103 protein-coding genes, 1 tRNA gene, 1 other RNA gene, 2 pseudogenes and 1 riboswitch (2 of these 108 cut by a window edge) are annotated in these 111,774 nt (G+C 69.4%); of the genes and pseudogenes, 58 read left to right on the plus strand and 49 right to left on the minus strand.

The window, feature by feature from the left end:
* Positions 1-113: the start of a formaldehyde-activating enzyme gene (locus tag LXM90_RS02650; protein WP_012321386.1), read on the minus strand. It extends 436 nt beyond the left edge of the window; only the first 113 of its 549 coding nucleotides appear in the window; it begins with the start codon at positions 111-113; the stop codon falls past the left edge of the window.
* A 168-nt stretch (positions 114-281) separates the two neighbouring features.
* Positions 282-845 (minus strand): L,D-transpeptidase, encoded by a 564-nt coding sequence (locus LXM90_RS02655; RefSeq protein WP_020091347.1) that lies wholly within the window; start codon positions 843-845, stop codon positions 282-284.
* A gap of 280 nt (positions 846-1,125) precedes the next feature.
* Here LXM90_RS02655 and LXM90_RS02660 point away from each other — a divergent pair, with 280 nt between their 5' ends.
* From LXM90_RS02660 to crcB, 9 genes are all read left to right on the plus strand, one after another.
* A complete protein-coding gene (locus LXM90_RS02660) occupies positions 1,126-1,554 on the plus strand; it encodes a hypothetical protein (RefSeq protein ID WP_020091346.1) in 429 nt (142 codons plus the stop codon).
* A gap of 156 nt (positions 1,555-1,710) precedes the next feature.
* Entirely contained in the window at positions 1,711-2,991 is a 1,281-nt protein-coding gene (locus LXM90_RS02665; RefSeq protein WP_026604651.1) for an efflux RND transporter periplasmic adaptor subunit, read from the plus strand.
* Positions 2,992-3,009: 18 nt separating this feature from the next.
* Positions 3,010-6,168 carry a multidrug efflux RND transporter permease subunit gene (locus LXM90_RS02670; protein ID WP_234081649.1) on the plus strand — a complete coding sequence of 1,053 codons (3,159 nt, stop codon included), beginning with the start codon at positions 3,010-3,012 and terminating at the stop codon, positions 6,166-6,168.
* Positions 6,169-6,480: 312 nt separating this feature from the next.
* Complete coding sequence (locus LXM90_RS02675; RefSeq protein WP_234081652.1) at positions 6,481-8,097, plus strand: ABC transporter substrate-binding protein; 1,617 nt, start codon at positions 6,481-6,483, stop codon at positions 8,095-8,097.
* Between the two features lie 10 nt (positions 8,098-8,107).
* Positions 8,108-9,088, plus strand: a complete 981-nt coding sequence (locus LXM90_RS02680) for an ABC transporter permease (protein ID WP_042672011.1) — start codon at positions 8,108-8,110, stop codon at positions 9,086-9,088.
* A gap of 175 nt (positions 9,089-9,263) precedes the next feature.
* Positions 9,264-10,235: an ABC transporter permease gene (locus LXM90_RS02685; RefSeq protein ID WP_042672010.1), complete on the plus strand. Its 972-nt coding sequence runs from the start codon at positions 9,264-9,266 to the stop codon at positions 10,233-10,235.
* 139 nt (positions 10,236-10,374) lie between these two features.
* Complete coding sequence (locus LXM90_RS02690; RefSeq protein WP_056524459.1) at positions 10,375-11,355, plus strand: ABC transporter ATP-binding protein; 981 nt, start codon at positions 10,375-10,377, stop codon at positions 11,353-11,355.
* Positions 11,352-12,332, plus strand: coding sequence for an ABC transporter ATP-binding protein (locus LXM90_RS02695; RefSeq protein ID WP_056524456.1), 981 nt, complete (start codon positions 11,352-11,354; stop codon positions 12,330-12,332). Before LXM90_RS02690 ends, LXM90_RS02695 begins: the two co-directional genes overlap by 4 nt.
* Before the next feature lie 89 nt (positions 12,333-12,421).
* A riboswitch (Fluoride riboswitch) is annotated at positions 12,422-12,483 on the plus strand.
* Between the two features lie 79 nt (positions 12,484-12,562).
* Entirely contained in the window at positions 12,563-12,994 is a 432-nt protein-coding gene (gene crcB / locus LXM90_RS02700) for a fluoride efflux transporter CrcB (RefSeq protein WP_020091338.1), read from the plus strand.
* Between the two features lie 37 nt (positions 12,995-13,031).
* Here crcB and LXM90_RS02705 read toward each other — a convergent pair whose 3' ends face one another.
* Entirely contained in the window at positions 13,032-13,475 is a 444-nt protein-coding gene (locus tag LXM90_RS02705) for an MEKHLA domain-containing protein (RefSeq protein WP_234081656.1), read from the minus strand.
* A 6-nt stretch (positions 13,476-13,481) separates the two neighbouring features.
* Complete coding sequence (locus LXM90_RS02710) at positions 13,482-14,642, minus strand: SMP-30/gluconolactonase/LRE family protein (protein ID WP_234081659.1); 1,161 nt, start codon at positions 14,640-14,642, stop codon at positions 13,482-13,484.
* Positions 14,643-14,950: 308 nt separating this feature from the next.
* Between LXM90_RS02710 and LXM90_RS02715 the strand changes: the two genes are divergently transcribed.
* Positions 14,951-15,679 (plus strand): ParA family protein, encoded by a 729-nt coding sequence (locus LXM90_RS02715; RefSeq protein WP_234081662.1) that lies wholly within the window; start codon positions 14,951-14,953, stop codon positions 15,677-15,679.
* A 19-nt stretch (positions 15,680-15,698) separates the two neighbouring features.
* On the opposite strand, the gene LXM90_RS02720 is transcribed toward LXM90_RS02715, so the two are convergent.
* Positions 15,699-17,084: a M20/M25/M40 family metallo-hydrolase gene (locus tag LXM90_RS02720; RefSeq protein WP_020091334.1), complete on the minus strand. Its 1,386-nt coding sequence runs from the start codon at positions 17,082-17,084 to the stop codon at positions 15,699-15,701.
* A 273-nt stretch (positions 17,085-17,357) separates the two neighbouring features.
* On the opposite strand from LXM90_RS02720, the gene LXM90_RS02725 reads away from it, so the two are divergent.
* The 5 genes from LXM90_RS02725 (at position 17,358) to LXM90_RS02745 (ending at position 22,020) form a co-directional block, all read left to right on the plus strand.
* Entirely contained in the window at positions 17,358-17,882 is a 525-nt protein-coding gene (locus tag LXM90_RS02725) for a (2Fe-2S)-binding protein (protein WP_026604649.1), read from the plus strand.
* Positions 17,879-18,886, plus strand: a complete 1,008-nt coding sequence (locus LXM90_RS02730) for an FAD binding domain-containing protein (RefSeq protein WP_020091332.1) — start codon at positions 17,879-17,881, stop codon at positions 18,884-18,886. The genes LXM90_RS02725 and LXM90_RS02730 overlap by 4 nt, the downstream gene beginning before the upstream one ends.
* Before the next feature lie 8 nt (positions 18,887-18,894).
* Positions 18,895-21,147 (plus strand): xanthine dehydrogenase family protein molybdopterin-binding subunit, encoded by a 2,253-nt coding sequence (locus tag LXM90_RS02735; protein WP_020091331.1) that lies wholly within the window; start codon positions 18,895-18,897, stop codon positions 21,145-21,147.
* Positions 21,148-21,351: 204 nt separating this feature from the next.
* Complete coding sequence (locus tag LXM90_RS02740) at positions 21,352-21,789, plus strand: EamA family transporter (RefSeq protein WP_234081666.1); 438 nt, start codon at positions 21,352-21,354, stop codon at positions 21,787-21,789.
* Between the two features lie 75 nt (positions 21,790-21,864).
* Positions 21,865-22,020 (plus strand): hypothetical protein, encoded by a 156-nt coding sequence (locus LXM90_RS02745; RefSeq protein ID WP_020091329.1) that lies wholly within the window; start codon positions 21,865-21,867, stop codon positions 22,018-22,020.
* 25 nt (positions 22,021-22,045) lie between these two features.
* Here the strand turns inward: LXM90_RS02745 and LXM90_RS02750 are convergent, their stop codons facing one another.
* The 3 genes from LXM90_RS02750 to LXM90_RS02760 form a co-directional block, all read right to left on the minus strand.
* Positions 22,046-22,726: a glutathione S-transferase family protein gene (locus LXM90_RS02750; RefSeq protein ID WP_205833895.1), complete on the minus strand. Its 681-nt coding sequence runs from the start codon at positions 22,724-22,726 to the stop codon at positions 22,046-22,048.
* A gap of 73 nt (positions 22,727-22,799) precedes the next feature.
* Positions 22,800-24,284 carry a M48 family metalloprotease gene (locus LXM90_RS02755; RefSeq protein ID WP_091927864.1) on the minus strand — a complete coding sequence of 495 codons (1,485 nt, stop codon included), beginning with the start codon at positions 24,282-24,284 and terminating at the stop codon, positions 22,800-22,802.
* Positions 24,285-24,289: 5 nt separating this feature from the next.
* The gene (locus LXM90_RS02760; RefSeq protein WP_419149848.1) at positions 24,290-25,174 is read right to left on the minus strand and encodes a thermonuclease family protein; all 885 of its coding nucleotides are present in this window, start codon (positions 25,172-25,174) and stop codon (positions 24,290-24,292) included.
* A 574-nt stretch (positions 25,175-25,748) separates the two neighbouring features.
* Here LXM90_RS02760 and LXM90_RS02765 point away from each other — a divergent pair.
* The 4 genes from LXM90_RS02765 to LXM90_RS02780 all read left to right on the plus strand — a co-directional run bounded on the left by LXM90_RS02765 (position 25,749) and on the right by LXM90_RS02780 (position 30,453).
* Entirely contained in the window at positions 25,749-26,156 is a 408-nt protein-coding gene (locus tag LXM90_RS02765) for a helix-turn-helix domain-containing protein (protein ID WP_012321411.1), read from the plus strand.
* 177 nt (positions 26,157-26,333) lie between these two features.
* Positions 26,334-27,512, plus strand: coding sequence for a methionine adenosyltransferase (gene metK, locus LXM90_RS02770; protein WP_234081671.1), 1,179 nt, complete (start codon positions 26,334-26,336; stop codon positions 27,510-27,512).
* A gap of 315 nt (positions 27,513-27,827) precedes the next feature.
* Complete coding sequence (gene trmB, locus LXM90_RS02775) at positions 27,828-28,565, plus strand: tRNA (guanine(46)-N(7))-methyltransferase TrmB (RefSeq protein WP_020091323.1); 738 nt, start codon at positions 27,828-27,830, stop codon at positions 28,563-28,565.
* 172 nt (positions 28,566-28,737) lie between these two features.
* Positions 28,738-30,453 (plus strand): sensor histidine kinase, encoded by a 1,716-nt coding sequence (locus tag LXM90_RS02780; protein WP_051123710.1) that lies wholly within the window; start codon positions 28,738-28,740, stop codon positions 30,451-30,453.
* 25 nt (positions 30,454-30,478) lie between these two features.
* Here LXM90_RS02780 and LXM90_RS02785 read toward each other — a convergent pair whose 3' ends face one another.
* The gene (locus LXM90_RS02785; RefSeq protein ID WP_234081674.1) at positions 30,479-31,333 is read right to left on the minus strand and encodes a hypothetical protein; all 855 of its coding nucleotides are present in this window, start codon (positions 31,331-31,333) and stop codon (positions 30,479-30,481) included.
* A gap of 299 nt (positions 31,334-31,632) precedes the next feature.
* Between LXM90_RS02785 and LXM90_RS02790 the strand changes: the two genes are divergently transcribed.
* The 4 genes from LXM90_RS02790 (at position 31,633) to LXM90_RS02805 (ending at position 35,322) form a co-directional block, all read left to right on the plus strand.
* Positions 31,633-32,232: a superoxide dismutase gene (locus LXM90_RS02790; RefSeq protein ID WP_020091320.1), complete on the plus strand. Its 600-nt coding sequence runs from the start codon at positions 31,633-31,635 to the stop codon at positions 32,230-32,232.
* Positions 32,233-32,432: 200 nt separating this feature from the next.
* The gene (murJ, locus tag LXM90_RS02795; protein WP_020091319.1) at positions 32,433-33,959 is read left to right on the plus strand and encodes a murein biosynthesis integral membrane protein MurJ; all 1,527 of its coding nucleotides are present in this window, start codon (positions 32,433-32,435) and stop codon (positions 33,957-33,959) included.
* 71 nt (positions 33,960-34,030) lie between these two features.
* Positions 34,031-34,708, plus strand: coding sequence for a haloacid dehalogenase type II (locus LXM90_RS02800; RefSeq protein WP_020091318.1), 678 nt, complete (start codon positions 34,031-34,033; stop codon positions 34,706-34,708).
* Positions 34,709-34,965: 257 nt separating this feature from the next.
* Positions 34,966-35,322, plus strand: a complete 357-nt coding sequence (locus tag LXM90_RS02805) for a hypothetical protein (protein ID WP_020091317.1) — start codon at positions 34,966-34,968, stop codon at positions 35,320-35,322.
* A gap of 54 nt (positions 35,323-35,376) precedes the next feature.
* Here LXM90_RS02805 and LXM90_RS02810 read toward each other — a convergent pair whose 3' ends face one another.
* From LXM90_RS02810 to tlpA, 3 genes are all read right to left on the minus strand, one after another.
* Positions 35,377-37,134 (minus strand): carbamoyltransferase, encoded by a 1,758-nt coding sequence (locus LXM90_RS02810; RefSeq protein WP_234082918.1) that lies wholly within the window; start codon positions 37,132-37,134, stop codon positions 35,377-35,379.
* Positions 37,135-37,309: 175 nt separating this feature from the next.
* A complete protein-coding gene (nhaA, locus tag LXM90_RS02815; protein ID WP_234081677.1) occupies positions 37,310-38,512 on the minus strand; it encodes a Na+/H+ antiporter NhaA in 1,203 nt (400 codons plus the stop codon).
* A 54-nt stretch (positions 38,513-38,566) separates the two neighbouring features.
* Positions 38,567-39,208 (minus strand): thiol:disulfide interchange protein TlpA, encoded by a 642-nt coding sequence (tlpA, locus tag LXM90_RS02820; protein ID WP_056524413.1) that lies wholly within the window; start codon positions 39,206-39,208, stop codon positions 38,567-38,569.
* A gap of 42 nt (positions 39,209-39,250) precedes the next feature.
* On the opposite strand from tlpA, the gene argH reads away from it, so the two are divergent.
* The 3 genes from argH (at position 39,251) to LXM90_RS02835 (ending at position 42,002) form a co-directional block, all read left to right on the plus strand.
* Positions 39,251-40,630 carry an argininosuccinate lyase gene (gene argH / locus LXM90_RS02825; RefSeq protein ID WP_091927872.1) on the plus strand — a complete coding sequence of 460 codons (1,380 nt, stop codon included), beginning with the start codon at positions 39,251-39,253 and terminating at the stop codon, positions 40,628-40,630.
* Positions 40,631-40,883: 253 nt separating this feature from the next.
* On the plus strand, positions 40,884-41,165 hold the full coding sequence (locus tag LXM90_RS02830; RefSeq protein WP_234081680.1) for a hypothetical protein: 282 nt from the start codon (positions 40,884-40,886) through the stop codon (positions 41,163-41,165).
* Positions 41,166-41,273: 108 nt separating this feature from the next.
* Positions 41,274-42,002: a hypothetical protein gene (locus LXM90_RS02835; RefSeq protein ID WP_056524404.1), complete on the plus strand. Its 729-nt coding sequence runs from the start codon at positions 41,274-41,276 to the stop codon at positions 42,000-42,002.
* An 8-nt stretch (positions 42,003-42,010) separates the two neighbouring features.
* Here the strand turns inward: LXM90_RS02835 and LXM90_RS02840 are convergent, their stop codons facing one another.
* Together LXM90_RS02840 and LXM90_RS02845 are read right to left on the minus strand one after the other, a co-directional pair.
* The gene (locus LXM90_RS02840; RefSeq protein WP_042673333.1) at positions 42,011-42,292 is read right to left on the minus strand and encodes a hypothetical protein; all 282 of its coding nucleotides are present in this window, start codon (positions 42,290-42,292) and stop codon (positions 42,011-42,013) included.
* A gap of 407 nt (positions 42,293-42,699) precedes the next feature.
* Positions 42,700-43,377: an HAD family hydrolase gene (locus LXM90_RS02845; RefSeq protein ID WP_042673332.1), complete on the minus strand. Its 678-nt coding sequence runs from the start codon at positions 43,375-43,377 to the stop codon at positions 42,700-42,702.
* A gap of 198 nt (positions 43,378-43,575) precedes the next feature.
* On the opposite strand from LXM90_RS02845, the gene LXM90_RS02850 reads away from it, so the two are divergent.
* A complete protein-coding gene (locus LXM90_RS02850; protein ID WP_020091308.1) occupies positions 43,576-43,896 on the plus strand; it encodes a hypothetical protein in 321 nt (106 codons plus the stop codon).
* Between the two features lie 29 nt (positions 43,897-43,925).
* Here the strand turns inward: LXM90_RS02850 and LXM90_RS02855 are convergent, their stop codons facing one another.
* From LXM90_RS02855 to LXM90_RS02865, 3 genes are all read right to left on the minus strand, one after another.
* Positions 43,926-44,420 carry a PAS domain-containing protein gene (locus LXM90_RS02855; RefSeq protein WP_020091307.1) on the minus strand — a complete coding sequence of 165 codons (495 nt, stop codon included), beginning with the start codon at positions 44,418-44,420 and terminating at the stop codon, positions 43,926-43,928.
* Positions 44,421-44,753: 333 nt separating this feature from the next.
* Complete coding sequence (locus LXM90_RS02860) at positions 44,754-44,918, minus strand: hypothetical protein (RefSeq protein WP_020091306.1); 165 nt, start codon at positions 44,916-44,918, stop codon at positions 44,754-44,756.
* 9 nt (positions 44,919-44,927) lie between these two features.
* Positions 44,928-46,454: an FAD-dependent monooxygenase gene (locus LXM90_RS02865; protein WP_205833893.1), complete on the minus strand. Its 1,527-nt coding sequence runs from the start codon at positions 46,452-46,454 to the stop codon at positions 44,928-44,930.
* A 55-nt stretch (positions 46,455-46,509) separates the two neighbouring features.
* Here LXM90_RS02865 and LXM90_RS32080 point away from each other — a divergent pair.
* Together LXM90_RS32080 and LXM90_RS02870 are read left to right on the plus strand one after the other, a co-directional pair.
* Positions 46,510-46,623: pseudogene (locus LXM90_RS32080) on the plus strand (TetR family transcriptional regulator); the annotation flags it as partial.
* Between the two features lie 67 nt (positions 46,624-46,690).
* Positions 46,691-47,164 (plus strand): hypothetical protein, encoded by a 474-nt coding sequence (locus LXM90_RS02870; RefSeq protein WP_020091304.1) that lies wholly within the window; start codon positions 46,691-46,693, stop codon positions 47,162-47,164.
* A gap of 26 nt (positions 47,165-47,190) precedes the next feature.
* Here the strand turns inward: LXM90_RS02870 and mepA are convergent, their stop codons facing one another.
* Complete coding sequence (mepA, locus tag LXM90_RS02875) at positions 47,191-48,111, minus strand: penicillin-insensitive murein endopeptidase (protein ID WP_020091303.1); 921 nt, start codon at positions 48,109-48,111, stop codon at positions 47,191-47,193.
* A gap of 120 nt (positions 48,112-48,231) precedes the next feature.
* Between mepA and LXM90_RS02880 the strand changes: the two genes are divergently transcribed.
* Entirely contained in the window at positions 48,232-48,648 is a 417-nt protein-coding gene (locus LXM90_RS02880) for a PRC-barrel domain-containing protein (RefSeq protein WP_020091302.1), read from the plus strand.
* A gap of 25 nt (positions 48,649-48,673) precedes the next feature.
* Here the strand turns inward: LXM90_RS02880 and LXM90_RS02885 are convergent, their stop codons facing one another.
* The 4 genes from LXM90_RS02885 to fumC all read right to left on the minus strand — a co-directional run bounded on the left by LXM90_RS02885 (position 48,674) and on the right by fumC (position 51,414).
* Positions 48,674-49,300: a ParB-like protein gene (locus tag LXM90_RS02885; protein ID WP_020091301.1), complete on the minus strand. Its 627-nt coding sequence runs from the start codon at positions 49,298-49,300 to the stop codon at positions 48,674-48,676.
* Between the two features lie 82 nt (positions 49,301-49,382).
* Positions 49,383-49,607, minus strand: coding sequence for a ribbon-helix-helix domain-containing protein (locus LXM90_RS02890; protein ID WP_020091300.1), 225 nt, complete (start codon positions 49,605-49,607; stop codon positions 49,383-49,385).
* Between the two features lie 137 nt (positions 49,608-49,744).
* A complete protein-coding gene (locus LXM90_RS02895; RefSeq protein ID WP_042672647.1) occupies positions 49,745-49,942 on the minus strand; it encodes a DUF4169 family protein in 198 nt (65 codons plus the stop codon).
* A 62-nt stretch (positions 49,943-50,004) separates the two neighbouring features.
* The gene (gene fumC, locus LXM90_RS02900; RefSeq protein WP_020091298.1) at positions 50,005-51,414 is read right to left on the minus strand and encodes a class II fumarate hydratase; all 1,410 of its coding nucleotides are present in this window, start codon (positions 51,412-51,414) and stop codon (positions 50,005-50,007) included.
* A gap of 122 nt (positions 51,415-51,536) precedes the next feature.
* Between fumC and LXM90_RS02905 the strand changes: the two genes are divergently transcribed.
* Positions 51,537-52,931: a cytochrome P450 gene (locus LXM90_RS02905; protein WP_091927894.1), complete on the plus strand. Its 1,395-nt coding sequence runs from the start codon at positions 51,537-51,539 to the stop codon at positions 52,929-52,931.
* An 85-nt stretch (positions 52,932-53,016) separates the two neighbouring features.
* Complete coding sequence (locus LXM90_RS02910; protein ID WP_103985942.1) at positions 53,017-53,295, plus strand: hypothetical protein; 279 nt, start codon at positions 53,017-53,019, stop codon at positions 53,293-53,295.
* A 220-nt stretch (positions 53,296-53,515) separates the two neighbouring features.
* Here the strand turns inward: LXM90_RS02910 and LXM90_RS02915 are convergent, their stop codons facing one another.
* Positions 53,516-54,142, minus strand: a complete 627-nt coding sequence (locus tag LXM90_RS02915; protein WP_020091294.1) for an SspB family protein — start codon at positions 54,140-54,142, stop codon at positions 53,516-53,518.
* Positions 54,143-54,206: 64 nt separating this feature from the next.
* Positions 54,207-54,588: a transfer-messenger RNA gene (gene ssrA / locus LXM90_RS02920) on the minus strand.
* Between ssrA and LXM90_RS02925 the strand changes: the two genes are divergently transcribed.
* From LXM90_RS02925 to LXM90_RS02955, 7 genes are all read left to right on the plus strand, one after another.
* Complete coding sequence (locus tag LXM90_RS02925; RefSeq protein ID WP_419149849.1) at positions 54,580-55,437, plus strand: lysostaphin resistance A-like protein; 858 nt, start codon at positions 54,580-54,582, stop codon at positions 55,435-55,437. The genes ssrA and LXM90_RS02925 overlap by 9 nt on opposite strands.
* A 146-nt stretch (positions 55,438-55,583) precedes the next feature.
* Complete coding sequence (locus LXM90_RS02930) at positions 55,584-56,378, plus strand: thymidylate synthase (protein ID WP_103985941.1); 795 nt, start codon at positions 55,584-55,586, stop codon at positions 56,376-56,378.
* Complete coding sequence (locus LXM90_RS02935) at positions 56,375-56,863, plus strand: dihydrofolate reductase (protein WP_020091291.1); 489 nt, start codon at positions 56,375-56,377, stop codon at positions 56,861-56,863. Before LXM90_RS02930 ends, LXM90_RS02935 begins: the two co-directional genes overlap by 4 nt.
* Positions 56,864-57,145: 282 nt before the next feature.
* Positions 57,146-58,339, plus strand: a complete 1,194-nt coding sequence (hflK, locus tag LXM90_RS02940) for an FtsH protease activity modulator HflK (RefSeq protein WP_042672660.1) — start codon at positions 57,146-57,148, stop codon at positions 58,337-58,339.
* Positions 58,336-59,313: a protease modulator HflC gene (gene hflC, locus LXM90_RS02945; RefSeq protein ID WP_020091289.1), complete on the plus strand. Its 978-nt coding sequence runs from the start codon at positions 58,336-58,338 to the stop codon at positions 59,311-59,313. The genes hflK and hflC overlap by 4 nt, the downstream gene beginning before the upstream one ends.
* Before the next feature lie 113 nt (positions 59,314-59,426).
* On the plus strand, positions 59,427-60,980 hold the full coding sequence (locus LXM90_RS02950; RefSeq protein WP_091979704.1) for a DegQ family serine endoprotease: 1,554 nt from the start codon (positions 59,427-59,429) through the stop codon (positions 60,978-60,980).
* A gap of 141 nt (positions 60,981-61,121) precedes the next feature.
* Positions 61,122-61,628, plus strand: coding sequence for a coiled-coil domain-containing protein (locus LXM90_RS02955; RefSeq protein WP_234081685.1), 507 nt, complete (start codon positions 61,122-61,124; stop codon positions 61,626-61,628).
* A 3-nt stretch (positions 61,629-61,631) separates the two neighbouring features.
* Here LXM90_RS02955 and serB read toward each other — a convergent pair whose 3' ends face one another.
* The gene (serB, locus tag LXM90_RS02960) at positions 61,632-62,525 is read right to left on the minus strand and encodes a phosphoserine phosphatase SerB (RefSeq protein WP_020091286.1); all 894 of its coding nucleotides are present in this window, start codon (positions 62,523-62,525) and stop codon (positions 61,632-61,634) included.
* A 14-nt stretch (positions 62,526-62,539) separates the two neighbouring features.
* Between serB and miaA the strand changes: the two genes are divergently transcribed.
* On the plus strand, positions 62,540-63,466 hold the full coding sequence (miaA, locus tag LXM90_RS02965; protein WP_020091285.1) for a tRNA (adenosine(37)-N6)-dimethylallyltransferase MiaA: 927 nt from the start codon (positions 62,540-62,542) through the stop codon (positions 63,464-63,466).
* 133 nt (positions 63,467-63,599) lie between these two features.
* On the opposite strand, the gene LXM90_RS02970 is transcribed toward miaA, so the two are convergent.
* Positions 63,600-64,469: an NAD(P)-dependent oxidoreductase gene (locus LXM90_RS02970; protein ID WP_020091284.1), complete on the minus strand. Its 870-nt coding sequence runs from the start codon at positions 64,467-64,469 to the stop codon at positions 63,600-63,602.
* A gap of 289 nt (positions 64,470-64,758) precedes the next feature.
* Here LXM90_RS02970 and LXM90_RS02975 point away from each other — a divergent pair, with 289 nt between their 5' ends.
* The 5 genes from LXM90_RS02975 (at position 64,759) to LXM90_RS02995 (ending at position 71,524) form a co-directional block, all read left to right on the plus strand.
* Positions 64,759-66,819 carry a carbon starvation CstA family protein gene (locus LXM90_RS02975; RefSeq protein ID WP_020091283.1) on the plus strand — a complete coding sequence of 687 codons (2,061 nt, stop codon included), beginning with the start codon at positions 64,759-64,761 and terminating at the stop codon, positions 66,817-66,819.
* An 8-nt stretch (positions 66,820-66,827) separates the two neighbouring features.
* Positions 66,828-67,049, plus strand: a complete 222-nt coding sequence (locus LXM90_RS02980) for a YbdD/YjiX family protein (protein ID WP_020091282.1) — start codon at positions 66,828-66,830, stop codon at positions 67,047-67,049.
* Positions 67,050-67,213: 164 nt separating this feature from the next.
* The gene (locus LXM90_RS02985) at positions 67,214-67,414 is read left to right on the plus strand and encodes a DUF3606 domain-containing protein (protein ID WP_020091281.1); all 201 of its coding nucleotides are present in this window, start codon (positions 67,214-67,216) and stop codon (positions 67,412-67,414) included.
* 106 nt (positions 67,415-67,520) lie between these two features.
* Positions 67,521-67,955, plus strand: a complete 435-nt coding sequence (locus tag LXM90_RS02990; RefSeq protein WP_020091280.1) for a tellurite resistance TerB family protein — start codon at positions 67,521-67,523, stop codon at positions 67,953-67,955.
* 272 nt (positions 67,956-68,227) lie between these two features.
* Complete coding sequence (locus LXM90_RS02995) at positions 68,228-71,524, plus strand: efflux RND transporter permease subunit (RefSeq protein WP_234081687.1); 3,297 nt, start codon at positions 68,228-68,230, stop codon at positions 71,522-71,524.
* Positions 71,525-71,581: 57 nt separating this feature from the next.
* Here LXM90_RS02995 and cynS read toward each other — a convergent pair whose 3' ends face one another.
* The gene (gene cynS, locus LXM90_RS03000; RefSeq protein WP_012321458.1) at positions 71,582-72,070 is read right to left on the minus strand and encodes a cyanase; all 489 of its coding nucleotides are present in this window, start codon (positions 72,068-72,070) and stop codon (positions 71,582-71,584) included.
* Positions 72,071-72,376: 306 nt separating this feature from the next.
* On the opposite strand from cynS, the gene LXM90_RS03005 reads away from it, so the two are divergent.
* From LXM90_RS03005 to LXM90_RS03025, 5 genes are all read left to right on the plus strand, one after another.
* The gene (locus LXM90_RS03005; protein ID WP_267965781.1) at positions 72,377-74,269 is read left to right on the plus strand and encodes a sigma 54-interacting transcriptional regulator; all 1,893 of its coding nucleotides are present in this window, start codon (positions 72,377-72,379) and stop codon (positions 74,267-74,269) included.
* 86 nt (positions 74,270-74,355) lie between these two features.
* Entirely contained in the window at positions 74,356-75,636 is a 1,281-nt protein-coding gene (locus tag LXM90_RS03010; protein ID WP_234081689.1) for an EAL domain-containing protein, read from the plus strand.
* 178 nt (positions 75,637-75,814) lie between these two features.
* A complete protein-coding gene (gene tsaE, locus LXM90_RS03015; RefSeq protein ID WP_234081692.1) occupies positions 75,815-77,377 on the plus strand; it encodes a tRNA (adenosine(37)-N6)-threonylcarbamoyltransferase complex ATPase subunit type 1 TsaE in 1,563 nt (520 codons plus the stop codon).
* 19 nt (positions 77,378-77,396) lie between these two features.
* The gene (locus LXM90_RS03020; protein WP_020091274.1) at positions 77,397-78,149 is read left to right on the plus strand and encodes a nucleotidyltransferase family protein; all 753 of its coding nucleotides are present in this window, start codon (positions 77,397-77,399) and stop codon (positions 78,147-78,149) included.
* A 124-nt stretch (positions 78,150-78,273) separates the two neighbouring features.
* A tRNA-Arg gene (locus LXM90_RS03025) sits at positions 78,274-78,350 on the plus strand.
* A 550-nt stretch (positions 78,351-78,900) separates the two neighbouring features.
* On the opposite strand, the pseudogene LXM90_RS32085 reads toward LXM90_RS03025, so the two are convergent.
* A pseudogene (locus LXM90_RS32085) lies at positions 78,901-79,893 on the minus strand (recombinase family protein); the annotation flags it as partial.
* 45 nt (positions 79,894-79,938) lie between these two features.
* The gene (locus tag LXM90_RS03035) at positions 79,939-80,202 is read right to left on the minus strand and encodes a hypothetical protein (RefSeq protein WP_234081697.1); all 264 of its coding nucleotides are present in this window, start codon (positions 80,200-80,202) and stop codon (positions 79,939-79,941) included.
* Between the two features lie 514 nt (positions 80,203-80,716).
* Between LXM90_RS03035 and LXM90_RS03040 the strand changes: the two genes are divergently transcribed.
* Together LXM90_RS03040 and LXM90_RS03045 are read left to right on the plus strand one after the other, a co-directional pair.
* Entirely contained in the window at positions 80,717-81,040 is a 324-nt protein-coding gene (locus tag LXM90_RS03040; protein ID WP_234081699.1) for a hypothetical protein, read from the plus strand.
* 14 nt (positions 81,041-81,054) lie between these two features.
* Entirely contained in the window at positions 81,055-81,264 is a 210-nt protein-coding gene (locus LXM90_RS03045; RefSeq protein ID WP_234081702.1) for a hypothetical protein, read from the plus strand.
* Between the two features lie 256 nt (positions 81,265-81,520).
* On the opposite strand, the gene LXM90_RS03050 is transcribed toward LXM90_RS03045, so the two are convergent.
* From LXM90_RS03050 to LXM90_RS03065, 4 genes are read right to left on the minus strand one after another with little or no spacing between them, the layout of a single operon-like run.
* On the minus strand, positions 81,521-82,816 hold the full coding sequence (locus LXM90_RS03050) for an arsenic transporter (RefSeq protein WP_234081704.1): 1,296 nt from the start codon (positions 82,814-82,816) through the stop codon (positions 81,521-81,523).
* 15 nt (positions 82,817-82,831) lie between these two features.
* The gene (gene arsC, locus LXM90_RS03055) at positions 82,832-83,272 is read right to left on the minus strand and encodes an arsenate reductase (glutaredoxin) (RefSeq protein ID WP_234082924.1); all 441 of its coding nucleotides are present in this window, start codon (positions 83,270-83,272) and stop codon (positions 82,832-82,834) included.
* Entirely contained in the window at positions 83,272-83,799 is a 528-nt protein-coding gene (locus LXM90_RS03060) for an arsenate reductase ArsC (RefSeq protein WP_234081707.1), read from the minus strand. Before LXM90_RS03060 ends, arsC begins: the two co-directional genes overlap by 1 nt.
* A complete protein-coding gene (locus LXM90_RS03065; protein ID WP_234082927.1) occupies positions 83,792-84,154 on the minus strand; it encodes an ArsR/SmtB family transcription factor in 363 nt (120 codons plus the stop codon). The genes LXM90_RS03060 and LXM90_RS03065 overlap by 8 nt, the downstream gene beginning before the upstream one ends.
* 50 nt (positions 84,155-84,204) lie before the next feature.
* On the opposite strand from LXM90_RS03065, the gene arsH reads away from it, so the two are divergent.
* Positions 84,205-84,951, plus strand: coding sequence for an arsenical resistance protein ArsH (arsH, locus tag LXM90_RS03070; protein ID WP_234081708.1), 747 nt, complete (start codon positions 84,205-84,207; stop codon positions 84,949-84,951).
* Between the two features lies 1 nt (position 84,952).
* Here arsH and LXM90_RS03075 read toward each other — a convergent pair whose 3' ends face one another.
* Both LXM90_RS03075 and LXM90_RS03080 read right to left on the minus strand, forming a co-directional pair.
* Positions 84,953-85,249 carry a type II toxin-antitoxin system RelE/ParE family toxin gene (locus LXM90_RS03075; RefSeq protein WP_234081710.1) on the minus strand — a complete coding sequence of 99 codons (297 nt, stop codon included), beginning with the start codon at positions 85,247-85,249 and terminating at the stop codon, positions 84,953-84,955.
* Positions 85,239-85,484 (minus strand): type II toxin-antitoxin system ParD family antitoxin, encoded by a 246-nt coding sequence (locus LXM90_RS03080; protein WP_234081712.1) that lies wholly within the window; start codon positions 85,482-85,484, stop codon positions 85,239-85,241. Before LXM90_RS03080 ends, LXM90_RS03075 begins: the two co-directional genes overlap by 11 nt.
* Before the next feature lie 114 nt (positions 85,485-85,598).
* On the opposite strand from LXM90_RS03080, the gene LXM90_RS03085 reads away from it, so the two are divergent.
* On the plus strand, positions 85,599-85,865 hold the full coding sequence (locus tag LXM90_RS03085; protein WP_234081714.1) for a hypothetical protein: 267 nt from the start codon (positions 85,599-85,601) through the stop codon (positions 85,863-85,865).
* A gap of 570 nt (positions 85,866-86,435) precedes the next feature.
* Here LXM90_RS03085 and LXM90_RS03090 read toward each other — a convergent pair.
* From LXM90_RS03090 to LXM90_RS03160, 14 genes are all read right to left on the minus strand, one after another.
* The gene (locus tag LXM90_RS03090; RefSeq protein ID WP_234081715.1) at positions 86,436-88,850 is read right to left on the minus strand and encodes a S8 family peptidase; all 2,415 of its coding nucleotides are present in this window, start codon (positions 88,848-88,850) and stop codon (positions 86,436-86,438) included.
* 145 nt (positions 88,851-88,995) lie between these two features.
* Positions 88,996-90,069 carry an AAA family ATPase gene (locus LXM90_RS03095; protein ID WP_234081717.1) on the minus strand — a complete coding sequence of 358 codons (1,074 nt, stop codon included), beginning with the start codon at positions 90,067-90,069 and terminating at the stop codon, positions 88,996-88,998.
* A gap of 326 nt (positions 90,070-90,395) precedes the next feature.
* Entirely contained in the window at positions 90,396-91,796 is a 1,401-nt protein-coding gene (locus tag LXM90_RS03100) for a type IV secretory system conjugative DNA transfer family protein (RefSeq protein WP_234081720.1), read from the minus strand.
* The gene (locus LXM90_RS03105) at positions 91,793-92,023 is read right to left on the minus strand and encodes a hypothetical protein (protein WP_234081723.1); all 231 of its coding nucleotides are present in this window, start codon (positions 92,021-92,023) and stop codon (positions 91,793-91,795) included. The genes LXM90_RS03100 and LXM90_RS03105 overlap by 4 nt, the downstream gene beginning before the upstream one ends.
* The gene (locus LXM90_RS03110) at positions 92,020-92,529 is read right to left on the minus strand and encodes a hypothetical protein (protein WP_234081725.1); all 510 of its coding nucleotides are present in this window, start codon (positions 92,527-92,529) and stop codon (positions 92,020-92,022) included. The genes LXM90_RS03105 and LXM90_RS03110 overlap by 4 nt, the downstream gene beginning before the upstream one ends.
* Positions 92,530-92,548: 19 nt before the next feature.
* Entirely contained in the window at positions 92,549-93,451 is a 903-nt protein-coding gene (locus tag LXM90_RS03115) for a relaxase (RefSeq protein ID WP_234081727.1), read from the minus strand.
* Positions 93,448-93,888, minus strand: a complete 441-nt coding sequence (locus LXM90_RS03120; protein ID WP_234081730.1) for a hypothetical protein — start codon at positions 93,886-93,888, stop codon at positions 93,448-93,450. The genes LXM90_RS03115 and LXM90_RS03120 overlap by 4 nt, the downstream gene beginning before the upstream one ends.
* A 627-nt stretch (positions 93,889-94,515) precedes the next feature.
* The gene (locus LXM90_RS03130; protein ID WP_020091249.1) at positions 94,516-95,460 is read right to left on the minus strand and encodes a glycoside hydrolase family 16 protein; all 945 of its coding nucleotides are present in this window, start codon (positions 95,458-95,460) and stop codon (positions 94,516-94,518) included.
* Positions 95,461-95,592: 132 nt separating this feature from the next.
* Positions 95,593-98,223, minus strand: a complete 2,631-nt coding sequence (locus LXM90_RS03135) for an FAD-dependent oxidoreductase (protein ID WP_205833889.1) — start codon at positions 98,221-98,223, stop codon at positions 95,593-95,595.
* Between the two features lie 552 nt (positions 98,224-98,775).
* Positions 98,776-99,888, minus strand: coding sequence for a glycosyltransferase (locus LXM90_RS03140; protein ID WP_020091247.1), 1,113 nt, complete (start codon positions 99,886-99,888; stop codon positions 98,776-98,778).
* A gap of 71 nt (positions 99,889-99,959) precedes the next feature.
* Positions 99,960-101,624 carry a Wzz/FepE/Etk N-terminal domain-containing protein gene (locus LXM90_RS03145; RefSeq protein ID WP_020091246.1) on the minus strand — a complete coding sequence of 555 codons (1,665 nt, stop codon included), beginning with the start codon at positions 101,622-101,624 and terminating at the stop codon, positions 99,960-99,962.
* 1 nt (position 101,625) lies between these two features.
* The gene (locus LXM90_RS03150; RefSeq protein WP_205833888.1) at positions 101,626-103,656 is read right to left on the minus strand and encodes a glycosyltransferase; all 2,031 of its coding nucleotides are present in this window, start codon (positions 103,654-103,656) and stop codon (positions 101,626-101,628) included.
* 269 nt (positions 103,657-103,925) lie between these two features.
* Positions 103,926-105,233, minus strand: a complete 1,308-nt coding sequence (locus LXM90_RS03155; protein ID WP_026604637.1) for a glycosyl transferase — start codon at positions 105,231-105,233, stop codon at positions 103,926-103,928.
* Complete coding sequence (locus tag LXM90_RS03160) at positions 105,230-105,994, minus strand: hydrolase (protein ID WP_026604636.1); 765 nt, start codon at positions 105,992-105,994, stop codon at positions 105,230-105,232. The genes LXM90_RS03155 and LXM90_RS03160 overlap by 4 nt, the downstream gene beginning before the upstream one ends.
* Positions 105,995-106,700: 706 nt before the next feature.
* On the opposite strand from LXM90_RS03160, the gene LXM90_RS03165 reads away from it, so the two are divergent.
* From LXM90_RS03165 to LXM90_RS03180, 4 genes are all read left to right on the plus strand, one after another.
* Positions 106,701-107,723: a glycosyltransferase family 2 protein gene (locus LXM90_RS03165; RefSeq protein WP_020091244.1), complete on the plus strand. Its 1,023-nt coding sequence runs from the start codon at positions 106,701-106,703 to the stop codon at positions 107,721-107,723.
* 182 nt (positions 107,724-107,905) lie between these two features.
* On the plus strand, positions 107,906-108,967 hold the full coding sequence (locus LXM90_RS03170) for a glycosyltransferase family 4 protein (RefSeq protein WP_020091243.1): 1,062 nt from the start codon (positions 107,906-107,908) through the stop codon (positions 108,965-108,967).
* Positions 108,968-109,211: 244 nt separating this feature from the next.
* Entirely contained in the window at positions 109,212-110,627 is a 1,416-nt protein-coding gene (locus tag LXM90_RS03175) for a lipopolysaccharide biosynthesis protein (protein WP_020091242.1), read from the plus strand.
* A gap of 279 nt (positions 110,628-110,906) precedes the next feature.
* Positions 110,907-111,774, plus strand: the 5' portion of a protein-coding gene (locus tag LXM90_RS03180; RefSeq protein ID WP_026604635.1) for a polysaccharide biosynthesis/export family protein. The gene runs 491 nt beyond the window's last position; 868 of the gene's 1,359 nt are visible here — the first part of the coding sequence; the start codon lies at positions 110,907-110,909; the stop codon falls past the right edge of the window.

Here is a 111,774-nt window from a genome sequence, read left to right on the forward strand (position 1 = left end):
GTGCCGACCGGCCCGTCGAGCTCGCCGATGATGACCTCGGGCTCGGAGGCGGTGTTGGGCGGCCCGCCCGCGACCAGGGCCTCGCCGGCCCGCAGGATGATGCGCTCGTTCATGCTGTCCCTCGTGGCGGTCGGGCGATCCGGCTCTGCCCGACGGCGCGGCTCCTAACACCGGCCCGCCGCGCCTGTCGACGCGGGCGGGCGCACGCCACCGGCTGCGGCTCCGCGGCGCGGGAGGAGGGGGCGGCCGGAGGGGGGCGGCCGTCGCGGCCGCCCGCCCGGTCAGTCGCGCACGATGACCTTGGTGCCGACGCGGACCCGGTCGTAGAGGTCGGTCACGTCCTTGTTGGTCATGCGGATGCAGCCGGACGAGACCGCCGCGCCCATCGTCTCGGGCTCGTTCGAGCCGTGGATGCGGTAGAGCGACGAGCCGAGATAGAGGGCGCGGGCGCCCAGCGGGTTGTCCTGGCCGCCGGCCATGTACCGCGGCAGGTCGGGGCGGCGGGCCAGCATCTGCTGCGGCGGGCGCCAGTCCGGCCACTCCTTCTTCATGGTGACGGTCTTGGTGCCGGACCACGAGAAGCCCTGCCGCCCGACGCCCACGCCGTAGCGGACCGCCGCGCCGCCGCCGAGCACGTAGTAGAGTCGGCGCTGGCGGGTCGAGACCACGATGGTGCCGGGCTTCTCCTTGCCGGTCCACGCCACCGTCTCGCGCGGGATCGCCTGGCTGCGGAAGATGTTGAGGAAGTCCGCGATCGGACCCCTGTCCAGCGGGTTGGCGGCCGCCGCCGGGGCGCTCCCGAGCAGCAGGCCCGCGAGCCCGAGTAGCGCGATCCGTCTCGCCATGGTCTTCCGTCCTCCGTTCGTCGCGGCGCGGGGACTCGCGGGTCTTCGCGGGTCTTCGCGGGTCTTCGCGGATCTCGGCGGGTCTTCGCAGATCTCGGCCAAGCCCGCGCGGAACCCCTGCGCGCATGGGGCGAGCCGGCCCGGACTTCACGGCAAGGTTGAGGCCGGGCCGCCGGTATGGCCACTTCCGGGCGCAGCTGTGTGCTGCGCGCAACACTGGGCGGGTGGCGCGACGCCGTGGGTGATTGCGCGCGGCGACCGCCGTGCTTATCTCAGACTCGTGATCCGATCCGCCGCTCTCCTGACCCGCCGCGCCGCGGGCCTGCCGGACCGCCTCGCCCGGGGCCTCGCCGCGCTGGCGCTGCTCGTGCTCGCGACGGCCGCGCTGGTGGCTGCGCCCGCGCGGGCCGAGGCCGCGCGCCCGGAGGGCCCGGCCTGCGCCATCGCGAGCCCGCGCCTGACGATCCTGTCCGGCACGCCGGACGCGCAGCCCGAGGCTAAGCGGTCCGAGGCCAAGCGTTCGGTCTTCGGCCGCACCGATCTCTGCGCCGCCGACAGCGAGATCCTCACCGAACTGGGGCTGCCGCGCCCGCCGGTCGACGCGCCGCGCCCCCGTCACACTGTCAACGCATCGTTCGACTACAGGTCCGACAGCGTACCGGCCTCCGCGCCGGACGGTTCGCCGCACCGGCCTCCACGCCGGGCCTGACGCGCGCGCCGGTCTCGCGGCCGGCATGATGGCGCGCCCGTCCTGATCTTCGTCCGACCGGCCTCGTGACCGGTCCCGGGATCTGACTCGACGATGCGCGGGCCCACGCTCCGCGCCAGCCTCAGCAGACGCATGCTTTCAGGAGCGTCGGTAATCGTGACCCGCACTTTGTCCGCCAGAATCCCGTCGTCGTTCCGCGCCTCGGCCCGCGCGACCGCCCTCCTGCCCGCGGCCCTGCTCCTGCTGGGTGTCGCCGCCTGCAACCCGAAGCAGGTCGCCGCGCCGGCCCCGCCGGTGCCGGAGGTCGGGTTCGTCAAGGTGGAGCCCCAGGCGATCCCCTACCTGCGCGACCTGCCGGGCCGCGTCGCGCCGATGCGCATCGCCGAGGTCCGCTCCCGGGTCTCCGGGCTCGTGGTCAAGCGGCTCTTCGAGCAGGGCAGCCAGGTCAAGGAGGGCGACATCCTCTACAAGATCGACCCGGCACCCTACGAGGTCGAGCTCGCCAGCGCCGAGGCGGCCCTCGCCCGCCAGGAGGCCGCCCTGGTGCTCGCCCGCCAGCAGGCCGACCGGCTCGAGCAGCTGCTCTCCCGCGCCACCGCGAGCCAGGCGCAGTACGACGCCGCCTTCGCGGCCAAGAAGCAGGCGGAGGCCGAGGTGGCCGGCGCCAAGGCGACCCGCGACCGCGCGCAGCTCAACCTCGGCTGGACCGACGTGCGCGCGCCGATCACCGGCCGCATCGGCCGGGCGCTGCTCACCGAGGGCACGCTGATCGAGCCGGGCTCTACGGGCGCGCTCGCCACGATCCAGCAGCTCGACCCGATCTACGTCGACATCACCCAGTCGGTCGGCGAGCTGAACCGCCTGCGCCGGGACCTCGCGAGCGGCGAGCTGGCGCGGCTGGAGGACAACACCGCCAACGTCCACCTGATCATGGATGACGGCTCCCTCTACCCGCTGGCGGGCCGGCTGCTGTTCTCGGACGTCACCGCCGACCCGAGCACCGGCCAGGTGACGCTGCGGGTGCAGTTCCCGAACCCGCACGACGAGCTGTTCCCCGGCATGTACGTGCGGGCGCGGATCAAGCAGGGCATCGATTCCGACGCGATCGCGGTGCCGCAGCAGGCGATCCAGCGCACCGACGACGGCCGCGCCGAGGTCTGGATCGTGCGCGCCGACGAGACCGTGATGCGCCAGCCCGTCGAGGTCGGGCCGGTGGTCGGGCAGAACTGGCTGATCCGCTCGGGCCTCAAGGCCGGCGAGCGCGTCATCATCGACGGCTTCCAGAAGATCACCGTCGGCGCCAAGGTGAAGCCCCTCGACCAGACCCCGGTCCACGGCGAGACCGGACCGAAGCACGACACCGACGAGGCGCCCGACGTGCCGGGCGACAAGGCGGAGGTCACCCCGCGGGCCGCCGCCGTCCAGCAGCGCCACTGAGTCCGGGAGAGCCCGATCATGGCACGCTTCTTCATCGACCGCCCGGTCTTCGCCTGGGTGGTGGCGCTGTTCATCTGCCTCGGCGGCGCGCTCGCCATCCCGAACCTGCCGGTGGCGCAGTACCCGGTGATCGCCCCGCCCTCCATCGCCCTGTCCACGGCCTATCCGGGCGCCTCCGTGGAGAGCCTCTACATCGGCACCACCCGGCTCATCGAGGATGAGCTGAACGGCGCCGCCAACATCATGAGCTTCGAATCGACCACCGACTCGTTCGGCTCGGTCAACATCACCGCCACCTTCCAGCCCGGCACCGACCCGTCGCTCGCCTCGGTCGAGGTGCAGAACCGGCTGAAGCGCGTGGAGGCGCGTCTCCCGGCCGAGGTGCGCCAGCAGGGCATCCTCGTGGAGGAGGCCTCGGCCGCGACCCTCAACATCATCACCCTGGTCTCCAAGGACGGGTCGATGGACGAGGTCGGCCTCGGCGACTTCCTGATCCGCAACGTCATCAACGAGATCCGCCGCATCCCCGGCGTCGGCCGCGCGACGCTCTACTCGACGGAGCGGTCGCTGCGCGTCTGGGTCGATCCCGACAAGCTGCGCGGCCTCTCGCTCAGCGCCTCGGACGTCACCGACGCGATCCGCAACCAGAACGTCCAGGTCGCCTCAGGCTCGGTCGGCGCGCAGCCGAGCCCGACCCGGCAGGCGCTCACCGTGCCGATCATCGTGAAGGGCCAGCTCGGCACGATCGAGGAGTTCGGCGCCATCGTGCTGCGGGCCAATCCCGACGGCTCGAACGTGCGCCTGCGCGACGTCGCCCGGATCGAGCTCGGCGGCGACGCCTACCAGTTCTCCACGCGCCTCAACGGCGGCCCCGCCGCCGGCATCTCGGTGACGCTCGCCCCGGACGGCAACGCGCTCGAGACCGCCAAGGCGATCCGCGCCAAGATGGTGGAGCTGTCCCAGTTCTTCCCGCCGGACCTGAAATGGGACATCCCCTACGACATCACCCCGGCGGTGGAGGCCTCCATCGAGAAGGTGCTGCACACGCTGGTCGAGGCGGTGGTGCTGGTCTTCCTCGTGATGTTCCTGTTCCTGCAGAACATCCGCTACACCCTGATCCCCACCATCGTGGTGCCGATCGCTCTCATGGGCACGGTCACGGTGATGTGGATCTCGGGCTTCTCGGTGAACGTGCTCACCATGTTCGGCATGGTGCTGGCCATCGGCATCCTGGTCGACGACGCCATCGTGGTGGTGGAGAACGTCGAGCGGATCATGAACGAGGAGGGGCTGCCCCCCAAGGAGGCCACCAAGAAGGCCATGGGGCAGATCACCGGCGCGATCATCGGCATCACCCTGGTGCTGATCGCCGTGTTCATCCCGATGGCGTTCTTCCCCGGCTCGGTGGGCATCATCTACCGGCAGTTCTCGATCGCGATGGTGACCTCCATCGCGTTCTCGGCGCTGCTCGCCCTGTCGCTGACGCCGGCGCTCTGCGCGACCTTCCTGAAGCCGATCGAGAAGGGCCACGGCCACGCCAAGGGCGGCGTGTTCGGGATGTTCAACCGCTTCGTCGATCGCGAGACCGCCCGCTACGGCCGCGGCACCGCGGCGTTCATCCGGAAGTCCGGCCGGGTGATGCTGGTCTACGTCGCGCTGGTGGCGGGCACGGCCTACGCCTTCGTCAACCTGCCGGAGGGCTTCCTGCCGGTCGAGGACCAGGGCTTCTTCACGGTCGACATCCAGACGCCCCCGGGTGCCTCCTACAACCGCACCCAGGAGGCGGTGCGCAAGGTCGAGGAGCACCTGCTGGCGCAGCCCGGCGTCGCCACCGTGACGATGCTCAACGGCTTCTCGTTCTCGGGGCAGGCCCCGAGCACCAGCCAGGCCTTCGTCACCCTCAAGCCGTGGAGCCAGCGCGACGCCAAGAACTCGGCCGCCGCGCTCGTGGCCGGCACCAACGCGGCCCTCGCCACGTACCGCGACGCCACGGTGGACGCGCAGGAGCCGCCGCCGGTCGACAACCTCGGCAACGCGGCGGGCTTCTCGTTCCGCCTGCAGGACCGGGCCAACCGCGGCTACGCGGCCCTGCTGTCGGCCCAGGAACAGCTCCTGAAGCTGGCCTCGCAGAGCCCGGTTCTCCAGAAGGTGAAGATCGAGGGCCTGCCGCCGACCCCGCAGGCGGAGCTGGTGATCGACCGCGAGAAGGCGGCCGCGCTCGGCGTGAAGTTCGAGGACATCAACAACACGATCCAGCTCAACCTCGGCTCGGTCTACCCGAACGACTTCCCCAACCGGGGCAAGATGCAGCGGGTCTACGTGCAGGCCGAGCAGCTCCAGCGCATGAACGCGTCGGACATCCTCAACTACGCGGTGAAGAACGCCACCAACACGATGGTGCCGATGTCGTCCTTCGCGGAGCTGAAATGGAGCATGGGGCCGAGCCAGATCGTCGGCTTCAACGGCTACCAGTCGGTGCGCTTCACCGGCGAGCCGAACCCCGGCTACACGTCGGGCGACGCCATCGCCGAGATGGAGCGGCTGATGCTGCAACTGCCGAAGGGCTTCGGCTACGCCTGGACGGGTCAGTCCTACCAGGAGAAGCAGGCGGGCAGCCAGGCGAGCCTGCTGCTCGCCCTGTCGGTGCTGATCGTGTTCCTGTGCCTCGCCGCGCTCTACGAGAGCTGGGCGATCCCGGTCTCGGTGATGCTGGTCATCCCGCTCGGCGTCATCGGCGCGGTGGCGGCCGTGTACCTGCGCGGCATGCCCAACGACGTGTACTTCAAGATCGGGCTGATCACGATCATCGGCCTCTCGGCCAAGAACGCGATCCTGATCGTGGAGTTCGCCAAGGACCTCTGGAAGCCCGGCACCTCCGTGGTGCGGGCCGCGGTCGAGGCGGCGACGCTCCGGTTCCGGCCGATCGTGATGACCTCGCTCGCCTTCATCTTCGGCGTGGTGCCGCTGGCCATCGCCACCGGCGCCGCCTCGAAGAGCCAGCAGGCGATCGGCACCGGCGTGATGGGCGGCATGATCACCGCGACCGTGCTGGCGGTGTTCTTCGTGCCGGTCTTCTTCGTCGTCGTCATGCGCCTGTTCCGGCGCAAGGCGGTGGCGGAGGGCGAGGTGGCGGAGGCCGAGACGCGGCACGAGCCGGCGCGGGTAGCGGCCGAGTAGGCCGGCGCCGGCCGCGCGCTCCGTCATCGCGAGCGGAGCGACGTGACCCAGGGCAGCGCGCCGTCGCGCGGCGCCGCCCTGGATGGCTTCGGTGCGCTCGCCAAGACGGGGCGCGTCTAAGCCGCGATTCTGTAACGGGGATGAAGCGGGGAAAACGCGCTTCGGAACGCGCTTCGGAAGACACGAGATGTCGCGCCCCCGCGACAGGCTCGGCCCTCGTCTTGTATACAGATGGTCCGATGCTTGCTGACGCCGCGGTGGACACCGCCGGGGCAGCCGGCCGGTGGCGCATTCACGGTCTCGGAGATCCGCTTGTCCCGCTCAGCCCTGAAGACCCTCGCCCGCGGCGTGGCCGCGAGCACGGTCGCGACGTTCGCGTTCGCCGCGCTGCCCGCGCAGGCCGCCAACGTCTTCCGCTTCGCCTTCCAGGGTGACCTGAAATCCCTCGACCCGTACTCCCTCAAGGAGAGCTTCACGGAAGGGATGCAGCAGGCGGCCTACGAGTCCCTCGTCACCCTCGACAAGAACCTGAAATTCGCCCCCGGCCTCGCCGAATCCTGGGAGACGCCCGAGCCGACCCGCTGGCGCTTCCACCTGCGCAAGAACGTGAAGTTTCACGACGGCTCGCCGTTCACCGCCGACGACGTGATCTTCTCCGCCCAGCGCGTCCGCGCCCCGGGCTCGAACTTCACCACCAACGTGCCCGCCGACGCCGAGTTCGTGAAGGTCGACGACTTCACCGTCGACATGGTGCTGAAGAAGCCGAACCCGATCGCCATCGCCCAGTTCCCGACCTGGGTGATCATGTCGAAGGCGTGGTCCGAGAAGAACGGCGTCGTGCAGCCGACGCCGCCCAGCGCCACCAGCCCGAGCTACGCCACGCTGCACGAGAACGGGACCGGCCCGTTCGTGATCACCGAGCACCAGCCCGGCGTGAAGACCGTCTTCAAGAAATTCGACGGCTACTGGGGCACGGTCGAGTCGAACCTCGACGAGGCGGTGCTGACCACCATCGCCAACCCGGCGACCCGCGTCGCCGCGCTCCTCTCCGGCGAGGTCGACTGGATCGACCCGGTGCCGCTGCAGGACCAGCAGCGGGTCAACGCCAGCGGCACCGCCACCGTGATGGCGGGACCTGAGCTGCGCACGATCTTCCTCGGCATGGACCAGGACCGGGACGAGCTGAAGGATTCCAGCGTCAAGGGCAAGAACCCGTTCAAGGACATCAAGGTGCGCGAGGCCTTCTACCTCGCCATCGACGAGGACACGATCGCCAAGCGCGTGATGCGCGGGCAGGCGGTGCCCTCCGCGCTGATGATCGCCCCGGCCCTCTACGACCGCGGCGCCGAGTTCAAGCGCCCGGCCACCGACCTCAAGAAGGCCAAGGAGCTGATGGCCCAGGCGGGCTACCCGGACGGGTTCTCGCTGACCATGGATTGCCCGAACGACCGCTACGTCAACGACGAGGCGATCTGCCAGGCGGTGGTCTCGATGCTGGCCCGCATCAACGTCAAGGTGAACCTGAACGCCCAGCCGAAGGCCAAGTACTTCGCCAAGGTGCTGGCGCCTGCCTACGACACCTCGTTCTACCTGCTGGGCTGGACCCCGTCCTCACTGGACAGCCACAACATCCTCTACGAGATCGTCGGCTGCCGGAAGCCCGGCGACAAGTCGGGCCGGGGCAGCTGGAACCTCGCCGGCTACTGCGACCCGAAGATCGACGCGATCGCCGACAAGGTCGAATCCGAGACCGACAAGACCAAGCGCGACGCCCTGATCAAGGAGGGCTTCGACGTCCTCAACGCCGACTGGGGCTACATCCCGCTGCACCAGCAGGCGCTGGCCTGGGGCGTCTCCAAGAAGGTCCACCTGACGCAGCGCGCCGACAACCTGCTGCTGCTCTACTGGGTGTCGAAGGACCCGCAGTAGGGGCCGGGGCGTGCTCGCCTTCCTGCTGCGCCGGGTGATCCAGGCGGCCGCGGTCCTCGCGGTCGTCGGGCTCATCGCCTTCGCGATGTTCCGGTTCGCGGGCGACCCCGTGAACCAGATCGTCGGGCCCGACACCACCGTGGCCGAGCGGGCCCAGATCCGGACGGATCTCGGCCTCGACGACCCGGTCCTGGTCCAGTTCGTCCGCTACGCCGGCAACGTGGTGCGGGGCCAGTTCGGCATCTCGTACCAGTTCCGGCAGCCGGTCTCGCAGCTGCTCGCCGAGCGCATGCCGGCGACGCTGGAACTCGCCTTCTGCGCGACGGTCTTCGCCCTGGTGGTGGGAATCCTGATGGGCGTGTACTGCGCGCTGCGCCGGGAGTCCTGGCTCGCCGGGCTGTTCCAGGCGGTCTCGCTGATCGGGATCAGCCTGCCGACCTTCCTGATCGGTATCCTGCTGATCTACCTGTTCTCGGTGACGCTGGGCTGGCTGCCCTCCTACGGGCGCGGCGACACGGTGCGGCTCGGCTGGTGGACCACCGGCTTCCTGACCGCCTCCGGGCTCAAGGCGCTGATCCTGCCCTCGGTGACGCTCGGCCTGTTCCAGATGACGCTGATCATGCGGCTGGTCCGCGCCGAGATGCTGGAGGTGCTGCGCACCGACTACGTCCGCTTCGCCCGGGCGCGGGGGCTCACCACCCGCGCCGTCCACCTGCGGCACGCGCTCAAGAACACCCTGGTGCCGGTGATCACCATCGCGGGGCTGCAGCTCGGCTCGGTCATCGCCTTCTCGATCATCACCGAGACGGTGTTCCAGTGGCCCGGTATGGGCCTGCTGTTCGTCCAGGCGGTGCAGAACGTCGATATCCCGATCATGTCCGCGTACCTGCTGCTCGTCGCGCTGATCTTCGTGACCATCAACCTCGTGGTCGACATCCTCTACACGGTGGTGGACCCGCGCCTGCGGCTGCCCGCCGGGCGGACGGCGTGAGGTCGGACATGACGGACTCCTCCGCTTGGCCACCCCGTCATCGCGAGCGCAGCGAAGCGACCCAGGGTAGCGCGCGTCCGGTCGGCGTGGCGCTGCTGGATTGCTTCGCTCCGCTCGCAAAGACGGTGGCTGCCTCCCTGAGCTTCCCGACTGGACATGGCGTGAGGGGCGGCCGATGAGCGGATACGACCTCGACGCGGGCGACGCCCCGCCGGTCCCATTGCCGGAGGCGAAGCCCTCGCGGCTCGCGCGCTGGCGCGACTCCGACCTGCTGGCGAACTTCCTGCGCTCCAAGGTGGCGGTGGCGGCGCTGGTCGCCACGCTGCTGATGGTCGGTCTCGCCTTCGCGTCGCCGTGGATCGCCCCGCAGAACCCCTACGACCCGGCCCAGCTCGACCTGATCAACTCCAACCTGCCGCCGATCTGGCAGGCGGACGGTCAGGCGCCGTTCTATCTCGGCACCGACGACCAGGGCCGGGACGTGCTCTCGGCGGTGCTGTACGGCCTGCGCCTGTCGCTGATCGTCGGCGTGCTCGGGGTGCTGACCTCCGGGATCCTCGGCATCGCGCTCGGCCTGATCGCCGGCTACGCGGGCGGCTTCCTCGACACGCTGATCATGCGGGTCGCCGACGTGCAGCTCACCTTCCCGGCGATCCTGATCGCCCTGGTGGTGGACGGCGTCGCCAAGGCGAGCTTCGGCAGCGCCCTCGACGTCGGGCCCTTGATCGGGCTGATCGTGGTCTCGATCGGCCTGTCCTTCTGGGTGCAGTACGCCCGGACCGTGCGCTCCTCCGTGATGGTCGAGAAGGGCAAGGACTACGTCCAGGCGGCGCGGCTGATCGGCCTGTCGCCGCCGGTGATCATGGTCCGCCACGTCCTGCCGAACGTCACCGGCCCGGTCTTCGTGATCGCGACGATCAACCTCGCGCTGGCGATCATCACCGAGGCGACCCTGTCGTTCCTCGGCACCGGCCTGCCGGAGACCATGCCGTCGCTCGGCACGCTGATCCGCACCGGCAACCGGTTCCTGTTCTCCGGCGAGTGGTGGATCGTCGCCTTCCCGGGCCTGGCGCTCGCCGGGCTCGTCATCGCCATCAACCTCCTGGGGGATTGGCTGCGCGACGCGCTCAATCCGAAGCTGCAATGATCGGGCATCGTCATCGCGAGCGCAGCGAAGCGACCCAGGGCAGCGCGACATTGGTGACCATGGCGCCGCTGGATTGCTTCGCTCCGCTCGCAAGGACGGGAGTGGCCGTCCGACGGCCCGACGCCGGAACGGCCAAGGCATGACCGACACCATCCTCTCCGTGCGCGACCTGACGGTCGCCTTCGACACCCGCCGCGGGCCGCTCACCGCCATCGACCGGGTCTCGTTCGACATCGGCCGCGGCGAGATCCTGGGCGTGGTCGGCGAGTCCGGCGCCGGCAAGTCGGTGACCGGCTCGGCGGTGATCGGGCTGATCGACCGCCCCGGCCGGATCGCCGGCGGCGAGATCCGCCTGCGGGGCGAGCGCATCGACAACCTCTCCCCCGAGGCGATGCGGCGCGTGCGCGGCAAGCGCATCGGCATGATCTTCCAGGATCCGCTGACCTCGCTCGACCCGCTGTTCCGGGTCGGCGACCAGATCGTCGAGACCCTGCGCACCCACACCGACCTGTCCGCCAAGGCGGCCCGGACCCGCGCCATCGATCTGCTGGCCGAGGTCGGCATCCCGGCGCCCGAGCGGCGGATCGACGGCTACCCGCACGAGTTCTCCGGCGGCATGCGCCAGCGGGTGGTGATCGCGCTGGCGCTCGCGGCCGAGCCGGAGCTGATCATCGCCGACGAGCCGACCACGGCGCTCGACGTCTCGGTCCAGGCCCAGATCATCACGCTGCTGAAGCGCCTGTGCCGCGAGCACGGCACCGCGGTGATGCTGGTCACCCACGACATGGGCGTCATCGCCGAGGCCGCCGACCGGGTCGCGGTGATGTATGCCGGGCGGGTGGCCGAGATCGGCCCGGTCGCCTCGGTGATCGCCAAGCCCCACCACCCCTACGCGGTCGGCCTGATGGGGGCGATCCCGACCCTCTCGCAGGAGGCCGACCGGCTCAGCCAGATCCCGGGCTCGATGCCGCGGCTCACCGCCATCCCGAAGGGCTGCGCCTTCAACCCGCGCTGCCCGAAGGTCTTCGCCCGCTGCCGGGTCGAGCGGCCCGAGCCGATCCCGGTCGACGCGAGCCGGGTGGCCTGTCACCTGTACGATGCAGCGGAGCGCGCAGCGTGAGCGCCTACGTCGAAGTCACCGACCTGCGCCGCCAGTTCGACGTCTCGAAGCCCTGGCTCAACCGGGTGATCGAGCGCGAGCCGCGGAAATTCCTCACGGCGGTCGACCGCGTCGGCTTCGAGATCCGGAAGGGCGAGACCTTCGCGATCGTCGGCGAATCCGGCTCCGGCAAGTCGACGGTGGCCCGGATGGTGGTCGGCCTGCTGCCGCCCACGGCCGGCGAGGTGCGGATCACCGGCGTCTCGATGACCGACCCGCGCCAGGCCGCGGCGCGGCGGCGCCTGCGCGCCCGGATCCAGATGATCTTCCAGGACCCCTACGCGTCCATGAACCCGCGCTGGCGGGTCGGGAAGATCATCGCCGAGCCGATCCGGGCCTTCGACCTGATCCAGGGGGAGGGGGCGATCCGCGCCCGGGTCGGCGAGCTTCTGGGACTTGTCGGCCTCCACGCGGATGATTCCAAAAAATACCCGCACGAATTCTCAGGCGGGCAGCGCCAGCGGGTGGCGATCGCCCGGGCGCTGGCGAGTCAGGCCGAGTTCCTGGTGGGCGACGAGCCGACCTCGGCGCTCGACGTCTCGGTGCAGGCGCAGATCCTCAACCTGATGCGCGACCTGCAGGACCGGCTGGGGCTGACCTACCTGTTCATCTCCCACAACCTCGCCGTGGTCCGCCACATGGCGACCCGCGTGGGCGTGATGTATCTCGGCCGCCTCGTGGAGGTCGCGTCCGCCAGGGACCTGTTCGCGACGCCGCGCCACCCCTACACGCGGATGCTCCTCGACGCGGTGCCCGACCTCGCCCATGTCGGCCGCGCCCGGGTGCCGGTCTCCGGCGAGATCCCGAACCCGATCGACCCGCCGCCCGGCTGCACCTTCAACCCGCGCTGCCCGCTCGCCAACGACCGCTGCCGGACCGAGGTGCCGGCGCTCCTCGACGGCGTCGCCTGCCACGCCGTGCAGGAGGGGCGGGCCTGACAAGCGGGCCTGACAAGCGGGCCTGACATGCGGGCCCGGGGGCTGCCCCGGGCGGCCGTTGCGCTCGGCCCGCGCAGGCGCTATGGGCCGTTCCCGATGGGGATGGAGTTCCCCGAAACCGCCCGTCAGGGCTGATGACTCCTACCGCGAAACCGGCGGTGGGAGTGCGTCTTGCAAGTACCCGCCGCGACGGCGGGTTTCTCATGCCCGCCCGACGCACTGGAGCGCGCATGTCCTTCACCACCTGCATCCTGGTCATGATCGGCGGTGCCCTCGGCACCCTGGCCCGCTACGTCGTCTCGGTGCTGGCGCTGCCCATCAGCCGCGACCTGCCCTGGGGCACGATCCTCATCAACGTGACGGGCTCGTTCATCATCGGCCTGTTCGGCACGCTGACCCTGGCGCATGGGCGCTTCCCGGTCTCCGAGAACGTCCGCCTGTTCGTGATGATCGGGCTGTGCGGCGGCTACACGACCTTCTCGTCGTTCAGCCTCCAGACCCTCGACCTCATGCGGAACGGCGCGGTGGTCCGGGCCATGGTCAACGTGTTCGCCTCGGTGGTGCTCTGCGTCCTCGCGGTCGCGCTGGGCCACGTCGTGGCGGCCCACTGGAACGGCGGCGCCGTGCAGATCGCCCAGGTCAGCATCGAGGAGGACGGCTGACCGGGCGGCGGCTGCGCGCATCGGCGCGGCCCGGCCCTCACGCGTCGCGCCACTGGGCGAAGGTCGCGGCCTGCCCCACCGTCGCGCCGTCGCGGTCGAGCTGCCAGACCACCGCCTCGTCGATCCAGAAGCGCCGGCCGTCCTTGGCGATCCGCAGGCCGCGATAGCCGCGGCTGAAGCCCTCCCGGGTGACCGCGTCGAGGAGCCGCTGCCGCTCGGCCCGCTCGGGGGCCTCGGCCGAGAGCCGCGAGGGCAGGCCGACGAGCTCGTCCCACGCGTAGCCGAAGCAGGCCTGCGCGGTCCGGTTGGCGTAGACGAAGCGCGGATCCGCGCCCCCGTCATGGGCGAGCACCGCGAACGGGGCCTCCGCGTAGAGCCAGTCCGCGTCCGCATCCGCCGGCACCAGAGGCTCGCCGAGGCGCCGCGCGTAGCTGCCGGTGAGCAGGGCGAAGAAGTCCGGGTCTTGCGAGAGGTCCGTCATGATCCGCTACAGGACTGGGTCGGCGTCGATGCGCATGCGCAGGATCGCGTAGGGCGGCTGCTGCAGGTCCCGCCCGCGGTTGAATTCCGGCCGCCGGTTGACCTGGGCCGCCGAGATATAGAGCCACCGGTCCGGGGTGATCCAGAACGTGTCGGCCCAGACCAGCCGGTCGTCGGCGGCCAGCACCTCGACGGTGCCGTCCGGCAGGCGCCGGCCGACCGCGTTGTGCTCCTGCAGGCTGAGATAGACCCGGTCCCGGGAATCGGTGGTCAGTCCCCCGGTCATGCCCTTCTCGCCGAGATCCTCGACGGCGGCGGCCACGGCCGCGTCCGCGACGCCCGGATCGCGCAGGGCCGCGGTCTCGACCGCGTAGAGCCGCCGGCTCATCAGCGGCGCGTAGTAGAGGCGGCGGCCGTCCGGGCTGATCGCGATGCCGTTGGCGCCGCCCTTCGGGCTCTTCTCGGGCGCGTCGCCCTTCCGCTCCATCACGGGGCGGCGCTCCACGAACTTGACCAGGCCCTCCTCGGACCGCGTGCTGACGTGGTCCGCGAGGCGCCGCACCACCCGCCCGCTGTCGAGGTCGACCGCCAGGATCGCGCCCGCGCCGGACTGGCCCTGGTCGGTGACGTAGGCCAGAGCCCGCCCGTCGCGCACATCGACCCGCAGGTCGTTCAGGGAGGAATCCGGGCCGATGCCCGCGTCGAGGGGGATCGTCCGGCGGACGCTGTTCCGGCCGATATCGATTGCCAGGATCTTCGCGCCGCCCGGCACCGGCCGCCCCTTGCCCGCGGGCAGGCCGGCATCGAGGATCCAGAGGGTGTCGTCGCGGTCGAAGACGCCGTTGGGGACGTGGAACAGCGACGCCTGCGGCGCCCCCGGATCCGGGCGGTTGGTCGCCGCGTCCGGGTAGGGCTTCACCGACCCGTCGGGCAGCACCTCGCCGAGGGTGATCGGCTCCGCGCCGGTGAAGCGCGGCATCATCACGAAGATCCGGCCGCCCCGGGCGATGGCGAGCCCCGTGGGGGTCGAGGGCGCGTCCGCGGCGATGGCGAGCTCCAGCGTCCCCACGGGCCGGCTCGTCGGGGGCGACGGCGTCGCGGCGCGCGCCGCGGGGGCGGCGAGGGCCAGGAGACCGGTTCCGAGCAGGCGGCGGCGGTCGAGGCGCATGGGAATCCTGTCGCGGAGCTTGTCGGGGCGGGGGTCTTGGCGCGCCGCTCAACCTGTGGGGATGCCGGCCCAACGCGCGGGCCCGGCGCGCGATCCCGCGATGCGGTATCGCGGCGGCCTCGCGGCGGAATTCCGGGACCGGTCCCCGGGCCCGGTGATCGGGAGCCGCCTCGGGGCGGTCCACAGGTGCCGGGGCGCGACGCTGGCTCCGGCCCACGCCGTCACGCTAAGCACGGTCGTGCCGGGCGTTCGATTCGGCGCCGCACGGGCCGCGGCCCGGCTAGCAGATGTGGAGAGGTGGGACACGCATGGATCCCGAAGGATCCGAACCGGCGCCGGAGACCGCGCCCCGGCCCGCCGCCGGGCCGCTGCGGGTCCTCGCCCTGGCGGTGCAGAAGGGCGGGACGGGCAAGACCACCCTGGCGGCCTCCCTGGCGGTCGCCGCCGCGGAAGCGGGCGAGCAGGTGACCGCCCTCGATCTCGACCCGCAGAGCTCGCTGGCCGGCTGGGGGGCCCTGCGCAAGGCCGACGGCAGGAGCGACCGCGCGCGCGACGCCGTCGCGGTCGACCGGGTCCAGCCCTGGGAGATGGGCCAGCTCTCGGAGATCCTCGGCATCCTCGCCGAGCAGGGCACGACCCTCGCCGTCCTCGACACTGCCGGCAGCGCGTCCGGCCTCGCGCCGGCCCTGAAGGACGCCGATTTCGTCCTGATGCCGGTCCGCCCCTCCCGGCTCGACATCGTGGCCGCCCGGCCGACGCTCCAGGCGCTGGTCGGACTCGGCCTGCGGGAGCGGCTGGCCCTGGTGCTGAACCAGTGCCCGCCGCCGCCCTCGCCGCGCACCAGCGCCTACGCGGCGCAGCTGCGCGCCCTGGGCGTGCTGGCCGAGCCCGGGATCATCCACCGGGTCGACCACCAGGACGCCCTGGCGACCGGGCTCGGCGTCACGGAATTCGCCCCCGGCAGCCAGGCCGCCGAGGAGGTCCGGGCGCTCTGGGCCTGGGTCGACGGGAAGATGCGGTCGGCGCCCGCCCGCTGAGATCGGCCTTCCGCCGGGATCAGCCCTGGCCGAGGGCCGCGAGGATCCGCGCCCAGGAGCGCGTGCCCTTGTGGAAGCTCGTCAGGTCGTACTTCTCGTTCGGCGAGTGGATCCGGTCGTCGTCGAGGCCGAAGCCGATCAGCAGGGTGTCGCGCCCCAGGATCCGCTTGAAGTCGCCGACGATCGGGATCGAGCCGCCCGCGCCCACGGTCACCGCCGGCACGCCCCACTCGTCCTGCAGCGCCGCCTTGGCGGCCCCGAGCTGCGGCATGTCGAAGGGCAGGCTGATCGCCCGCGAGCCCTTGTAGGTGATGACCTCGACCTGGCAGTCGGCCGGCACCCGCGCGCGCACGAAGGCCTCGAAGCTCTCGGCGAGCCGCTTCGGGTCCTGGTCGTCCACGAGGCGGAACGAGACCTTGGCAGAGGCGGTGGAGGCGATCACCGTCTTGGTGCCCTCGCCCGTATAGCCGCCGATGATGCCGTTGGCGTCGCAGGAGGGGCGGGACTGCACCAGCTCGATCGGCATCCGCCCGCGCTCGCCCGCGGGCTCCTTGAGGCCGATCGGCCCGAGCAGCGTCTCCGGCGTCAGGCCGAGGCCGCGCCACTGCTCCAGCAACTCCGGCGGGCGCTCGTGAACGCCCTCGTAGAAGCCCGGGATCGTCACCCGCCCGTCCGCGTCGTGCAGGTCGGCGATGATCTTCGACAGAACGTGGATCGGGTTGCGCGCCGCGCCGCCGAAGAAGCCGGAATGCAGGTCGCGGTCGGCGCAGGTGACCTTCACCTCGAAATAGGCGAGCCCGCGCAGCGACGACGTGATGGCCGGGGTCTTCCGGTCCCACATGCCGGTGTCGCAGACGAGGACCACGTCGCAGCCGAGTCTCTCGCGGTTGGCCGCGACCCATTCGGGCAGGCCTTGTGATCCACTCTCCTCGGCGCCCTCGATCAGGATCGTGACGCCGCAAGGCAACTCGCCGTGCATGGCGATATAGGCCCGGCATGCCTCCACGAAGGTCATCACCTGACCCTTGTCGTCGGAGGCGCCGCGCCCGACGATCGTCTTGCCGCCCTGGCCGTCGTCAGCGATGTGCGGCTCGAAGGGCGGCGTCTTCCACAGGTCGAGGGGATCGACCGGTTGCACGTCGTAATGGCCGTAGAACAGGACGTGCGGCGCTCCCGGCTTCGGCCGGTGGGCCAGGACCACCGGGTGGAGCGAGGTCTCCTCCACCGAGGTCTCGAAGCCCAGCGCGGTCAGGTCCTGGGCGAGCCAGGCGGCGGCCTCGCGGCAATGCCCGGCATAGGCGGGATCGGTGGAGATCGACGGGATCCGCAGGAAGGCGAACAGCCGCTCCAGGGCGTTCTCCAGGTCCGTGTCGATGTCGTTGAGGATCGCGTCGAGCGCGGCCATCGGTGGCTCCGGGGTGCGGCGTGGACTCTGCGGGAAGGAGGGTTAGCCGAGGCGAGGTGGGGCCGGCAATGTCGGACGGTGCGGCGGCCGATATGCGCGCCGCAGGCGCGCCACCCTCGCTCACGGGTTGAGACGGCGCGCTCCGGAACAGGCGCAGATTGGAATGGTTATCGACCGGAAGCCCAGGCCGCGGCCCGCGCGTCGCTGCCGGTCGCTGCCCCGGACCGATCCGCTCCCGCCCGGCCCCGGCCGGCCCAGACCGTGGACGACATCATGCGCCTCGAGACCCAGCCGCCGGTGTCGGCGGACACGCCGATCGGCATCACGCTGACGATCAACGGGCAGCGGCGCGAACTGCAGGTCGCACCGTGGACCACGCTCCTCGACCTCCTGCGCGAGCGGCTCGACCTCACCGGCACCAAGAAGGGCTGCGACCACGGCCAGTGCGGGGCCTGCACGGTGCTGGTGAACGGCACCCGGGTGAATTCCTGCCTGACGCTGGCGGTGATGAAGGACGGGGCCGAGATCACCACGGTCGAGGGGCTGGCCGCCCTCGGCGACCGGGCGGGCAGCAACGCCCTCCACCCGATCCAGGAGGCGTTCATCGAGCACGACGCCTTCCAGTGCGGCTACTGCACGCCGGGCCAGCTCTGCTCGTCGGTCGGCCTGATGAACGAGGGCCACGCCCACACCCGGGACGAGATCCGCGAGGCGATGAGCGGCAATATCTGCCGCTGCGGCGCCTACACCAACATCGTCGACGCCATCGAGGACGTCATGCAGGGAGGCGCCCGATGAACCGCTTCGACTACGTCCGCGCCGGCACGGTGGCGGAGGCGGTGCAGGCCTTCGGGGCCGGGGCCCGCTTCATCGCCGGCGGCACCAACCTGATCGACCTGATGAAGTACGAGGTCGAGAAGCCGGGCCGGCTGATCGACATCACCCGCCTGCCCCTCGACCGGATCGAGGACAGCGGGGACGGCCTGCGGATCGGGGCGCTCGTGACCAACGCCAAGGCGGCCTACGACGATCGGGTCGCGGCCCGGTACCCGCTCCTGCGCAACGCCATCCTGGCCGGCGCCTCGGCGCAGCTGCGCAACGCCGCCTCCACGGGCGGCAACCTGCTCCAGCGGACCCGCTGCTACTATTTCTACGACGTGGCCACGCCCTGCAACAAGCGCGCGCCCGGCTCCGGCTGCCCGGCGATCGGCGGGATGAACCGCATCCACGCGATCTTCGGGACGAGCGCGCACTGCATCGCCACCCACCCCTCCGACATGTGCATCGCGCTGGCCGCCCTGGAGGCCACCGTGCGGGTGAGCGGACCGCAGGGCGACCGGTCGATCCCGTTCTCCGAGTTCCACCGCCTGCCGGGGGATTCGCCCGAGCGGGACACGAACCTCGCCCCCGGCGAGATCATCGTGTCGGTCGACCTGCCGGAGAGCCGCTTCCCGCAGCACTACACCTACCTGAAGCTGCGCGACCGCCTGTCCTACGCCTTCGCGCTGGTCTCGGTGGCGGCGGCCCTGGAACTCGACGGCGACCGGGTGAAGACCGCGCGGCTGGCGCTCGGCGGCGTCGCCCACAAGCCCTGGCGCAACCGCGAGGCCGAGGCCCTGCTGGAGGGCAAGCCCGCGACCCGCGAGAGCTTCCAGGCGGCGGCCGACCTGATCGTCGCGGAGGCCAAGCCCCAGTCGGAGAACGGCTTCAAGATCGATCTCGCCCGGCGCGCCATCGTGCGCGGCCTCGAGCAGGCCGCCGCCGGCACGCCCCAGTCGCTCAGCGACAAGCGCATCCAGTAGGTTCTGCCATGACACAGACCTTCAGCTCCACCGGCCGCGACACCTTCGTCGGCAGCCCGCGCAGCCGCATCGACGGGCCCGCCAAGGTGACCGGGCTCGCCAAGTACGCGGGCGAGTTCGCCGCGCCCGACCTCGCCTACGGCTATGTGGTGTCGAGTTCGATCGCCAAGGGCCGGATCACCGCCATCGACTCGGTCGAGGCCGAGGCGGTGCCGGGCGTCCTCAAGGTCCTGACCCACGAGAACCGGCCGCGGACCGCGTGGCGGGACAAGAACTTCCAGGACCAGGTGGCGCCCCCCGGCTCGCCGTTCCGCGCCCTCTACGACGACCTGATCGTGTTCAGCGGCCAGCCGGTCGCCCTGGTGGTGGCGGAGGATTTCGAGACCGCGCGCTACGCCGCGTCCCTCGTCCGCGTGAGCTACGCGATGGAGGAGCCCGGGACCGACCTGGAAGCCCTGCGCGGCACCGCCTACGACCCGCCCTACAAGCGCACGGGCATCAAGCCGCCGCCGGAGCCCTGGGGCGACGCCGACAAGGCGTTCGGCAGCGCGCCGGTCCGCGTGCAGGGCGCCTACAGCCTCGCCGACGAGCACCACAACCCGTTGGAGCCGCACGCCTCCACGGTGGTGGTCGAGCAGGACGGCACCTACACGGTCTACGACAAGATCCAGGGCGTCTCGAACAGCCACCAGTATCTCACCAACGTCTTCGGCCTGAAGCCCGATCAGGTCCGGGTGCTCAACCCCTATCTCGGCGGCGGCTTCGGCTCGGGCCTGCGCCCGCAGTACCAGCTGTTCCTGGCGATGCTGGCCGCCCAGGAGCTGAAGCGCTCCGTGCGCGTGACCCTGACCCGCGACCAGCTGTGGAGCTTCACCTACCGGTCCGAGGCGCTGCAGACGATCGCGCTCGGCGCCGAGGCCGACGGGAGGCTGACGGCCCTGCGCCACGACGCCGTCCAGGGCACCTCGCAGTACGAGGATTACCAGGAGGTCGTCGTCAACTGGTCGGGCGTCCTCTACCGGTGCGACAACGTCGCCCTCGGCTACCGGCTGGTGAAGCTCGACACGCCGACGCCCGGCGACATGCGCGCCCCCGGCGCGGTGACCGGCGTCTTCGCCATCGAGACCGCGATGGACGAACTCGCCTACGCGACCGGGCTCGACCCGATCGACCTGCGGCTGAGGAACTACGCCGAGTCCGACGCCACCGCCGAGGGCAAGCCGTTCGGCTCGAAGGAGCTGAAGAGCTGCTTCCGGCAGGGCGCCGAGCGGTTCGGCTGGGCGAAGCGCAGCCCTGAGCCCCGCTCCATGCGCGAGGGCCGGGAGCTGGTCGGCTGGGGCGTGGCCACCGGCATCTGGGAATCGATGATGATGCAGTCGAGCGCCATCGCGACCCTGACGCCGGACGGCCGCCTGACGGTCGGCAACTCCACCGGCGACATCGGCACCGGCACCTACACGATCCTGACGCAGATCGCGGCCGACACGCTGGGCCTGCCGATGGACGCGGTCACCACCAAGCTCGGCGACACCCGCCTGCCGGAGGCCCCGGTCGCTGGCGGCTCGTGGACGGCCGCCTCCTCGGGTACCGCCGTGATGAAGGCCTGCCGCAACGTCGGCGCGCAGGTGTTCAAGCTCGCCCGCGCCATGGAGAACTCGCCGCTGGCCAACGTCGACTTCGACCGCGCCGTGTTCGCGGACGGCCGCATCGCGGTCGCGGGCGATCCGGGCCGCAGCGTGTCGCTCGTCGAGGTGCTCCAGGCGGCGGGCGTCGACAAGGTCGAGGCCGTCGAGGAGGCCGGGCCCGACAAGGACTTCAATCAGAAATACGAGGCCTACACCCACTCGGCGATCTTCGCCGAGGTGAAGGTCGACGAGGAGCTGGGTCAGGTCCGGGTCACCCGCATCGTCTCGGCGATCGCGGCCGGCAAGGTGCTGAACCCGAAGACGGCGCGCAGCCAGATCCTCGGCGGCGTGGTGATGGGGATCGGCTCGGCCCTCGAGGAGGAGTCGATGCTCGACCACCGCATCGGCCGGTTCATGAACCACAACCTCGGCGAGTACCATGTGCCGGTCCACGCCGACATCTACGACATCGACGTGATCTTCGTGGAGGAGGAGGACAAGGCGAACCCGCTGGGCGTGAAGGGGCTCGGCGAGATCGGCATCGTCGGCACCGCGGCCGCCATCGCCAACGCGGTCTTCCACGCCACCGGCAGGCGGGTGCGCGACCTGCCGATCACCGTCGACAAGCTCCTGTGAATAGCGGATGTTTCACGGGAAACATTGACGGTTCGGCAAGGAGTCGTGCGGGTCACGCTGGGCCGCGCCGTCAGCGCGAGCGCAGCGAAGCGACCCAGGGCGGCGCGACATCGTCGAGCGTGGCGCTGCCTGGGTTGCTTCGCTGCGCTCGCAAGGACGAGGATGCGTCCGGGCCCTGCGAATAGGGACGGCGTGGAAATTTCCGTGAGCCCCCTGCTGGAATCCTGGCGCTTCTGGGCGCTCGCCGCCGCCGGCTTCGCGGCGCTGACCGCGATCCTCGCCAAGGTCGGGGTCGCGGGCGTGCCGTCGGACGTCGCGACCTTCGTGCGCACCGCGGTGATCCTGGTCTTCGCCAGCGCGATCGTGGTCGCCTCCGGGCAGGCCGGCGGCCTCGCGCAGATCTCCGGTCGGAGCCTCGTCTTCCTCGTCCTGTCGGGGCTCGCCACCGGGGCGTCGTGGCTCTGCTACTTCCGCGCGCTGTCGCTGGGCGACGCTGCCCGGGTCGCGCCGATCGACAAGCTCAGCGTCGTGCTGGTGGCGATCCTCGGCGCCACCCTGCTCGGCGAGACCCTCAGCCTCGCCGCCTGGGCCGGCGTCGCGCTGATCGCCGCGGGCGCGGCCCTCGTCGCCTCCGGACTGTGAGACCGTGCGCGCTGGCGCACCGATCCCTTAACGCGATGCGCGCATCCTGCGGTTGCCTCGCGAAAGGGGACCGTCATGGAATGGGTTTATCGCGGCTTCGAGACCTCGATGCTCGGTCTCGCTCTCTGTCTCGGACTCGGCGCCTGCCTCACGCTCGGCACCGCGCGCGTGCCGGCCGGAACGCTCTCCGTCACCCTGCCGATGCTCACGGTGACCGCCCCCGCGCCCTGAGGCGCGGGACCGGTCCGGCGGGGCGTCAGGCGGCGCCCTTCACGGCGCGGAACATGAAGCCGCGCGCCTCGGCGTCCATCTCCGCCTTGAAGGCGTGGCGGCCCTTCAGCGCCTCGGCGGCCTGGGCGGCCGGCCGCGCGTTGAGCGCGTCGAGGTGGCGCTTGACGTTGGGCAGGTCCCCGAAGGCGCCCTCGCCGAGGACGAAGGGCACCATCCGGGCCCAGCCCCAGACCGCCATGTCGACGATCGTGTAGGTGTCGCCCAGCACGTAGGGGCGGTCGGCGAGGCGCTGGTCGAGGATGCCCCAGTGCCGGCGCGCCTCGAAGGCGTAGCGCTCGGTGGCGTAGGCGCTCCCGTCCTGCGCGAAGTGGCGGAAATGCACGCACTGGCCGGAGAACGGCCCGATGCCGGTCGCCACGAACATCAGCCAGGACAGCATCTCGCCGCGGACCGGCTCCCCCTCCGGCAGGAACCGGCCGGTCTTGCCCGCCAGGTACATCAGGATCGCGTTCGAATCGAACACGGTGACGTCGCCGTCGACGATCGCCGGCACCTTCCCATTCGGATTGACGGCCGTGTAGGCCGGATCGAACTGCTGGCCCCTGCGGGTGTCGACCGGCACCGGCTCGTAGGGCAGCCCCATCTCCTCGAGGCAGAGGGCGACCTTCATGGGGTTGGGGCTGAGATTGTAGAAGAATCGAATCACGGCGCTCTCCCTGAACGACCCGGGCAGGATGTCCGGGCCCCGCGCCCGCACAAGGCGCGGCCGCGCAGGGCGGCTATTCCGCGACGATCTTGTAGCCGCGTCCCGGCACCAGCGCGGCGCCCCGCTCCAGCCCGTTGAGGACGAGGAACCGGTCGAGCGCCCGATCGGGCACCGCCATGCGGCGGGCGAGGTCCTCGGCGCTGGTCGAGGTCGCCTGCACCACCTGCAGCCGCAGGGGGCGCAGGACCGCCTCGTCGGGCGACACGGCGACGAGGGTCGCGGTCCAGCGGCGGAAGGCCGGGTCGGGATCGGTGGCGCCCTTGGCGGCCATGATCATCCGGTAGGTCGAGTCGCCGATCCGGATGGCCGCAAGGCGGAAGGTCCACTCCTTCCCCCGCGACAGCGCGAAGGCCGCGGGGTGGCCCGCGACGTCCCGGGTCTCGAAGCCGGCCGGGTCGAGGGCGTCGTTCCAGCTCGCCTTGAGCACCGCCTCGAGGGGCTGGCCGTCCTTGGCCTCGATCTGGTCGAACAGCAGGCGCCGGGCGCCGTCCGGGGTGGTCCCGAGCACCGCCGAGCGGGTGTTCTCCAGGGTGAAGCCCTCCGGCACCTCGAAGGCGATGCCGAGGCCGGGATGGATGAAGCGGTGCCCGCGCACCGCGCCGTCGCGCGGGTTGTCGCCGTAGGCGAGCCCGTCCACCGCCGCGAGGTAGGCGGCGCGGTCGTCGGTGCCGATGCCCGGCGCGCCGATGCGGCGGGCCGCGCGGGTCACCTGGGTGATGCGCTCGGCCGTGCCCGGATGGGTCGCCAGCATGTCGGGCGCGGCGGCGCTGCCGGCCTTCAGCCCCGTGGAGCGGTTGAGCGCGGCGAGGAAGCGCCCGGCCGCGAACGGGTCGTAGCCGGCCTTGGCCAGGGTGCGCACGCCGGTGGCGTCCGCCTCCAGCTCCTGCTCGCGGGAGAACCGGGCGAGGGCGAAGCGCGACTGGCTCTGCAGCTGCGCGCCGGTATCGGGGTCGTTCAGCACGTCGGCCACGACGCGGCTGACGAGCGCCGAGCGCAGCTCGAGCTCGCTGCGGGCCGTGGCGTGGTTGAGGGTCACGTGGGCCATCTCGTGCGCCAGCACGGCGGCCACCTCGGAGGTGTCGCTCGCCAGGGCCACGAGGCCGCGGGTGACGTAGAGCCGCCCGTTCGGCAGCGCGAAGGCGTTGACCACCGGCGAGTCGAGGAGCGTCACCGTGTAGGCCTGGTCGGGCCGGTCGCTGGCCTTCACGAGGCGGTCGGTCACCTCGGTCAGCATCCGCGTGACGTTGGGGGCCCGGGCCTCGCCCCCGAAGGAGGCCACGAGCTTGAGGTGGTCGGCATCGGCGGCGCGCTCGCGGCCGGTGGTGCGCGGCGCCTCCGCGGGCACCCGCACCACGGCCGGCCGCACGGTCGCCTCGGTCTGGTCGGCCACGCAGGCGCCGAGCAGCAGGGCGAGGCCGCCCAACGCCGCCGCGCCGAGGGTGCGCCGCCCCGCCGCGCGGGTCCGCCCCGCGCCGATGTGCCCCGTGATCCCGCCCATCGCGATCAGCGCCGCAATCCCCGTTCCCCCTCCGGATCGGCCTCCGGCCGGTCCGTCTCCTCGAGCGTCTCGAGCCCGTCGAGGGCGACCTCCAGGGTCGGGCCGCGCCGGACCTCCAGGAGGCCGCGCACCCGCACGCGCCGGCCCTCGAGCGAGGCCGCACTCAAACCACGGGCGCGCATCATTCGCCAAGTGCGTTTCGATACCGTCACCGTGAGGCCGTCCGTGCCGCGGGCCGCGAAATCGAGATAGGTGCGCGCGCCGCGCTCGCCGACATGGCGGATTCGGCCCTCCGCGACGACGAAATGTCCGGCCTTCGCCCGGAGCGCCGGACCGTCCTGCGCCGCCGGGAGCGCGACGCCCCAGAGGCCGAGCCCGCGCGCGCGGGCGGCCGCCTCCACGAGGCGCAGGCCGGGCCGGCACAGCGAATCGGCCTCGCCCGCGTCCGCGTATGCCAGCCCGGCCCCGATGAGGCCGCCCGCCAGATCCGCGCCCGCCAGATCCGCGCCCTCCGCGATGTCGCCCTCCGCGACCAGGAGGTCGGCCCGCGCGCGGTCCCACCGGTCGGGCTGCCCGCGGGGAACCACCGTGACCCGGGCGCCCCGCCGGGTCTCGAGCCAGGCCCGCGCGGCGGACGCGGCCTCCGGCGTGTCCGGCCAGCGCAGCGAGTCCAGCACCGCCCGGAGGCCCGAGACCATACGGATCTCCCCGCGGGGCCCGATTTCCGCCACCACCTCGTCGCGCGCCGGCCCGGTCGCGCACGCCGACGGCCCGGCGCGCGACGCGGCGCGTGCCGGACAGGGCGCCGCCGCGGCGAGCGCCGCCGCCATCAAGGTCGCCATCGAGGTCGCCAGCGGGCGTCCCCGCACGACCGCCGCGCGCCCGCGCATCGGTTCCCCCCGCGATCGCGGGCTCCGGCACCGCGCCGCCCCACCGGTCGCGGTTGGCCTCGGCCGGCGAGAATGCTATGGAGCGCCGGTCGTCTCCGTAGCTCAGCTGGACAGAGCACAGGTTTCCTAGAAGGTTCAATTGGGCGTCGCGCCGGGAAACCGCGCGACGGATCCGCTCAAAGTCGGGGAAAGCTTCCGGCATCGACGCGCCGCCGTCCGATGCTCTGCCGATCCCGAGCCAAGCCCGCGCGGCGCCCCGGCGTTCTGCGGGAAGGTGTAGAGACTAGACGGGCGGCACCTACCGGTTGGATGCAGTCCAGCCCACGGTGAAGGGATAGTCCAGGCCACGAACGCGGACCTTCGGGGCGCGGCGGCGAAAGCCGAAGTGGTATGAAACCTGGGGTCGCAGGTTCGAGCCCTGCCGGGGACACCAAGTTGTCTATTCTTGCAGATCTCCCGGCCGCAGAGCCGTGAGCAAATCGTCCACCACGTCGAACGCCTGCCGGTGACAAGTACCGAGGGGCGCGCTAAGCTTTGCCGCCAGGATTCATGGCAGGGGGTGGACGAGCACTTCATGGCGGGCCAGAAGACCGATCAGCGCGACGTCTATGTCGGGCAACGCATCGCCGAGCAGCGCCGCAAGGCATCGCTCACACAGCGCCGCGTCGCGCAGAGCTTCGGTATGTCTGCAGCTCAGCTCCAGAAGTACGAGAAGGGAACCAACCGGATCAGCGCCGTCCATCTCGACATCTTCTCGCGCATGACCGGCGTGCCGATGGATTACTTCTTCAAAGGGATGCCCCGGAACGATGACTTCATCGCGCCGGGCTTCAGCGAGCGCGAGCAGTCGACCCTGTCGGAAGCCGGGTTGAAGGGGCTGGCGGAAGTCGTGGGCCGCCACATCACCGAGAACTTCTCCGAGGAGGCGCGCCGCGACGTGGCCGACGCCATCCGGGCCCTCGAGAGCAAGCTCGGCGGCTGAGGGCAGGGGCGGGCCCCGGGGCGTCGCGCGATCGTTTTTCCGGTCGCTTCGTCCGGTATAGCGGATCCGTTCGTTCCTCCATCTTGACCGGCCCCCGGCCGGGTGCGAGAACCCCGGCCCCATGAAGGGTCAAACGCCGCGATCGCGACGGCGTACCTCTGCAGCCGAGGCCGTCCGATGCCGCGTTCCAACTACCTGTTCACCAGCGAGTCCGTGTCCGAGGGACACCCCGACAAGGTCTGCGACAGGATCTCGGACACCGTGGTCGACGCCTACCTCGCGGCGATGCCGGAGGCGCGGCTCGGCGTCGAGACACTCGCCACGACCAACCGCATCGTCATCGCCGGCGAGGTGCGCGGACCCGATTCGGTGACCTTCAAGGACCTCGAGGCCCTGACCCGCGAGGCCGTGAAGGATATCGGCTACGAGCAGTCGGGCTTCCACTGGAAGAACAACGACGTCGCGATCCACCTGCACGCCCAGTCGGCCGACATCGCCCAGGGCGTGGACGCGGCCGGCAACAAGGACGAGGGCGCGGGCGACCAGGGCATCATGTTTGGCTACGCCGCCGACGAGACGCCCGAGCTGATGCCGGCGCCGATCTTCTACGCCCACAAGATCCTCAAGGACCTCGCCGACGCCCGCAAGGCGAAGCAGGGCGACGCCGCCAAGCTCGGCCCCGACGCCAAGAGCCAGGTCACGGTCCGCTACGAGAACGGCCGCCCGGTCGAGGTGACCCAGGTCGTGCTGTCGACCCAGCACCTCGACGAGTCCCTCGATTCCGCGGACGTCCGCGCCATCGTCGAGCCCTACATCCTGAAGGCGCTGCCGCAGGGCTGGGTCAACGAGGGCACGGTCTGGCACGTGAACCCGACCGGCAAGTTCGTGATCGGCGGCCCGGACGGCGACGCCGGCCTCACCGGCCGCAAGATCATCGTCGACACCTACGGCGGCGCGGCCCCGCACGGCGGCGGCGCGTTCTCCGGCAAGGACCCGACGAAGGTCGACCGCTCGGCGGCCTACGCGGCGCGCTACCTCGCCAAGAACGTGGTGGCCGCGGGCCTCGCCAGCCGCGCCACGATCCAGCTCGCCTACGCGATCGGCGTGTCGAAGCCGCTCTCGATCTACGTGGACCTGCACGGCACCGGCACGGTCGACGAGGCCAAGCTCGAGGCCGTGCTGATGGACGCCATGGACCTGTCGCCCCGCGGCATCCGCACGGCGCTCAGCCTGAACAAGCCGATCTACGCGCGCACCTCGGCCTACGGCCATTTCGGCCGTGCCCCCGAGGCCGACGGCGGCTTCTCGTGGGAGCGCACCGACCTCGCCGGCAAGCTGAAGTCGGCGCTGGCCTGAGGGCGGCTTCCGCTCGGCCCCGGGCCGACGCGCGGGCCGGAGATCGGCGGCGCGCCGGGGTGACGTGAAGGCGGTGCGGGCGGTGCTTTGAGCGCCGCCCGGTCCCGGATGCTCCGCGGCCCCGCGGCCCGTGTTCCCGATCGGGCGCTGGCGGCGCGGTGCGTTCGGCGCCGCGGCGTCCGCGCGGGTGCCGCGCCACCCGATCGTGCCGCGTCGCGGCGTGCCGGGCGTGCTGTCCCGGACGGCATCCCACCGACGCGCCCCGTCTCCGGTCGTGACCCGGGACGCGTCCCATCTCCGAGGTAGACTGAGCCGGTGGACACCGACGCCCCTGGACGCTCCGACCACCCGGTCGAGGAGCCGGAGCGCGCCTTCTTCGGGCGCCGCAAGGGCAAGCGCCTGCGCGGGCAGCAGGAGCGCCGGCTCGCCGAGCTGCTGCCGAGCCTGCGGGTCGACCTGCCGCCGGGCGACGCGATCCTCGATCCGCGCGCGCTGTTCCCCGCCATGCCGGCGCCGCCGGAGGCGCTGTGGCTGGAGATCGGCTTCGGCGGCGGCGAGCACCTCGCCGCCCAGGCGGCCGCGCATCCGGCCGTCGGCATCATCGGCGCCGAGCCCTTCGTCAACGGCGTGGTCAAGCTGCTGGCGGCGATCGAGGCGCGTGCGCTGCGCAACGTCCGCATCCGCGACGAGGACGTGACCGCCCTGCTGGCGCGCCTGCCGGATGCCTGCCTCGACCGGGTCTACCTGCTCTATCCCGATCCCTGGCCCAAGCGGCGGCAGCGCAAGCGCCGGTTCGTCTCCGACGCGTCGCTCGCCGAGATCGGCCGGGTCCTGAAGGACGGCGGCCTGTTCCGCTTCGCCAGCGACATCGACGACTATGCCGGCTGGACGCTCGTCCGGGCCGCGCGGTGCCCGGTCCTCGCCTGGACGGCGCGGGACGCCCGGGACTGGACGCGGCCGTTCCCGGGCTGGCCCGGCACGCGCTACGAGGCCAAGGCGCTGGCAGCGGGCCGCCGGCCCACCTATCTGGAATTCGCCCGCCGCCCCCGCTGAGAGCCCCCGCGGTCGGGTCGCGCGGGTGCCCGGTCGCCGCAGGCGGAGCGGAACGCCTTGCCACAGTCACGCTCGGGCGCCATCCTCAGGGCCCGCCGCGGTCCGTGATCGTGGCGGGAGGGGGCTCATCTCCGGCGGGAGCGCGCCACGGCGCGTTCGAGGATTCTTCCGAGTGAATGAGAGGGTGGGTCAGGACCCGGCGGCGGAGGACCCGTTGCGCGCCGGCTTCGACGAGGCCGCGATCGGCCTCGCCGTGCTGTCGGCGGACGAGGCGGGGATCGTCGCCGCCAACCGGGCCCTGCACGATCTCGCCGGCTGGCCGCCCGGCACCCTGCCCGGGCGCGCGGCCGCCGAACTCCTGGGCGAGGGGCCGGAGGGGCTCCGGGACGGTCTCCAGGTCTGGCGCCGGGCGGATGGCACGCCCCTCGACGTGCGGGTCCGGCGCGCGGGCCGGACCCTGGCGGTCGAGACGGTCGACGTGGACGCGGCGGCCCATTCCGAGGCGAACCGCGAGGCCCTCGCGGCCGCCGGGCTCGGGGAATGGCGCTGGGACCGCGCGACCGGCCTCCTCACCCTGTCGCGCCGCGCCGCCCGCATCCTCGGGCGCCCGCCGGGCCGTTCCGTCTCGTGGGAGGAGCTGAAGACCGGCCTGTCGCCGGCGGAGCTCGCGCGCCTGAGCGCACTGATCGCCGAGGCCGACGGGACCGACGAGCCCTACCAGTTCGACACGGCCACGACGGTGGCCGGGCGGACCGTGATCCTGCGGGTGCGGGGGCAGGCCGTGCCGGGCCCCGACGGCGCGCCGATCGGCATGGTCGGCGTCCTCCAGGACATCACCACGCGGGTCGAGGCCCGGGACGAGATCCTGTCCCGCGACCAGCGCCTGCGGGTCGCCACCACGGTCGCCCGGCTCGGCATCTTCGAGTGGCACATGCTCGAGGACCAGGCGATCTGGGAGAACGAGCACATGTACGAGATCTTCGGGCACGCGCCCGAGGACGGGACGATCGGCAAGACCGAGTTTCTCAACGACATCCTCCACCCGGACGACCGCCCCGCGGTCCGGCGGGCGATCTCCCAGGCGCTGCGGGAGGACGGGGACCTGCACATCAGCGGCCGGATCCGGCGCAAGTCCGACGGCGTGTGGCGCACGATCGACATGGCCGGCCGGTTCGAGCGCGACGCCCCCGGCCGCCTGCCGCGCCGCCTGATCGGCGTCGTCGCGGACGTGACCGACCGCCGGGTCGCGGAGGAGCGCCAGAGCCTGCTGATCCGCGAGCTGCACCACCGGGTCAAGAACACGCTGGCGACCGTCCAGGCCATCGTGGGCTCCACCGCGCGGACGGCGTCCAGCATCGAGAGCTTCTACGAGGCCTTCGTCGGGCGGATCAAATCCCTGGCGCACACGCACTCGGTGCTCACCGAGGACACGTGGCAGACGGCGTCGATCGCCAATCTCCTGCGCAACGAGCTGAAGCCCTACGCGGAGGTGGCGCCGGACGGCGCCGCCGAGGGGCGCATCAGCCTCGACGGGCCGGCGATCGACCTGCCCTCCGAGATCGCGGTGCCGATCGGCATGGCGATCCACGAGCTCACCACCAACGCGGCGAAGTACGGGGCCCTGTCGAACCGCACCGGCCGGGTGGCGGTGGAATGGTCCCTGGAGCCCGGCGGCCCGGCCGGGATCCTGCGGTTCTCCTGGCGCGAGACCGGCGGGCCGCCGGTCGCGCCGCCGAGCCGCCAGGGCTTCGGCTCGCGCCTGCTGCAGCGGGTCCTGATCACCCAGGTCCAGGCCGAGGTGACCACCGACTACGCCCCCGGGGGCTTCTCCCTGACCATGCGGGCCCCGATCCCGCCGCGCAACGACAGCCTCAACCCGCTGGTGTGACGCCGCGGCCGTCCCCGGGGCGGGTTCACGCCGCGCCGCGGGTTCCGGACTCGCCGCCGCCGTCAACGAAGGCTTTCAGCTCGTCGAGGGACGCGAAGGTGAAGCGGCCCTGCGGCGTCTCCGCCTCGATCGAGCCGTCCTCGAACATCACGTAGGTGTTGCCGCCGGAGGCGTAGCGCCCCACGACGGTGCGTGGGGCGGCCGGCGGGGCCGGCTCGGGCTCGGGGGGCGTGTCGAGGCTCGGGCGCAGGGCCGGCGCCTCGTCCGCGGCTGCCTTCTCGGGCTCTTCCCGCAGCGGCGGCTCGGGGGCGGCGAACAGGTCGTCCTCGGGCGCGATCGCGCGCTCGGTCGGCGCGTCCGGCTCGGGGCGGCGGTCCGCCTCCGGGACGCGGACGGGCGGGACCGCGTGCGCCGGCTCGGCCGGAACCGGCTTCGGCGCTTCGACCGCGCCGGGTTCCGAGAAGGGGGCGCGGGCCTCGTCGGCCCGGAGCTCCAGGCTCGGCTCGATCCGGGGCCGCTCGGGATCGAAGGACGGCTCGACCACCGACGGCACGATGAAGGCGGGCGCCGCCGGCAGGACCGGCGGCAGCCGGGTCCGGCCCTCGTCGACGGGGGCCGGTGCCGATCCCAGTGCCGGCGCCGCGGCGGGGGCCGGCCGCGCGCCGGCCGCCGGGGCGCGCCCGAGCGCGCGCTCCACCCGCCGGAACCCGAGCGCCACGACGCCGAGGCCGAGCAGCACCGCGCCCGACGAGGCCGCGACCGATCCCGCGATCACCATCGCGAGCCCGCTCTCCAGACGCACGTACGGGAAGCCCTGGATCACGGCGGCGCAGCCCCCGATGATCATGGCGGCGGCGAGCGCGAACAGCGCAGCGATCATGGTACTCTCTGACACGGGCCGGCTGACGGCCGGCGCTCAAGGCGTGCCGCACAGTAAGGCCTAGCCGTCATATTGCAAAACTCGGGACCGAGATGCCGGGGAAACCGGAATAGTCCGGATCTGCGCCGGCTATCTCCGGGTCGGCCGAGCCGCCGCGTGCCGGCGATCTGCGGAACTTCCCGCGCCGCCGTGGCGGAACGGCGTTGCCGTCCCGCGGCCACCGACTTACCTAGCGGGCTCTCGACTCGGGAGCCCCCGCCGGGGACGAGGCCGCCCCCTGCTAAGCGGAGATAGACGCGATGACCTTCACCCTGCCGGAACTGCCCTACGCCTACGACGCGCTGGGGCCGTACATGTCGAAGGAGACCCTCGAGTTCCACCACGACAAGCACCACAAGGCCTACGTCGACACGGGCAACAAGCTGCTTGAGGGCACGGATCTCCAGGGCAAGAGCGTCGAGGAGATCGTCAAGGCCGCCTACAACACGAATCAGCCGCTCTTCAACAACGCCGGCCAGCACTACAACCACATCCACTTCTGGCAGTGGATGAAGCCGAACGGCGGCGGCGCGATCCCGGGCGCGCTGGCCAAGAAGATCGACGAGGATCTCGGCGGCGCCGAGAAGTTCAAGGCGGACTTCATCCAGGCGGGCGTCGGCCAGTTCGGCTCGGGCTGGGCGTGGCTCGCCGTCAAGGACGGCAAGCTCGCGATCATGAAGACCCCGAACGGCGAGAACCCGCTGGTCCACGGCGCCAAGCCGATCCTCGGCGTCGACGTGTGGGAGCACTCCTACTACATCGACTACCGCAACCGCCGTCCCGACTACCTGAAGGCGTTCATCGAGAACCTCGTGAACTGGGAGCACGTGGAGAAGATGTACGCCGAGGCGACCCGCTGAGGCGTATCGCCGGTGCCGCGGATCCTGTGTCCGCGGCACCCTTGAGGTGGCGCACGAAACCGGCTCTTGATGCGCGCGACGCCGGCTGACCCGGTGCAGATGGGGCCGGCCATTTCCTCTCGATCGACACGCGCGACGCTTCGACCGTGCTCCCGCCCGCCCCCGTTGCGGGGGGAGGTGGTGGGCGAGCGCCCCAACCCATGATCCGCTCGATCCTGTCGGTCGGCGGCTGGACCCTGGTCTCCCGCGTCACCGGCTTCGCCCGCGACGTGGTCATGGCCGCCGTGATGGGCGCCGGGCCGCTGGCGGACGCCTTCGTGGTCGCCTTCCGGCTCCCGAACCATTTCCGCGCGATCTTCGGCGAGGGCGCGTTCAACACCGCCTTCGTGCCGGCCTATGCCGGGCTCGCGGAGGCCGGCGAGCCCGGGGCGGCGCACCGCTTCGCCGACCGCGTCTTCACCCTGATGCTGATCGTGCAGCTCGTGCTGCTCAATCTCGCCCTGCCGGCCATGCCCTGGGTGGTCCACGCCCTGGCGCCGGGCTTCGCGGAGGACGGCGAGCGCTTCCAGCTCGCCGTGGCGCTGACCCGCATCACCTTCCCGTACCTGCTGTTCATGACGCTGGTGACGCTGCTGTCGGGCATCCTGAACGCCCACCGGCACTTCGCCGTGGCGGCGGGCGCCCCGGTCCTGCTCAACCTCGCCATGCTGGCGGCCCTGGGGTTGAGCTTCCTGTTCCCGAACGCGGCCTACGCCGCCGCCTGGGGCGTCGCGGTCTCGGGCGTGCTCCAGTTCGGGCTGCTGTGGTGGGGCTGCCGCCGCGTCCGCGTGATGCCGGACCTCGCGGTGCCGCGCCTCGATCCCGCGCTCAAGCGCTTCTTCGTCGTGCTCGGGCCCGCGGTGATCGGCTCGGCCGGCTTCCAGATCGCGGCCTTCGCCGACACGATCATCGCGAGCTGGCTGCCCACCGGGGCGGTCTCGGCGCTCTACTACGCCGACCGGCTCTACCAGCTGCCCTTCGGCGTCATCGCCATCGCGGCCGGCACCGTGCTGCTGCCCGAGATGAGCCGCCGGATCGCGGCCGGCGACGTCGCCGGCGCCCACGCGGCACAGAACCGGGCCGCGGGCTTCTCCCTGGCCCTCTCGGCGCCGTTCACCGTGGCGTTCCTGACCATCCCGGGCCTGATCATGGCGGCGCTGTTCCAGCGCGGCGCCTTCAGCGCCGAGGACGCGGCGCGGGCGGCCTCGGTGCTGGCGGCCTACGGCCTCGCCCTGCCGGCCGTCGTGCTGGTGCGCAGCGCCGTGGCGAGCTTCTACGCCCGCCAGGACACCAGGACGCCGCTCTGGGCCTCCCTGACCGCGATCGGCGTCAACGTCGCCCTGAAGCTGTGGCTCACCGGCCCCTACGGCGTCACCGGCCTCGCGCTCGCCACCGCGGTCGCCCAGTGGGTGAACCTGCTGCTGCTGCTCGTCCTGGCCAAGCGCCGGGACTGGACGGCGCCGGGGCGCACGCTCGGCCTCACCGTCGCGGGGGTGGCGCTGGCCTGCCTCGGGCTGGCGGCGGTCGCCGTCTACGGCCAGGGGCTCGTCCAGGCGCTGGTGCCGGCCCTGCCGCACGGGCGTGACCTCGTCGTCCTGGCGGTGCTGGGGCTCGTCGGGGCCCTGGTCTACGGCGGCCTGCTGGCGGGCCTGCTGCACCTGTTCGGCCTGCGCCTGCGCCGGGCCTGAGTGACCCGGCCGGGCTCGCCGCCGCGCGGGTCCGGCCCCAGATCGGGCGAGAGCACCCAGTGAGGACCGCCATGACCGACGCACCGAATCCCCTCGCGGGCGTGAAGGCCGCGGTGTTCGACGCCTACGGCACGCTGTTCGACGTGAACGCCGCGGTCCAGCGCTACGCCGAGGCGGTGGGGCCGGACGCCGCCCACCTCTCCGAGGTCTGGCGCAACAAGCAGCTCGAGTACAGCTGGACCCTGTCGCTGATGGGCCAGTACGCCGCCTTCTGGGACCTCACCGTGCGGGCCCTCGACTACGCCCTGGCGGTCCACCCGAACGTCGATCCCGGCCTGCGCGAGCGGCTCCTCGACGCCTACCGGGACCTCGAGGCCTACCCGGAGGTCCCGGGCGTGCTGGCGGCCCTGCGCAAGCGCGGAATCCGCACCGCCGTCCTCACCAACGGCAACGCCGCCATGGTCGACCGGGCGGTCGCCTCGGCGGGGCTGGCCGACCACCTCGACGCGGTCCTCTCGGTGGACGACGCGCAGGTGTTCAAGACCCATCCCGACGCCTACCGGATCGCCCTGACCCGGCTGGCGGTGGGGCAGGGCGACGTGCTGTTCTGCTCGTCGAACCGCTGGGACGTGGCGGGGGCGGGGGCCTTCGGGTTCCGGACCGCCTGGGTCAACCGCAGGGGCCTGCCCGACGAGTACGCGGATCTGGCGCCCACGACGGTGGTGGGATCTCTCGACGGGCTGCTCTGAAGGGGGATCTGCGGCAGCCGCGTCCGGCGCGGGAAATGCCCATTCCGTCCTTGCGAGCGCAGCGAAGCAATCCAGGGACACGGCTGCATCCGGGCAAAGCGCGCTGCCCTGGGTTGCTTCGCTGCGCTCGCAAGGACGAAGCGGATATCGCGCCGCCACGGGCCTCCGCCGCGGCTTATCTGGTACACGATCGAATTGGCCCACTTCGCGGATTCTTAATCCTCCCGGTGTTGGATCATCCTCAACACGAACGGGAGATGTTTCGCGTGTCCTTGAACGGTTCCTTCACGACGATCCGCGCTGGGGCCGCAGCCCTCGCGGTCACCCTGGTGCTCGGGGCGGTCGCCCCGGCCACCGCCCGCGACCAGACCGGCGCCATCGTCGGCGGCCTCGCGGCCGGCGTCGTCGGCGGCATGGTCGGCAGCGCCCTCGTCAACGGCGCGAACCAGCCGCCCCCGCCGCCGCCGGAGTACCGCCCGCGCCGGGTCGTGGTCGAGGAGCCCGAGACCATCGTGGTGCGCGAGCGCCGCGGCCCGATCTGCCACTACGAGCGCCGCAAGGAGTGGCTCGGCGACGGCGAGTTCACCTACCGCCGCGTCGAGGTCTGCGAGTAAATCGCGTCCGCGGTTATCGGACCGGCGCCGCGTCCCCCGGGGGCGCGGCGCGTCTCATTTCACGACCAGCCAGTCCTCGACCACGAGGGCGTCGAGGCCGGTGGTATAGAACATCAGGATCGCGTCCTCCGCGCCGTGGAGGATCGGCTTGCCCATCACGTTGAAGCTCGTGTTGAGCAGGATCGGCACGCCGGTGATCGCCGCGAAGGCGCCGATCAGGGCCGCGTAGGCCGGGTTGCGCGCCGCCGTGACGCTCTGGAGCCGGCCGGTGCCGTCTTCGTGCACCACCGCCGGCACCCGGGCGCGGACCGCCTCGCGCCAGACCAGGGTACGATCCATGTAGGGGCTGTCGGCGTAATCCTCGAACCAGTCCGGCCCGGCCTCCGCCAGGATCGACGGCGCGAACGGCCGGAACGCCTCCCGGTACTTCACCTTGGCGTTGAGCGCGTCCTTGGCGCCTTCCGGCCGCGGATCGGCCAGGATCGACCGGTTGCCGAGCGCCCGGGGCCCGAACTCCGCCCGGCCCTGCACCCAGCCGACGAGGCCGCCCTCGGCCAGGATCCGCGCCGCCGCGCGGGTCGCCTCCGCGTGGCCGACGCGCCGGGCCCGGGGCTCCTGCTCGGCGAGCCGCTCCATCGGCGCCGTGGAGACCCGCGAGCCGAGATAGGGCGTGAGCGGCCGGGCGGCGGGCGGCGGACCGGCCCAGCCCGGATTGTCCTCCGCGTAGGCGAGCCACGCGGCGCCGACCGCGTTGCCGTCGTCGGCCGGGGCCGAGGGCACGTGCAGCCGGGTGAAGCCGGACCGGCCGAGCACCCGGCCGTTGTAGGAGGAGTTCAGCCCGCAGCCGCCCGCGATCACGAGGTTCTCTGACGGCGCCAGCGCGTGGGCCTCGGCCACCAGCGCGTCCATCAAAGTCGCGAACAGGTCCTGGCCGCAGCGGGCGAGGTCGGGCCAGCCGTTCTTCAGGGCATCGGCGGGGCGGCGGGCGCGGATCTCCGCGGCGACCGCCCGGATCGTCTCCGCGTCGGCGTAGCGCAGGCGGTGGCCCTCGACCGTGCAGAGCCGGCCGAGCAGCGCGGCGAGGTCCGGGTCGGGCCGGCCGTAGGGGGCGAGCCCCATGATCTTCCACTCCTCGCCCTTCACCTGATCGAAGCCGGCGAGGTCGGTGATCAGCCCGTACAGGAAGCCCAGCGAGCCGCGCCCGCGGTGGCGGCGCAACTCCGTGATCCGGCCGCCCTCCAGGCGGTAGATCGCCGCCGCACCGGTCTCGCCCATGCCGTCGACCACCAGGGCAGTGGCCGTCTCGAAGGGGCTGCCCCAGAGGCCGTAGGCGGCGTGGCACAGGTGGTGCGGGTAGCGCCGCTGCCCGGCGATCGTCGCCCGGGGCGCCGCGCCGCTGATCCGCGCCTCCTGGTTCAGGGCCAGCAGGGTGCCGTGGCCGGCCCGCTCCTGGGCGCCGTGGAGGTCGGCGATGAACACCCGCTCGGCCTGCTCGGGCACGAAGGAGCGGTTGAGCGCCGTGGTGTGGGCGGCGAGCGCCATCAGGTCGAAGGCCCCGGCACCGGCCTGGCCGCGCAGGAAGTCGGTGAATTGCGGGCCCCAGGTCGAGGCGACGACGAGTTCCGAGCCCGGCGGGACGTGCGCCTTCAGCAGTGCGGCCATCTGCGACGGGGCGTCCGGCTCGCAGTTCGGCGCGCGCTTGTACTGCAGGGCGCGCTCCGCCGCCTCGGCGAAGAGCAGGGTGCCGTCGGGCCCGACCAGGGCGAGGGCCGGGTCGTGGAAGGTGGTGGCGAGGCCGAGATAGAAGCGCATGCCCACGGGGGGTAGCGCATTTTCGCGCCGGACGGAGCCCGGCACGTGCGAGGTGCCGTCCTTGCGCCGCCGTCATTGCGAGCGGAGCGAAGCAATCTAGACGGCGCCACGCTTCCCGATGTTCCGCTGCACTGGGTTGCTTCGCTGCGCTCGCAATGACGAAGCGCGCCGCCCGCTAGTGCGGGGCGACGCGGCGCTTCGCGACGAGGAGGATCGCCGCGCCGGCGAGTCCCGACAGGGCCGAGCCCGCGAGCACGCCGAGCTTCACGGCGGTCTCGTGCTGCGGGTCCGGGAAGGCGAGGCCGCCGATGAACAGGCTCATGGTGAAGCCGATGCCGCACAGGACCGCGACCCCGTAGACCTGCCCCCAGCCGGCCCCGGCCGGGCGCTTGGCCCATCCCAGCGCCACGGCCAGCCGCAGGCTCGCGAACACGCCGGCCTGCTTGCCGAGGAACAGGCCCGCCGCGATGCCGAGCGTCACCGGCTGGAGCAGGGCCTCGGGGGTGAGGCCGGAGAGGTCCACGCCGGCATTGGCGAAGCCGAAGACCGGGACCACCCCGTAGGTGATCCAGGGGGCGAGGGCGTGCTCCAGCCGGTGCAGGGGCGAGTGCGCGTCCTCCGGCCGGCCCGGGCTGACCCGGATCGGGATCGTGAGCGCGAGCAGCACCCCCGCGATCGTCGCGTGGATCCCGGAGCGCAGCACGAGGACCCACAGCACGAGGCCGAGGAGCCCGTAGGCCGGGAGCCACCCGATCCCCGCCCGGTTGAGGCCGTAGAGGGCGGCCAGCACCGCGGCGGCGAGCGCCAGCATGGTGAGGTCGAGGCCGGAGCTGTAGAACAGCGCGATCACCACCACGGCGCCGAGGTCGTCGACGATGGCGACCGCGCTGAGGAAGATCTTGAGGGAGACCGGCACCCGCGACCCGAGGAGCGCGAGGACGCCCAGCGCGAAGGCGATGTCGGTGGCGGCCGGGATCGCCCAGCCCCGCAGGGTGCCGGCCCCGAGATTGGTGAGCGCGTAGAATGCGGCCGGGACCGCCATGCCGCCGAGCGCGGCGATGCCCGGCAGGACCCGGTCGGGCCAGGTCCGCAGCCGCCCGTCGAGGGCCTCGCGCTTGATCTCCAGGCCGACCAGCAGGAAGAACCCGGCCATCAGGCCGTCGTTGATCCAGTGCTGCACGCTCATCGGGCCGAGTTCGGCGTGGAGGGCGTGCGCGTAGGTGTCCGCGAGCGGCCCGTTGGCGACGACCAGCGCCAGGGCCGCCGCCGCCATCAGGATCAGCCCGCCCGCCGCCTCGCCGGCGAGCAGCGTGCGGATGATCGAGAGGGGGCGGGGCCTCCGCCTCGGAGGGGCGCGGTCAGGTGCGGGCGAGGTCATCGCGACACGCCTTGCCGCGCATCGGAGACGCGCGCAACCGCGCGGCCGCGACCGTTACGACGTCCGCCCCAGGGCCGCGCGGATCAGCGCCAGCCCGTCCGGGCTCGACCACGCGGCCGGCCCCTTCATCACCCCGATCGTGCAGCCCTGCGCGTCGACCAGCATCGTGGTCGGCAGGCCGGGCGACTGCGTGTCGCGCTGGAGGATCGGCAGCACGCGGCCGCCGGGATCGGCGTAGAAGGCGAGGTCGTGGATGCCCGCCTGCTTCAGCCATTCCGACGGCTTCTCGAGGTTGCGCGTGTCGACGTTGATCGCGACGACCTGGAAATCGGGGCCGCCGAGCTGCGCCTGGAGCCGGTCGAGGGCCGGCATCTCGGCCTTGCAGGGCGCGCACCACGTCGCCCAGAGATTCACGAGGAGCAGCCGGCCCCTGAGGTCGGCGAGGCCGGTCTCGGCGCCGTCCGGCCCCTTGAACCGGATGTCCGGCGCGGGCCGGGCCTGCGGCGGGGCCTGCATGGCGGCGACCTCGCCCTTCGCGGCCGCATCGACCCGGGCGAGCGCCGGCTTGGCGGCGGCGCAGGGCTGAAGGGCGCCGCCCGTGTTGCCGGGCAGGAGACCGCTCCCGTATAGGGCGAGGCCGAGGACGGCGAGCGCGGCGACGCCCGCGCCGGCCAGGATGGGCGTGCGGCCGGGCATCAGGCTCGGGCCTCGGGACGGTCAGGGCGCGGAAGGATCGACATGAGCAACCGGATGTGGGGCGGCCGCTTCGCGAGCGGCCCGGCGGAGATCATGGAGGAGATCAACGCCTCCATCGGATTCGACAAGCGCCTCGCGCCCCAGGATATCCGCGGCTCGCTGGCGCATGTGGCGATGCTGGGCCAAGCCGGCATCCTGCCGGCGGAGGATGTGGCCGCGATCGAGGCCGGGCTCAAGTCCGTGCGCGACGAGATCGAGGGCGGCACCTTCGCGTTCAAGCGCGAGCTCGAGGACATCCACATGTCCGTGGAGAGCCGGCTCACCGAGATCGTCGGCCCGGCCGCCGGCCGCCTGCACACGGCGCGCTCGCGCAACGACCAGGTCGCCACCGACATGAAGCTCTGGGTGCGCGACACCCTCGATTCCCTCGACCAGCAGGCCGCCGACCTGCAGCGCGCCCTCAGCCAGGCGGCGCTGAAGCACGCCGGCACCGTGATGCCGGGCTTCACCCATCTCCAGTCGGCCCAGCCGGTGACCTTCGGCCACCACTGCCTCGCCTACGTCGAGATGCTGGCCCGCGACCGGGGCCGGTTCCGCGACGCCCGGGCGCGGCTCAACGAGTGCCCGCTCGGCGCCGCGGCGCTCGCCGGCACCTCCTTCCCGATCGACCGGCACGCCACGGCGGCGGCCCTCGGCTTCGACCGGCCGACCGCCAACTCCCTCGACTCGGTCGCCGACCGCGACTTCGCCCTGGAGGCCCTGGCGGCGGCCTCGATCTGCGCCGTGCACCTGTCGCGCTTCGCCGAGGAGCTGGTGGTCTGGACCTCGGCCCAGTTCAACTTCGTGCGGCTGTCGGACGGGTTCACCACCGGCTCGTCGATCATGCCGCAGAAGCGCAACCCCGACGCCGCCGAGCTGGTGCGCGCGAAGAGCGGCCGGATCATCGGCGCGCTGACCGGCCTGCTCATCGTCATGAAGGGCCTGCCGCTCGCCTACTCGAAGGACATGCAGGAGGACAAGGAGGGCACGTTCGACGCCCTCCAGGCCCTGTCCCTGTGCCTCGCCGCCATGACCGGCATGGTGAAGGACCTGGAGCCCAACGCCGAAGTGCTCGGCCGCGCCGCCGGCTCCGGCTACGCCACCGCCACCGACCTCGCCGACTGGCTGGTGCGCGAGCTCGGGCTGCCGTTCCGTCAGGCACACCACGTCACCGGCCGCCTCGTCGGCGCGGCCTCCGCCAAGGGCGTCGGGCTCGAAGAGCTGTCGCTGCCCGAGATGCAGGAGGCGGAGCCGCGGATCACCGAGGCGGTCTACGCGGTGCTGGGCGTCGAGAACTCGGTGGCGAGCCGCACCAGCTACGGCGGCACCGCACCCGACAACGTCCGGCGCCAGGCGCAGGCCTGGATCGAGCGGCTGGGCTGAGCCGTCGCGGCCGACGGCGACCGGCGCCGGCTGACGCTTCGCGCCGCTAGCCCCTGAGGGTTGCCGGGGGCCCGCGGCCCGACGCTCCGACCGCGGGGTGGGCCCCCGGTCGCCTCGGATCAGGGAACGGGCCCCCGCTCATCCACAGGACCGTTCAAAATTGTGCATTGCAACCCTCGGCCCACCCGCGCGTTCACCATCTGGCTAAGTCCGCTCAGCTACAAGCTTCGCCGTCTGGATCGGAGTTCGCAGGATGCCTGTCGAGAGTTGGCTGAACACGGAGGAGGTGCCGGATTTCGCGGCGCACGCCACGGCGATGATCGACGCCGCCCTGACCGGTTCGGGCCTGACGCGCGAGTCCTACTGGGCCGCCGTCCGCAAGGGCTACAACACCCCCTACAACGATCCGCCCCGCCAGCGCGCCGCGCCGGCCCGGCCGAACGCCATCGCGGTGCCCGCCGGCCCGGCGGTCGAGGCGCTGCCGGTCCCGGCCGGCGTCATCGCGGCCCGGGCGACGGAAGCCCGCGCCGTCTGATTGTCGACGGATCCCGCCTCGCCATCTTGCCGACGTTTTACGCAAGCTTCACTAATCCCGAACCCCGGTCCGGCTCCTGACGGAGCCGCCCGTCGTCAGGAAGTGAAGATGGTCCGCGTCCCCCGCTCGCTCCCGGTCGGAGCTCTCGCCCTGCTCGCCTCCGGGCTGGTTACCGGCCTCGTCGGAGGTGTGCTCGGCGGGACCTGCCTGGTCGCGACGGCGGCCCACGCCCAGGACGCGGCGGCGGCCCCGGACGCCGGCGGTGGCGACGCGGCCCCGTCGCGGCGCGGGCGGCGGCACGGCCGCGAGCGGAGCAAGCGCGCCGAGAAGAAGACCGCGACCCCGCCGGGGATGCAGCAGGCCACCCCGGTGGCGATTTTCGGCGACTGGAACGTGTTCGTGAACGGCGACGGCCGCAACAAGCTCTGCTACGCGATCGCGCAGCCGCAGACGCGCTCGCCCAAGACCCTGAAGCGCGACACCGCCTACCTGTTCGTGAGCGTGCGCAAGGGCGAGAACATCCAGAACGAGGTGGCGGTGATGCTGGGCTTCCCGTCGAAGCCCGCGGCCTCCCAGGTCAAGCCCGGCTCCGCGGCCGCGCCGACCGACCCGAGCCTCAACCTCGGCGCCAGCCGCTACGGCCTCGTGGTCAAGGACGGCAATGCCTGGCTGCAGAACCCCGCCGAGGAGGCGCGGGTCGTCTCCGAGATGAGCGCCCGCAACCCGAAGATCATCATCAAGGCCACGTCGATGCGCGGGAACCCGACGAGCGACGAGTACGCGCTCGGCGGATTCGCGGAGGCCATGAAGCGCACCCGGGACGAGTGCAGCAAGTAGCGGACGGGTCAGGCCCGCCTCAGCGCGGGCCGGTGCGACCGGTCGGGGGACCGGGCGCTCATGCGCGCGCGGGCCGCGCGCGCGGCCTGCTCGGCCGTGCGGAACACGGCGCCGTCGAGCCCGTCGAAATCGCGCGCGGACGAGAAGAACCGGACGCCGCGCCCCTCGGGGACGGCGATCCCGGCGGTGACCTCACCGATCTCGATCACCCGGGCGGGTTCGCTCGGGCCGAGGGCCGGGTCCGCGAGGTCGGGACGGTCTTCGGGTTTGTACTCTGCGAGGCTGTGCATCGGATCGGGAACTCCCTGGGCCGGCCGGTCGCCGTGCCGGATCGCGTTGGCTGCTGCGGAGGATCGACGGGGCTCAGCGTCGACAGCGCCGGCGGGCGGCGGGGCAGCAGGGGGCGATCGGGAGCGGGTATCGAAGGGACGATGTGCGAGTGACCATCGGACGTCCTCCAGACTGAAGGACCGCGCGGCGCGGGGCCGGCGCAGTGCTTTAGCGTTTGATCACGCGGCGCAAGCTACGCTTCTCAAAGGACCGCGGCCGGCCCTGTCGCGCACCCGAGGTGCGCGGCCGGGCCGGCACTCCTGAAGATGGGCGCGGCACGGCGCACCGTCAACGGAACGGACTTCCGATTTCGAGGGCCGGCTTGGCAGGAAGCCGGTCCCGGGCGCGCGTCCGGGAGGCGGATCGTTCAGGCCGCGGCGATCACCGCGGCGAGGTCGGAGAAGTCCGAGAAGATCCGGGCCGCGCCGGCCTCCGCGAGCCCGGCGCCCGCCGGGTCGTGACCCCAGTGGCCGCCGCCCGTGAAGCCCGCGACCCGCATGCCGGCGCTCCGGGCCGCCGTGACCCCGGGAACGCTGTCCTCGATCACGAGGCAGGCCGCCGGAGCGACGCCCATCCGCTCGGCGGCGAACAGGAACAGGTCGGGGAAGGGCTTGCCCCGCGCCACCTGCGCCGAGGAGAAGACGCGGTCGCCGAACAGGGGGAGCAGCCCGGTCAGCGTCAGGGAGTGGCGCAGCCGCACCGGGTCGCTGCTCGACGCGACGCAGACCGGCAGGCCCACGGCGGCGACCGCCTCGGCGACGCCGCGCATCGCCCGCAGCTCCGCGTCGAACAGCGCCAGGGTCTCGGCCTTCACCGCCTCGACGAAGCCGGCCGGGGCGGTGACGCCGTAGTCGCTCGCGATATGCGCCATGATCGAGGGCATCGCGGTGCCGGTGAAGCGCGCCCGCACGGTGGCGAAGTCGATGTCCACGCCGATCCGGTTGAGCCCGGCCGTCAGGCAGGCGAGGCTCAGGGGCTCGCTGTCCACCAGGACGCCGTCGCAATCGAAGATCACGAGGCCGAGATTCGTCGCGCGCGCGTCCAAGGTCGACCGTTCCCGCACGGCCCGCCGCCGCCGGGCGACCCTGTGGCACGGGCCCGAGGGCCCCGCAACCGCGCGGATCGACGCTCGCCCCGGGCGCTGACCGGGTGCTTGCACCTTGCGGCGCGGCCCCATACTCCCGGGGCGGGCGCGCCGATCCGGCACCCACGGCCCGTAAGGCAAGGCTCAGAAGGCCCCGCGATGTTCCGCTTCCTGGCCCGCGTCCTGGGCTTCCTGCTGATGGCCGGCGGCTTCGTCGCGCTGGTCTACGACGGCGCCCGCTCCATCGCCAACAACGGGCTGCGGGTGACGCCGCTCTCCGACGTGATCGCCACCCTGTTCAAGGACAAGGCCAGCGCCCTGCAGGGCAGCGTGGAGGGGGCGGCGCCCTGGCTCTGGCACATCCTGGGCCTGCCGCTCACCCTGGCGCCGGCCTCCCTGATCGGCCTCGGCCTCGGCGCGGTCCTGCTCTGGCTCGGCCAGCCGGGCCGCGAGCCGATCGGGTTCCTGACGAAGCCCTGATCCGACGAAGCCCTGATCCTCCGGGCGGCCTAGCGGGCCGCGAGCTTGGCCTCGGCCTCGGCCAGGGCGGCCTTCAGCCGCTCGATCTCGGCGGTCAGCGCGTAGTGCTCGCTGACGTCGAGCTGCGAGGCGAAGAAGTAGACCACCCGTCCCGCCTCGTCCCGCACCGGGCCGACGTAGAGGGCGTTCTGGAAGGTCGAGCCGTCCCTGCGGTAGTTAAGGAGGTCGACCCGGATATCCTCCTCCCGCCGGACGGCCGCGCGGAGGCGGTCGACGGCCGCCGCCTCGGTGTCGGGCCCCTGCAGGAAGCGGCAATTGCGGCCGACCACCTCCATCCGGGTGTAGCCGGTGAGTTTCAGGAAGGCGTCGTTCACGAAGACGATCGGGTTATCGTGCTGGGCCGGATCGGTGATGATCATCGGCATCCGGGTCGCCCGCACGGCGGCCGCGAAGGGATCGCCCCGGTGCGCCTCCGCCTTGAGGTCGTCCGGCACGTGGCTCGTGGCGGTCCCGCCCGTCTCCATCCGGATCAGCCCCTCACAGCGCCGCGCAGGGCGGCCGTCCGACCCGCGTCGTCGGGGCACCAAGCCGGAATTTGCCCGCGCGGTCCAGTCTCTCGCGGCGCGGTTCGCGGAGGGCGGGCGCCGAACGTCGTCCGGCGGTCCCCGCCTTCCCGTGTCGGGCGGCGCCCAAGACCGGGAGGCGGGCCGCTGGCGCACCGCTTCGCGGGGGCATGCCACCAGCAGGCCCCGGCCAAGAAGCTGGCCAAGAAGCTGGCCAAGAACCGGGCCAAGAACCGGGCCAAGAACTCGGCCGGCTGTTGCGGCCCGGCGGGAACCGGCGGCGGCGCCCGAGCCTCACGGGCTCCGGCTGTCGGGCCGCGTCTGCGGGCCCGGCACCGGGGCGCCGGCGGCGCCCCGCAGGGGCGGCGTGCTGTTCGGGCTGCGCAGCACGATCAGGACGCTGCCGAGGACCGAGAGGGCGAGGGCGGTCACGAGGAGGATGAAGAGCCAGCGGGGCATCCGGGGCGGTTAGCACATCGGAGCCGGCGCGCCGAGCGGCCCGGCCGGTGACGGGCCGAACCAGCGGCCCACCGCCTCCCGCAGGCCGTCGAGGGCCGTTGCCGCGCCCGTCCAGGCGACGCAGCCGTCGGGGCGGACCAGCGTCGAGGGCCCGTCCGGGACCGCCACGCAGCTCACCCGGCCCGTCGCCGCGGCGACCATCCGGGAGGCCGCGCCGTCGGCGCTGCCGTCGACGAGGAGGCCCCGGCCGTCCTGCATCGCGCCGTAGAGCGTCGCGCCACCGGCGCCGAGCGGCCCGTCGCCGGCCATCCGGCCGACCGCGTCCTCGGGCGAGCCGAGATCGTACCGGGCGCTCAGGCCGCGCATCAGGCCGCCGAGGATCCGGCTGACCTCGTCGCTCTCCAGGAGCCGCGCCATCAGGTCGCGCAGCGCGCCCGATTGCGGATCGGGCCGCAGGATCGCCGCCTGGGCGCGGGTGTTGGCCGTGACGGCCTCGGCCACCGGGCGCCGCTCGGCCGTGTAGGTATCGAGCAGGGTCTCGGGCATCTCCCCGCGCAGCACGGCGGCGAGCTTCCAGCCGAGATTGGCGGCGTCGCCCAGGCCGAGGCTCAGGCCCTGGCCGTCGAAGGGCGCGTGGACATGCGCCGCGTCGCCGGCGAGCAGCACGCGGCCCCGGCGGTAGGTGTCGACGAGGCGCGTGTTGTCGGCCCACCGGTTCGCGACCGCGACCCGGGCGACGCGGACGTCCGTGCCGCTGACCCGGCGCAGCGCGGTCTCGATCTCGTCGCGCGTGACGGGCGCCTGCCGGTCGGCCGGCGGGCCGCTGAAATCCAGCATGAACAGGCGGCGCGGGAACGGCCCGTGGCCGTAGACGCCCCCCGGCCCGCGGTGCCAGCCGACCGGCAGCGCGCCGGCGGGATCGTCGAGATCGGCGATCGCCTGGTACATGGTGAGCGTCGGCGGCGTGCCGGGGAAGGCGAAGCCGGCCATCTTGCGGACCGCGCTGCGGCCGCCGTCGCAGCCGACGAGATAGGCGCAGCGGACGCGCGCGTCGCCCGTCGGCGCGGTCCAGGCCACCTCGACCCTGTCGGCCGCCTCCGTGAAGCCCGTGAGCGTGCAACCGCGGCGCAGGTCGATCCCGAGCGCCGCGGCGCGGTCGAGCAGCATGGCTTCGAGGCTCTGCTGATCGACCGCGCGCATGCGCCGGTCCGGCTCCGCCTGCGGGCCGCGGCGGATGAACAGGAAGCCGAAATGGCCGCTGAACTGCGCCCCGCGCGGGCCGCCGCCGACCTGACCCGGCAGGCGGTCCATCGCCGCGAGGCTCCGCGCCTCGGCGGCCTCGATCGCCGCGCCCATCCCCCGCCGCTGCAGCGCCTCGACGCCCAGGGGGCCGAGCCCCAGCGCCTTGATGGTGGTGCTCGGCTCGGTGAGGCGCTCCAGCACCCGGACGCGCGCGCCCCCGAGGGTCAGCTCGATGGCTGTGAGGAGCCCGACCGGACCGGCTCCAACCACGACGACGTCGACAGGCTCATCCATGGACTTAATCGATTTCTATACTCAGTCCATGAATGGATGTGGTATGAGGCGGCGCATGTCAACGCCTCCCGACCGCCGGTCCCGCAAGCGCCTCGCCACCCGGCAGGCCATCTCCGACGCCGCCACGCGGCTGTTCCTGGAGCGCGGCTTCGACGCCGTGACGGTGGATGAGATCGCGGCGGCTGCCGATGTCGGCCGGATGACCGTGTTCAACCATTTCCCCCCGCAAGGAGGACATGTTCTACGACCGCGACGAGGAGGGGCGCGCACTCCTGCGCGAGACCCTGCGGCAGCGCGATCCCCGGGTCGCGCCGGTCGAGACGCTCCGCCAGCTGGCGCACCGGCTGGTGACGGGCCGGAACCCGGTCGTGGAATTCTCGGCGCGCAGCGGCGCCTTCGTCGCGACGGCGGCCGGGAGCGAGACGCTCAAGGCCCGGGCCCGGGCGATCCGGGACGAACTCGCGGGCGTGGTGCGGGTCGCGCTCGCCGAATCCATCGGGCGCGGGCCGGAGGATCCCGACGCCGACCTGGCGGCCGGCCTGTTGCTGGCGACCTGGAGCGTGGCCTTCCTCCGGGCGCACCGGACCTTCCGGGCGACGCGGCGGACGGAGGCGGCGAATGCCGCCTTCCTGGCGGTCATCGACCGGGGGACGGCCGGCCTCGCGGCGGCGCTGGCCGGCACGCCCTACGCGGAGGCGGCCGCGCCCTGAGCGGCGACCATCCCCGGGGGCCCGGCCTACGGCGCCTTCAGCACCGCCCGGCAGGCGGCGGGCAGCGCCGCCATGGTCATGGCGGGCTTGGCCTTCGGCGGCGTCTTCGGGGGCTTCGGGTGGAGCACCGCGTCCGAGAACCAGTAGCTGAGGTCGTCGCAGCCGTCGCCCGGCGGCGGCGCGCCCTGGGGCTGGCAATCCTCCTGGCCGGCCGGGCAGGAAAGCCGGATATGGTAGTGGTAATTGTGCCCGTACATCGGGCGGACCTTGGACATCCAGCGGCTGCCCGCGGCGTCGCGGCAGAGGGCCTTCTTGATCGCCGCGTTGACGAAGATGCGCTCCACCTCCGGCTGCTCGGCGGTGATCTTGATCAGCTGCAGGTGCGTGGGCGTCCAGACCTGGGGATCGATGTCGAGGCGGTCGCGGCGGACCATGTCGGTGGCCGAGGTCTCCTCGCGCTCCGCCCGGCTCATGCGGTGGTCGGGCATCGGCGTCAGCCAGACGTCGGCGTCGATGCCGATCTGGTGCGAGGCGTGGCCGGTGATCATCGGGCCGCCGCGGGGCTGGGCCATGTCGCCCACGAGGAGGCCGGGCCAGCCGACCCGGGCGGCCTTCTGCGACAGCCGCTCGATGAAGTCGACGAGGTAGGGCGTGCCCCACATCCGGTTGCGGGACGGGCGCATGACCTGCCAGTTCGGCCCGTCGAGCGGCAGCGCCTCGCCGCCGGCGAAGCAGCCCTTGGCGTAGAAGCCGTAGATGTGGGCCGGACCGGAGGACGCCTTGGTGACCCGCCCGAACAGCGCCTTGGCGGGCGTCGAGGGCGCGTCCGGATGCTCCAGGGGCGGCAGCGGCTTCGGATTGACGCTGCCGCGATCCTGGGCCTGCGCGGCGGCGGGCAGGAGCAGGGCGGCGAGCGCGAGGCTCTGGGCGAAACGCGGCATCGGCATGCGGGGGCTGTTCGTCCGGCTGGAGAGGGCGGGCGCGGGCGCCCGCCGGAACGTGGCCCAGGGGCGGGGCGTTTTTCGGGCAGACGGCGCGCGTCGCGCGGAAACGGTCGGGAGGCGGCGATGACGGCCACGGGAACGGGAACGGACACCGGTCAGCCCGGCACGGCGAACCCGGCCGGCCGGGAGCCCCGCCGCCTGATCGCCAGCGATCGGGTCATCGGGACGGATGTCCGCCGGCCCGACGGGACACGGGTCGGACGGATCGAGCGGCTGATGCTCGACAAGGTCTCGGGTCGGGTCGCCTACGCGGTGATGAGCTTCGGCGGGTTCCTGGGCCTCGGCGAGGACTTCTACACGCTGCCCTGGTCGGTGCTGCGGTTCGAGCCGCAGCAGGACGCCTACGTGGTCGACATCACCGAGGCGCAGCTGCGCGCCGCCCCGGCCCGCACCCCCGAGGGCACCGATCCGGCCGCTGACGGCGCCTGGGAGGAGCAGATCCACCGCTACTACGACGCGGCGCCCTACTGGGGCATCTAGGCGGCGCCGGGACCGTCTGCGGGTCTCAGCGGACGTGGCGGGTCACCGGCCCGCACCAGCCGGGCAGGTAGTCGGCGTCCTTGGACTTGGCCAGCGACATCGCCCGCTCCAGGGCCGAGGAGAAGTCGTTCTCGATCCGCTTCTCCTTGATGTTCCGCCGCAGGAAGTCGGCCCAGAGAAACTCGCTGAACGGCGTCGTGTCCTTCGCGAAGCCGCCGGCCCGGCGCAACTCGCCGGCGAGGCTGCGATAGGGGTCGTCCACCAGGGCGTCGACGGATTTCGGGATGTCGTCGAAGTGCTGGCGCACGCCGTCGGCGTCGTAGGGGTGGGTCCAGGATTTGTGGTCGCAGACCGTCCAGAACGCGTCTTTGTCGAGGTAGTGCAGGTCGGCCACCACGGTGACGAGCACGTTCTCGACGCCCTCCTCGTGCAGGGCGCGGGACAGGTGGTGGTGATCGATGATGTAGTGGCGCTTCTTCGGCCCGAGCAGCGTCGGGATCATGTGGGCGCCGAGGAATTCCTTCTTCTTCTCGCCGTCGTACTCCCGCCAGCGCCGCCGCTTCTCCGCCACTTCCCGGTAGCCCACGGTCATCTGCGTCGGGCGCAGCTCCGCGATCGGGATGGTCTTGAGCAGCGGCTCTCTACTGGCCATGGGGTCTCCTTCGTGCGTGGATTTGTCACGCGATCGTCAGACACCTATTCAGGATCGGGAGAGCGGCCAGGGCGCGCGGCGCTCACGTTTCCGGCATCGCGCGGACGGCCTCCAGCACGAACACGCGGATCGCCGAGGACAGGTTCTGGCCGTCGCGGCCGGCGTCGATGTGCCCGATGAGGGCCTGGACCGACTGGCCCCGCGCCTCCGCGATCGCCCGCAGGGCCGCCCAGAACGGGTCCTCCAGGGACACGCTGGTCCGGTGGCCGGCGATCATCACGGAGCGCTTGGTGATGCCCGGGCTCATGGCGAGGCGGCTGCGCGTCCCGTCCTCGCGAGCGGAGCGAAGCGATCCAGGGCAGCGCGACCCTGGTCGGCGTGGCGCGACTGGATCGCTTCGCTCCGCTCGCGAGGACGGTGGGGCTGCTGCATCCGGATCTGCTCTCAGTCCGCCGGATCGGGCTCGCCCCGCTCCAGGCGGTGGCCCTCGTGCCGCTCGGTCTCCAGGGCCTTGCGGCGCTGCTGGAGGGTCCTGGCCTTCTTCGGCTGCCCGAAGGCGATCCGGTTGGCCTCGGCCTTCGTGTCGGCCTCGGCGCGGGCCTTCGCCTTGCGGACCTGACGCAGGTTGATGATCTCGGCCATGGATCGCCTCCCGGCAATGGCGGCCGGCGCAGGACACCCGCGCCGGCCAAATACCCAAGAAACTAATCGGCGCTGGGGGCCAGCATGGTCTCCGGCCGGACCACGCGCTCGAACTCCGCCTCGGTCACGTAGCCGAGGCGCAGGGCTTCCTCCTTGAGGGTCGTGCCGTTCTTGTGCGCGGTCTTGGCGATCTCGGCGGCCTTGTCGTAGCCGATCGAGGGGGCGAGCGCGGTGACCAGCATGAGCGACCGGCTCATCAGGTCGGCGATCTTGTCCTCGTTGGCCTTGATGCCGACGACGCAGTTGTCGGTGAAGCTCACCGCCGCGTCGGCGAGCAGGCGGATCGACTGCAGCACCGCGTTGGCGATCACCGGCTTGAACACGTTGAGCTCGAAATTGCCCTGGGAGCCGGCGAAGCTCACCGTGGTGCCGTTGCCGATCACCTGGGCGCAGACCATCGTCAGGGCCTCGCACTGGGTCGGGTTGACCTTGCCGGGCATGATCGACGAGCCGGGCTCGTTCTCGGGGAGCGACAGCTCGCCGAGGCCGGAGCGCGGGCCCGAGCCGAGGAAGCGGATGTCCTGGGCGATCTTGAACAGGCCGGCGGCGAGCGCCGAGAGGGCGCCCTGCGTGAATACCAGGGCGTCGTGGGTCGCGAGCGCCTCGAACTTGTTCTCGGCCGACGTGAAGGGTAGGCCGGTCAGCTCGGCGACCTTGGCGGCGAAGCGCTCGGCGAATTCCGGATGGGCGTTGAGGCCGGTGCCGACCGCCGTGCCGCCCTGGGCGAGCGCCAGCACCCCCGGCAGGGTCGCGGCGACCCGCGAGCCGCCGAGGGCGACCTGCGCGACGTAGCCGGAGAATTCCTGGCCGAGGGAGACCGGCGTCGCGTCCTGCAGGTGGGTGCGCCCGATCTTGACGATCGCGTCGAAGGCCTTGGCCTTGGCGTCGAGGGCAGCGTGCAGGTGGGAGAGCGCCGGCAGCAGGCGACCCTGGATCTCGCGGGCCACCGCGATGTGCATGGCCGTCGGGAAGGTGTCGTTGGAGGACTGGCCGCGGTTGCAATGGTCGTTCGGGTGGACCGGCGACTTGCCGCCGCGCTGGCCGCCCAGGCGCTCGTTGGCGAGGCTGGCGATCACCTCGTTGGCGTTCATGTTCGACTGCGTGCCCGAGCCGGTCTGGTAGATGACGAGCGGGAACTCGTCGTCGTAGCGGCCCTCAACGACCTCGGCGGCCGAGGCCGCGATGGCGTCGGCGAGCTTCGGGTCGAGGGCGCCGAGATCCTTGTTCACCAGGGCGGCGGCCTGCTTCACGACGCCGAGTGCGTGGACGAGCGGCGCCGGCATCCGGTCGGTGCCGATCTTGAAGTTCTGGATCGAGCGCTGCGTCTGCGCGCCCCAGTAGCGATGCGCCGGGACCTCGATCGGACCGAAGGTGTCGGACTCGGTGCGGGTGGCGGTCTCGGTGGGCGACATCGTGGCCTCTACGTCTGGTGCAGTGCGGTGCCTACTTAAATGAGGCGCGGGTGAATCGCGATGCCGGTTTTCCCCGGCGCGCCGACAAGGGCGGGGCTCTGTTCCCGCCGGACAAGGAGCCGATGAGCGCCACGATCGATCTCTCCGAACCGATGGCCGGCACCCGGTTCCGCCCCGTCGTGCCGCCGCCGCTGAAGGAGCCGCTCGGCCTGTTCGAGTTCCTGCGGGCGGCGCGCAAGAACCCGATCACCACCTGGATGGACGCGCATTTCAAGCTGCCGGTCGTGGCGGCCGAGGGCGCGATGGGCCGGATCACCCTGGTGAGCGACCCGGCGCTGATCCGCTACCTGCTCATCGAGAACCCCGACGGCTACCGCAAGGACGACCTCCAGCGCCGCGTGCTGGCCCCGGGGCTCGGCAACGGCCTGCTCAGTGCCGAGGGCGACGAGTGGCGGCTCCAGCGCCGGACGCTGGCGCCGATCTTCAACGCCCGCACGGTCCAGGGCTTCTCCGACGCGATGAACGCCGCCGGGGCGCGGCTCGGCCGCCGCCTCGTCCGCCGCGACGGCAAGCGGGTCGACGTCGCCCTGGAGATGACCCGCGTCACCCTCGACGTGCTGGAGCGGACGATCTTCACGCAAGGTTTGCCGAGCGATCCCGACGCGCTGGGCCGCGCGATCACGCGCTTCCTCGAGGCCGTCGGGCCGATCGACCCCCTCGACGTGTTCGGCGTGCCCGATTTCGTGCCGCGGATCGGCCGGTTGCGGGCGCGGCCCGCGGGGCGCTTCTTCGCCGAGGTGGTCGACGAACTGATCGCACGGCGCAAGGCGCTGATGACGGGGGGCGAGGCGCCGCGGGACCTGCTGACGCTGCTGCTCGCCGCGCAGGATCCCGAGACCGGCAACGGGCTCTCGGACCTCGCCGTGAAGGCCAACATCGTCACCTTCATCGCCGCCGGCCACGAGACCACGGCCAACTCCCTGACCTGGGCGCTCTACTGCCTGTCGCAGGATCCCGCCGCGCAGGCGCGGGTCGAGGCCGAGGTCGACGCGGCCGGGCCGGGGGATTTCGCCGTCGAGCGCCTGCCCTTCACCCGGGCGGTGATCGAGGAGGCGATGCGGCTGTTCCCGCCGGTCCCGTTCCTCAGCCGGCAGGCGGTCCGCGACGACCGGCTCGGCCGGATCAAGGTGCCGCGGGGCTCGCTGGTGATGGTGGCGCCCTGGGTGCTCCACCGCCACCAGCTGCTCTGGGACGACCCGGAGGCCTTCGTGCCGGAGCGGTTCCTGCCCGAGAACCGGGACGCGATCCCGCGCTTCGCCTACCTGCCGTTCGGGGCGGGGCCGCGGGTCTGCATCGGCCAGAGCTTCTCGATCCAGGAGGCGGTGATCGTGCTGGCCCACGTGGTCCGGGCGGTGCGCTTCCGGCTGCCGGCGGATCACCCGCCGGTCACGCCGCTCCACCGGGTGACGCTCCGGCCGGAGCACGGCTTGCGCATGGAGGCCGAGCGGCGAGCGTGAGCGGGTTGACGAGTTCCCCGTGCGTTCTCACATTGCCGGAACGGGTCAGCAGAGTCGCGCTGGCTGAGATCGGGCACGAACCGCGATGGTCGACACCGTTGCGCCCGCGACGCTGGATTATGCCGAGCAGGTCGCCCGCGTCCTGCGGTCCAATGCGGAGACGGAAAAGTTCGTGGCCGAGCAGCGGAAGCTGATCGACGAGCAGACCAAGCTTCAGGCCGAGGCGGCGAAGCTGCACGCCGAGACGCTCAAGCTCGGTCGAGACCGTGTCCTGGCCCCGCTCTCCATCGGTTTTGCCGGCATGGCAGCAGCGGCCGCATTCTTCGGCGCGGGCGCCGCGTTCGTCAAACTTATGAGCCCCTGATCGTCGATCTGGGGCACGACTGGCGCCGGCGCGGTCCGAAATGCCTGCCGCGACTGTGTGAAGCTCCCTGGGCGATCGTCTGGGCAACGTTCGGTCGAGGCCTGCTATCGGGCATGCCCCGAGCTTCGATTTGAGCGCGTTCCCATCGCCTCGCCTCACCGCGCCTGAGCCTGACGGATCTCGCAGCTGAAGGTCGTGACCGAGTCGGCCAGGGGCGATCTCAGCTCTTCTTGCGGAAGGCGTCCAGGCTCACGACCTCGGCGCTGCCCTCCTCACCCTCCTTCTTGGCGGCGGGGCGGGGGGCCTTGTCGTCGGTCTTGCCGGCGTCCTTCTCGCCCGGGGCGGCGGGCGCGGGCAGCCCCTTCGGCGCGCCCGCGCCGATCGTCGCGAGACCGGCGCTCTTGGGCCGCACCTCGCCGGGTTCCGAGCCGGCGCCGCGGGGACCGGGCTTGGCCGGGGCGGCGTTGGCCTCCTCGGGGGTCTCGCCGGCCTCGCTGAGGTCGAACTTCAGGCCGAACTGCACGGAGGGGTCGAAGAAGCCCGACAGGGCGTCGAACGGCACCAGCAGGCGCTCCGGCACGCCCGAGAAGGACAGGCCGACCTCGAAGGCGTGCTCGGTGACGTTGAGGTCCCAGAACTGGTGCTGCAGGACGATCGTCATGTCCTGCGGGTACTTCTCGCGCAGGGCCTGCGACATCCGCACGCCGGGGGCCTCCGTCCGGAACGAGACGTAGAAATGATGCTCGCCCATCAGCCCCTCGCGGGCCGCGTCGGTCAGGACCTTGCGCACCACGCCGCGCAGGGCGTCCTGTACCAGGAGGTCGTAGCGGATCAGGTCGTCTGCCATCTGCGGTCGCGCTCTCGCCCGGTCTGCCCGGCGCCCCGCCGCGGATGGCCGGACCGAGGACTGAAGTGGAGGCTTCTGTTGCCAGGCGCCTCCGAACCCCGCCTATGCGGAGCTACCCGCTAGGACTTCAGGTCGATATTGGGGACCGCTTACGCGGCCACCGCCACCGGAGCAAAGTTGTCGTTGGCAACTATTGCAAAGGCCCGATAACGGCGGAACCATGCCGAGCGAAAGCTCAACCTTTACGCCCTCGTCGATCCTATTTCGCCCCCGCCGAAGCCCCGGTTCCGATCACGCCCCTTGCGGCAGCATGTCCTGGGCTCGGGTGGAGGCGCCGGGTACCGCCCCCGGGTCCGATAGGTTTATTGCGAAGAACGTTTATCGCCATAGCCGGCCTCGCGACCGGCTCCCGAGATATAGAGGGGATCGGTCCGGTTTTGAAGCCCGATCGTGTCGCGCCGCCGCCTCATTTGGAGCCTCCGGGGGAGGCTGTTGCCGGAAGTGCGCAGTCGCGCGCCGCCGTCCCCGGTGCGCGGGGCCCGCTCGAGCGCGCCTGGGGCGCGATGTGGCGGCTCGGCGCCCTGGTCGCCCTCGTGGTCGTCTATCTCGGCGCGGCGAGCCTCCTGTCCCTCGCCACGGTGCGCGTCGGCTTCGACCTCTGGAGCGGGATCGACCCGTTCCTGCCCCCCGAGCGGCGCCCGTTCCTGGGCGCGGTGGAACTCGCCCACCGGGCCTTCGCGATCGACGCCCTGCGCCAGGTCTACCTCGCCGCCCTGGTGCTCGGCGGCGCGTGGTGGCACGACCGGGCCGGTTGGCGCCGCCGCCTCGCCCTCGACCGCGAGCGGCCGAACGGCATGCGGCCGGTCGCGCTGCTGGGCCTCCTGCTGGTCTGGCCGGTGCTGCACATCGCCTGGGTCACCGGCACGGCGGAGCTGTTCGGCGCGAGCTTCGGCCAGCACGTGCGGCTGTCGCCGTTCATGAGCCAGGCGGCGGTCGCGGCCTGGCTCGCCTATCTGGCGATCCTGGCGCCGGTGGCCGAGGAACTGCTGCTGCGCGGCGAGGCCTTCGCCCGCGCCCGGGCGGCCGTCGGACCCGCGGGGGCGATCCTGGTCACCGCGCTCATCTTCGCCGCCGCCCACATCTCGTCCTGGGGGCTCGCCCGGCCGGTCTCGCTGCTGCCCCTCGCCCTGGCGCTGGGCTGGCTGCGCTGGCGCACCGGCCGGCTCTGGCCCGGCATCGCCCTGCACGGCTGGTCGAACCTCGCCCTGGTGACCTACCTGCTCTGGCCGGTCTGAGGGCTGGTCTGAGGGCCTGTCCGAGGCCGGCCTGGCCGACAGGGCGCCGCGCGCAGGCCTGCGCCGGAGCGGCTCCCGCGCGACGGCGGTGGACATATGGCGGCGGCGCGCTTGCCGGCCGGCGCGCCGGCGCGCAGGAATGGGCGATGGACGCTTATCACGACCTGCTCCGGCGGATCCTCGACGCGGGCGTCGCCAAGGACGACCGCACCGGCACCGGCACGCTCTCGGTGTTCGGCCACCAGATGCGCTTCGACCTGTCGGCGGGCTTCCCGCTGGTCACCACGAAGCGGCTGCACCTGCGCTCGATCATCCACGAGCTGCTCTGGTTCCTGGCGGGCGACACCAACGTGGCGGCGCTGAAGGCGAACGGCGTGACGATCTGGGACGAGTGGGCGGACGAGCGCGGCGATCTCGGCCCGGTCTACGGCAAGCAGTGGCGCTCCTGGGAGAGGCCCGGCGGCGGCACTGTCGACCAGATCGCCGGGGTGCTCGACGAGATCCGGCGCAACCCCGATTCCCGCCGCCTGATCGTGTCGGCCTGGAACCCGGCCGACCTCGACCGGATGGCCCTCGCGCCCTGCCACTGCCTGTTCCAGTTCTACGTCAGCGAGGGGCGGCTCTCCTGCCAGCTCTACCAGCGCTCGGCGGACGCCTTCCTGGGCGTGCCGTTCAACATCGCGAGCTACGCGCTCCTGACCCACATGATCGCCCAGGTGGCCGGCCTCGGGGTCGGCGACTTCGTCCACACCTTCGGCGACGCGCACCTCTACAGGAACCACTTGGAGCAGACCCGCACCCTCCTGGCCCGGGAGCCGCGCCCGCTGCCGCACCTGCGGCTCAACCCGGAGGTGCGCGACCTCTTCGCCTTCCGGTTCGAGGACATCGCCATCGAGAACTACGACCCGCATCCCGCCATCGCGGCCCCGGTGGCGGTATGAGCCCGATCGTTTCCCTGGTCGCCGCCGTCGCCCGCAACGGCGTGATCGGCCGCGACAACGGGCTCGCCTGGCATCTCTCCAGCGATCTCAAGCGCTTCAAGGCCCTGACCATGGGCAAGCCGATGCTGATGGGCCGGCGCACCTGGGATTCGATCGGCCGGCCCCTGCCGGGGCGCCGCACCCTGGTGCTGACCCGGGACACGGGCTTCCGCGCCGAGGGGGTCGAGACCGTCCACGACTGGGACTCCGCGCTGGCCGCCGCCGGGGCGGAGCTGATGGTGGTCGGCGGCGCCGAGATCTACGCGCTCGCGCTCCCGCACGCCGACCGGCTCCACCTCACCGAGGTCGAGGCCGAGCCCGCCGGCGACGTGCGATTCCCCGCCTTCGACCGCGCCCGCTTCCGGGAGACGTTCCGCGAGGCGCACCCGGCGGGCCCGCGGGACGAGCACGCCTTCGCCTTCGTCGACTGGGAGCGCGCACGCTGAGGCGCGCCGCCGCATTTGCGTTCCGCGCCGCGCATGCCCACCTGCCAGCCTTGACAGCACGGGGCGTGCGCCCGCAGGTGCCTGTCGGGTGCGCGCGCTCACGCCGGGCCTGCACATCCTGCGGGAAGATGCGCGTGCGGGCCCTCGAGGCCTCCAGCCGGGAGCGGTCGCGGTGCGATCGGTCCGGATGGTCGGGACTAGGCGGGCGAGCGTGGCCGTTCAGGCAGGGGGCGCCGGTCGGGACGTGGGCCGGGCGCGGACAGGCAGGAGACGACGGCTAGGATGCCTTGGAGCAATCAGAGCGGCGGCGGGGGGCCCTGGGGCCGGCCCGGCGGTAACGGCGGTGGTCCCTGGGGTGGCGGCAGCGGCGGCGGCGGTGGCAAGACGCCGCCGAACCTCGAGGACCTGCTCCGGCGCGGGCAGGACCGCCTGCGCGGTCTGATCCCGGGCGGCGGTGGCGGTTCGGGCGGCGGTTACGGCGGCGGCGGCTCGACCGGCGTCGGCGGCGGCCGCAGCGCGGCGGTGATCGCCGTCCTGGCCGTCGCCATCTGGCTCGCGACCGGCTTCTACACCGTCTACCCCCGTCAGGTCGGCATCGAGACCATCTTCGGTCGCTACGTCGGCACCAAGGGCGAGGGCCTGCGCTACAACTTCCCCTATCCGATCGGCGGGGTGGTGAAGCCGGATGTCGGCTCCCAGAACTCGATCCAGATCGGCTTCCGCGCCGGCCCGAACGGGCAGGGCCGCAACCGCGACGTGCCGGACGAGAGCCTGATGCTCACCGGCGACGAGAACATCGTCGATCTCGACTTCGAGGTGCAGTGGCGGGTCAACCCGCTGAAGGCCTCCGACTTCGTGTTCAACCTCCAGAATCCGGAGGGCACCATCAAGGCGATCTCCGAGAGCGCGATGCGCGAGGTGATCGGCCGCCGCAACATCCAGGCGATCCTCACCAACGAGCAGTCGAGCATCGCCCAGGAGGTGAAGGAGATGGTCCAGAAGGCGCTCGACGAGTACGGCGCCGGCGTGCGCATCGAGGTGGTGCAGCTCGTCTCGGTCAACCCGCCGCCGGAAGTGCGCCCCGCCTTCATCGACGTGAACGCGGCCCAGCAGGACGCCGACACGGCGCAGAACGAGGCCAAGACCTACGCCAGCCGCGAGGTGCCGCAGGCCCGCGGTAAGGCGTCCCAGATCGTCCAGCAGGCCGAGGCCTACCGGACGAAGGCGACCGCCGACGCCACCGGCCAGGCCGCGCGCTTCAGCGAGGTCTACGCCTCCTACAAGGCCGCCCCGGCGATCAGCCGCGAGCGGATCTTCCTGGAGACGATGGAGAAGGTCCTGGGCTCCGTGAACAAGGTGATCATCGACCAGAACGGGACGCAGTCCGGCGGTGCCACCGCGGCCGGCGTGCTGCCGGTGCTGCCGCTCTCCGAGTTCGGCGCCCGCGCCCAGACCCAGACGGGAGCTGCCCGATGAAACAGGCTCTCCGCACCGGCCTGATCGTGGTCGCGGCCATCGTCGCGATCGGCCTCTACGCCTCGATCTTCACCGTCGGCCAGATGCAGCAGGCGCTCGTCCTGCAGTTCGGCCGCGTCCGGGCCGTCCTCAACGCCACCGGCGAGGACAAGCCCGGCCTGTACTTCAAGATCCCGTTCATGGAGAACGTGGTCGTCTTCGACAAGCGCGTGCTCGACCTCGACCTGCCAGTCCAGACGGTGCTCACCGCCGACCGGCAGAACCTGGAGGTGGACGCCTTCGCCCGCTACCGGATCGTCGATCCGCTGCGCTTCTACCAGGCGGTGGGCAATATCGGGCTGGCCAACCAGCGGCTCGCGAGCTTCACCAATTCCGGCCTGCGCAACGTGCTCGCCCGCTCGACCCGCGACGCGATCGTGAAGACCGATCGCGGGCAGCTGATGCACCAGATCCAGGAGGACGTGAACCGGCAGGCCAAGGCGCTCGGCATCGAGATCGTCGACCTGCGCATGACCCGCGTCGACCTGCCCGCGCAGAACTCGGCCGCTGTCTACCGGCGGATGAAGACCGAGCGCGAGCGCGAGGCCGCCGACATCCGCGCCAACGGTGACCAGATCGCCGCCACGATCCGCGCCAAGGCCGACCGCGAGGTCACGGTCATCCTGGCCGAGGCGACGCAGAAATCCGAGCAGCTGCGTGGACAGGGTGACGCGGACAAGAACCGCATCCTCGCGGACGCGTTCGGGAAGGACGCGGATTTCTTCAGCTTCTACCGCTCGATGCAGGCCTACGAGAGCGGGCTGAAGGGATCCGATACCCGCCTGGTGATCAGCCCGAACACGGACTTCTTCCGCTTCTTCAGCGATCCGCAGGGCCGGGCACCCGCCCCGGCCGCCCGCGGGCCGCGCGGGCCGGCCGATCCGAGCGCTACCACGGGCTCGACGACCGGCTCCACGGCGGGGACGGCGCGCTGAGGGGGCCCGTTGGCGCCCCGGCGCCCGGGGATTACCGTGCAGGACAACCCGCGGGCGATCGGCCATCGGTCGAGGCCCGCGGGACCGGAAACGCGTTCATGAAGAGGTCGACCATGCACCCCGTCGCGAGCGCCCCCGAGGCGCCGTTCGACCGCGCCCCGGCGCGGCCCCGCTCCCGCGCCCGCGCGGTGATGGCCTCGATCCTGATCGGCGCCTCGGTCACCGTCTCCGTGGCCGCGACCGCCCTGCCGGTGCCGGCCTTCGCCAAGGGGCCGGCCTCCCTCGCCGATCTCGCCGAGCAGGTCACCGACGCGGTGGTGAACATCTCCGCGTCCACCACCGTCGAGGCCCGCGCCGGCCGTGCCGGGCCGCAGGTGCCCCCGGGCACCCCGTTCGAGGACCTGTTCGAGGAGTTCTTCAACCGGCGCGGCGGCCGCGGCGGCGGTGGCGGCGGTGACGGCGACGGGCCGCGTCAGCAGCGCAAGTCGAACTCCCTCGGCTCCGGCTTCATCATCGATTCCGCCGGCCTCGTGGTGACGAACAACCACGTCATCGGCGACGCCAACGACATCCAGGTCATCCTGCACGACGGCACGAAGCTGAAGGCCGAGATCGTCGGCAAGGATTCGAAGATCGACCTCGCCGTCCTGCGGGTGAAGCCCCCGGCCGACCGCACGCTGAAGGCCGTGCCGTTCGGCGATTCCGACAAGATGCGGCCCGGCGACTGGGTCATCGCCATCGGCAACCCGTTCGGGCTCGGCGGCTCGGTCTCGGCCGGCATTGTCTCGGCGCGGGGCCGGAACATCGAGTCCGGACCCTACGACAACTACATCCAGACCGACGCGGCCATCAACAAGGGCAATTCCGGCGGCCCGCTGTTCAACATGGACGGCGAGGTGATCGGCATCAACACGGCGATCCTGTCGCCGACCGGCGGCTCGGTGGGCATCGGCTTCGCGGTCCCGTCGGGCACGGCCAAGCCCGTGATCGACCAGCTCCGCGACTTCGGCGAGGTCCGCCGCGGCTGGCTCGGCGTGCGCATCCAGAACGTCGACGACACCACCGCCGAGGCGCTCAACCTCAAGGGCGGCGCGCGAGGCGCCCTGGTGGCCGGCGTCGACGAGAAGGGACCGGCCAAGACCGCCGGGATCGAGGTCGGCGACGTGATCCTGAAGTTCAACGGCGCGCCGGTGAAGGCCTCGGGCGACCTCCCGCGCATCGTCGCCTCGACGCCGGTGGGCCAGAAGGTCGACGTGGTCGTCATGCGCAAGGGCGAGGAGGTGACGAAGCCCGTCACCCTCGGCCGCCTGGAGGACGGCGACAAGCCGCAGCTCGCCAACCTGCGTCAGCCGGAGCCCGAGAGCGCGACCCGGCAGGCGCTGGGCCTCAACCTCTCCGGCATGACCGACGAGCTGCGCAAGAAGTACTCCATCAAGGACACCGTGAAGGGCGTGGTCGTCACTCGGGTCGACCCGAACTCGACCGCCGCCGACAAGCGGATCCAGCCCGGCGAGGTGATCGTCGAGGTCGGCCAGGAGTCGGTCAGCACCCCCGCGGAGGTGACCAAGCGGATCGACGCCCTCAAGAAGGACGGGCGCAAGTCGGTGCTGCTGCTGGTGGCGGGCGCCACCGGCGACGTGCGCTTCGTGGCCGTCGGCCTCGACTGAGCGGCCTCATCCGCGTTGCCGAGGGCCGTCGCTCCGCGGGGGGCGGCGGCCCTCGCGCGTTCAGGGGTCCCACATTGACGCTACGCGGCGGCACGGCACACTGGGGCCGCGAGTCGGTGCGGCTCGGGCGAGTTCGGACCCATGACGGCCGTTGCGTTCGACACCCTGAAATTCGCCCGCGTCCTGCGGGAGAAGGCGAAGCTGTCGCCCGAGCAGGCGGAGGGCCTGGCCGACGCGCTGGTGGACGTCTTCGACGGGAATCTTGCAACCAAAGCCGACATTCGCGACGTGCAGGCCGAACTGCAGATCGTCCGCGGCGATATCGAAGCCCTCAAGATACAGACCCGCGGCGACATCGAGGCACTGCGACTCACGACCCAGGCGGATATCGAGGGGCTTCGCATCTCGACCAAGGCGGATTCTGACAGTCTTCGTCAGTCGACCAAGTCGGATATCGAAGCCCTCCGCCTATCCACAAAAGCCGACATCGACAGTCTGCGCCTTGAGACCAAGGCCGACATCGAGGCCGTGAAGGGCGCGATCGCCTCCGCGAAGGTCGAGACGGTGCGCTGGCTCGTCGGCGCGATCGGCTTTCAGACGCTCGCCGTGCTCGGCGCGGTCATCACCCTGACCCGCACCCTCCACTGAGCCTCACCCCACGAACTCCGCCGCCGCGTAGCCCTGCAGGTACAGGAGCGCGGTGAGGTCGCCGTGCTCGACCCGGACCCGCGCCGCGGCCGCGACCGCGGGCTTGGCCCGGAACGCCACCCCGAGGCCGGCCTCGCCCAGCATGTCGAGGTCGTTGGCGCCGTCGCCGACCGCGAGGGTCTCGGCGGCGCCGAGGCCCAGCTGCCCGCGCAGCGCGATCAGCGTCGCGCGCTTCTCGGCCTTCCCGACGATCGGGTCCTCCACCAGGCCGGTGAGCCGCCCGTCCGCCACGCCCAGCACGTTGGACCGGTGCTCGTCGAAGCCGATCATCGCGGCGATCGGGCCGGTGAACAGCGTGAAGCCTCCGGAGACCAGGCAGGTATGGGCGCCGTGCGCCCGCATCGTCCGCACCAGCGTGCCGCCGCCCGGGGTCAGAGTCAGGTGCTCGGCGATCAGCCCGTCGACCGCGCCGACCGGGATGTCCTTCAGGAGCGCGACGCGCTCGCGCAGGGCCGGCTCGAAGGCGATCTCGCCCCGCATTGCCCGCTCGGTGATCGCCGCCACGTGGTCCTTGAGGCCGAGCGTCCCGGCGAGCTCGTCGATGCATTCCTGCTCGATCATGGTGGAATCCATGTCGGCCAGGAACAGGCGCTTGCGCCTGTGCGCGTCGGCGGGCAGCACCGCGAGGTCGATCGGCTCGCCGGCCAGCGCCGCCCGCAGCCGCTCCGTGAGGGACGCCGCGGCCGCGGGCTCGCCCGGCACCAGCAGCTCGGCCGCCACCTCGCCGTGCAGGATCCGGGGCTGGTGCTCCGTCCGCAGCACGGCGCGCGTCTCGGCCAGCACCGCGTCGGTGATGGACGGCCGATCCGGGTTTGCTATCAGGACCGCGACCAGCATCGTGGAGTTTCGCCTTGCCGCCAGACCGGGAGGAGGCCGGGGCGCGCCCGGCCGCGGTCCTCATCGCAGGGCCCACCGCGTCGGGCAAGTCGGCGCTGGCCGCCCGGCTGGCGGAGCGTCACGGCGGCGTGGTGATCAACACCGATTCCATGCAGGTCTACGCGGACCTGCGCCGCCTGACCGCGCGGCCCGACCCGGACGAGGAGGCGCGCGTGCCCCACCGGCTCTACGGCCACGTCGACGGCGCCGTGAACTACTCCGCGGGGCACTTCTCGCGGGACGCGGCGGCGCTGCTGGCGACGCTCGGCGGGCGCCTGCCGGTCTTCGTCGGCGGCACCGGCCTGTACTTCCGGGCGCTGGAGCAGGGCTTCTCGGAGCTGCCGCCGGTGCCCGACGTCGTGCGGCAGCAGGTGCGGGACGCGGCCGAGGGCCGCCCGACCGAGGCGTTGCACGCCGAGCTCGGCCGGCACGATCCCGAGGGGGCCGCCCGCCTGCGGCCGAGCGACCGGATGCGGGTGATGCGCGCCCTGGAGATTTTTCTCGCGACCGGCCGCCCGATCGCGAGCTTCTACGGCGACCCGGTGCCGGGTCCGCTCGCCGGATGGAAACTCCAAAAAATCTTCCTGGCACCCGACCGCGCGGTGCTGCGGGCCCGGATCGACGCCCGCTTCCGGACCATGATCGCCGAGGGGGCGCTGGACGAGGTCGCCCGCCTGCGCGCGCGCGATCTCGACCCGATGCTGCCGGTGATGCGCGCCCACGGGGTGCCGGGCCTGATCGCCCACCTCGACGGGGCGATGAGCCTCGAAGCGGCGATCGTCCGGGGGCAGGCGGACACGCGGGCCTACGCCAAGCGCCAGGTCACGTGGTTCCGCCACCAGATGGGGGAGGCGTGGCGCTGGGTGGATCCGGAGGCGGCGGAGGTCGAGGCGCTGTTCTGAGGTGAGCGCCCGACCCGCCGGGCGAGCCCGGCGCGCCCGGCGCCGCGGCCGGTGCGGCCCCCTCTCGCGCGGGAGAGAGGGCCTGTCGCGTCCGTCTTGCCCGCGGTCCTCGGGCTCCGAAGGCTGAGAGCCCTCAGCGCTCCAGCCGCGCCACGAGGCTCGACGTGTCCCAGCGGTTGCCGCCCATGGCCTGCACCTCGGCGTAGAACTGGTCGACGAGGGCCGAGACCGGCAGCTTGGCGCCGTTGCGGCGGGCCTCGTCGAGCAGGATGCCGAGATCCTTGCGCATCCAGTCGACCGCGAAGCCGAAGTCGAACTTGCCCGCATTCATGGTCTTGCCGCGGTTCTCCATCTGCCAGGAGCCGGCGGCGCCCTTGGAGATCACGTCGAGCACCGCCTCGACGTCGAGGCCGGCGCGCTTGGCGAAGTGGACGCCCTCCGACAGGCCCTGGACGAGGCCGGCGATGCAGATCTGGTTGACCATCTTGGTGAGCTGGCCGGCGCCGGCCGGGCCCATCAGCCGGCAGGCGCGGGCGAAGGACCCGATCGCGCCCTCGACCTTGGCGTAGGTCGCCGCGTCGCCGCCGCACATCACGGTGAGCACGCCGTTCTCGGCGCCCGCCTGGCCGCCGGAGACCGGCGCGTCGATGAAGCCGAGCCCCTTGGCCTCGGCCGCCGCGGCGAGCTCCCGGGCGACCTCGGCGGAGGCCGTGGTGTGATCGACGAACACCGCGCCGGGCTTCATGCCGGCGAGCGCCCCGTCGTCGCCCAGCACGACGCTGCGCAGGTCGTCGTCGTTGCCCACGCAGGCGAACACGATCTCGGCGCCCTCGGCGGCCTGCCGGGGCGTGGGCGCGTGGGCGCCGCCGTAGGTCTTCACCCAGGCCTCGGCCTTCGGGGTGGTGCGGTTGTAGACGGTGACGTCGTGGCCACCCTTCTTGGCGAGGTGTCCGGCCATCGGGCCGCCCATCACGCCGAGACCCAGGAATGCGACCTTCGCCATTGTCGTGCGCTCCTCGCGGGCCCGACCGCGCCGGCGCCCTTCCATCTCCGACGGCGGGCGGCGACGGAGCTCGGCAGCCGGGCCGTGAAGGGGGTCGGGGCCGTGCCGGGGGACCCGATGTGACAGATTGGGCGTCGTGCCGCCGCCGACGCTGCATCACAGCTCGGATCGCTTGCGTCAACGGCGGACCAATAGGATAACCCGCCCGTGTAGCCCGGGACCACGAAGTCCCAGCCGGAGCCCCCCGCGCGTGGCCCCGCGCGCGAGGCGTTCGGTCAGGGAGTGGGACATGGGTTCGGCGATCGGCAGGCACGGGCCCTGGGCCCTCGTGGGGGCGCTCGGCGCCGCGGCGCTGGCGATCGTGGCGAGCCAGCGCGGCGAGACGATCAACGCCCTCTGGATCGTGGTCGCGGCGGTCTGCGTCTACCTCATCGCCTACCGCTACTATTCCCAGTTCATCGCCGACAAGGTGATGCGGCTCGACCCGAAGCGCGCGACCCCCGCGGTGCGCCACAACGACGGGCTCGACTACGTGCCCACCAACCGCGGCGTCCTGTTCGGCCACCACTTCGCGGCGATCGCGGGCGCGGGCCCGCTGGTCGGCCCGGTGCTCGCCGCCCAGATGGGCTACCTGCCCGGCATGCTGTGGATCCTGGCCGGCGTGGTCCTCGCGGGCGCCGTGCAGGACTTCATGGTCCTGTTCGTGTCGATGCGCCGGGACGGCCGCTCGCTCGGCGAGCTGATCCGGGCCGAGCTCGGCACCGTGCCGGGCATCATCGCCCTGTTCGGCACCTTCCTGATCATGGTGATCCTGCTCGCCGTGCTGGCGCTGATCGTCGTCAAGGCGCTGGCCGAGAGCCCCTGGGGCACCTTCACGGTGATGTCGACGATCCCGATCGCCATGCTGATGGGCGTCTATTCCCGCTACATCCGCCCGGGCAAGATCGGCGAGGTCTCGATCCTCGGCTTCGTCCTGCTGATGCTCGCCATCGTCGCCGGCGGCTCGGTGGCGGCGAGCCCGGTCTGGGGGCCGGCCTTCACCTTCACGGGCCCGCAGCTCTGCTGGATGCTGATCGGCTACGGCTTCGTGGCGTCGATCCTGCCGGTCTGGCTGCTGCTGGCCCCGCGCGACTACCTGTCGACCTTCCTCAAGATCGGCACCATCGTGGGCCTCGCGCTCGGCATCGCCTTCGTGGCGCCGCACATGCAGATGCCGGCGGTCACCAAGTTCGTGGATGGCACCGGCCCGGTCTGGGCGGGCAGCCTGTTCCCGTTCCTGTTCATCACCATCGCCTGCGGCGCGGTCTCGGGCTTCCACGCCCTGATCTCGTCGGGCACCACCCCGAAGCTGATCGCCAGCGAGTCCGACGCCCGCTTCATCGGCTACGGCGGCATGCTGATGGAATCCTTCGTGGCGATCATGGCGCTGGTCTCGGCCTGCGTGATCGACCCGGGCGTCTACTTCACCATGAACTCGCCCGCGGCCCTCGTCGGCACGACGCCCGAGACCGCCGCCGCCGCGGTGACCAAGCTCGGCTTCGCCACGACGCCGGAGGTCATCACCCAGACCGCCGCCGACGTCGGCGAGCACACGATCATCTCGCGGGCCGGCGGCGCGCCGACCCTCGCGGTCGGCATGGCCCACATCATCTCGTCCGCCATCGGCGGCAAGGCGATGATGGCCTTCTGGTACCACTTCGCGATCCTGTTCGAGGCGCTGTTCATCCTCACGGCGGTGGACGCGGGCACCCGCGCCTGCCGGTTCATGGTGCAGGATCTCGTCGCCTTGGCGATCCCGTCGTTCAAGAACACCACGTCGTGGGGGCCGAGCATCGCGGCGACCGCCATCTCGGTGGGGGCCTGGGGCTACTTCCTTTACCAGGGCGTGACCGACCCGCTGGGCGGCATCAACACCCTGTGGCCGCTCTTCGGCATCTCGAACCAGATGCTGGCCGCGGTGGCGCTGACCCTCTGCACGGTGGTGATCTTCAAGATGAAGCGCGAGCGCTACGCGTTCGTGACCATCATCCCCACCGCGTGGCTGTGCATCTGCACCCTCACGGCCGGCTGGCAGAAGATCTTCTCGGCCGACCCGAAGATCGGCTTCCTGGCCCACGCCGAGCGCTACGCGGCCGCCGCCGCCGAGGGCAAGATCCTGGCACCGGCCAAGAACGCCGACCAGATGAGCCAGATCATCCTCAACGACCGGATCGACGCGGTGCTGGCGGCCCTGTTCATCGGCCTCGTCGTCGCCATCGCGGGCTTCGGCATCGCCGCCTGCGTGAAGGCGTGGCGCGCGGACCGCTGGACCGCGCTGGAGACCGAGCCGCACATGGTCCCGGCGGAGTAGGAGGTCCCATGCTGCCGTCGTCGAACCTGCGGGACCGGATCCGGACGCTGTCCAAGTGCGTCTGCGACGGCGCCCGCCTGATGGTCGGGCAGGGGGACTACGCGGCCTATGCCGAGCATGTCCGCCGCACCCATCCCGACCAGGCGCCGATGAGCGAGGTGGAGTTCTTCCGCAACCGGGAGAACGCCCGCTTCGGGGTCGGCAACACCGCGGGCTTCCGCTGCTGCTGACAGGCGGCCGGTGAGCTTGGTCGTCCTTGCTTCGCTGCGCGCGCGATGACGGCGGCGTGTCCTCGCCGCGGACCGGGCCCCGCTCGCTGCGCGGACCCGATCGGGCCCGGCCGGCGTTCTCCACGCCGGAGGGCCGCCCGGCCCTCGCCAGATGCGGAAGGCCGATGACCGACCAGAGCGTGCAGGACCCGATCGAGCCCCGGGCCGTCAACATCGCCCATGCCTGGGAGCGGGCCTACTGGGCGCGCCGGTTCATGGTCCCGGTGGAGCAGGTCGAGGCCGCCGTGGCGGCGGTCGGCGACGATCCGGCCCGCGTGGCCGCCCATCTCGGGCGGGACTGGCCGGGCCACGAGCCCGCCACCTGATCCCGCCGCGCGAGGACTAGTCCTCCGCGATCCCGGGCTTAAGCTCGGCCGCATCTTGACTCCGCCGCCACAATATCCGCCATCTCAGGCCCGACGGGAGGTCGGCATGAGCATTTTCCAGGACGCCATCCTTCGGTTCGGCCGCACGATCATGTCGTACGCGGGCGACGCGGTCTTCCTGCAGGCCGCGGTCTCGTCCGCCGCCAACGTCATCGTGGCCGATGGCGACGTGGGCGAGGAGGAGATCGAGTCGGCGATCACCGGCATCCGCGCCAACCCGATCCTCGAGAAATCCTACGACACGCTGCGCGTCGAGCAGGAGCTCTACGAGGCGATCACCCGGGCCAAGACCCGGGCCGGGCGGCTGGAGAACCTGCGCCATGTCGGCGCCATCGCGGATCGGCCGATCGAGCAGCGCCAGGACGTGTTCCTGATCGGCGCGGACGTGGCCGATATCGACGGCATCAGCGAGGTCGAGCACAAGGCGCTCGACGAGATCGCCGGGGCGCTGCAGGTCGACAAGTCCGCCCTGCTGCGCTGATCCGGCCGGCCCGTCGCCCGGCAGACCCCGGGACGGCGCGCCGGGAACGCTCTCCCCGTCCGGCACCCGCATCCCGAGGTGACGCGGCCCGGCCCGCCGTGCCGGGTCTTCGCGGACGCCGGCACGGGCGCGAGGCCGCCGCCATCCCGAACCTGCGGCGACGCGGCCCGTCCCTTGCCTGACCGGACGTGATAGCGAAACAGTCCGGGTTTAGCCGGTGAGCCGGTATACAACGCGGAGTTGCCGGCCCGGGGCCGGACGGCGGAGACCGCATGGGCCTCGTCCTCTACGCGCTCAAGTTCCGGATCACGACCTACGTGCTCGCGGTCCTGATGATGCTCGGCGGCGTCGGGGCGATCGTCGTCGCGCCGAAGGACGTGCTGCCGGTCGTCGACATCCCGGTCGTCGTGGTGGTCTGGACCTATACCGGCCTCTCGGCGCCGGAGATGGAACAGCGCATCACGACCTACGCCGAGTACGGCATCTCCAACAACGTCAACAACATCCGCCGCATGGAGTCGACGACGCTCCAGGGCACGGCGGTGCAGCGGATCTACTTCGAACCCACCGTCAGCCTCAATCTCGCCATCGCCCAGGTGGTGTCCTCGACCAACTCGATCCGTGCCGTGATGCCCCCCGGCACGCAGCCGCCGGTGATCGTGCGCTACTCCGCCTCCTCGGTGCCGGTGATCCAGCTCGCCCTGACCTCGGCCAAGGAGAGCCTCAATCAGGTCTACGACTACGCCCAGTACCGGATCCGCCAGACCCTGGCGCAGGTCCCGGGCTCGACCCTGCCGTCACCCTTCGGCGGCGCGCCCCGGCAGATCATGGTCGACCTCGACCTCAACGCCCTCCAGGCGCTCGGCCTGACGCCGCTCGACGTCACCAACGCCATGACGGCCCAGAACCTGACCGTGCCGTCCGGCCTCGCCAAGATCGGCGAGCAGCAGTACCCCGTCCAGCTCAACGGCACCCCGCCGTCGATCGAGACCCTGAACCTCGCGCCGATCAAGGTGGTGGCCGGCCAGCCCGTGCTGGTGCGCGACGTCGCCTACGTCCGCGACGGCGGCCCGCCGCAGGTCAACGTGGTCAGTTCCGACGGCCAGCAGGCCGTGCTGATGCAGATCATCAAGAACGGCAACGCCTCGACCCTGAGCGTGGTCAACAACGTCAAGGCGGCGATGCCGACGATCCGCGCCGCCGCGCCCGAGGGGCTGGCGATCAAGCCGCTCTTCGACCAGTCGGTCTACGTCTCGAACGCCATCGAGGGGGTGCTCCACGAGGCGCTGACCGCGGCGGCCCTGACCGGCCTCGCCATCCTGCTGTTCCTCGGCTCCTGGCGCTCGACGATCATCGTGCTGATCTCGATCCCGCTCTGCGTCATGACCTCGCTCGCCGTGCTGGCGGCGCTCGGCGAGACCATCAACGTGATGACGCTGGGCGGCCTGGCGCTCGCGGTCGGCATCCTGGTGGACGACGCCACGGTGGCGATCGAGAACACCTACCGGCTGTTCGAGGAGGGCGAGGAGTTCCGCGAGAGCGTGGTCCACGGCGCCGCCGGCATCGCCAAGCCGGCGCTGATCTCGACGCTCGCGATCTGCGCGGCCTTCACGGCCGTGTTCGCGCTCACCGACACGCCGAAATACCTGTTCACCCCGCAGGCGCTCGCGGTCGTGTTCGCGATGCTGACCTCCTACCTGCTGTCGCGGACCCTGGTGCCCCTCCTGATCGACGTGATCGTGGCGCCGGAATACCGCCGGAAGCACGCCAAGGACCGGGACGCGCACCATGACGCGCACCCGGCGCAGCTCGCGGCGCCCCGGCGGGGCCGGATCGCCCGGGCCGTCGGCCTCGTGGGCGCCCCCGCGCTGCGGCTCGCCGGCCGGATCCACGGCGCGTTCGAGCGCGGCTTCGCGCGGTTCCACCGGGGCTATGTCGGGCTGCTCCACGCGGTGCTGCGCCACCGCGTCGTCACCGTGGGCGCCGTCGGCGGCGTGCTCGGCATGACCGGCGTGCTGTTCGTCTTCGTCGGCCAGGACTACTTCCCGCAGATCGAGGCGAGCCAGATGACCATGCATCTGCGCACCCGCGTCGGCATGCGCATCGAGACCGCCCGGCAGGTCTTCGCCGAGGTCGAGGACACCGTCCGCGAGGTGATCCCGGCGGGTGAGGTCGACCAGATCCTCCAGAACATCGGCCTGCCGTCGAACAACTACAACTTCGCGTTCTCGGACGGCTCGTTCGTCTCCTACAATGACGGGCAGATGCTGATCAGCCTGAAGGAGGGGCACGGCCCGGTGGCGGGCTACATGAAGCGCCTGCGCGAGGTGCTCATGAAGCGCTTCCCCGACGTGGTCGTCTACTTCCAGCCCGCCGACATGATCACCCAGATCCTGAACTTCGGCGTCCTCACGCCGATCGACGTGCAGGTCTCCGGTCGGCACAAGGAGAAGGACCTGGAGGTCGCCCAGCGCATCGTGCAGCGGCTGAAGCACACGAAGGGCCTCGTCGACGTCCACCTGCAGCAGATCGTCAACGAGCCGCAATTCTACGTCGACGTCGATCGGCGCCTCGCCTCCGAACTCGGCCTGACCGAGCAGCAGGTGGCGCAGAACATGAACATCTCGCTGTCCGGCAGCTACCAGGTCACGCCGAACTTCTGGCCGGACCCGAAGACCGGCATCCCCTACCAGCTCTGGGTGCAGACGCCCGAGTACCGCAACAGCTCGCTCACCGACCTGCGCAACACGCCGATGTTCGTGCGCGCCGCCGCGACCTCCGGCTCCGGCCCCGGGGTGCTGACCCTGCTGTCGAGCCTCGCGGACATCCGCCGGACGCCGACGCAGACCATGATCAGCCACGTCAACATCCAGCCGACCTTCGACATCTTCGCCTCGGTGCAGGACCGGGACCTCGGCTCGGTCGCCCGCGAGATCGACGCGATCGTCGAGGACGAGCAGAAGAACCTCGAGGCGCCGGACAAGATCGTCGTCCGCGGCCAGATCGAGAACATGCGCTCGGCCTTCCTCCGCCTGGAGATCGGCCTCGGCATCGCGCTGATCGCCGTCTACCTGCTGATGGCGGTGAACTACCAGAGCTGGGGTGACCCGTTCGTGGTGATCGCCGCCCTGCCGATGGCGTTCTGCGGCATCACCTTCGCGCTGTTCGTGACCGGGACGCCGTTCTCGATCCCGTCGATCTTCGGGGCGATCATGTCGGTGGGCATCGCCTCGGCGAACTCGATCCTGCTCGTGACCTTCGCCAAGGAGCACCGGGAGGCGACGGGCTGCGGCGCCCTGGAGGCGGCGATCACCGCGGGCGAGACCCGGCTGCGGCCGGTGCTGATGACCGCCTCGGCGATGTTTCTGGGCCTCATCCCGATGGCCTTGGGCACCGGCGAGGGCGGCGAGCAGAACGCCGCGCTCGCCCGCGCGGTCATGGGCGGCATCGCCTTCGCGACGCCCGCGACGTTGCTGCTGGTGCCGTTCCTCTACGTGCTGATGCGCGGCGGCCCGGCGCAGCCGGTGCAGGATTACCTGGAGCCGGAGGGGCGGCCGGCGACCGCATAGGGGACCGCGGCGTCCGCTGCGGCTCCCTCCCCGGGGGGAGGGGCGCACTCCGGATCCCTACCCCTCCTTGAACCCGTATTCCGGGGTGTCGTCGTCGTTGCCGTAGTACTTGTACGGCAGGAACTTGCCCGACATGGTGAGCTTCACGCGGTCGCCCTTGTTGTTGGCCTCGCGGGCCATGTCCATGTTGAAGTCGATCGCCGACATGATGCCGTCGCCGAACTCCTCCTGGATCAGCTCCTTGAAGGTCGTGCCGTACACCATCACCAGTTCGTAGAACCGGTAGATCAGCGGGTCGGTGGGCGGCATGGACGGGATCGAGCCGCGATAGGGCGGCTCGTTCAGCATCCGCTCCTCCGCGGCGGTGAGGCCGAAGAGCTCGGCCGCCCGCTTGGCCTGGGCCTTCGGCAGCTTCATCTGGCCCATGCAGGCCGCGGTGATCAGGAACGGCGACAGGCCGCCGATCTCCTCGTGGATGTGCTTCCAGCTCCACCCCTTCTCGCGCTTGATGTCGAGAAGCTTCTCGGTGAGGTCTTCGCGCTTCATCGTCGGCTCCCGGAGTTCGATCTGCGATGGGTCCGGTGAGGCCGCGCGCTCCGCGGCCCCACCCACCCGATGCGGGTGCACGTCCGGATCGCGACCGGTGAGGGGGAACGGTCGCGTCCGGACGCGGACATCCGCCGGGCATCGTCGCGGCGTGGCTTCGGGAGCGGCGCCGGCCGACGGGCGGACAGGCTCTCTCGGCAAACGGTATGCCAGTCTGTTTCCCGGGGAAATCGCGCGAGATGACAACGCGTTGGCGCGGCAGACGTCGCTCACGACATCTCGTCGAAAACGAGATATCGTGAGCGGATGACGACATTTCGTGAGCCCGGCGCCGCGGGAACCTTCGGGCCGGTCTTCGAGGCGAGTCCCGATCCCATGCTGGTCCTCGCGCCCGAGGAGGACCGGGTCGCGGACGCCAACCCGGCGGCGGCGCGCCTCCTCGGCTACGGCCGGCCGGCGCTGCGCGGCGCGCGGGCCAGCGCCCTGTTCCCGGGCCAGCGCCCGGCCCTCACGGTCTTCACCGAGGCCGTCCTGGCCAAGGGGCACTGGTGGACCCGGACGCTGGCGCTGCGCGACGCGGCCGGCCGCGACCTGCGGGTCGAGACGGCGGCCTACCCGCTCCCCGGCGACGCGATGCGCCTCCTCGTGACCCTGGCGGACCCGGACACGCTCCACCGCCGCCAGGTCGACGGCGAGGCCGAGGCCCACATGCGCGCCGGCCTCTCCGAGTGGCAGCGCGTGGAGCGCATCTTCCGCGACATCGAGCGCGGCAACCAGCTGATCCTGCGCGCGGCCGGGGAGGGGATCTACGGCGTCAACGCGGAGGGCGTGACCACCTTCGTCAACCCGGCCGCCGCGCGCATGCTCGGCTGCGAGGCCGGCGACCTCGTCGGCCGGGACATGCACGCCGCCGTGCACCACACCCGCCCGGACGGCAGCCACTACCCCCACCGCGACTGCCCGATCTACGCGGCCTTCCGGGACGGGATCGTCCACCAAGTCGATCACGAGGTCTTCTGGCGCGCCGACGGGACCTCCTTCCCGGTCGAGTACACCTCGACGCCGATCCGCGACCGGGGGCGCCTGCTCGGCGCCGTCATCGTGTTCCGCGACATCAGCCAGCGCCGGGAGGCCGAGGCCCGCCTGACGAGCGCGCTCGCGGAGGTCGACTCGCTCCGGGAGCGCCTCGAGCTGGAGAACGCGTACCTGAAGGAGGAGATCCGGGCCGAGCGCCAGCACCTGGGCATCATCGGCCGCTCGCCCGCCATCGCGGCGACGCTCCGGCAGGTCGACCGCGTCGCCGCCACCGACGCCACCGTGCTGATCACCGGCGAATCCGGCACCGGCAAGGAGCTGATCGCCCGGGCGATCCACGAGGCCAGCCGCCGCAGCGCCCGCCCGATGATCCGCGTCAACTGCGCGGCCATCCCCCGCGAGCTGTTCGAGAGCGAGTTCTTCGGCCACGCCAAGGGCAGCTTCACCGGGGCGCTGCGCGACCGTGTCGGCCGGTTCGAACTCGCCGACGGCGGCACGCTGTTCCTCGACGAGGTCGGCGAGATCCCCCTCGATCTCCAGGGCAAGCTGCTGCGCGTCCTGCAGGAGCGCTCGTTCGAGCGGGTCGGCGAGGCGCGCACCCGGGCGGTGGACGTGCGCGTGGTCGCGGCCACCAACCGGGACCTGCGCGCCGAGATCCGGGCGGGCCGCTTCCGGGAGGACCTCTACTTCCGCCTCAACGTCTTCCCGATCCAGGCGCGGCCCCTGCGCGAGCGGCCCGAGGACATCCCGCCCATCGCCCAGCACCTGCTCCGGGTCGCCGCGCGCCGCCTCACCGTCCCGGAGCCGCGCCTCACGGAGGGGGATGTCCGCCGTCTCTGCCGCTATCCCTGGCCCGGCAATGTCCGGGAACTGGAGAACGTGATCGAGCGGGCGGTGATCCTCTCCGCCCGGGGCCGCCTCCGCCTCGACCTGCCCGACGGGGAGGCGGCCGGGCCCGCCGACGCGGCCGCCCCGGCCGCTCCGCCGGATGGCCGGCCCGCCACCGAGGCCGAGCGCCGGGCGCGCGACCGCGCCGAGATCGTCGCGGCCCTGGCGCTGGCGGGCGGACGGATCTCCGGGCCGGGCGGCGCGGCCGCGCTCCTCGGCCTGCGGCCGACGACGCTGGCCTCGCGGATCAAGGCCCACGGGATCCCGCGCGGCTGATCCGGCCACCCCTTGATCCGATCTTAAGGTCGCTGTGCCAACGATCGCGCCGGGCCTTCCCCGCGGAGGCGCAGCGTCTCCGACCGATGCAGGACCTCTCCGATCCCGTCACCCTCTCGGCCGGCGCCGTCCTGTTCGACGAGGGGTCGATCGGGCACTGCGCCTACCTGATCCTGAGCGGCCGCATCGCGATCTTCCGGCGGCGCGACGGCGGAGAGGCCGTGCTCGCCCGGCGCGGGGCCGGCGAGATCTTCGGCGAGATGGCGATCCTCGACGCCCTCCCGCGCTCCGCGGGCGCGCGTGCCGAGGCGGATTGCGTGCTCGTCCCCGTGAGCGCGGCGCAGATCCAACAGCGGCTCGCCGGCGCCGACCCGATCCTGCGCCTCTGCCTCGAGGGGCTCATCGCCCGGTTCCGCGAGACCCTGCCGCGCCTCGGGCCGGCCGTGGCGGAGGGGCCTCCGGCGCCGCTGTCGCCCTCCGCCCGCGCCGATTTCGACGCGACGGTCGCGTCCCTCGCGCAGGAGCGCGCCCTGCGGCGGGCCCTGGCCCGGGACGAGTTCGCGCTGTTCCTGCAGCCGATCGTGCGGCTCGCCACCGGGCGGCTCGCCGGCTTCGAGGCCCTGATCCGCTGGCACGATCCCGAGCGCGGGCTCGTGGCGCCCGCGTCCTTCATCCCGGCCGCCGAGGCGAACGGCCTGATCCTCGCGATCACCGCCTGGGTGATCGACGCGATCGGCCGGATCGTGCCCCGGATCCTGCAGGCCGGCCTCCAAGCCCCCGCCGCCGTCGAGCCGTCCCTGTTCGTGAGCTTCAACGTCACGGCCCAGGACCTCGCCCGGTCGGACATCCCCACCCTGATCGACGCGATGCTGCGCCGGACCGGCATCGCGCCCGACGCCCTCAAGCTCGAGATCACCGAGAGCGCGCTGATGCAGGATCCGGCCGGGGCAGCGGCCGCCCTCGCGCGCTGCCGCGCCGCCGGCCTCGGCATCGCGGTGGACGATTTCGGCACCGGCTACTCCTCGCTCAGCCATCTCAGCACCCTGCCGATCACCACGCTGAAGGTGGACCGGGCCTTCGTCCGGGCGATGCTGGCGGAGCCGCGCGATCGCCGGATCGTCCAGACCATCCTGCGGCTCGCCGAGGAGATCGGCGTGGTGGCGGTCGCGGAGGGCATCGAGGGCCGCGCCGAGGCGGAGGCCCTCGCCGCCCTGGGCTGCGACCTGGGCCAGGGCTACCATTTCGGCCGCCCGATGCCGGAGGCCGACGCCCTCGCGGCGGCGGCGGCCTGGAACGCCGAGGCGTGGCGCGTCGGGCTGCCCCGAGGGACCGGCCAGGGCCGGCCGAGGGTCCGCGCCCAGGGCTGAGGGATTTGGGGGGCCCGGCGCGGTCTTTCGCCGTCTCCGCGAGCGTGCTTTCGATGCACCGGGCGGGCGGGAAGCGCGCGGTTCCGGGCGGAAACGCTTGCATCCGGTGCGTGTTTTCGGACCATGCGTCTTCGGGTCTCGGAGGCGGGCTTTGGGCGGAGACGAGCGGGACGGGCAGATGACCGAAGAGGCGGCGGGGGCATCCGCGCGGCCGGCGCCCTGGGAATTCGTGCTGCCGGAGGAGACGGCCACCGAGGATCTCGGCCTGTTTCTCTCCGAGTTCCTGATGCCCGGGGACGTGGTGGCTTTGTCCGGAGGGCTGGGCGGCGGCAAGACCACGCTCGCCCGCGCCATCATCCGCGAGCTCGCCGGCGACGCGCGCCTGGAGGTGCCGAGCCCGACCTTCACGCTGATCCAGCCCTACGCGGCCCGCGACGGCCGGCCGATCGTCCACGCCGACCTGTACCGGCTGCGCGATCCCGACGAGCTGGTGGAACTCGGCTTCGACGAGATGGCCGAGGGCGCGATCACCCTGGTCGAGTGGCCCGACCGGATGCCGCCCCGCGACGGCCCGGTCCTGACCGTGGACCTGTCCCTGCGGGCGGAGTTCGGCCCCGAGGCGCGTCTCGCCCGGATCGACGGCGCCGGCGGCATGCGCGCCCGCCTCGACCGGGCCCGCGCGGTGCGCCGCCTCCTCGACCGCAGCGGCTGGGACATCGCCGAGCGGACCCTGATGCAGGGGGACGCCTCCTCTCGCGCTTACGAGCGCCTGACCAAGCCCGACGGCACCAGCGCCGTGCTGATGATCGCGCCGCCGCGGCCCGACGGGCCGCCGGTGCGGGACGGCAAGCCCTACAGCGCGATCGTGCACCTCGCCGAGAGCGTCCACGCCTTCGTGGCCCTCGACCGGGGCCTGCGGGCGCTCGGCTTCTCGGCCCCGAAGATCTACGGCGAGGACCTGACCGAGGGCCTGCTGATCCTGGAGGATCTCGGCAGCGAGCCGGTGGTCGAGGGGGGCGCTCCGCGGCCCGAGCGCTACGCCGAGGCCGTGCGCGTGCTGGCCAAGCTCCACGCCAACCCGCTTCCCCCGGTCCTGCCCGTGGCCGAGGGGACCGAGCACAGGCTGCCGCCCTACGACATGGAGGCGCTGCTGTTCGAGGCGGAGCTGATGCCCGAATGGTACGTCCCGGCGATCCGGAACGTCAGCCTGTCGGCGGAGGCGCGGGCGGCCTTCGTCGACCTGTGGCGGGCGGCGCTCCAGGGCGCGATCCCGGACCGGCCGACCTGGACCCTGCGCGACTACCATTCCCCGAACCTGATCTGGCTGCCCGAGCGCGACGGTCTGGAGCGGGTCGGGCTGATCGACTTCCAGGACGCCGTCATGGGCCACCCGGCCTACGACGTCGCCTCGCTGCTGCAGGATGCCCGGGTCGATTCCAGCGCGGAGTTCGAGCTGCGGCTCCTCGGCCTCTATGCCCGCGAGCGCCGCGGCCGGGACCCGACCTTCGACGTCGGCGCCTTCGCCACCGCCTACGCGCTGCTGGCGGCCCAGCGGGCCACCAAGATCCTCGGCATCTTCGCGCGCCTCGACCGGCGCGACGGCAAGCCCGGCTACCTCGCCCACCTGCCGCGGATCGAGGGCTACCTCGCCCGCAACCTCGCCCATCCGGCGCTCGCCGGTCTGCGGGCCTGGCACGCGGACCATCTGCCGGGCCTCGTCGCCCCGGCGCCCGACCCCTGACCACCGGATTCCCGACCGCATGAGCGATCCCAGCCCCGCCGTCAGCCGCGCCTTCGTCCTGGCCGCGGGCCTGGGCAAGCGCATGCGGCCGGTGACCGCCACCGTGCCGAAACCCCTGGTGGAGGTGTCCGGCAAGGCCCTGCTCGACCACGCCCTCGACCGGGTCGCCGAGGCCGGGATCGGGAGCGCAATCGTCAACGTCCACTACCTCGCCGACCTGATCGAGGGGCACCTCGCGCGCCGGGCCGAGGGGGCGGCCCCGGGACCGGCCACGACCGTCTCCGACGAGCGCGCGGCGCTGCTGGAGACGGGCGGCGGCATCCGCAAGGCGCTGCCGCTCCTGGGCGACGCGCCGTTCGTGGTGCTGAACTCGGATTCGTTCTGGCTCGAGGGGCCGGCCTCCAACCTGCGCCGGCTGATCGAGACCTGGGACGGGGACCGCATGGACGGCCTGCTGCTGGTGGCGCCGACCGCCACCAGCCTCGGCTACGAGGGCGCCGGGGATTTCGTGATGGATCCGGACGGCCGCCTGGAGCGCCGCGGCGAGCGCGCGGTGGCGCCGTTCATCTACGCGGGGGTGGCGATCCTCACGCCGGGCCTCTTCGCCGACACGCCGGAGGGGGCGTTCTCGCTCAACCTGCTGTTCGACCGGGCGATCGCGGCGGGGCGGCTGTTCGGGATGCGGCTCGACGGCCAGTGGCTGCATGTCGGCACGCCGGAGGCGATCCGGGCCGCGGAGGAGCGCGTCCGCGCGAGCGCCCGGGCCCCGTAGAGAGCCGGATCCGGGGCACGACGCGCGGAGCGCGAAGTCCTTGTCCGAAGTGTCTTGCCAAGCCGGATCTGAGCCTCTAGAAGCCCCTTCACACCGGCGGGCCGAGAGCACGCCGCCGTGTCAGGCGCCCGTAGCTCAGCTGGATAGAGCACCAGACTACGAATCTGGGGGTCAGAGGTTCGAATCCTTTCGGGCGCGCCATTCCCATTTCACCGCTAAAAACATCCGCTAAGACCTTGAACGGCAAGGTCAAATTTGCGGTTCTAAATCCTTCCCCGCGCTTGTAGCGAAGCCGGTCGGCGAAGGTGAGTTTGAGCACCGCGCGGCGGTCCTCGATCCGGCCTGTACTCCATAGATTCCAAGGACTTGCGATGAACGCCAAGGCGGTTCTAAGTCGCAAGTCGAAGCTGCCCTTCGGAGCCGCGCCGGAGGCGATCTTTTCGCTTAGGAGCAGCTTCTCGTTCTCCAGGCGTTGCAGCTTTTCTTCGAGCGCTCGCACCACCGCTGGGACGCTCGTTTCGACGATGCGGTCCACCAGCTGATCGACCTGCTTGTCGATCTGGGCGAGGCCAGCTTGGAGCGCCTTCGTCTCAGCCGCCACATTCTTTTGCTTGCGCGCCCACAGCTCCTTCATCATCGCCGTCGCGGCTTGGAACAGCTGCGGCCGGGGCTGGGCGCTTTTCAGGATCGCCTCGAAGTCGCCCTCGATGACATCGCGCCGGATCGCCTTGCCGTAGCTGGCACAGGCTTTCCGGGGACATTGGTAATAGGGATGGCGTTTGCGCTGACTGCTGCCGCTCGTGGACCAGCAGGCGGTCAGAGGACCATCACAGTCGTCGCAGATCACGAACCCACGCAGCGGGAAATCGACGCTGAGGTCGGTGCGGTAGGTCGAGCGCAGACCGTTGAGGCGGTCCTGGATGCGCTGATGCGTGTCCAGGCTGATGAGCGCTTCGTGGTGGCCCTTGCGGCGAGGAATGTCCCACTTCGGCGCTTCGACATAGCCCGCATAGATTGGGTTGCGGAGCATGTCGCCTACGCGCTGATGGGGAACCTTACCGTTCTTGGGTTTGGGGTAGGAGGGATGCTCCTCCAGGAAGCGGACGACATCGGCCTGGGATTCAAATCGGCCTGAAGCGTAGCCTTCGAGCGCTTCAACGACGATCGAGGCGGCGGGCTCATCGCGAACCAGCACCCTGCCGTTCAAGCCGGAGACGCGTCCGAAGCGATAGCCGCTCGGCGCGCAGAACACGGCGAAGCCGTTCTGAAGCCGCGACTTCATACGGTTCAGCGTTTGCTCAGCGTTGTTGACGCGGTGATAGTCCGCGAACGCGACCGTTACGTTCTCCATCAGCCGAGACGAAGAACGCCCATCGAGAACACCCGCAGGCGTCTCCAGCAGCGCCCCGGTATTGGCGATCGCGCGGCGAAGGTCGGCATGGAGATAAAAATCGCGCGTGAAGCGGTCGAGGTGATCGATTAGAATGCGGTAGCGGTTCTTCTTATCGCCAGCTACGAAGGCGATCATATCGCGAAGGCCGGGGCGCTGGCTCTCGCTGCCCGTCAGCTTGTCGCGGAACACTTCTACAATCTGATAGCCGCAGCGCGCGGCATATTCACGAAGGCGCGTCTCCTGCGAGGCAAGGCCATCGCCCTCACGGTCCTGCTTCTTGCTGGAAATCCGGCAGTAAATCACGGCAAGAGTCTGCTGGCTCGTTGCCCTTCTTGTTGTTCGTGTTGTCATGTGCCGGTCTCCTTGAAGCTGAATGTGTTCTCCTGTGTCGGTTCGTTATTCTACCGGAGCCGAATCATCTTCGAGGCATTCGGTCAGATTGGCGACAATCTGCCCCCAGGTTTCTGGAGGAACGTCGAGTTCGACGAAGCAACGCACAATATCCCATAGCGTGCGTAGCAGCTCGGCTTCCTGGGCTTCCCCTAAGTCAATGCCATCGAGATAGGGACGATAAGCGTCCAGGTCGAAATCGGCCATTGATACGGTGGCCGCTTCTTTTGTGATCCGCTCAGAAAAGCGGTGTTCGTCGTCCATTGCCATGGCCGTCCTCCTTCTTTGTTGCTGGGCGGGAAGAAGTACATGATACGCCACAAGAAGGTTTAATGCAAGAATATATTCCTAGAAGCATGTCGTGAACTTAGGGATCACCTTTGCTCCAAGGGCAAAGCTTCCCCGTTTGGCTGTGCGATCCCATTCGCAAGCCTTTATTTGGTCCGGTTATCTTACTTCACAGCAACCGCTGTCTTATGACTATACAACGAGGCTGCTGACTAAAAAGTGCATCATCCTCCAAGGCATTCCCAGCCTGGTACATCAGAGTATGGTCGCTGCGGTGACGGAGACAAGCCTAAGCGGCAAACGCTCGTGATCCGACGCTAAGCTTGACCGCTTGCAAGTGCCGGTCAGCGGCTCCGGCGCTCTATCCTGACCGGACGCCTGCGGCCCTACAGCGCTAGGGGGCGCGGGCCTCCGGCGTCCTATCGTCGGAGAAATGGGGATTCACAGCGCGGCTTTTCGCGGTAGAATCTGCATCCGATCACTAGGAGCGGCCAGAATGACCGCGAGACCGGATCACCAGTCCGCCGCCGAGACCTGGCGCGGAAGCTGGATCAATTTCTATCAATACCGAGGCGGGCAATCGCATCTCGGACTTATAATTTCCGCCACGCGCGAGGAAGCCGACAAGGTGCGGGCGGTTTGGTTCGAGGGTGTGGTAGAACGAGCCAAACTCGGCCTGGTAATGGCGGTATGGGTTCCGACCAGGGAGCCTTACGAGATCATCGGCAAATTCGAGCGTCGGATTGCCGACGATCACCCGAGCGTCGCAAAAGCAAAGAACTGCATTTTCTCTACCGCCATTCCTCACGAGTTGCTGTGATGGAGAGGCGCAAGATGACGGACGCCGAACTGTTTGAAATCTTCGCAGACTTGCGAATTCTGGCGAGCAATATTCTCGGGTTCCGCGTTCTGGCCGAGGATGATACCGCCTCGGAGATTGGCCGTATCATGGCTCAATCGCAGATATATTCCGGTTCGGTCGATCTAGCGAAATTGGTTTGCCGCATCGCCGCAGCTTTACAGGCCCGCACCGAGGAGGGTTGAACGGATGGGCACGCTCCAACCGGATGGACGCGTCCCGCGCTATACCTGGTCGCTCTTATGGGTGAGAAAACGGATCGAGGCGCACCGCAGGGCTGCAGAGTTCGAGAGCGGCCGCCGGGCCGAGTTTCACGCGGCACAAGCCGATCTATGGGACTGGCACAACAGAAGCTTCCTTGACCGCGATGCACCCCTGAATGTCAGGGTTCTCGACTTCTACCGGCCGCCGCCGCCAGAAGCCCCTTGCTGAAAGGACCGGCTACTTTGTCCCAAGGATCGGAAGCCACAGAGCTAGGGCTGCGAGTGTCGCCAGCAGCACAGGGGGCGTGATGACGAGGCCGACCTTCATGTACTGGCCCCAGGTGATCTTCTGGCCCTTGGTTTCGAGCACATGCAGCCAGAGCAGCGTTGCGAGGCTGCCGATCGGTGTGAATTTCGGTCCGAGGTCGCAGCCGATCACGTTGGCATAGACCATCAATTCGCGGGTCAGCGGCGCCAGGTCCGAAGCTTGCTGAATTGAGAGAGCCCCGATCAACACGCTCGGCATGTTGTTCATGACTGAGGACAAGATCGCGGCGGCAAAGCCGGTTCCGATCGTCGCTGCGACCGGACCGTGACCGGCAAGCCAGACCAGACCCTTCGCCAGCTCGTCGGTCAGCCCGGCATTTCGCAGGCCGTACACAACCAGGTACATGCCGAGGCTGAAGAGAACGATCTGCCAGGGCGCACCCGTCAGAACCTTCCTAATCGGGATGACACGGCCGCGAATGGCGAGGCCGAGCAGAACGGCAGCGCCGGCACATGTGACGGCCGACACCGGGACGCCGAACGGCGCGGTGAGGAAGTAGGCCAGCAGCAGCACACCAAGGAGCGGGAAGGCGGCTCGGAACACGACCGGATCGCGGATCGCATCGCGCGGTGGTTCCAGCTCATCGACCGGATAGCGCGTAGGCACGGCTTTTCGGAAATACGCCCACAGCACAATCAGAGTCGCGGCGAGAGAAACGAGGTTCACCGGAACCATCACGGCGGCATAGCGCCCGAACGTCACGTCAAAGTAATTGGCCGAGACGATGTTGACGAGGTTCGAGATCACGAGCGGCAGACTGGTCGAGTCCGCGACGAACCCGCAGGCGATGATGAAGGCGAGAGCGGCACTCGGCTTGAAGTTCAGCCTCAGCAGGATCGCCAGCACGATCGGGGTCAGCAGTAGCGCAGCGCCGTCATTGGCGAACACGGCCGCAATGGCCGCGCCGAGCAGAATGACCAGAGGGAAGAGAAGTCGGCCCCTGCCGCCGCCCCACCTTGCAATATGCAAAGCCGCCCAATGGAAGAAACCCGCCTCATCGAGCAAAAGCGAGATGATGATGAGGGCGACGAAGGTGAAAGTGGCATCCCAGACGATATGCCAGACGACCGGGATATCGCTGAGATGGATGACGCCGAGAGCTAGAGCGACGGCTGCGCCGATCAGAGCGCTCCATCCGATCCCGAGACCTTTGGGTTGCCAGATGACGAACACGAGAGTGACAAGGAAGATGACAAGCGCGAGCATTGAGAACTTTTCTTGTTATGGGTTGGCTGTCTGAGCGGAGGAGACGCGGCAGCCGCTCTCATCTACGACGCGTTCGCCGTCTTCTTTGGTGAACGCTCCGCGCTGCCTAGGAAGAAGGTCCAGCGCAGCTTCAGAGGGTCGGCAGAGACGCACGCCTAGCGGGGTGACGACAAGCGGGCGGTTTATCAGGATCGGGTGCGCCTCGATCGCATCGAGCAGTTGCTCGTCCGTCAGCTTCGGATCGGAAAGACCCAGCTCCGCGTATGGCGTGCCTTTCTCGCGCAGGACCCCGCGCACCGACAGGCCTGCGCGTTCCAGGAGCTGCACAAGCAGCGCTCTCGCCGGAGGCGTTTTCAAGTACTCAATCACATGCGGCTCGATCCCGGCATTGCGGATCATCGCCAGCGTGTTGCGGGACGTGCCGCAGTCCGGATTATGGTAGATAATAACGTCCATCATGCGACCTCCGGACGGGGCGACGTTGCGCCTTCCAGCTGGCCGATCTCGCGGACCTTGGCCGATAGCGCCACCTGGTCGAGGCTCGCGACCGGCAACGCAACGAAGGCGGCAATCCGGTTCTTGAGGAAGCGCTGCGCAGTGATGAAGGCCGCCTTGCGCTGCATTTCGCTGCCCTCGGCGGCGGCGGGGTCTTCGATGCCCCAATGCGCCGTAACAGGCTGGCCCGGCCAGAAGGGGCAGGTCTCTCCGGCTGCGTTGTCACAGACGGTGAAAACGAAATTCATCACCGGAGCACCCGGCACGGCGAACTCGTCCCACGATTTCGAGCGCAGCCCGTCCGTTGGGTAATCAGTTTCGGCAAGCGTCTGCAGCGCGAGCGGATGCGGCTCGCCCTTGGGCTGGCTGCCTGCTGAAAACGCCCGGAAGCGACCCTGCCCATCCTTGTTGAGCATGGCTTCGGCAAGAATCGATCGGGCCGAATTGCCGGTGCATAGGAACAGGACGTTGTAGACGCGATCAGGCATGGGCTGTGTCTCCATCTGGAATGCAAAGGCAGGCGGCAAGGGCTTCGACAGCCGGAGCGCAGACTTCCGGGCGTCCTTGGCAGCAATCGCGCATCAGGAATTGGATAAGGCTGGACAGCGGATCGTAGGCGGCGCTGTAGATGATCGAGCGGCCTTCCCGGCGAGACTGGATCAGTCCGGCGTGGCTCAATTCCTTGACATGGAACGACAGGTTGGTGCCGGACACGCCGACCTCGTTCGCGAGCGCACCGGCTGACAAGCCGTCCGGCCCAGCGGTTACGAGCGCCCGCACGATGCGCAGACGGTGTTCCTGGCCGAGCGCCGCGAAGGCGGAGACCGCTTGCCGTTCGTCCATCATTGGTGCAATATCTCAATCATTGTTGAAATGTAGATGAAAGAGACGCCTTGGACAAGCCCGATCAATCCTTCGCAGATGGAACGCCGAACCTTTCAGAGGCGCACTTCGAGACCCCGACAAGCGAGCGCCTTGGCGCAATGAAGCCGTTCGAGCACGCGCCCCGCTTCTTGATTTTGTATGGCTCCCTGCGCGAGCGGTCTTTCAGCCGCTTCCTCGCATACGAGGCCGCCCGTCTGCTCGAAGCCATGGGCGGTAAGGTGCGGATTTACGATGCGCACGGCCTTCCATTGCCCGATGACACGACCGCCGATCACCCGAAGGTGCAGGAACTTCGCAATCTTTCAATCTGGTCCGAGGGTCAGGTGTGGGTGAGCCCCGAGCGGCATGGCAATCTGACAGGCGTCATGAAAAGCCAGATCGATTGGCTCCCGCTTTCCGAGGGCAGCGTGCGACCGACACAGGGCCGGACCCTTGCCGTCATGCAGGTGTCTGGCGGTTCGCAGAGTTTCAACGCCGTGAACGCGCTACGCGTGCTCGGGCGGTGGATGCGGATGATCACGATCCCGAACCAATCTTCGGTGCCAATGGCCTACAAGGAGTTCGATGATGCAGGCCGTATGAAGCCGGGGCCGCTATACGATCGCGTTGTGGACGTGTGTGAGGAGCTGATGAAATTTACGCTGCTTACCCGCGAGCGGGCAGATTACCTTGTGGATCGCTATAGCGAGCGAAAAGAGCGGGAGCCCAATCGTTTAAAGGCCGTGGCAGCCGATATCGGCTTCGTCAAACGCTAGCTCAGATATGGCTGTCCGTATCCATCCGCTGATGCAGGACGCGGATCACGTCGATCCCGGCATCCGTCCGCCGGTAAAATATGAAATGCGATCCAACGCGATATTTTAGATATCCGGCTCGAACCTCGACAGCACGGCCGATCTTTGCGCCGTTGGCCAGTTCCGTCGCAGCGTTGACGATGTCCTGATGATAGCGGTCTGCCTGATCCGCCGACCATTGCCCAACCGTGTACCGCCAGATTTCTTCCAGGTCCGAACGGGCGAGGGGTGTGAACCTGGCGCGGGCGCTATTGCCCATGCTTCGCCCGCATCTCCGTTAGAAATGCGGGACTGTCGAGTTCTTCCGCAGGGCCGGACTCTTCGCCAGCAATGAGGGCGGCTTGAAGCGCGGCGACCTTGGCTTCCCGCTCTTCCAACAAGCGAAGGCCTGCGCGCACCACGTCACTGGCGGAACCGTAGCGGCCGCCTTCAACCTGCCGGTCGATGAACTGGGCGAAATGGTCTCCAAGCGAGATCGATGTGTTCCGTGCCATGCTGATACCTCTGTCTCAAGTATATACCAATTTTTGGTACAGGGCGAGAGACTTGCTCGCGGAGTGGCTGGAACGGCCGTGGGATCGGATCGTTCGCAGAGCAAAGGAGACCCCATGGCACACGACGACAGCTTCACCCTCGATCAGGCGATCACGGCGCAAAAGGCGCTGCGCTCATCCCTCGGCATGAAGGAAGAGGTGTTCGAAGCGCCCGAGTTCGTAGGCATGATCAGCGACGAGATCGAGCAGCACCGCAAGGCAGGTAAGACCGACCAGGAGATTGCGGCGATCATCAACCAGGCGACCGGCAAGGGCATCACAGCCGAGGCGATTGCGGAGCATTATGCAAGCCCGGAACAGCGCCACCCGCACGGCGGATAGACGGCATCGGCGGAACCAGGCGTGACCCAAAAAGGGCAGCGGAAGAGGCCGGAGCTAGTTCCGAAAATCGCAGGGAAGGCCGTTACCGCGACGTGCAAGATGTGCGGTGTAATACACCGCAATCTTGGCAAGGGGACCGCTGCGCGCCCCCGTTGCATCCCCCACGCAGTGGCGCTCCCTCGGCATCGAGCCTCATCGCACCACAGAAACGTCCGCCGTTTCATCCGTTCAGGAGGAGCGTTCCTGCCCCTCCCGAAACCCACCCAGACCAAGCGCTTCGCCGCTGGACCACGACCAGGAGGAGACTTCGCTCTCCCCTGGACCCCATGACCAAAGGCGTGTGCCGCCCTTGGAACCCTGCACCAGGTTAATCGCACCTGGACGCGACCAGGAGCCTTCGAGCCCCTGGACCCTGATCCTGCCGGAAGCCCAACCCTCGCGCCGGATTGGATGCGCAAATTGAAGGGCCAAAGCCCATCAAAATGCGAACCCAGAAGTTCAATCTTCGTGTTTCCACTGCAAGCAGCGCTTTTCGGCGGTTTGTAATACGCTGGCTTCCAAATCTGACCTTTAAGCGCGGATAGCACCAGCTCGAACCTGTGGAGTAATGCGAGTGCGGACTTCATTGTAGACGTCGATTCCAGCTCCAACCCCGACCTCAAAACTTACTACGAGCGCGTAAGGGACTGATTCCGTAAGATCTCCGGCCGACGACCTACAGGAAACTCTCAGTAATAGATCTCCGTCATCAATATAGATGGCCGCCTTGTCACCCGTTCTGCGCTCATGAAAAACACTTCCCCGGACGATAGTTTTGTCCGTCGGCTGGCAGGCATCACGATCCGAAACTATCCAATATTTTTCTTCACTCCCCGAGCTGATGTCTAAAGAGGCCTGTCGATAGCCTTGATGACGGGAGTTGATAGGCGAAAACCATGCTAGTGTTGTTGTAAGTGCTCGGAACTCGGGAGCACCGTTAAGTTGAGCCGGTAACGGAACGCGATAGAGAAGAGCTCCGTTCGCATCAATAGACCCGGTCCCAAGCAGCGTAGCTCTGTTCTCTGCGCAATCGATGACACGCATTACATCTGGAAAACCGTAGCCAAATAGTCGTGCAATATCGTCACGTCGGCTTATATGCTGTCCTGTACCACGAGGGCCGAAAAAATTTTCAAGCATCTCTCCCTTTGGACCCCAGGACGAGCCATGCACTAATAAGGCTTTAAGAGCGAGCGCCTGATAATCTGGCGATAAGTCGTTGTGATTTGAGGCTTCTCCGAGCCCCAACAAGCTATCGTAAATCTGGTGGCCAGCTCTTGTTGCTAATGCGGTCGCTACGCTCGTGCCCCATGCGAAATCCTCATGTCGCGTTCCGCCTGCAGCATTCGGGGACGCGACTTTCAGCCCAAAAAGTCGCGCAGGTGAGCGCACAGGCTGGATTGTAACGCCTCCACCAGAAGCAACAATTCTGACTGGGGTTCGACCGCCTTCAAACAATAAATCAGGCTTAATCGCCTTGCGGAAACCTAATCCGTTCGCGGAGGCGATATTGGGAAGTTGGTTGCTTGTAAAGGGATCGATTAGATTTGCAGGCAAGTTCCCGCCGTACGAATGACTCGAGTGCGATGCGCCTATCGTCAGCGAATTAATTGACTCCGCTGGCGAAAATAAAGTCCTCTGGCTTTTAAGGCGGTTAAGGGCGGATAGAACTGCCTTCTCTCGGTCCTCAGGATCCGCCTGCTCGAAATCGCTAGCAGTCTGAAACTCTGGTACATCTATGCGATCAAGGATATTGCCGGCGCTTATCAGAAACAGCACACGATAGCGAAAGGATAAAAAATCGATAAGCCTCCCCAAAGGACTCATGACACGCGCGAAGGGTCGCCAGGGGTCCCCTAGTGAGAGGTTGATTAGTACCACCGCGGGTGCGGTAGGTGCTTCATCGCCATCACCAATCTTCATTCGCCTAACAGCTCGATGAATTACGTCTACTAGCAGGCGGTCGGCTGGCGTTCGTTCCGAGTCCCAGGCATCGGGCCGCATAACGGGATGCACGAACAGAAGCCTTTGTAACGGTTCTTCGTCCCGGGCGAGATCGCCGTGGACTATCAGGGATGCCATCTCAGTACCATGAGCGCGGCGGCTTACAGGATAAACGTCGTCTAAGTCTTCTGGATCATCAACTGTGATGCGCCCTCGCAGCCTCGTGTGATTTTGTATCGGCAACCCATCTAGCAGCGCAGCTATCGGCTGCGCCAAGGGCGGAGTTTCCACAATACCAACGTCAGGCGCATCCTCGCCTGCCGGTTCTTCTTTCCGAGATTTGGCTGCGGATTGTGGGCGGAGAAACATGACTTCGTCGTTGCGAGCAAGCGTGACCGCAGGATTATTGATAAGGTCTTCGGCTCGGGCAGCTGGAATGTCGACCAAGAGTGCATCATAACGAATTTCTGACACCGTAGCGTTGTGTACAATCGTCCCACCGATAGCCGCGAGTTCAGCCTCAAGCTTTGTCCTGGCTGCATCGCGCTTGTTGCGGTCCTCATGATACCAAAGCTCAATTTCAAATCGCACAGGTTGATTGGGATTGTCGCGAAGAGTTTCACGCCAATACTCGATAGTTTCAGGCGGAACACGGTCTTGCGGGCCCCAGGGGCGAACATCAATCAACAGCGAGAATAGCTCTCTCCACTCAGATCGGCCATCGGGCATCCGTTGGCCTGAGCGAAAGCGATTCCAGAGCCCTAGAAGTTCTCGTAACGATCGAGCGTCGGGCATTGCCAAATAAATTCGGCCCGCTAGCACCTTTTCAGGGCGGTCACGATCATGGAAATCGTCAGAAGGGTCGATTTCCTCTTCGTAATCGCCTAGATACTCCAAACCCAATGCCTGAGCTTGAGTGTAGAAATCCGATAGCTGTCCAGCTACTTCAAATACAATTGCCCGCTCTGGAGCGATAACTGTCGGATCGTTCCTCAGCGCCAAAAGCTGCTGCGGACTATCCGCGACCTCTAGCAGTCGTTGAAATCTCGGTGCTAGACGATTGCCTTGTTGTTGACGGGAGGGTTTGGCTAAATTTCCACCGCCTCGTGGACCAGGCCTTGGAACAAATTGGACAGGATCTGGTAGCTTAAGTAGAGGACGTTCCGGCATCTTCTTCCCATTTATCTATCTCGGGTGCACGTACCCGCTGTGTCCATATCTTCAGTTGTTTCTTCGCAATCGCACTCGTCGAGAATTTGCCATCCGACAAAACTTGTCTGCGGGCAACATCTAGAAAGAACTGCTCAGCTTCACTGAAACTTATCCGGCCTAGAGCCCTCGAGATTTGATCTGAGCTAATACCAAGGTGAATGTTGGATTGATAGCTTAAGTGTGTGAGATAGGATGCTACTTGTTTTTGTGTCGGCTGTGGCAAGGGTATTCTAACCTGAAACCGCCGCCACACCGCTCTATCCAACAACTCCGAGTGATTGGTTGCCGCGATTACAACAACATAGCTGGGCAAATCGTCCATCTGCATAAGTAGCGATGTGACGACGCGTTTGATTTCGCCAGTTTCATGAATGTCGCCACGTTCCTTGCCAACTGCATCGAACTCATCAAAAAAGAGCACGCATGGTGTCGTTTTGGCATAATCGAAGACGCGCCGCATCCTGCTAGCTGTCTCTCCAAGAAAGCTACCAATAATGGCTTCATAACGAACAACGAAAAATGGTACTGCAAGACTCTCCGCGACGGCTTCGGCGAGCGACGTTTTACCGTTGCCGGGAGGTCCAACGAAAAGCGCGCTATGACGCGGCTCAAGCGAATGGGAGCGGAGAATGCTCGCTCTTTGCTGCTCTTCGATAAGCTGTCTGATGGCCTCAGCAGAAGTGTCAGGAATTATCAAGTCGTCAAGCCTACGACGGGGGACAATTTCCGTTATAAAGTCACGAGCGCGTCCCACCTGTTCGCTAGGTGCATGCGATATTTTTGAGGCATGCTGTGGGGAATTAGAGCCGTACACTGAGCGATATGCCTTCTCGATACGGTCTGCTACTACGTTATGTTGCTTGGCTCGTTCTTCAGCAACTATAGCCTCGACGGTCTTTTTGAGAGTATTTACGTCTCCGCTGGCGCCAGACCTAACGAGATTTATCAGCAAGTCACTGCGCGCCATGATTTCCTCCGCCACCTCGGCGGCGACCTCTGCGATCTGCAAGCTCCGACTCATCTACTTCGACGCCAATTGCTTGCAGGCCGCGAAGCACCATGCTTCGAATGCTCTCTCCTCGATCGATGCTCATGTGAGCAACTTGTCTACGCACCGCTTCCGGCACCATCACCTGGATCGGGACTTCTTTATTGTGTAACGCTGCCGCACTCTTCGTAAGCCTATTGGGGCTTGCTGGCCCGGATGCCAATTTGTTTTGCATTCTACCGATTCCAAAGCAACATCATGTGTTCCTGTTTTCATGATTTTAGCCTATGGCGCCTTGAGGTGCAAGCCGTTGGCTCAGGCTCTGCGGGTGATTGGATATCTTCTAGTTATGTAGGAAAGTCTTGGCCGATTCGATCGGACGAGTATTTGCCGGATTGGCGGATGTCGCGAAGATGTCCATCGAGTTCTCTTCGCATCCAAAACGGCGGAGTAATTACAATAAAAAACCCGTGATCTCTGGCGTCTAGCAAGGATGTTTCGTCGTTGGTAGCTCGTCTTACATCTTCGACTTGAAGCAGGGGGCGCGCCTGTTCCACGAGGTTGTCGCCAGAGCCGTTAACCTGGTTCGAATTCACGTTGAAGCCGCGCACCATCACCGATGTTTTGCCGGAGCGATGCTCTATTTCCTTCAGCGTGTCGCTGTCCGGTAGGCCGCGATAAAGCGTATGGGCGACAGCTTTCTTCCAGATGCGCGCGGTCTCGCGTCCATAGCGGGTCGCGATCTGCGCTGCTGCATTCTGAAACACGCCGAGGAAGTTGATGCCACCCTGGCGATAGAGGGTCAGGATCTCATAGAAGTTCGAGACGTATAGCTGCCCCCATTCCTCGCCGACGACGAGCGCCCGCAAGGGGCCTTGCGCATCGGCGAAGCGCTCGATCACGGCGGCCGTCATAGCGCCGACGAAGTTGCGGCTGGTCTCGGATCGGGCCGAGCCGATGATGAAGAGAGCGGTTCTCTCCCGCTTCATATTGGCGGGATCGAACGTGTTCCGGCTCGTAAGGATGCGGGCCGCCATTCCTGGCTGGAAGCCTTGCAACCGCTCGATGATGAGCGAGGCGTAGGCATTCCATTGGTCGGGCGAGGACGTCAGTCCGGCTACCAAGCGGCACATACCGGCTTCGTCCTGCATCCGCCGGTCTGACGCCCAGAGCAGCAGGTCGTCGGCGATCTCGTCGCGCGGCCGTCCCCAAAAATCCCACAGGCCGCCGGGCGAGCATGACCAGCGCTCGGACGGGTAGAGGGCTGTGATCTTGTTGTAGAGCGTGAAGAAGCTGCGGACGCCCTGGCTCACCCAGCGGTTCTTCGAGTCCGGGTCCTGCGGCACGAGAAAGCTCGCAGCGTCGTAAGCCGCTTCGCCGACTATGCCGCGAAGGGCAGGGTTGGCCGCTGTCCTCAGGAGACGCGTGTTGATGTTGTAGCTTTCCGATGGGTAGCCGTGGTGATTGCCCGCGTTGATGAACAAGACGCGGTAGCCCTGGCGCTTGAGCGTCACCCACGACACCCAGGCCAGTTCGCCATCCTTCGTGTCGGTGATGATTTTGGTGAGATGGTCGGTTCTGGGTGAGACAAGGTTTACGCCCAGAAAGCGGGTGAGCTTGCCTTTTCCGGCTTGGGCATCAATCGCGACCGGCTCGGTGCCATCATAGACGAGTGGATATCCGTCGATGAATCCAAGTTCGATGCCTCGGCGGATATTCCGGTAGGTGCGAAGGGCCGGGACGGTCATAGCAACCCTGACCGCCTGAGCGCTTCCATGTCGTTCAGCTTCCCATTTCCAAGTTGCCCACTCGGGTTTGCATCCAGCATCTGGCGAAAGCGAGCGGCCGCAGCGGCTTCCGCCCGTGCTCTCGCGATGCGCGCTTCGGCGGCATCTTCCCAGGCAAGTCGCTGGGCTGCCTGGGATTCGAGGCTGAAAAGAAATTGATGGATGGCGATGAGTTGCTGGAAGCTCATTTGCGCAGCTCCTCCTCATCGTCCCAGGTGGCGAAGCGGAACGGAGGAGCGGCAGGCTTCACCGGAGCAATTTGGTATTCGGTATCTGCCGCAGCCTGCGCAGAGGTGATGTCTGATCCCTTGAGGAGCTGCAGCTGGGATGTGTCGTCGTTATCGTCTCTCTCATCAAAAGCCAGGCTAAGTGAGCCCACCGTGTAGCTTCCGAAAATCAGGAAAGGCCACACATCATCACTGATCGGGATTCGAAGGATGATAGTGGCAAAAAGAATAAATGAAGGGATGAGGACCATACCAAGAATGCCGCGCCCTACAAATTCGCGCGCCTCTTCAGGCGTCAGAATATGGCCGAACAATCTGAGCGGTTTGTTCCAGGCGAAAAGACAAAGAACTGTAAGACAGAGCGATGCAAATAGAGCAAATGTAAGAATAAAAGCTGCGATGACATAGATGGCTGCTCCAATAAGTGCCAGGGTGAAAGCGAACTCATTGCTTTTGCCGTTTTGCATGGACACTCTCCATTAGCCTCTAGCACCCCAGGGCCAGCCCGATAGACATCTCGCGCTTGCGGGCTGGTCCAGGATCAAGACCGCGCGAGAATTTAAAGAAGCGCCCAAGCTCACGCCGCAATTCCAGCAGCTCTTCGGCTTGGCGCTTGCGCAGGGATTTGAATTCGACCTGAAGGCGGGCCCGCTCTTCGCGCTGCCGGTCGATAAGTTGCTGGCGCTCTTGCGCCTGCCGCTCCAGGCTTGCTTTCGCTTCCGCTTCGTTCTGCGAACGGACTTTCTGATATTGGCCGGTGATCCGGTGCCATAGGCCGCGCAGGCCTTTGGGCAGTCGCGCCGCTCTCGCCTTCGTTTCGGCGTCCCAGGTGCGCGTCTGATCCTGGTCGAGCCTGGCGCGCCCATCGCGGTGGCGGTGGGTCATTTCCATCTTGGCGTGGGCAAGCGTAGCAGCAGATTTCTGGAACTTGGTTCGCGACTCCGCGACGTGTCGCTTGATCGCCGGTGTCATGCGCTCGGCCAGCGCCTTGCGGGTGGCCTCGACGGAGGGCAGAGCATCGCCATCACCAAGGCGCGCTTTTACATCCTTGGTTTTGAGGCCGAGGACGCGCGGGAGCGAATGCACTTCGCCGTCATGGTCGATGATGACATGGCCGCGCCGGTCGCCGCGCGCGATGAAGCAGCCATGCTCTTCGAGCGCACGGGAAAAGGCAGGACCGCTATCGGACGCCAGCCAGCAGGACTGCACGACAGCCTTGAGCCAGCGTGGGTCTTGCCCCTGGCGCTTGGCCTGTTGCCATTCGGCCAGGGTGAAGTTGCGCGGATCGCGCATGCCTTCGCGCGCGATACCGCGCGGCATGTCGTCCATCCTCATGAGGTGGGCGGCAAGGTCCTGGCCGCCGCCACGCTGCGAGCCTTTCAAGATCATGGCTGCGCCTCCGGCTTCAGGCCGAGCGCAACCAGCAGCAGGCGGCGAATCTCGTGGAGATCGGCAAGCGCTTGGACGAGGGCGGCTTCAGTTTCTTCCGTCGCGGGAAGCGAGCCGGTGTTTGCCGCATGGGCAAGCTGGTTGAGGTTGCTGAAAACCCGCGAGCGGCCGAGCAGGGCGATGAGCTGGGCCAGCACCTTCCGGTCGGCAATCGAGATGCCGCTCTTGCGGATTCTGGCCGGGACCGGCTCGCTCAGAACTTTCGCGCGGATGTAGGTGCCGAGCGGAGCGCCCGCGGCCTCACAAGCCAGGCGGGCGCGCTCGGCCCCCGAAAGTCGGAAGCTGAAGGGTGCCGGTGCCTTGGCCTTTCTGATTCGGCGGGTTTTAGCGGGAGGCGGGGTTGCCGCTTCGGCTTCGAAGGTGCTGCCTAGGGACATGGCGGCACCTGCAAGTCATGGGACTTGCGGTGCTCCAGGAAGGCGTTCCACTGAGCCAGCGTGTCGAACAATTCGTTCGAAACGTCGCCGGGCGGGCGCGCCATTCAAATCAAGTGCTTAGCGGATGCCCGGGCAATGCCCTTTCCCGCTGACGACTGTCGGACGACCAACCCACGCAGTCTCTGAACTCGCGACGAGAGCGTGTTTGGTCCCGGCCTTGGTGGAGCGGGTCGAGCCTGAAGTGCTCTGATTCTGCGGCCCAGGCTTTGCTGACAGCCTCGCAGCTCGACCGACAGCACGGTCGAATGCCGCTCCTTCGGCCCAGTACGCTGATCGAGGACGGACGTGCGCGTCTTCCACTTCGCCACGGATTTCAGGTCGATGCCGTAGCGCTCGGCCAGCGTTCGATCTGGCGCAGCCTCAGCACCACCTGCTCCCCGCTCGTCTTCTGACCTCGCCGCATGTCCGACGCCTTCGGCCCCAACTGACCCTCTCAATCAGCCCGGTCCAAAGCCAGCCGGTCAGGTCAGATTCGGAGCGACGCGCTTGGTGTGCCGTCCGCGATGAGAACAGGTCGCGGGCGCGAGCCTCGCCGCCCTCACGGATTCGTCGGCGCGGCGTCCGAGGCTACGCGTACACGCGAAAGTAATCGACGCGCATATGGGTGAGCTTCTGCGCTTCGGTCAGTTGAGGGGCCGGGACATCCGTCCGCAACGCCAATGTGAGGAGCGGCCAGAAGACGTCGCCGGCTTGTTCCATCTCCGACGCGCGGGTGAGTGTCCAGATATTGAGCTGGTTCGTCTTAGGATTGATAATTGGCTTGCGCTCAAAATAAGGAATGCATTGACCGTCCTGGATCAGCACGCCGTACCGGCAGTACTGTTCGGTCATGTCGACGGGCGTGGGAACGCCGGTGCCTTCGTTGTGCTCACCGGGCTGCCCCCATTCGTGCAAGTACGCGCCGTAGAGCTTCGGCTCGAAACCCTTGTGCTCGACGATATCAACCTCTATGCTCCGTTTGGCATTGGTGATGCCATCCCGGTTGAGAAGCCAGAAGGCCGGCCACGTGAGCGGATGCCGCGGAAATCTCATCCGCGCTTCGAGATAGCCTTGGCGCCAGCCGACCGATACGACACCGCTGCGGCTGCCGGTCTGCAAATTTCCGGAAATCCACTGATAGTCGGATGTGTTGTTTCCATAGTAATTCACGACGCTCATCTTGCGTCCGATGTATTTCGCGGAAATCTGGAGGGCCGTGCCGCCCGTGGCCTCCGCATCCGCGACGATCTCGTAGGGTTTGAAGCCTTCCGCCCCGGCAAGGGGAGCGAAGGCGGAACGGCCGTAGAAACCGGACGGCCCTGTCGTGGCCTTCGGTCCGCCATTCCAGATCCGTCCGTTGATCTCCGCGAAGGGCTCATCGAAGACGAGCGTGCGGCCCTGCGTCGGATCCACGGAGGCGTCGATCGCCGCGCTCGAGCCGCTGGTCGGCAGCAGGGACGCGGCCGCGCAGATCGGTAGATCCCGGAAGCACGATTTCAGCAGATCGCGGCGTACCCAGCGAGGTTTCGTCATGGCTCAAGCTCCGAGTTCCGGCGTGGCAAGTGAGAGAGAACTTCGCGGCACGAACCTTCCTTTCGCGGCGACGCCATGAGCTGGGACGTGCCGGTGCCCGGCGGCGCGCCGCTGTGGTGAGGCTGACGGCTTTCAGGACCGGTTTCGCTCCCGTGTTTCCGCTCGCAGGATGTCCAGCGCCATGGCGCGGGCCCTGGCCATTCCGTAGCGGTGTCGATACCCGGCCTGCCGCAGACGATCGTTGGGGAACCGCATCCTCCAGAGAGGATTGCGCAAGGGCAGCGTCCGGTTGCGCAGGAAATCGTGGAGCCAGTCGACGAGGGCCGGCATCGGGATGACCCGGAAGCGGGGATCGCGGCTTATCGTGAACGCCCGCCGCATGAAGTCGCCGATCCGCGCATCGCGCGCCTCTTGATCGGAGAGATTGAAGACCTGGACCTCGCCCGCCGGCCAAGCCCCGGTCAGGGACCGCGTCATCGTCCAGATCGCCGCGTCCGTGACGTCCCGGACGTAGACGTGATGGGAGGGCCGATGCGCTGCGAAGAGGCGCTTCGAGAGGCTCCAGTCGCGCAAGCCGATGAGATTATGGAGATCGACGACCACCGTCGGGCGCAGGATCACGTAGGGAAGGGTCGAGGCGATCCGCCTGATGGCCTCTTCGCCGGCGAGCTTCGTTCGACCGTAGGCGCGAACGTAGTCCAGGGCCCAGTATTCGGATTTGACGTCGACGCTGCTGGTGAGAACCGGCGCCGTCTCCGTCACGGTGCGCGCGCGGCCGCTGCCATACACGGAGACGGTGCTCATGTAGCAGAAGGCCCGGACGCCGTCCCGCTCGGCGGCTTCGGCCAGTCGCCGCGTCGCCTCGACATTGATGGCCTGCATCCGGTCCTGCTTCCCGAGCTCGGCGGCGAGATGCATGACGGCCGCGCAGCCGTGGACGAGGCCGGCGTAATCCTGATCCGCCGTGAAGTCGAAGGTCCGCCACTCGACCCGACCCGTGCGCGGCTGCGCCTCGGTCAGGGGCTGGGACGTGACGGCCCTGACCGCGTAGCCGCGTTCCTGCAGGTCCTCCACCAGGATGCGGCCGATCCGCCCCGTCGCCCCCGTCACGAGGACGCGGAGATCGCCCGGGACGGGCGGAGACGTTCGGAGGTCGGAGACCACGGTGTCGCGCTGCTCCCGGACCTTCAGCAGGTCGGCGAGGCGGATCGCCAGAGCGACGATCATCTGCGTGGGATTGCAGTGGCCTCCTGTCGGGAACACCGAACTTCCCGTGACGAACAGGCCGTCGATCCCGTGAACCTGGCCGCGCGCATCGACGACGCCCCTGGCGGCATCGTCGGACATGCGGGTGGTGCCGGTCGGGTGGGCGACATCGACGAAGCTGAGCGGGATCGGCGCCTCTTCGCGCACCCAGTCTGCCAGCTCGGGCACGGGCAGGCCCAGGCGGGCGAACTCGGAGGCGACGAGCCGCGCCGTCTCGCGCATCGTGCGGCCTTCATCTTCGTGACTGCGCCAGTCGATCAGGGGCAGCCGGCTGCCCAGGTGATCCCGCTGATCGGAGAGCATGACCCGGCTCTCGGGATCCGGCCGCTGCTCGACCATGCATTCGAGGCTCAGCTCGGAGAGCTTCCGCGGAAAGCCGTTGCGCGCGATGAAATGGTCCCAGCAGCCGCGCAGGAGCAGCGGCAGGTTCGACGTCAGCGTCAGGATGTCCTTCGCCCGCGGCTTGCCGACCAGGATCCTCCGGATCGCGTCGCCCGGGTCGTCGGGGGCGAGCGTCTCCCCGAGCCAGACCGCGCTGTTCAGGAGCTGGCGGCTTCGCTGGACGTCCGGGCTCAGGCGGAGCCCGCCCCGGAACAGCCGATCCTCGATGGTGTAGCGGCCGAACCGCCGCTGCAGCGCGCGCGATCGGTGAGGGTCGAAATGCGCGACCGGCCCGCGCAGGTGATCCATCAGGTAGCGACCCACGCGGTCGAACCTGTTGCCGAGGCCGCCCGGGACCTGATGATCGGAGGCGAGGAGGAGCCGCGCATTCTCGATCCCGCCGGCACACAGGACGACATGGCGGGCCGGCAGCTTGACGATCGCGCCGTCGGGCGCCGCGACTTGGACGCCCTGTACCCTGTCGCCCGTCCCGTTCACGTCGATCGCGACGACGGTCGCGCCGCTGATCAACGTGACGTTCGGGCCCAACTTCTCGTCCAGTTTCCGCCCGAAGCGCGTGTACTCGAACGGATAGGATTCCGCGTCGTCGCGGCTGAACTGCCAGAAGAAGGGCAGGAGCATCCGAGGATCCGGCTCGGACCAGCCCGGCTGCGAACCGAACAGGTCCCAGAAGCGCGCGTCGCTGAAATGGTTGCCGTAGGCGAGCCCGAGATACTTGGCCGTCCGCTCGAGATAAGGATCGAGTGCGTCGCGCTGGAACGGCCACCCACTCTCCGGGACCCAGGCACGCTGCTCGAAGTCGATCGTGTCGAAAGGGGCGCACCGGCCGCCCCACGTGTGCGAGCTACCACCCACGATCCGGTTCCGGACGGCCCACTGGGTCGCGCGCGGCCGGCCGACATTCACGATGGCGTCCAGCGCGTCCGCGCTCTCCATCCGGTCGAGGCCGCCGCTCTCCAGCAGCACGACCCTCAGGCCGCCGCCGGACAGCTCGCGCGCCAAGGTGCTCCCGGCCGGGCCCGTCCCGACAATGCAGACATCGCAAGCCGCATCCAGAAGACCCTCGATTTCACGTGCGGCACGCAGTTGGATCACGGTGGGCGGCTCCCGGGCTCATTCCATCGAGACTACCGTCGCGCACTTATTGCTGAAGCGCGGACGTGGACGATCGACGCGTTGAGGAGGCATGAATATGTTCAGTGTCCACTTGCCATGACGCCGGATCGTCAGTGATTCTTCGGGCACGACGCGGATATGGACCAGCGATAGATCCGTCGACGAGCGGGCGCGACGGTTGCGCGCGGTCGTGAGGACGGCGATCCATGACGCTCCGCGGCGCGGTCCGGACGTTGTCGGCCGGTGGTGCGGCTCTCCCGTGCGACGCGCGCCTATCGCCCCGTACCGGCCGGCCGGCGCATCGCGGCTGCGAACCCTGACGCGCTCGGCGGGCCGCCGCGTCGATGCTGCTTCCGCGGCGCGCGCGACGACTTAGAGCCGTGCCCGATCGCGTTGCAATCGGGCACGGCTCTAAACCTTTGTCTTGACGCGCTCTCTCACGCCGAACCGGTATCCACTTCGGCGGAGAGCGCTCTAGGGTCGAGGTGGAGGATGGGCCGGGCCGCTGCGCGACCGGGGGCTGGCCGAGGTTCAGCATGCCGATTGCCGGATCGCGTCGGCGTGAATGTGCACGATCCTCTCGGCACTGTACTGGTCGATGTGAAGCTTCCTGAATTCCGAAAACGATCTCTCCAGGATTATATTGTCGCAGTAATACTCCATGGATTCTATGAGCGCCTCCTCGTCGTCGGGTGGGATCAGGCGCCCGAGACGTCGGTCGACCAGGATGTCGCTGGGGCCGAATTCGCAATCGGTGGATATGACGGGCAGTCCGCACCGGAGGGCTTCGCAGATCGCCAGCGACCAGCCCTCCCATCGAGACGTCGCGACGAAGACATCACTCGCGAAGAGCGCCCGTTGCGGGTTGTCCGGGTAGTGGACGAGCCGAACGACCTCGGACAGGCCGAGCGCCTGAATCTGGTCCGCCAGCGCCGCTTTGTCGGATCCGTGGCCGACCAAGTTGAGCCGCACGTTCCTGCGCCGCTCGTACAATCGCGCGAACGCGCGCACCAGAAGGTCCTGACCCTTCTGGAAGGCGTAGCGTCCGACATTCACGAAGGTGATGACGGCGGGGTCGGGCCGGATGTCGGCGTCCGACGCTTCGAAGTGCCTGACCGGGTTGGGAACCCAGTACATTGGCCGTCTGCAGTTGAAATCGGCCTCGAACGCCCGGAGCTGCCGCGGCGACGTGCCGAAAACGGAAGCGATCCGCGGGAGGATGTAATGCTTCAGGAGGAAGAACTTGACCTTCGATTTCAGGCTGGCTGATTCGCGCCGCGGGTTGCCGTGCAGGTGCATCGTGATCCGCTGCGGGATGCCCAACCGGGCGAGCCAGAAGATGACGGTCGGCTCGATCTGCGGAACGATGATCAGATCGTAGCGGCCTCCTTTGCTGACATCCCTGAAGATCCGCAGGAGGTGCAGGCGCGATGTGACCGGCCGGAAGACGCTTCTGTAAGGCCGCGGTTCCGCCGGGTAGTTCGCGTGCTGCGTGACTCGCAGCACGTCGACGGCGAACTCGGTGCCGCACTTCTGCGCGAGTTCCCCGCCGATCGTGTCGACCACTCGCTCGATGCCGGCGAAGACGGAAGACCCCGGCTGTAGATAGAGGATCTGGACCTTCTCACGATCTCCGGCCGCCATCCCAACCAACTCCTTCCGTTCGAAGCTCCGGCGATCCGGGCGCGGGCCCGTCGACGATGCCGGAGTCCGACTCACGCGCGATTGAGGACGGCGCCGATCACGTTCGCGCCGGCACCGATCAGGCCGTTCACCGCGTCCGACAGTTCGTCGACGGTCGTCCGCCCGGCCTCGGCGACGATCACCACGACATCCGCTCGACGGGCCGCGACCCGGGACTCGGCCGAGACGGAGAGCGGCGGCAGGTCGAGGATGACGTAGCCCCCCCGGCGCATCTGGTCGATGACGCTCTGGAAGATCGAGGAGCTGAGGGAGATGCCGGTGCCGACCGCCGTGTACGGCGACCGCGACGGCAGGACCGAGACGCCCCCGAAATCCACGAACTTGGCGAGGGCCAGATGGCTCGGATTGATGATCATGTCGGCGAGACTCGCGCCGACCCCGGCCTTGGAGTCCGGGGTCAGGAAGAAGGTTCCGGCGCCGTGGATATTCGTGTCGATCAGCCGGGCGGTCCGGCCACCTTCCTGCAGCAGGCGCGCCAAGCTCAGGCCGATCAGGGTCGTGCCGGTGCGCGGGGTGCAGCCGACCAGGGCGATGACACAGTCGGAATCGTGGCCGCGCGCGGAGAGGGCCAGCTGGATCGACGTCCGAAGGTCGCGGACGCCCGTGGAGAATTTGACGTTGAGGAACCACGGCGCGTTGACGTTGCGCAGATCCACGGTCTCGCGGCGCCCCTCGGCCGTCTTGCGCAGGACCTCGGGCATCACGGCGAGGCAGGGGATGCCGGCCCTCTGGACGAGATCCTGCGGCGTCCGGATCCGGCGGTCGAAGGCCTGCAGCAGCGCCACGGCCAGGAAGCCGCCGACGAGGCCGATCATCGCGCCGAGGCCGAGGATCAGGGTCTTCCGCGGGGCCGAGGGTTTGAGGGGCTGCAGCGCCGCGCCGATCACCCGCGCGTCGGCATCGGGCGTCGGCGCGTCCGGCAGCGTGCCCTCGGTGACGGCCGCCGCGGCGGACCGCGCCTGGGAGGCGAGGGCATTGACGCGACCCTGGAGGAACTCGGCACCGTTCTTGGCCGCATCGGCCTTGGCAGCGATGGATTGCAGGAGATAGGCCGAGACGGCCGCGTTCGCGACGCGCCGCGCCAGGTTCGGGTCTCTGGACGTGTACGAGACCTCGACAACGTACGACTGTCCGACCCGCCTGACGGTAAATCGCTCGGCGAAGTTCTCGAACTTCCTCTGCTGCAGGATGGCTGCCGTCGACGGTGGGGCGGTCCGCAGCCCCGACAATTCGGACGCGCCCGGGCCCGGCTCCTTCGGGCTCTCGGCTTCCGGAGGACCGAATTCCGGATTGTTCGCCAGCTGGAGACTGTTGAACACGTTCGCCAGCAGCCGTTCCGAGCGGAGGACCTGGAGCTCACTCTCGGCCCGGCCCACATCGAGGCTCGGCATCAGGGCGCCATCGGAGGAGCCCGAGCCCACCGGGCGCCGCGGCTCGAGCAGCAGCACAGCGGTCGCCGTGTAGAAGGGGGTCGCGGTCACCGTGTAGAGCGCCGCGCAGCCGATGCAGAATACCACCCAGACGGCCACCGCCAGTTTGTGCCGGCGGGCCGCCTTGAGGGCCGCCGAGATGACGGCCAGCGGGCCGTCCTGCACGCCGATGGAGGTCGTCTCCGGAGAATGGGAGACCGATTGGGACTGGTCCGGCGGGATCCGGTTGGTGTTGTGGATGTTCATCTCACACTTTCCGTCGGATCTTCAGGGCCCGCTCGGGCTCCAGCCGTCCCAGGAGCACGTCCGCGGCGCCGCGCAGATTGCCGCGCAGCCGGCCGCGCCGGTCGATGAACGGCTCGGGGGCCGCGAAGCGCGTCACGTTGCTGAGAACGTTGCGGGTAATCTGGCCGAAGACTTGAGACAGGGTCATCGTGCCCTTGCGCAGCATGTATAGCGGGTTGACAATCTGCGAATAGCCGAGCCGATCGCCGGAGATGCGACCGCCTTTCACGCCCATATGGACGCCGCGGGCCTCCATGCATTTGACGAGCCGGCCGCCTCGGGCCGCCAGGGCCGCGCCGAAATCGCGGTCCTCGAGCCAGCCGTACAGGACGAGCCGCTCGTCGAAGCGCAGCGTGCCGATGGCCGAGCGACGGAACGCCATGTTGCAGCCGTACGGGCTGAAGGCCTCGACGGGCGCCGCCGGCTCGACCGGAGCCAGCGCGGCGAGCATCCGGTCGACCTCGGTGAAGCGCAGTCCGGGCCCCTTGATGCCGTCCGCGACGACGTCGCCCGTCAGGCCGACGATGTCCGGCTCGTCTTCGAAGCGCTGCGCGGCTGCCGCGAGCCAGCCGGCCTCGGGGACGAAGTCATCGTCGAAGAAGACCACGATATCGATCGCCTCCGGCAGCGCGGCGAGGGCGGCATTTCTCTGAGTGGCGAGGCCGGGACGCCCCGTGACCACCGTCACGCCGGGCCACGCGGCCGCCTCGCCGGCATCGTCCGGGGTGACGCAGGAGATCAGGATGGCGGCGGGCTTCAGGGTCTGCCGATCCAGGATCCGCCGCAGCGTGCCGGTCACCACCTCGGGACGGCCCAGCGTCGCGATGGCGACGGCGATGCTGGGCGGAGATGGCGGTGCCGCGGATCGCGCGGCAGGGCGCGCGGCGGGGCGCGCGGTCGGCCGCACCTTCGGCGCCCGCATGAGATCGAGGTAGCCCTGCGCCGAAGCCTCCCACGAGAAGAGGGCGGCCTGATCGCGACCGCGGCCGATCAGGTCCGATCGCAGGTCCGGGCTCGCGGCCAGGGCGCGGATCTGGTCGAGCCAGCGTTCCGGCCGGTCCGGCGGAGCGAGCAGGGCCGCCGACCCGCAGATCTCCGGCAAACTCGCGCGGTCGGTCGAGACGACGGGGCAGCCGCGTGCCATCGCCTCCAGCGCCGGAAGCCCGAATCCCTCCGTGAGGGAGGGGAAGGCCAGGCACAGGGCGCGCTCCATCAGGTAGGCGAGGTCGTGGTCGGTGACGAAGCCGAGGTGGCGGACATTCTCGCCGCGCCGCAGGTCCTCGGCGGCGTAGATGGTCGCCTGGCCGCCCGCCACCACGAGGTCGAGCCCGAGTTCGCCCAAGGCGGGCGCCAGTTTGAGCAGCAGATCGAGGTTCTTGTGGCGGGCGCGGGACCCGAGGGCCAGCACGAAGGGGCGCTCCAGGCCGTCGGCGTCCCGGTCCAGGGCCGCCGGCGCCCGGACGGCCTGTCGCGGATCCCAGGCGTGCACGTGCTCGTGCCCGTTCGGGAGCACGACGATGTCGGAGGCTCTCACCGAGAGATGGTTGGCGATCTGTCCGGCCGAGAAGCTCGAGACGGTGGCGATCCGCGCGGCACGGCGCGCCAGAAGCGGCTGGAGCGTCCTGTAGAAGGTCCGGAACGACGCGCTGTAGCTCTCCGGCGCGTTGAACACGTTCGCGTCGTGGATGCAGACGACCTGATCGGCCTTCAGCGCGGGGGCGGTGTTGCAGAGGTTGAGCAATCGGCCGGACCAGGCGCGCGGCAGGACGAATTGCTCCCAGGCATGCCCACCCGCCGGTCCGACGGTGCGGAGCGGCGTGCCTGCGAGACGGGGATCCTCCGCATCCGGCACGGACAGCAAGGGGGCGCTCTCGCCACGAGCGGTCAGGGCCGCGCTCAGCGCCCGGGTGACGTTCATCGCGTAGCGCTGAACCCCGGTCATCGGCTGGGTGAGGAACCGACCGTTGATTCCGAACGATCCGACTGCCGTCATGCTGTCGCTCTACTCCTGTCGGAGCCCCGATTCGCGGATCGAATACGAGAACAAGAGTGTTCCACCTTTCGCGTGAGCGGCGCGGTCGGACCCGCGATCCCAGGAACCGGGATCGCGCATGACCCCGCGCGTGCGCAGAATTCGCGTACGTAATAGAGGCAAAAATCCGGGACGCTAATTATTTTATAGGCAGCATTCTGATTCTCGACAGGAAAATCCAAGTTCAGTAGCCGAGGCCCGAACGCTGCATTCGACGACACGGAGAGACCTCAGTTCGCGCCAGAGGCCTGCCGGCGCCACAGGGGCGGCTCCGCGCGCGCCTCGGGCGCGGGCTCGCGGCGGCGGACGAGACGGGACGTGGCCTCCCTTCGAAGGGCGCGACCGGCGTAGACGGCCTCGATCATGGGAAGCAGGAACCGGCCGGCCCGCGGGAAGAAGCGGAGAAGCGCGCCCTCGCGCCAGAGACTGTCGCGGATCTGCTGCGCGGGTCGGGCCGGCCGCGGTGTGGCGTACTGCGCGCTCAGCTCGACGCGTCCGAAATCGCGGGATCTGCCGCCGAGACTCAAGGTCGAGACGGTCCGGTCATCCGGCCAGATGATTGCCTTCTTCAGGGCCGCCCAACCCCGCGCCGCGTCGTCCGGGATCGCCGCGACGCTCTCGGAGCGAAGATCGTCGATGTGGGCCAGAACGCCGGTGAAGAGGTCCGGCCGCGTCGATGCGATCCGCGCCTCCCAGCCGTCGTCCTGAAGATTGGCCCGCGGCGGCGATCCCGGGACGGCCTGGGCGAAGGTGCGGACGCTCGGCAGGTCCGGTTCCAGGCAGGCCTCGATCAGGTGCCAGAAGCGCAGCACCGACGTGCGCGCGTCCCAGGGCTTGTACCAGTCGCTCTCGACACTCAGGCCGAACGTGCGGCGGAAATGCGGTGTGGCGAGGCGCTTGTAGTTGCAGCGGGCGAGCTGGAGCCCTGACCACGTCCGCTCCGGCAGGCCCTCCTGAAGCATGCGGACCGTGCTGCCGTAGAGCCCGGTATCGACCAGCACGCAGTGGCGCGCCGGGCCGGCGCAGGCCTCGAGATGCGTGCGGAAGCGGGCATCCTGTTGGGCGACCGCGGCGTGAAGGCGGGCCACGCCGGGCTGGTTGCCGGACAGCAGCGCGGTGAAAGCCCCCTCCTCGAAGGGCTCATCCCAGGACGCCGGAAGGGCCAGATCGTCGCGTTGCGCCAGCGCCGCCGCGATCTCCGCCATCGACCGGCCGCTGAACTCCCGACCGAGTTCGGAGAGCATGCCGGGGCTCGGCGGATCGAAGGCGGTGCGGGCGGCCACGAGGCGCGAGACCATCAGGGCCGCGCGCGGGAGGTTCTGTGGCAAGCCGGTTCGCTGGAGGAAGCGCTCGTAGACGAGTTGCAGGCGCAGGCCACCCCGGGCGCAGAACAGGAGGACGGTCCTGTCCGGCGCGAGGAAGCGTTCCGCGAGCCAGAGGCGCAGGCAGAACTCGGCGAGGATCGGGCCCAGCACGCGCTGGCCGAACGCGACCGCGTCGTCGCCCGCGGGGCCGCGTGCGGCGTCGGTCGCGCTCACGGCCCGATCCTCCTGGCCCCGCTGCGGGCGGCACCGATCCAGTGCCGGTGCATCACGCGAGCGCGGACGGCATCGAGGCGGCGACGCAGCACCACGTGGCGCGGCCGGAGCAGTTGTGCCGTCCTCAGGCCCGCGGCGGCGGCCATCGTCACGTCCGCCAGCGTGTCGTCGCCGAGGTGGAGGATCTCGGCCGGGGGCACTTTCTCGCTCCGGAGAACGACATCGAAGAGCGCCCGTGTCCGCTTGGTCGCGTCGTGGTCGGCACTGGTGTAGATGCGCGCGATGGGATGGTCGGGAGCCAGCGCGTTCAGCAGATGCGCGATCGTCTCGCCGCGGTGGTACGTATCGCTCACCGCGATGATCCTGCCTCCGGCCCGCGCCCGGCCCCTCAGCCACGTCATCAGCCGGGTGTTCGCGCGCAACTGAGCGCGTTCGACCGTGATCTCGGCCCGATACAGAATATCCGCGGCCCGATCATCGAGGCCGAGGACGCGCGTCATGGCCGCGAGCATGTCGGAGAAGCGCACGTCGCCCGAGGGATTGGCCAAGTCGAGCGCCCGGTAGGCCGCTCGCTGCACCTCCAGGCGCGCGGCGTAGATCGCGCCCGGACGGCGCGCCACGCCGTGCTCCGCCGCGAGCAGCTGCGACGCGACGGCCGCGATCTCGTGGAAGCGGCAGCGCTCGGACCGGTGATCGCGCAGGAGCAGCGTGTCGAAGACGTCGCAGGATACGATACGGGCTGCCGTCTCGGGTAGGTGCATGATGGCTAGATCTCTCCCGATCGATGGCGATCGAACCTGATGCCTGCCCGCCGGGCCGCGTCCGGCGGATCCCTTCTGCAATGACGGTGCCGTGACGGCACCACGCTGCGCGCGATGTCCATCCTCCAACGAGTATAGCAACAATCTGTCCCGTCCGACATCAATGAAGGCGTGCTGCTACGGCCATAAGAATTGACGAGGCGACCGCGCACCCCCCGAAAAGGCGGGTTGATCGGCCCGACCGAGGGGGAATTTCCGGGAAAGGGGGCCTTAGTGGAGCTTGGGGGCGCCCAACAAGACCGCCGTTCGGAGTAGGTCCGGGGGATCAAAGGTACGACCGCCCGCGCTGGGAGGGCGGCCGGCGCCGTCGGCCGCGACGGATCGACCGACAGGCTCGACTTGCCTGGATGTCACCTCGATCTCGCGCCTCATCCGGGGTTCAACACGTTCCTGGAAGCCCGGCTCGGGCCGGAAAGGGATGGACCTCGATCGATTCTCGATCACGGAGAATTGACTATTGTCATCGAGACAACGTGAAATGCTGAGCTCGTCAGCGATAAGTCCGGCAATTAGACTTGGGTTGTGACTGCGTCTTCATGTATCGATTGTGGATCTCGGCGGGATGCCGTGCTAGCCAACATCCTGTTGAGCGCTCGAGACAGTGAGAGACGGGAGCGCGGAGCGACGAGCGAGAAAGACGTCTGTCGTGGTCAAGGATCCTAAGCTCGCAGTCATTATTACATGTTTCAACTACGAAAGTTTTGTCGATAAAGCGATTCAGAGTGTCGTCGACCAGCACAACGATTCTTGTGAGATCGTCGTGATAGACGATGGATCGACGGATGACTCATGGTCGATTATCCAGCGGTCCGGCGTCGCGGCATTCCGGATCCCGAACGGCGGTCAGAGGGCGGCCTGCCTGTACGGATTGGCCAAGACTTCTGCCCCGTTTCTGCTCTTCCTCGACGCGGACGACGAGCTTCTGCCGGGTGCTCTCGACCGTATTCTCGCGGAACTAGATCCGACTGTCGCCAAACTTCAGTTCTGTCTGAGATGCGTCGACTCGACGGGGGCGATCCTGGCGGACCCATACCCCGCTCTCGGCGCGTTCCGCGGGCAGGACAGGACTGTCGGCGACATCCTGCGCTCAGGCGTCTACCAGACGCCGCCCACGTCCGGGAATGTCTTCCGCCGCGATGTCTGCGATCTGCTCCATCAATGCGCGTACGACCAAGCTGTCGATGGCGTGATCCTGTTGGCTGCCCCGTTCATGGGCGAGATCGTCAGCCTTTCCGAAAGTCTCGGGCTCTACCGTGTCCATGGCCGCAATGACTCCGGTCTGGGCCGCGTCCCGCAGGCGGCCACCGTCGAGCGGGATCTTCAGCGTTTCCAGTCACGTCTGAGGCATCTGCGCGGTCTTCTTCACGACTGGCGTCCCGGGGTCTCCCTCGTCGAGCCAGAGCAGACATACTATTTTCAGTTCCTCAAGTTCTGCATGGCGATCCTCCGGGGTGTCCGGTACGGTGGCAGGCCGTTCCTGGGCCTGATCAGATCTGTCCTGATCGAGCCGCGTTCCCTGAAGTGGAAAATGGCGAATGCGCTCTTCGTCGTCGCGACGTTTCTCGCGCCCGTTCGCTGTGCGCAGGCATTGCTCGCCTTCCGCTTCTCGCCCAAGCGCCGGCCGGTCCGACAGATCCTGCGCGCCACGATCGGTGCGGGGCATTGTTGAAAATCAGTAATGCGCCGGATTTTTCTGTTGCGCCCGGTCGCGCTTTTACACCTAGATGGCTCCGGAATATGTGGCGGCTCTCCTGTTCGGCCAGGGTCGTATCTCCCGCCTAATCGGCGCCGCGGCTTGCATGGAGTCCAGCGCAGGCCGGGGCTCGGATCCGACACGAGCGCTCGTAAGTCATGCGTATTCTCCATCTGCTGAATCACACGCGCCGACTGAACGGCCATGTCCACGCGGCCGTCGATCTCGCGTGCCAACAGGCGCAGGCCGGACACCGGGTCGCGATTGCCAGTCAGGGTGGGGATTTCGATGCGCTGCTCCGGTCCAACGGCGTCGAATCGATCTTCGCGAGCCACGCGCGCACGCCGGCCCGGATCCTGACGTCGTTCCTCGGATGTGGCGGTGTGCTCCGGCGTTGGCGTCCCGATGTCGTCCACGCCCATATGATGACCAGCGCCGTGCTGGCTTGGCCGACCTGCAAGCTGCTGCGCGTTCCCCTCGTGACGACCGTCCACAATGAGTTCGAGAAGGGGGCCGTCCTCATGGGCCTTGGGACCAGGGTCATCGCTGTGAGCGGTGCGGTCGCCGCGTCGATGCGGAAGCGCGGCATCGCGGCTTCCCGCATCGACGTCGTGCTCAACGGGACCATCGGCTCAGCCCGCATGCGCGGTCGGTCCGAGGAACCGCAGGCTCTGGATCATCCCGCCATCGTCTTCGTCGGAGGCCTGCATCCCCGGAAGGGATTGCCCGATCTGCTGCAGGCCTTCGACAAGGCGTTCCCCCACAATCGCGCCATGCGGCTCTACGTCGTCGGCGGCGGTCCTCACCGGGACGCCTACGAGCAGACCGCGCGCACGCTGGCCTGCACGGATGCCATTACCTTCGCCGGGCCGCGGGACGATCCGTACCGCTGGATGCTGGGCGCCGACATCTTCGTGCTCCCGTCCCACGCCGATCCGGCACCGCTCGTGCTCTCCGAAGCCCGGGAGGCGGGCTGCGCGATCGTCGGCACCGACGTCGACGGGATTCCCGAGCTGCTCGACGGGGGAAGGGCGGGCATTCTGGTCCCGGCAAACGATCCGGACAAGCTTGCGCAGGCGCTGATCACGCTCACGACCGATCCGAGCGCCCTGGGCGCTTTGAGAGCGAAGAGCCAGATCAACTTGGATCACCTGCGGATCGCACGGGTGGCCGACGAGACCTTGACCGTCTATCGGCGCGCTGCCGGCCTCGCGGGGTGATGCGCGTCCCGGTGCGCGGAACCCGGACACGGCTCCCACAACGCACCGCGGGCGCGGCTCGATCGCAAGCTGACCAAATTAGCTAGATTGATGCCGCCGCCGGATGCTGGTTCAGGACTGCCTTGCAGAGCGTGTCAGGATCGGAATCGCCATGTTGCTCAGATCCGGATCCATGTCGTGACCACGAGGCACGACGTCGTTCCGGGCCGGTGTGGCGCCGGTCAGTCCTCCGTGGGACACGTTCATGCTCGCCTCTAAGACGCTGCGCGGCGCCGGATGGAGTGTCGCCGCGCGGATCTCCGCGCGCGCGATCGATCTCGGCACGCTGCTCGTCCTCGCACGGATCCTGTCGCCCGCCGATTTCGGCCTGACGGCCATCGCCGCGTCCCTGATCTCGATCGTCGAGATGATCCTCGAGATCCCGCTGGTTCAGGCCCTGTTGCGTCTGCAGAAGATCGAGAAGTCGCATCTGGATACTGCATTCACGCTGGGCCTTCTCCGGGGCGGGGTCATCGCCGTCCTGATGATGGCCGCCGCTTGGCCGGTCGCCCACATCTACGACGATGTCCGACTGATCCCCATCACGCTCGCGCTCGCGTCGGCGCCGATCGCGCGAAGCCTCTACAGCCCGGCCATGGTACACCTGTTCCGCAAGATCGACTTCCGTGCGTCGTTTCTCGCGGATTTTTCCGGAAAAGTGGCCGCGGCCCTGATCTCGATCGGGTCTCTCTACTTGGGAGCCGGCTACTGGGCCCTGGTGATCAACCCGGCTGCATCCGCGATCCTGCCGACCATCCTGTCCTACGTGCTGGCGCCTTACCGACCGGGGCTCTCCCTGGCGCGGCTGAGTGCCTTCTCGGCGTTCACAGGCTGGTTCACATCCTCACAGATCCTCGCTGCCTTCAGTTGGCAGTTCGATCGCATGTTCCTCGGTTACCACGTCGACAAGGCCGTACTCGGCCGCTACGGGGTGGCGAGCGATTTCTCCGTCCTCCCGACCCAGAGCGTCATCGGTCCGGCTATGCGGCCGGTCATGGCCGCGTTCGCGACGATGGCCGATGACCGCCTCCGCTTACGAGCCGCCTTCCTGAAGGCGGCTCGACTCACGATGATCATCGCGCTCCCGGCTGGCGTGGGCATCGCACTGACCGCCGACCAGATCGTGAGCGTCATCCTCGGTGCGCAATGGATTTCCGCGGCACCCTATCTGCGATGGCTGTCGCTGGCCGTCATGTTCACCGCCTATTACCAACCTGTCTCAACGCTCTGCCTCGCGATGGACGAGCCGAACGTGATGCTCAAGATCACGCTCCTCGAGTCGGTGGCGAAGGTCTTGAGCATGACACTGGGATTCTATCTCGGCGGCGTGATGATGATGATCTACGCGCGCCTTGCCACGGCCCTGTTTCACTTCCTGATCAGCGCGATCTACGCGCGGCGTCTCGTCGGTGCCGGTGTGGCGGGGCAGATCCGTAATCTCTGGCAGATTGCCCTCTCGTGCGCGGTGATGGCGGCCGCCGTCCTCGCGCTGCGGGCCGCCTTGAGCCGCCTGGATATCGGCTCGGCCGGGCTTCTCGCGGCCCTGATCCTCGGCGGCGCGGCGGCTTACGGCGTGAGCATGCTGCTGCTCGGATTCCGCCTGCGGACCCTGCGTCCATGAGGCCGGTCGCGCGAGGGCCAGCGGCGAAGAACGCAGAACTTACAGCCGCCAGCGGGCTGATCCACGAGATTGCGGAGGGTATAATTTTGGCCGCGCTCACTTCAACGGCTCGGATGAGCAGCGGCCGCAAGACAGACCTCGGGTCGTTAAATCTTGGCTAACTTGGCGGCGTCTGCTACCTTTCGATGTGGCCTTCGGGATTCTGTGCTAGGGATACCGTAGGGCGATCGCAGCGCGCAGACTTATACTCAAGATTTGGCTCTGGTCGGGGAGAATTTGATGCGTCTGCGTCTAGTTGCGGCGGCGTGCGTCCTGCTGTTCGGCAGCCCGCACGCGAATGCGGCCGCCGACGAAGCCGGTCGATATCTGCTCGGCCCTCAGGATCATCTGACGATCCGCGTCTATGATTTGCGTCGCAACACAGGCGAAGCGTACTCGTGGACGGCACTGAACGGTCAGTTCGTCGTTGCGGCGGACGGAACCGTGTCCATGCCACTGATCGGCCAGATCAAGGCGGCGGGCGGCACGCCGATCGATCTCGCGAACGCCATCGGTGTCGCTCTGAAACAGGTCGCCGATCTCGCGGAGAAGCCCGCGGCATCGGTCGAAGTCGCGACCTACCGTCCCTTCTACATCATCGGTGCGGTCCAGCAGCCCGGCAAGTACGAGTATCAACCCGGCCTGACCGTACTACAGGCCGTCAGCACGGCTCAGGGACTGATGCGCGGCACCGACCCGCGCAGTATCCAGCGCGACGCGGTCACAACGCGCGGCGAGTTGCGAAATCTGGCCGCGGAGCGGGTCGCCTTGGCCGCCAAGCTGGCGCGTCTCGAAGCGGAGGTCGGCGGCGCGGAGACGATCGCGTTCGGCGGCGAGCTAAAAGGCACGGTGGACAGGATATACGCGGAGCAGGCCGTCCGCGGTGAGCAACTCCTGTTCGACACGCGTCGGAATGCGCTGAAGGCCGAGATCAAGTCGATTGAACAGTCGATCGCCAGCTTTCAAAATGAAATGAGCACGCTCGATAATAAGTCCAAAACGCTGGACCGCCAGATCGAGCTCAGTCGCGGTGAGCTCGGCCTGATCAACGATCTGGTCTCGAAGGGGCTCACGATCGCGCCGCGCAAGCTGGCTGCGGAGCAGAGTC

The organism is Methylobacterium oryzae (assembly GCF_021398735.1).
In the GTDB taxonomy this organism is placed as follows: domain Bacteria; phylum Pseudomonadota; class Alphaproteobacteria; order Rhizobiales; family Beijerinckiaceae; genus Methylobacterium.

What these genes read in the sequence shown, in the direction of transcription:
- LXM90_RS02655 (WP_020091347.1), bottom strand. Translation starts at nt 845, where the DNA reads ATGGCGAGACGGATCGCGCTACTCGGGCTCGCGGGCCTGCTGCTCGGG.
- LXM90_RS02670 (WP_234081649.1), top strand. Translation starts at nt 3,010, where the DNA reads ATGGCACGCTTCTTCATCGACCGCCCGGTCTTCGCCTGGGTGGTGGCG.
- LXM90_RS02685 (WP_042672010.1), top strand. Translation starts at nt 9,264, where the DNA reads ATGAGCGGATACGACCTCGACGCGGGCGACGCCCCGCCGGTCCCATTG.
- LXM90_RS02690 (WP_056524459.1), top strand. Translation starts at nt 10,375, where the DNA reads ATGACCGACACCATCCTCTCCGTGCGCGACCTGACGGTCGCCTTCGAC.
- crcB (WP_020091338.1), top strand. Translation starts at nt 12,563, where the DNA reads ATGTCCTTCACCACCTGCATCCTGGTCATGATCGGCGGTGCCCTCGGC.
- LXM90_RS02705 (WP_234081656.1), bottom strand. Translation starts at nt 13,475, where the DNA reads ATGACGGACCTCTCGCAAGACCCGGACTTCTTCGCCCTGCTCACCGGC.
- LXM90_RS02710 (WP_234081659.1), bottom strand. Translation starts at nt 14,642, where the DNA reads ATGCGCCTCGACCGCCGCCGCCTGCTCGGAACCGGTCTCCTGGCCCTC.
- LXM90_RS02715 (WP_234081662.1), top strand. Translation starts at nt 14,951, where the DNA reads ATGGATCCCGAAGGATCCGAACCGGCGCCGGAGACCGCGCCCCGGCCC.
- LXM90_RS02720 (WP_020091334.1), bottom strand. Translation starts at nt 17,084, where the DNA reads ATGGCCGCGCTCGACGCGATCCTCAACGACATCGACACGGACCTGGAG.
- LXM90_RS02725 (WP_026604649.1), top strand. Translation starts at nt 17,358, where the DNA reads ATGCGCCTCGAGACCCAGCCGCCGGTGTCGGCGGACACGCCGATCGGC.
- LXM90_RS02730 (WP_020091332.1), top strand. Translation starts at nt 17,879, where the DNA reads ATGAACCGCTTCGACTACGTCCGCGCCGGCACGGTGGCGGAGGCGGTG.
- LXM90_RS02735 (WP_020091331.1), top strand. Translation starts at nt 18,895, where the DNA reads ATGACACAGACCTTCAGCTCCACCGGCCGCGACACCTTCGTCGGCAGC.
- LXM90_RS02745 (WP_020091329.1), top strand. Translation starts at nt 21,865, where the DNA reads ATGGAATGGGTTTATCGCGGCTTCGAGACCTCGATGCTCGGTCTCGCT.
- LXM90_RS02755 (WP_091927864.1), bottom strand. Translation starts at nt 24,284, where the DNA reads ATGGGCGGGATCACGGGGCACATCGGCGCGGGGCGGACCCGCGCGGCG.
- LXM90_RS02760 (WP_419149848.1), bottom strand. Translation starts at nt 25,174, where the DNA reads ATGCGCGGGCGCGCGGCGGTCGTGCGGGGACGCCCGCTGGCGACCTCG.
- LXM90_RS02765 (WP_012321411.1), top strand. Translation starts at nt 25,749, where the DNA reads ATGGCGGGCCAGAAGACCGATCAGCGCGACGTCTATGTCGGGCAACGC.
- metK (WP_234081671.1), top strand. Translation starts at nt 26,334, where the DNA reads ATGCCGCGTTCCAACTACCTGTTCACCAGCGAGTCCGTGTCCGAGGGA.
- LXM90_RS02785 (WP_234081674.1), bottom strand. Translation starts at nt 31,333, where the DNA reads ATGATCGCTGCGCTGTTCGCGCTCGCCGCCGCCATGATCATCGGGGGC.
- LXM90_RS02790 (WP_020091320.1), top strand. Translation starts at nt 31,633, where the DNA reads ATGACCTTCACCCTGCCGGAACTGCCCTACGCCTACGACGCGCTGGGG.
- murJ (WP_020091319.1), top strand. Translation starts at nt 32,433, where the DNA reads ATGATCCGCTCGATCCTGTCGGTCGGCGGCTGGACCCTGGTCTCCCGC.
- LXM90_RS02800 (WP_020091318.1), top strand. Translation starts at nt 34,031, where the DNA reads ATGACCGACGCACCGAATCCCCTCGCGGGCGTGAAGGCCGCGGTGTTC.
- LXM90_RS02805 (WP_020091317.1), top strand. Translation starts at nt 34,966, where the DNA reads ATGTTTCGCGTGTCCTTGAACGGTTCCTTCACGACGATCCGCGCTGGG.
- LXM90_RS02810 (WP_234082918.1), bottom strand. Translation starts at nt 37,134, where the DNA reads ATGCGCTTCTATCTCGGCCTCGCCACCACCTTCCACGACCCGGCCCTC.
- nhaA (WP_234081677.1), bottom strand. Translation starts at nt 38,512, where the DNA reads ATGACCTCGCCCGCACCTGACCGCGCCCCTCCGAGGCGGAGGCCCCGC.
- tlpA (WP_056524413.1), bottom strand. Translation starts at nt 39,208, where the DNA reads ATGCCCGGCCGCACGCCCATCCTGGCCGGCGCGGGCGTCGCCGCGCTC.
- argH (WP_091927872.1), top strand. Translation starts at nt 39,251, where the DNA reads ATGAGCAACCGGATGTGGGGCGGCCGCTTCGCGAGCGGCCCGGCGGAG.
- LXM90_RS02830 (WP_234081680.1), top strand. Translation starts at nt 40,884, where the DNA reads ATGCCTGTCGAGAGTTGGCTGAACACGGAGGAGGTGCCGGATTTCGCG.
- LXM90_RS02835 (WP_056524404.1), top strand. Translation starts at nt 41,274, where the DNA reads ATGGTCCGCGTCCCCCGCTCGCTCCCGGTCGGAGCTCTCGCCCTGCTC.
- LXM90_RS02840 (WP_042673333.1), bottom strand. Translation starts at nt 42,292, where the DNA reads ATGCACAGCCTCGCAGAGTACAAACCCGAAGACCGTCCCGACCTCGCG.
- LXM90_RS02850 (WP_020091308.1), top strand. Translation starts at nt 43,576, where the DNA reads ATGTTCCGCTTCCTGGCCCGCGTCCTGGGCTTCCTGCTGATGGCCGGC.
- LXM90_RS02855 (WP_020091307.1), bottom strand. Translation starts at nt 44,420, where the DNA reads ATGGAGACGGGCGGGACCGCCACGAGCCACGTGCCGGACGACCTCAAG.
- LXM90_RS02860 (WP_020091306.1), bottom strand. Translation starts at nt 44,918, where the DNA reads ATGCCCCGCTGGCTCTTCATCCTCCTCGTGACCGCCCTCGCCCTCTCG.
- LXM90_RS02865 (WP_205833893.1), bottom strand. Translation starts at nt 46,454, where the DNA reads ATGGATGAGCCTGTCGACGTCGTCGTGGTTGGAGCCGGTCCGGTCGGG.
- LXM90_RS02870 (WP_020091304.1), top strand. Translation starts at nt 46,691, where the DNA reads ATGTTCTACGACCGCGACGAGGAGGGGCGCGCACTCCTGCGCGAGACC.
- mepA (WP_020091303.1), bottom strand. Translation starts at nt 48,111, where the DNA reads ATGCCGATGCCGCGTTTCGCCCAGAGCCTCGCGCTCGCCGCCCTGCTC.
- LXM90_RS02880 (WP_020091302.1), top strand. Translation starts at nt 48,232, where the DNA reads ATGACGGCCACGGGAACGGGAACGGACACCGGTCAGCCCGGCACGGCG.
- LXM90_RS02885 (WP_020091301.1), bottom strand. Translation starts at nt 49,300, where the DNA reads ATGGCCAGTAGAGAGCCGCTGCTCAAGACCATCCCGATCGCGGAGCTG.
- LXM90_RS02890 (WP_020091300.1), bottom strand. Translation starts at nt 49,607, where the DNA reads ATGAGCCCGGGCATCACCAAGCGCTCCGTGATGATCGCCGGCCACCGG.
- LXM90_RS02895 (WP_042672647.1), bottom strand. Translation starts at nt 49,942, where the DNA reads ATGGCCGAGATCATCAACCTGCGTCAGGTCCGCAAGGCGAAGGCCCGC.
- fumC (WP_020091298.1), bottom strand. Translation starts at nt 51,414, where the DNA reads ATGTCGCCCACCGAGACCGCCACCCGCACCGAGTCCGACACCTTCGGT.
- LXM90_RS02905 (WP_091927894.1), top strand. Translation starts at nt 51,537, where the DNA reads ATGAGCGCCACGATCGATCTCTCCGAACCGATGGCCGGCACCCGGTTC.
- LXM90_RS02910 (WP_103985942.1), top strand. Translation starts at nt 53,017, where the DNA reads ATGGTCGACACCGTTGCGCCCGCGACGCTGGATTATGCCGAGCAGGTC.
- LXM90_RS02915 (WP_020091294.1), bottom strand. Translation starts at nt 54,142, where the DNA reads ATGGCAGACGACCTGATCCGCTACGACCTCCTGGTACAGGACGCCCTG.
- LXM90_RS02930 (WP_103985941.1), top strand. Translation starts at nt 55,584, where the DNA reads ATGGACGCTTATCACGACCTGCTCCGGCGGATCCTCGACGCGGGCGTC.
- LXM90_RS02935 (WP_020091291.1), top strand. Translation starts at nt 56,375, where the DNA reads ATGAGCCCGATCGTTTCCCTGGTCGCCGCCGTCGCCCGCAACGGCGTG.
- hflK (WP_042672660.1), top strand. Translation starts at nt 57,146, where the DNA reads ATGCCTTGGAGCAATCAGAGCGGCGGCGGGGGGCCCTGGGGCCGGCCC.
- hflC (WP_020091289.1), top strand. Translation starts at nt 58,336, where the DNA reads ATGAAACAGGCTCTCCGCACCGGCCTGATCGTGGTCGCGGCCATCGTC.
- LXM90_RS02950 (WP_091979704.1), top strand. Translation starts at nt 59,427, where the DNA reads ATGCACCCCGTCGCGAGCGCCCCCGAGGCGCCGTTCGACCGCGCCCCG.
- LXM90_RS02955 (WP_234081685.1), top strand. Translation starts at nt 61,122, where the DNA reads ATGACGGCCGTTGCGTTCGACACCCTGAAATTCGCCCGCGTCCTGCGG.
- serB (WP_020091286.1), bottom strand. Translation starts at nt 62,525, where the DNA reads ATGCTGGTCGCGGTCCTGATAGCAAACCCGGATCGGCCGTCCATCACC.
- LXM90_RS02970 (WP_020091284.1), bottom strand. Translation starts at nt 64,469, where the DNA reads ATGGCGAAGGTCGCATTCCTGGGTCTCGGCGTGATGGGCGGCCCGATG.
- LXM90_RS02975 (WP_020091283.1), top strand. Translation starts at nt 64,759, where the DNA reads ATGGGTTCGGCGATCGGCAGGCACGGGCCCTGGGCCCTCGTGGGGGCG.
- LXM90_RS02980 (WP_020091282.1), top strand. Translation starts at nt 66,828, where the DNA reads ATGCTGCCGTCGTCGAACCTGCGGGACCGGATCCGGACGCTGTCCAAG.
- LXM90_RS02985 (WP_020091281.1), top strand. Translation starts at nt 67,214, where the DNA reads ATGACCGACCAGAGCGTGCAGGACCCGATCGAGCCCCGGGCCGTCAAC.
- LXM90_RS02990 (WP_020091280.1), top strand. Translation starts at nt 67,521, where the DNA reads ATGAGCATTTTCCAGGACGCCATCCTTCGGTTCGGCCGCACGATCATG.
- LXM90_RS02995 (WP_234081687.1), top strand. Translation starts at nt 68,228, where the DNA reads ATGGGCCTCGTCCTCTACGCGCTCAAGTTCCGGATCACGACCTACGTG.
- cynS (WP_012321458.1), bottom strand. Translation starts at nt 72,070, where the DNA reads ATGAAGCGCGAAGACCTCACCGAGAAGCTTCTCGACATCAAGCGCGAG.
- LXM90_RS03005 (WP_267965781.1), top strand. Translation starts at nt 72,377, where the DNA reads ATGACGACATTTCGTGAGCCCGGCGCCGCGGGAACCTTCGGGCCGGTC.
- LXM90_RS03010 (WP_234081689.1), top strand. Translation starts at nt 74,356, where the DNA reads ATGCAGGACCTCTCCGATCCCGTCACCCTCTCGGCCGGCGCCGTCCTG.
- tsaE (WP_234081692.1), top strand. Translation starts at nt 75,815, where the DNA reads ATGACCGAAGAGGCGGCGGGGGCATCCGCGCGGCCGGCGCCCTGGGAA.
- LXM90_RS03020 (WP_020091274.1), top strand. Translation starts at nt 77,397, where the DNA reads ATGAGCGATCCCAGCCCCGCCGTCAGCCGCGCCTTCGTCCTGGCCGCG.
- LXM90_RS03035 (WP_234081697.1), bottom strand. Translation starts at nt 80,202, where the DNA reads ATGGCAATGGACGACGAACACCGCTTTTCTGAGCGGATCACAAAAGAA.
- LXM90_RS03040 (WP_234081699.1), top strand. Translation starts at nt 80,717, where the DNA reads ATGACCGCGAGACCGGATCACCAGTCCGCCGCCGAGACCTGGCGCGGA.
- LXM90_RS03045 (WP_234081702.1), top strand. Translation starts at nt 81,055, where the DNA reads ATGACGGACGCCGAACTGTTTGAAATCTTCGCAGACTTGCGAATTCTG.
- LXM90_RS03050 (WP_234081704.1), bottom strand. Translation starts at nt 82,816, where the DNA reads ATGCTCGCGCTTGTCATCTTCCTTGTCACTCTCGTGTTCGTCATCTGG.
- arsC (WP_234082924.1), bottom strand. Translation starts at nt 83,272, where the DNA reads ATGGACGTTATTATCTACCATAATCCGGACTGCGGCACGTCCCGCAAC.
- LXM90_RS03060 (WP_234081707.1), bottom strand. Translation starts at nt 83,799, where the DNA reads ATGCCTGATCGCGTCTACAACGTCCTGTTCCTATGCACCGGCAATTCG.
- LXM90_RS03065 (WP_234082927.1), bottom strand. Translation starts at nt 84,154, where the DNA reads ATGGACGAACGGCAAGCGGTCTCCGCCTTCGCGGCGCTCGGCCAGGAA.
- LXM90_RS03075 (WP_234081710.1), bottom strand. Translation starts at nt 85,249, where the DNA reads ATGGGCAATAGCGCCCGCGCCAGGTTCACACCCCTCGCCCGTTCGGAC.
- LXM90_RS03080 (WP_234081712.1), bottom strand. Translation starts at nt 85,484, where the DNA reads ATGGCACGGAACACATCGATCTCGCTTGGAGACCATTTCGCCCAGTTC.
- LXM90_RS03085 (WP_234081714.1), top strand. Translation starts at nt 85,599, where the DNA reads ATGGCACACGACGACAGCTTCACCCTCGATCAGGCGATCACGGCGCAA.
- LXM90_RS03100 (WP_234081720.1), bottom strand. Translation starts at nt 91,796, where the DNA reads ATGACCGTCCCGGCCCTTCGCACCTACCGGAATATCCGCCGAGGCATC.
- LXM90_RS03105 (WP_234081723.1), bottom strand. Translation starts at nt 92,023, where the DNA reads ATGAGCTTCCAGCAACTCATCGCCATCCATCAATTTCTTTTCAGCCTC.
- LXM90_RS03110 (WP_234081725.1), bottom strand. Translation starts at nt 92,529, where the DNA reads ATGCAAAACGGCAAAAGCAATGAGTTCGCTTTCACCCTGGCACTTATT.
- LXM90_RS03115 (WP_234081727.1), bottom strand. Translation starts at nt 93,451, where the DNA reads ATGATCTTGAAAGGCTCGCAGCGTGGCGGCGGCCAGGACCTTGCCGCC.
- LXM90_RS03120 (WP_234081730.1), bottom strand. Translation starts at nt 93,888, where the DNA reads ATGTCCCTAGGCAGCACCTTCGAAGCCGAAGCGGCAACCCCGCCTCCC.
- LXM90_RS03130 (WP_020091249.1), bottom strand. Translation starts at nt 95,460, where the DNA reads ATGACGAAACCTCGCTGGGTACGCCGCGATCTGCTGAAATCGTGCTTC.
- LXM90_RS03140 (WP_020091247.1), bottom strand. Translation starts at nt 99,888, where the DNA reads ATGGCGGCCGGAGATCGTGAGAAGGTCCAGATCCTCTATCTACAGCCG.
- LXM90_RS03145 (WP_020091246.1), bottom strand. Translation starts at nt 101,624, where the DNA reads ATGAACATCCACAACACCAACCGGATCCCGCCGGACCAGTCCCAATCG.
- LXM90_RS03150 (WP_205833888.1), bottom strand. Translation starts at nt 103,656, where the DNA reads ATGACGGCAGTCGGATCGTTCGGAATCAACGGTCGGTTCCTCACCCAG.
- LXM90_RS03160 (WP_026604636.1), bottom strand. Translation starts at nt 105,994, where the DNA reads ATGCACCTACCCGAGACGGCAGCCCGTATCGTATCCTGCGACGTCTTC.
- LXM90_RS03170 (WP_020091243.1), top strand. Translation starts at nt 107,906, where the DNA reads ATGCGTATTCTCCATCTGCTGAATCACACGCGCCGACTGAACGGCCAT.
- LXM90_RS03175 (WP_020091242.1), top strand. Translation starts at nt 109,212, where the DNA reads ATGCTCGCCTCTAAGACGCTGCGCGGCGCCGGATGGAGTGTCGCCGCG.